Annotated in this window: 108 protein-coding genes, 1 tRNA gene and 1 pseudogene (1 of these 110 running past the window's edge); 49 read left to right on the top strand and 61 right to left on the bottom strand. The window is 61.4% G+C overall.

Annotation, left to right across the window (positions count from 1 at the left end):
* Together HZR20_RS00545 and HZR20_RS00540 are read right to left on the bottom strand one after the other, a co-directional pair.
* On the bottom strand, positions 1-200 hold the 5' portion of the coding sequence (locus HZR20_RS00545) for a ring-cleaving dioxygenase (RefSeq protein ID WP_181684647.1). The gene continues 736 nt to the left of window position 1, outside the view; the window shows 200 of its 936 coding nt (coding positions 1-200); the start codon lies at positions 198-200; its stop codon lies beyond the left edge, outside the window.
* An 88-nt stretch (positions 201-288) separates the two neighbouring features.
* The gene (locus HZR20_RS00540) at positions 289-1062 is read right to left on the bottom strand and encodes a fumarylacetoacetate hydrolase family protein (protein WP_181684646.1); all 774 of its coding nucleotides are present in this window, start codon (positions 1060-1062) and stop codon (positions 289-291) included.
* A gap of 119 nt (positions 1063-1181) precedes the next feature.
* Here HZR20_RS00540 and HZR20_RS00535 point away from each other — a divergent pair, with 119 nt between their 5' ends.
* From HZR20_RS00535 to surE, 3 genes are all read left to right on the top strand, one after another.
* On the top strand, positions 1182-1940 hold the full coding sequence (locus tag HZR20_RS00535; RefSeq protein WP_181684645.1) for a prephenate dehydrogenase/arogenate dehydrogenase family protein: 759 nt from the start codon (positions 1182-1184) through the stop codon (positions 1938-1940).
* Positions 1933-3345, top strand: a complete 1413-nt coding sequence (locus HZR20_RS00530) for a methyltransferase domain-containing protein (protein ID WP_181684644.1) — start codon at positions 1933-1935, stop codon at positions 3343-3345. The genes HZR20_RS00535 and HZR20_RS00530 overlap by 8 nt, the downstream gene beginning before the upstream one ends.
* Before the next feature lie 93 nt (positions 3346-3438).
* The gene (surE, locus tag HZR20_RS00525) at positions 3439-4257 is read left to right on the top strand and encodes a 5'/3'-nucleotidase SurE (protein ID WP_181684643.1); all 819 of its coding nucleotides are present in this window, start codon (positions 3439-3441) and stop codon (positions 4255-4257) included.
* A 17-nt stretch (positions 4258-4274) separates the two neighbouring features.
* On the opposite strand, the gene HZR20_RS00520 is transcribed toward surE, so the two are convergent.
* The 3 genes from HZR20_RS00520 to HZR20_RS00510 form a co-directional block, all read right to left on the bottom strand.
* Positions 4275-4448, bottom strand: coding sequence for a DUF5786 family protein (locus tag HZR20_RS00520; RefSeq protein WP_181684642.1), 174 nt, complete (start codon positions 4446-4448; stop codon positions 4275-4277).
* Positions 4449-4513: 65 nt separating this feature from the next.
* Positions 4514-5347, bottom strand: coding sequence for an HD domain-containing protein (locus HZR20_RS00515; protein WP_181684641.1), 834 nt, complete (start codon positions 5345-5347; stop codon positions 4514-4516).
* Between the two features lie 90 nt (positions 5348-5437).
* Complete coding sequence (locus tag HZR20_RS00510; RefSeq protein ID WP_181684640.1) at positions 5438-5914, bottom strand: redoxin domain-containing protein; 477 nt, start codon at positions 5912-5914, stop codon at positions 5438-5440.
* A 132-nt stretch (positions 5915-6046) separates the two neighbouring features.
* Here HZR20_RS00510 and HZR20_RS00505 point away from each other — a divergent pair, with 132 nt between their 5' ends.
* Together HZR20_RS00505 and HZR20_RS00500 are read left to right on the top strand one after the other, a co-directional pair.
* The gene (locus tag HZR20_RS00505) at positions 6047-6340 is read left to right on the top strand and encodes a Sec-independent protein translocase subunit TatA/TatB (protein ID WP_181684639.1); all 294 of its coding nucleotides are present in this window, start codon (positions 6047-6049) and stop codon (positions 6338-6340) included.
* A 61-nt stretch (positions 6341-6401) separates the two neighbouring features.
* A tRNA-Arg gene (locus HZR20_RS00500) sits at positions 6402-6474 on the top strand.
* 181 nt (positions 6475-6655) lie between these two features.
* On the opposite strand, the gene HZR20_RS00495 is transcribed toward HZR20_RS00500, so the two are convergent.
* Positions 6656-6967 carry a hypothetical protein gene (locus HZR20_RS00495; RefSeq protein WP_181684638.1) on the bottom strand — a complete coding sequence of 104 codons (312 nt, stop codon included), beginning with the start codon at positions 6965-6967 and terminating at the stop codon, positions 6656-6658.
* Positions 6968-7075: 108 nt separating this feature from the next.
* Positions 7076-7420 (bottom strand): hypothetical protein, encoded by a 345-nt coding sequence (locus HZR20_RS00490; RefSeq protein WP_181684637.1) that lies wholly within the window; start codon positions 7418-7420, stop codon positions 7076-7078.
* Between the two features lie 271 nt (positions 7421-7691).
* On the opposite strand from HZR20_RS00490, the gene HZR20_RS00485 reads away from it, so the two are divergent.
* On the top strand, positions 7692-9218 hold the full coding sequence (locus tag HZR20_RS00485) for a cryptochrome/photolyase family protein (protein WP_181684636.1): 1527 nt from the start codon (positions 7692-7694) through the stop codon (positions 9216-9218).
* A gap of 12 nt (positions 9219-9230) precedes the next feature.
* Here the strand turns inward: HZR20_RS00485 and HZR20_RS00480 are convergent, their stop codons facing one another.
* Both HZR20_RS00480 and HZR20_RS00475 read right to left on the bottom strand, forming a co-directional pair.
* Positions 9231-10274: a sulfite exporter TauE/SafE family protein gene (locus HZR20_RS00480; protein WP_181684635.1), complete on the bottom strand. Its 1044-nt coding sequence runs from the start codon at positions 10272-10274 to the stop codon at positions 9231-9233.
* A gap of 3 nt (positions 10275-10277) precedes the next feature.
* Positions 10278-10427, bottom strand: a complete 150-nt coding sequence (locus HZR20_RS00475) for a DUF7512 family protein (RefSeq protein ID WP_181684634.1) — start codon at positions 10425-10427, stop codon at positions 10278-10280.
* A 380-nt stretch (positions 10428-10807) separates the two neighbouring features.
* Here HZR20_RS00475 and HZR20_RS00470 point away from each other — a divergent pair, with 380 nt between their 5' ends.
* Both HZR20_RS00470 and HZR20_RS00465 read left to right on the top strand, forming a co-directional pair.
* Positions 10808-11647, top strand: a complete 840-nt coding sequence (locus HZR20_RS00470) for a universal stress protein (RefSeq protein ID WP_181684633.1) — start codon at positions 10808-10810, stop codon at positions 11645-11647.
* A 144-nt stretch (positions 11648-11791) separates the two neighbouring features.
* Positions 11792-13792, top strand: a complete 2001-nt coding sequence (locus HZR20_RS00465; RefSeq protein WP_181684632.1) for a PAS domain S-box protein — start codon at positions 11792-11794, stop codon at positions 13790-13792.
* A gap of 10 nt (positions 13793-13802) precedes the next feature.
* Here the strand turns inward: HZR20_RS00465 and HZR20_RS00460 are convergent, their stop codons facing one another.
* From HZR20_RS00460 to HZR20_RS00435, 6 genes are all read right to left on the bottom strand, one after another.
* Positions 13803-14975: an inorganic phosphate transporter gene (locus HZR20_RS00460; protein WP_181684631.1), complete on the bottom strand. Its 1173-nt coding sequence runs from the start codon at positions 14973-14975 to the stop codon at positions 13803-13805.
* Between the two features lie 27 nt (positions 14976-15002).
* Positions 15003-15449 carry a YeeE/YedE family protein gene (locus tag HZR20_RS00455; protein ID WP_181684630.1) on the bottom strand — a complete coding sequence of 149 codons (447 nt, stop codon included), beginning with the start codon at positions 15447-15449 and terminating at the stop codon, positions 15003-15005.
* Entirely contained in the window at positions 15449-15940 is a 492-nt protein-coding gene (locus HZR20_RS00450; protein WP_181684629.1) for a YeeE/YedE family protein, read from the bottom strand. Before HZR20_RS00450 ends, HZR20_RS00455 begins: the two co-directional genes overlap by 1 nt.
* 9 nt (positions 15941-15949) lie before the next feature.
* Positions 15950-17143 carry an MBL fold metallo-hydrolase gene (locus HZR20_RS00445; protein ID WP_181684628.1) on the bottom strand — a complete coding sequence of 398 codons (1194 nt, stop codon included), beginning with the start codon at positions 17141-17143 and terminating at the stop codon, positions 15950-15952.
* Between the two features lie 254 nt (positions 17144-17397).
* The gene (locus HZR20_RS00440) at positions 17398-19971 is read right to left on the bottom strand and encodes a heavy metal translocating P-type ATPase (RefSeq protein WP_181684627.1); all 2574 of its coding nucleotides are present in this window, start codon (positions 19969-19971) and stop codon (positions 17398-17400) included.
* Between the two features lie 137 nt (positions 19972-20108).
* Complete coding sequence (locus HZR20_RS00435) at positions 20109-20702, bottom strand: AsnC family transcriptional regulator (protein ID WP_181684626.1); 594 nt, start codon at positions 20700-20702, stop codon at positions 20109-20111.
* A gap of 112 nt (positions 20703-20814) precedes the next feature.
* Between HZR20_RS00435 and HZR20_RS00430 the strand changes: the two genes are divergently transcribed.
* On the top strand, positions 20815-22224 hold the full coding sequence (locus HZR20_RS00430; RefSeq protein WP_181684625.1) for a PQQ-dependent sugar dehydrogenase: 1410 nt from the start codon (positions 20815-20817) through the stop codon (positions 22222-22224).
* Between the two features lie 27 nt (positions 22225-22251).
* Here the strand turns inward: HZR20_RS00430 and HZR20_RS00425 are convergent, their stop codons facing one another.
* The 8 genes from HZR20_RS00425 to HZR20_RS00390 form a co-directional block, all read right to left on the bottom strand.
* Positions 22252-22923 carry a hypothetical protein gene (locus HZR20_RS00425; RefSeq protein WP_181684624.1) on the bottom strand — a complete coding sequence of 224 codons (672 nt, stop codon included), beginning with the start codon at positions 22921-22923 and terminating at the stop codon, positions 22252-22254.
* A 174-nt stretch (positions 22924-23097) separates the two neighbouring features.
* A complete protein-coding gene (locus HZR20_RS00420) occupies positions 23098-23691 on the bottom strand; it encodes a DJ-1/PfpI family protein (RefSeq protein ID WP_181684623.1) in 594 nt (197 codons plus the stop codon).
* Between the two features lie 99 nt (positions 23692-23790).
* Positions 23791-24576 (bottom strand): HAD-IIA family hydrolase, encoded by a 786-nt coding sequence (locus tag HZR20_RS00415; RefSeq protein ID WP_181684622.1) that lies wholly within the window; start codon positions 24574-24576, stop codon positions 23791-23793.
* Positions 24577-24624: 48 nt separating this feature from the next.
* Positions 24625-26013: an ATP-binding response regulator gene (locus HZR20_RS00410; RefSeq protein ID WP_181684621.1), complete on the bottom strand. Its 1389-nt coding sequence runs from the start codon at positions 26011-26013 to the stop codon at positions 24625-24627.
* 117 nt (positions 26014-26130) lie between these two features.
* On the bottom strand, positions 26131-27510 hold the full coding sequence (locus HZR20_RS00405) for a hypothetical protein (RefSeq protein WP_309484872.1): 1380 nt from the start codon (positions 27508-27510) through the stop codon (positions 26131-26133).
* Entirely contained in the window at positions 27507-28304 is a 798-nt protein-coding gene (locus HZR20_RS00400; protein ID WP_181684620.1) for an ABC transporter ATP-binding protein, read from the bottom strand. The genes HZR20_RS00405 and HZR20_RS00400 overlap by 4 nt, the downstream gene beginning before the upstream one ends.
* Before the next feature lie 157 nt (positions 28305-28461).
* Positions 28462-29961, bottom strand: coding sequence for a PH domain-containing protein (locus tag HZR20_RS00395; RefSeq protein ID WP_181684619.1), 1500 nt, complete (start codon positions 29959-29961; stop codon positions 28462-28464).
* A 2-nt stretch (positions 29962-29963) separates the two neighbouring features.
* A complete protein-coding gene (locus tag HZR20_RS00390) occupies positions 29964-30581 on the bottom strand; it encodes a PH domain-containing protein (protein ID WP_181684618.1) in 618 nt (205 codons plus the stop codon).
* Between the two features lie 124 nt (positions 30582-30705).
* On the opposite strand from HZR20_RS00390, the gene HZR20_RS00385 reads away from it, so the two are divergent.
* The gene (locus HZR20_RS00385; RefSeq protein WP_181684617.1) at positions 30706-31263 is read left to right on the top strand and encodes an NAD(P)/FAD-dependent oxidoreductase; all 558 of its coding nucleotides are present in this window, start codon (positions 30706-30708) and stop codon (positions 31261-31263) included.
* Between the two features lie 42 nt (positions 31264-31305).
* Here the strand turns inward: HZR20_RS00385 and HZR20_RS00380 are convergent, their stop codons facing one another.
* From HZR20_RS00380 to HZR20_RS00370, 4 genes are all read right to left on the bottom strand, one after another.
* Positions 31306-31464, bottom strand: a complete 159-nt coding sequence (locus HZR20_RS00380) for a hypothetical protein (protein ID WP_181684616.1) — start codon at positions 31462-31464, stop codon at positions 31306-31308.
* 96 nt (positions 31465-31560) lie between these two features.
* On the bottom strand, positions 31561-33309 hold the full coding sequence (locus tag HZR20_RS00375; protein WP_181684615.1) for a hypothetical protein: 1749 nt from the start codon (positions 33307-33309) through the stop codon (positions 31561-31563).
* An 80-nt stretch (positions 33310-33389) separates the two neighbouring features.
* Positions 33390-33521 (bottom strand): hypothetical protein, encoded by a 132-nt coding sequence (locus HZR20_RS14385; protein ID WP_258560306.1) that lies wholly within the window; start codon positions 33519-33521, stop codon positions 33390-33392.
* Positions 33522-33564: 43 nt separating this feature from the next.
* The gene (locus HZR20_RS00370; RefSeq protein WP_258560305.1) at positions 33565-34206 is read right to left on the bottom strand and encodes a DUF998 domain-containing protein; all 642 of its coding nucleotides are present in this window, start codon (positions 34204-34206) and stop codon (positions 33565-33567) included.
* A 190-nt stretch (positions 34207-34396) separates the two neighbouring features.
* Between HZR20_RS00370 and HZR20_RS00365 the strand changes: the two genes are divergently transcribed.
* The gene (locus tag HZR20_RS00365) at positions 34397-34660 is read left to right on the top strand and encodes a hypothetical protein (RefSeq protein ID WP_181684614.1); all 264 of its coding nucleotides are present in this window, start codon (positions 34397-34399) and stop codon (positions 34658-34660) included.
* Positions 34661-34691: 31 nt separating this feature from the next.
* Here the strand turns inward: HZR20_RS00365 and HZR20_RS00360 are convergent, their stop codons facing one another.
* Positions 34692-35417, bottom strand: coding sequence for a DUF5518 domain-containing protein (locus tag HZR20_RS00360; protein ID WP_181684613.1), 726 nt, complete (start codon positions 35415-35417; stop codon positions 34692-34694).
* 312 nt (positions 35418-35729) lie between these two features.
* On the opposite strand from HZR20_RS00360, the gene HZR20_RS00355 reads away from it, so the two are divergent.
* The gene (locus HZR20_RS00355; protein WP_181684612.1) at positions 35730-36002 is read left to right on the top strand and encodes a ribbon-helix-helix domain-containing protein; all 273 of its coding nucleotides are present in this window, start codon (positions 35730-35732) and stop codon (positions 36000-36002) included.
* Positions 35995-36279 carry a type II toxin-antitoxin system RelE family toxin gene (locus tag HZR20_RS00350; RefSeq protein WP_181684611.1) on the top strand — a complete coding sequence of 95 codons (285 nt, stop codon included), beginning with the start codon at positions 35995-35997 and terminating at the stop codon, positions 36277-36279. The genes HZR20_RS00355 and HZR20_RS00350 overlap by 8 nt, the downstream gene beginning before the upstream one ends.
* A gap of 143 nt (positions 36280-36422) precedes the next feature.
* On the opposite strand, the gene HZR20_RS00345 is transcribed toward HZR20_RS00350, so the two are convergent.
* Entirely contained in the window at positions 36423-37400 is a 978-nt protein-coding gene (locus HZR20_RS00345; protein WP_181684610.1) for an aldo/keto reductase, read from the bottom strand.
* A gap of 737 nt (positions 37401-38137) precedes the next feature.
* Complete coding sequence (locus HZR20_RS00340) at positions 38138-40573, bottom strand: beta-mannosidase (RefSeq protein ID WP_181684609.1); 2436 nt, start codon at positions 40571-40573, stop codon at positions 38138-38140.
* Positions 40574-42201: 1628 nt separating this feature from the next.
* Between HZR20_RS00340 and nagZ the strand changes: the two genes are divergently transcribed.
* The gene (gene nagZ / locus HZR20_RS00335; protein ID WP_181684608.1) at positions 42202-43773 is read left to right on the top strand and encodes a beta-N-acetylhexosaminidase; all 1572 of its coding nucleotides are present in this window, start codon (positions 42202-42204) and stop codon (positions 43771-43773) included.
* A 106-nt stretch (positions 43774-43879) separates the two neighbouring features.
* Here the strand turns inward: nagZ and HZR20_RS00330 are convergent, their stop codons facing one another.
* Positions 43880-45013, bottom strand: a complete 1134-nt coding sequence (locus HZR20_RS00330) for an ABC transporter ATP-binding protein (RefSeq protein ID WP_181684607.1) — start codon at positions 45011-45013, stop codon at positions 43880-43882.
* Positions 45014-45249: 236 nt separating this feature from the next.
* Here HZR20_RS00330 and HZR20_RS00325 point away from each other — a divergent pair, with 236 nt between their 5' ends.
* Together HZR20_RS00325 and HZR20_RS00320 are read left to right on the top strand one after the other, a co-directional pair.
* Positions 45250-46260 carry an SIS domain-containing protein gene (locus tag HZR20_RS00325; protein ID WP_181684606.1) on the top strand — a complete coding sequence of 337 codons (1011 nt, stop codon included), beginning with the start codon at positions 45250-45252 and terminating at the stop codon, positions 46258-46260.
* A 220-nt stretch (positions 46261-46480) separates the two neighbouring features.
* Positions 46481-47470: a BadF/BadG/BcrA/BcrD ATPase family protein gene (locus HZR20_RS00320; RefSeq protein WP_181684605.1), complete on the top strand. Its 990-nt coding sequence runs from the start codon at positions 46481-46483 to the stop codon at positions 47468-47470.
* A 211-nt stretch (positions 47471-47681) separates the two neighbouring features.
* Here HZR20_RS00320 and HZR20_RS00315 read toward each other — a convergent pair whose 3' ends face one another.
* From HZR20_RS00315 to HZR20_RS00305, 3 genes are all read right to left on the bottom strand, one after another.
* Complete coding sequence (locus HZR20_RS00315; RefSeq protein WP_181684604.1) at positions 47682-48590, bottom strand: carbohydrate ABC transporter permease; 909 nt, start codon at positions 48588-48590, stop codon at positions 47682-47684.
* Positions 48591-48592: 2 nt separating this feature from the next.
* Positions 48593-49474, bottom strand: coding sequence for a carbohydrate ABC transporter permease (locus HZR20_RS00310; RefSeq protein ID WP_220132598.1), 882 nt, complete (start codon positions 49472-49474; stop codon positions 48593-48595).
* Positions 49475-49749: 275 nt separating this feature from the next.
* Positions 49750-51069 (bottom strand): extracellular solute-binding protein, encoded by a 1320-nt coding sequence (locus tag HZR20_RS00305; RefSeq protein ID WP_258560304.1) that lies wholly within the window; start codon positions 51067-51069, stop codon positions 49750-49752.
* Positions 51070-53562: 2493 nt separating this feature from the next.
* Between HZR20_RS00305 and HZR20_RS00300 the strand changes: the two genes are divergently transcribed.
* Together HZR20_RS00300 and HZR20_RS00295 are read left to right on the top strand one after the other, a co-directional pair.
* Positions 53563-53757, top strand: a complete 195-nt coding sequence (locus HZR20_RS00300; RefSeq protein ID WP_181684602.1) for a hypothetical protein — start codon at positions 53563-53565, stop codon at positions 53755-53757.
* 417 nt (positions 53758-54174) lie between these two features.
* Positions 54175-55233 carry a TrmB family transcriptional regulator sugar-binding domain-containing protein gene (locus tag HZR20_RS00295; RefSeq protein ID WP_181684601.1) on the top strand — a complete coding sequence of 353 codons (1059 nt, stop codon included), beginning with the start codon at positions 54175-54177 and terminating at the stop codon, positions 55231-55233.
* Positions 55234-55977: 744 nt separating this feature from the next.
* Here the strand turns inward: HZR20_RS00295 and HZR20_RS00290 are convergent.
* Positions 55978-56934: an L-lactate dehydrogenase gene (locus tag HZR20_RS00290; protein WP_181684600.1), complete on the bottom strand. Its 957-nt coding sequence runs from the start codon at positions 56932-56934 to the stop codon at positions 55978-55980.
* Positions 56935-57268: 334 nt separating this feature from the next.
* Here HZR20_RS00290 and HZR20_RS00285 point away from each other — a divergent pair, with 334 nt between their 5' ends.
* Positions 57269-58159 (top strand): NAD(P)H-binding protein, encoded by an 891-nt coding sequence (locus tag HZR20_RS00285; RefSeq protein WP_181684599.1) that lies wholly within the window; start codon positions 57269-57271, stop codon positions 58157-58159.
* Positions 58156-58884: a DUF7530 family protein gene (locus HZR20_RS00280; RefSeq protein ID WP_181684598.1), complete on the top strand. Its 729-nt coding sequence runs from the start codon at positions 58156-58158 to the stop codon at positions 58882-58884. The genes HZR20_RS00285 and HZR20_RS00280 overlap by 4 nt, the downstream gene beginning before the upstream one ends.
* Positions 58885-59105: 221 nt before the next feature.
* Here the strand turns inward: HZR20_RS00280 and HZR20_RS00275 are convergent, their stop codons facing one another.
* Positions 59106-59459 (bottom strand): thioredoxin family protein, encoded by a 354-nt coding sequence (locus tag HZR20_RS00275; protein ID WP_181684597.1) that lies wholly within the window; start codon positions 59457-59459, stop codon positions 59106-59108.
* 128 nt (positions 59460-59587) lie between these two features.
* Here HZR20_RS00275 and mutS point away from each other — a divergent pair, with 128 nt between their 5' ends.
* From mutS to HZR20_RS00260, 3 genes are all read left to right on the top strand, one after another.
* Positions 59588-62200, top strand: coding sequence for a DNA mismatch repair protein MutS (mutS, locus tag HZR20_RS00270; protein WP_181684596.1), 2613 nt, complete (start codon positions 59588-59590; stop codon positions 62198-62200).
* Positions 62201-62224: 24 nt separating this feature from the next.
* Positions 62225-62998, top strand: coding sequence for a DICT sensory domain-containing protein (locus HZR20_RS00265; protein WP_181684595.1), 774 nt, complete (start codon positions 62225-62227; stop codon positions 62996-62998).
* A gap of 88 nt (positions 62999-63086) precedes the next feature.
* Positions 63087-63521 (top strand): DUF5788 family protein, encoded by a 435-nt coding sequence (locus tag HZR20_RS00260; protein ID WP_181684594.1) that lies wholly within the window; start codon positions 63087-63089, stop codon positions 63519-63521.
* A 23-nt stretch (positions 63522-63544) separates the two neighbouring features.
* Here the strand turns inward: HZR20_RS00260 and HZR20_RS00255 are convergent, their stop codons facing one another.
* Together HZR20_RS00255 and HZR20_RS00250 are read right to left on the bottom strand one after the other, a co-directional pair.
* Entirely contained in the window at positions 63545-65983 is a 2439-nt protein-coding gene (locus HZR20_RS00255) for an efflux RND transporter permease subunit (RefSeq protein ID WP_181684593.1), read from the bottom strand.
* 34 nt (positions 65984-66017) lie between these two features.
* Positions 66018-69197, bottom strand: coding sequence for a COG1361 S-layer family protein (locus HZR20_RS00250; protein WP_181684592.1), 3180 nt, complete (start codon positions 69195-69197; stop codon positions 66018-66020).
* 188 nt (positions 69198-69385) lie between these two features.
* On the opposite strand from HZR20_RS00250, the gene HZR20_RS00245 reads away from it, so the two are divergent.
* The gene (locus HZR20_RS00245) at positions 69386-70213 is read left to right on the top strand and encodes a TrmB family transcriptional regulator (protein WP_181684591.1); all 828 of its coding nucleotides are present in this window, start codon (positions 69386-69388) and stop codon (positions 70211-70213) included.
* A gap of 23 nt (positions 70214-70236) precedes the next feature.
* On the opposite strand, the gene HZR20_RS00240 is transcribed toward HZR20_RS00245, so the two are convergent.
* Together HZR20_RS00240 and HZR20_RS00235 are read right to left on the bottom strand one after the other, a co-directional pair.
* Complete coding sequence (locus HZR20_RS00240; protein WP_449272324.1) at positions 70237-70923, bottom strand: RAD55 family ATPase; 687 nt, start codon at positions 70921-70923, stop codon at positions 70237-70239.
* Positions 70907-71491, bottom strand: a complete 585-nt coding sequence (locus HZR20_RS00235; RefSeq protein WP_181684590.1) for a response regulator — start codon at positions 71489-71491, stop codon at positions 70907-70909. The genes HZR20_RS00240 and HZR20_RS00235 overlap by 17 nt, the downstream gene beginning before the upstream one ends.
* Before the next feature lie 172 nt (positions 71492-71663).
* Here HZR20_RS00235 and HZR20_RS00230 point away from each other — a divergent pair, with 172 nt between their 5' ends.
* Entirely contained in the window at positions 71664-72239 is a 576-nt protein-coding gene (locus tag HZR20_RS00230) for an MBL fold metallo-hydrolase (RefSeq protein WP_181684589.1), read from the top strand.
* A gap of 13 nt (positions 72240-72252) precedes the next feature.
* Here HZR20_RS00230 and HZR20_RS00225 read toward each other — a convergent pair whose 3' ends face one another.
* Positions 72253-73056: an ATPase gene (locus HZR20_RS00225; RefSeq protein ID WP_181684588.1), complete on the bottom strand. Its 804-nt coding sequence runs from the start codon at positions 73054-73056 to the stop codon at positions 72253-72255.
* Entirely contained in the window at positions 73053-73325 is a 273-nt protein-coding gene (locus HZR20_RS00220) for a DUF5827 family protein (RefSeq protein WP_181684587.1), read from the bottom strand. Before HZR20_RS00220 ends, HZR20_RS00225 begins: the two co-directional genes overlap by 4 nt.
* Positions 73326-73435: 110 nt before the next feature.
* Here HZR20_RS00220 and HZR20_RS00215 point away from each other — a divergent pair, with 110 nt between their 5' ends.
* Entirely contained in the window at positions 73436-75109 is a 1674-nt protein-coding gene (locus tag HZR20_RS00215; protein ID WP_181684586.1) for a sensor histidine kinase, read from the top strand.
* 39 nt (positions 75110-75148) lie between these two features.
* Here HZR20_RS00215 and sod read toward each other — a convergent pair whose 3' ends face one another.
* Together sod and HZR20_RS00205 are read right to left on the bottom strand one after the other, a co-directional pair.
* A complete protein-coding gene (sod, locus tag HZR20_RS00210; protein ID WP_181684585.1) occupies positions 75149-75760 on the bottom strand; it encodes a superoxide dismutase in 612 nt (203 codons plus the stop codon).
* 186 nt (positions 75761-75946) lie between these two features.
* Positions 75947-77356, bottom strand: a complete 1410-nt coding sequence (locus HZR20_RS00205; RefSeq protein ID WP_181684584.1) for a cryptochrome/photolyase family protein — start codon at positions 77354-77356, stop codon at positions 75947-75949.
* 117 nt (positions 77357-77473) lie between these two features.
* On the opposite strand from HZR20_RS00205, the gene HZR20_RS00200 reads away from it, so the two are divergent.
* The gene (locus HZR20_RS00200) at positions 77474-78250 is read left to right on the top strand and encodes an enoyl-CoA hydratase/isomerase family protein (RefSeq protein WP_181684583.1); all 777 of its coding nucleotides are present in this window, start codon (positions 77474-77476) and stop codon (positions 78248-78250) included.
* Positions 78251-78253: 3 nt separating this feature from the next.
* Here the strand turns inward: HZR20_RS00200 and HZR20_RS00195 are convergent, their stop codons facing one another.
* Positions 78254-78532, bottom strand: a complete 279-nt coding sequence (locus HZR20_RS00195; protein WP_181684582.1) for a UPF0058 family protein — start codon at positions 78530-78532, stop codon at positions 78254-78256.
* A gap of 64 nt (positions 78533-78596) precedes the next feature.
* The gene (locus HZR20_RS00190; RefSeq protein WP_181684581.1) at positions 78597-78812 is read right to left on the bottom strand and encodes a DUF7120 family protein; all 216 of its coding nucleotides are present in this window, start codon (positions 78810-78812) and stop codon (positions 78597-78599) included.
* 273 nt (positions 78813-79085) lie between these two features.
* On the opposite strand from HZR20_RS00190, the gene HZR20_RS00185 reads away from it, so the two are divergent.
* Together HZR20_RS00185 and menD are read left to right on the top strand one after the other, a co-directional pair.
* A complete protein-coding gene (locus HZR20_RS00185; protein ID WP_181684580.1) occupies positions 79086-80444 on the top strand; it encodes an isochorismate synthase in 1359 nt (452 codons plus the stop codon).
* Complete coding sequence (gene menD / locus HZR20_RS00180; protein ID WP_181684579.1) at positions 80441-82231, top strand: 2-succinyl-5-enolpyruvyl-6-hydroxy-3-cyclohexene-1-carboxylic-acid synthase; 1791 nt, start codon at positions 80441-80443, stop codon at positions 82229-82231. The genes HZR20_RS00185 and menD overlap by 4 nt, the downstream gene beginning before the upstream one ends.
* Here the strand turns inward: menD and HZR20_RS00175 are convergent.
* Positions 82199-83038, bottom strand: coding sequence for a DnaJ domain-containing protein (locus HZR20_RS00175; RefSeq protein WP_181684578.1), 840 nt, complete (start codon positions 83036-83038; stop codon positions 82199-82201). The two genes, menD and HZR20_RS00175, sit on opposite strands and share 33 nt — an antisense overlap.
* A 98-nt stretch (positions 83039-83136) precedes the next feature.
* The gene (locus HZR20_RS00170; protein ID WP_181684577.1) at positions 83137-83508 is read right to left on the bottom strand and encodes a helix-turn-helix domain-containing protein; all 372 of its coding nucleotides are present in this window, start codon (positions 83506-83508) and stop codon (positions 83137-83139) included.
* Between the two features lie 229 nt (positions 83509-83737).
* On the opposite strand from HZR20_RS00170, the gene trxA reads away from it, so the two are divergent.
* Positions 83738-84148, top strand: coding sequence for a thioredoxin (gene trxA, locus HZR20_RS00165; RefSeq protein ID WP_181684576.1), 411 nt, complete (start codon positions 83738-83740; stop codon positions 84146-84148).
* A 201-nt stretch (positions 84149-84349) separates the two neighbouring features.
* The gene (locus HZR20_RS00160) at positions 84350-84529 is read left to right on the top strand and encodes a DUF7836 family putative zinc-binding protein (RefSeq protein WP_181684575.1); all 180 of its coding nucleotides are present in this window, start codon (positions 84350-84352) and stop codon (positions 84527-84529) included.
* A 4-nt stretch (positions 84530-84533) separates the two neighbouring features.
* Here HZR20_RS00160 and HZR20_RS00155 read toward each other — a convergent pair whose 3' ends face one another.
* The gene (locus HZR20_RS00155) at positions 84534-84938 is read right to left on the bottom strand and encodes a translation initiation factor IF-2 subunit beta (RefSeq protein WP_181684574.1); all 405 of its coding nucleotides are present in this window, start codon (positions 84936-84938) and stop codon (positions 84534-84536) included.
* A gap of 217 nt (positions 84939-85155) precedes the next feature.
* On the opposite strand from HZR20_RS00155, the gene HZR20_RS00150 reads away from it, so the two are divergent.
* Positions 85156-85392: a UPF0058 family protein gene (locus HZR20_RS00150; RefSeq protein WP_181684573.1), complete on the top strand. Its 237-nt coding sequence runs from the start codon at positions 85156-85158 to the stop codon at positions 85390-85392.
* Positions 85393-85643: 251 nt separating this feature from the next.
* On the opposite strand, the gene HZR20_RS00145 is transcribed toward HZR20_RS00150, so the two are convergent.
* Positions 85644-86135 (bottom strand): DUF555 domain-containing protein, encoded by a 492-nt coding sequence (locus HZR20_RS00145; RefSeq protein ID WP_181684572.1) that lies wholly within the window; start codon positions 86133-86135, stop codon positions 85644-85646.
* Positions 86136-86223: 88 nt separating this feature from the next.
* On the opposite strand from HZR20_RS00145, the gene HZR20_RS00140 reads away from it, so the two are divergent.
* Positions 86224-87150: a DNA-3-methyladenine glycosylase family protein gene (locus HZR20_RS00140; protein WP_181684571.1), complete on the top strand. Its 927-nt coding sequence runs from the start codon at positions 86224-86226 to the stop codon at positions 87148-87150.
* Between the two features lie 61 nt (positions 87151-87211).
* Positions 87212-87490, top strand: coding sequence for an acylphosphatase (locus HZR20_RS00135; protein WP_181684570.1), 279 nt, complete (start codon positions 87212-87214; stop codon positions 87488-87490).
* A gap of 10 nt (positions 87491-87500) precedes the next feature.
* Here HZR20_RS00135 and HZR20_RS00130 read toward each other — a convergent pair whose 3' ends face one another.
* A complete protein-coding gene (locus HZR20_RS00130; protein ID WP_181685069.1) occupies positions 87501-87653 on the bottom strand; it encodes a hypothetical protein in 153 nt (50 codons plus the stop codon).
* Between the two features lie 107 nt (positions 87654-87760).
* Between HZR20_RS00130 and HZR20_RS00125 the strand changes: the two genes are divergently transcribed.
* Together HZR20_RS00125 and HZR20_RS00120 are read left to right on the top strand one after the other, a co-directional pair.
* Entirely contained in the window at positions 87761-89206 is a 1446-nt protein-coding gene (locus HZR20_RS00125; RefSeq protein WP_181684569.1) for an NAD(P)H-hydrate dehydratase, read from the top strand.
* A gap of 1070 nt (positions 89207-90276) precedes the next feature.
* Positions 90277-90723 (top strand): acyl-CoA thioesterase, encoded by a 447-nt coding sequence (locus tag HZR20_RS00120; protein ID WP_181684568.1) that lies wholly within the window; start codon positions 90277-90279, stop codon positions 90721-90723.
* A gap of 18 nt (positions 90724-90741) precedes the next feature.
* On the opposite strand, the gene hflX is transcribed toward HZR20_RS00120, so the two are convergent.
* The 3 genes from hflX to HZR20_RS00105 all read right to left on the bottom strand — a co-directional run bounded on the left by hflX (position 90742) and on the right by HZR20_RS00105 (position 95490).
* Positions 90742-92055, bottom strand: coding sequence for a GTPase HflX (gene hflX, locus HZR20_RS00115; protein WP_181684567.1), 1314 nt, complete (start codon positions 92053-92055; stop codon positions 90742-90744).
* A gap of 201 nt (positions 92056-92256) precedes the next feature.
* Entirely contained in the window at positions 92257-93333 is a 1077-nt protein-coding gene (locus HZR20_RS00110; RefSeq protein WP_181684566.1) for a phosphotransacetylase family protein, read from the bottom strand.
* A 63-nt stretch (positions 93334-93396) separates the two neighbouring features.
* On the bottom strand, positions 93397-95490 hold the full coding sequence (locus tag HZR20_RS00105; RefSeq protein WP_181684565.1) for an acetate--CoA ligase family protein: 2094 nt from the start codon (positions 95488-95490) through the stop codon (positions 93397-93399).
* Positions 95491-95743: 253 nt separating this feature from the next.
* Here HZR20_RS00105 and HZR20_RS00100 point away from each other — a divergent pair, with 253 nt between their 5' ends.
* The 3 genes and pseudogenes from HZR20_RS00100 (at position 95744) to HZR20_RS00090 (ending at position 98268) form a co-directional block, all read left to right on the top strand.
* The gene (locus tag HZR20_RS00100) at positions 95744-96277 is read left to right on the top strand and encodes a DUF7547 family protein (RefSeq protein ID WP_181684564.1); all 534 of its coding nucleotides are present in this window, start codon (positions 95744-95746) and stop codon (positions 96275-96277) included.
* Between the two features lie 71 nt (positions 96278-96348).
* Positions 96349-96967, top strand: a pseudogene (locus HZR20_RS14380) (orotate phosphoribosyltransferase-like protein).
* A gap of 119 nt (positions 96968-97086) precedes the next feature.
* Positions 97087-98268: a redox-regulated ATPase YchF gene (locus HZR20_RS00090; RefSeq protein WP_181684563.1), complete on the top strand. Its 1182-nt coding sequence runs from the start codon at positions 97087-97089 to the stop codon at positions 98266-98268.
* Between the two features lie 21 nt (positions 98269-98289).
* On the opposite strand, the gene HZR20_RS00085 is transcribed toward HZR20_RS00090, so the two are convergent.
* Positions 98290-99411 (bottom strand): pyridoxal phosphate-dependent aminotransferase, encoded by a 1122-nt coding sequence (locus tag HZR20_RS00085; RefSeq protein ID WP_181684562.1) that lies wholly within the window; start codon positions 99409-99411, stop codon positions 98290-98292.
* Between the two features lie 196 nt (positions 99412-99607).
* Here HZR20_RS00085 and HZR20_RS00080 point away from each other — a divergent pair, with 196 nt between their 5' ends.
* From HZR20_RS00080 to HZR20_RS00065, 4 genes are all read left to right on the top strand, one after another.
* Positions 99608-100096: an MATE family efflux transporter gene (locus HZR20_RS00080; protein ID WP_258560316.1), complete on the top strand. Its 489-nt coding sequence runs from the start codon at positions 99608-99610 to the stop codon at positions 100094-100096.
* 81 nt (positions 100097-100177) lie between these two features.
* Positions 100178-101302: a citrate/2-methylcitrate synthase gene (locus tag HZR20_RS00075; RefSeq protein WP_181684561.1), complete on the top strand. Its 1125-nt coding sequence runs from the start codon at positions 100178-100180 to the stop codon at positions 101300-101302.
* Positions 101303-101390: 88 nt separating this feature from the next.
* Positions 101391-101786, top strand: a complete 396-nt coding sequence (locus tag HZR20_RS00070; RefSeq protein WP_181684560.1) for a YlbF family regulator — start codon at positions 101391-101393, stop codon at positions 101784-101786.
* 179 nt (positions 101787-101965) lie between these two features.
* Positions 101966-103102 carry a hypothetical protein gene (locus HZR20_RS00065; protein ID WP_181684559.1) on the top strand — a complete coding sequence of 379 codons (1137 nt, stop codon included), beginning with the start codon at positions 101966-101968 and terminating at the stop codon, positions 103100-103102.
* A gap of 66 nt (positions 103103-103168) precedes the next feature.
* Here the strand turns inward: HZR20_RS00065 and HZR20_RS00060 are convergent, their stop codons facing one another.
* From HZR20_RS00060 to HZR20_RS00045, 4 genes are read right to left on the bottom strand one after another with little or no spacing between them, the layout of a single operon-like run.
* Positions 103169-103684, bottom strand: coding sequence for a hypothetical protein (locus tag HZR20_RS00060; RefSeq protein ID WP_181684558.1), 516 nt, complete (start codon positions 103682-103684; stop codon positions 103169-103171).
* A gap of 41 nt (positions 103685-103725) precedes the next feature.
* Positions 103726-105411, bottom strand: coding sequence for a b(o/a)3-type cytochrome-c oxidase subunit 1 (locus HZR20_RS00055; protein WP_181684557.1), 1686 nt, complete (start codon positions 105409-105411; stop codon positions 103726-103728).
* Positions 105412-105933, bottom strand: a complete 522-nt coding sequence (locus HZR20_RS00050; RefSeq protein ID WP_181684556.1) for a cytochrome c oxidase subunit II — start codon at positions 105931-105933, stop codon at positions 105412-105414.
* Between the two features lie 12 nt (positions 105934-105945).
* A complete protein-coding gene (locus HZR20_RS00045; RefSeq protein ID WP_309484870.1) occupies positions 105946-106797 on the bottom strand; it encodes a halocyanin domain-containing protein in 852 nt (283 codons plus the stop codon).
* A gap of 219 nt (positions 106798-107016) precedes the next feature.
* On the opposite strand from HZR20_RS00045, the gene HZR20_RS00040 reads away from it, so the two are divergent.
* The 3 genes from HZR20_RS00040 to HZR20_RS00030 all read left to right on the top strand — a co-directional run bounded on the left by HZR20_RS00040 (position 107017) and on the right by HZR20_RS00030 (position 110355).
* Entirely contained in the window at positions 107017-107199 is a 183-nt protein-coding gene (locus HZR20_RS00040) for a hypothetical protein (RefSeq protein WP_181684555.1), read from the top strand.
* Positions 107200-107263: 64 nt separating this feature from the next.
* Entirely contained in the window at positions 107264-108025 is a 762-nt protein-coding gene (locus HZR20_RS00035; protein WP_181684554.1) for a sulfite exporter TauE/SafE family protein, read from the top strand.
* 2 nt (positions 108026-108027) lie between these two features.
* Positions 108028-110355 (top strand): heavy metal translocating P-type ATPase, encoded by a 2328-nt coding sequence (locus tag HZR20_RS00030; RefSeq protein ID WP_181684553.1) that lies wholly within the window; start codon positions 108028-108030, stop codon positions 110353-110355.
* On the opposite strand, the gene HZR20_RS00025 is transcribed toward HZR20_RS00030, so the two are convergent.
* Positions 110356-110790 carry a universal stress protein gene (locus tag HZR20_RS00025; RefSeq protein WP_181684552.1) on the bottom strand — a complete coding sequence of 145 codons (435 nt, stop codon included), beginning with the start codon at positions 110788-110790 and terminating at the stop codon, positions 110356-110358.
* Between the two features lie 102 nt (positions 110791-110892).
* Between HZR20_RS00025 and HZR20_RS00020 the strand changes: the two genes are divergently transcribed.
* A complete protein-coding gene (locus HZR20_RS00020; protein WP_181684551.1) occupies positions 110893-112026 on the top strand; it encodes a TrmB family transcriptional regulator in 1134 nt (377 codons plus the stop codon).
* Between the two features lie 63 nt (positions 112027-112089).
* Here the strand turns inward: HZR20_RS00020 and HZR20_RS00015 are convergent, their stop codons facing one another.
* Positions 112090-112509, bottom strand: coding sequence for a universal stress protein (locus HZR20_RS00015; protein WP_181684550.1), 420 nt, complete (start codon positions 112507-112509; stop codon positions 112090-112092).
* A gap of 108 nt (positions 112510-112617) precedes the next feature.
* On the opposite strand from HZR20_RS00015, the gene HZR20_RS00010 reads away from it, so the two are divergent.
* Positions 112618-113769, top strand: a complete 1152-nt coding sequence (locus tag HZR20_RS00010; RefSeq protein ID WP_181684549.1) for an inorganic phosphate transporter — start codon at positions 112618-112620, stop codon at positions 113767-113769.
* Positions 113770-113873: 104 nt separating this feature from the next.
* Entirely contained in the window at positions 113874-114686 is an 813-nt protein-coding gene (locus tag HZR20_RS00005) for an inositol monophosphatase family protein (RefSeq protein ID WP_181684548.1), read from the top strand.
* Positions 114687-115343: the final 657 nt, after the last annotated feature.

The following is a 115343-nucleotide window of genomic DNA, read 5'->3' as shown; positions in this document are numbered from 1 at the left end:
CCAGGGTAGGGAAAGAACGTCATGCTGGTTCCTGGCGACCCCGAATGGTCGCCATAGAAGAGGTGATAGACGGAGGCGTCGTCCTGGTTGACGCTCCGCTTGACCAGCCGGAGGCCGAGCGTCTCAGTGTAAAACGCCAGGTTCTCGCCGGGGTCGCTCCCGATCGCCGTGACGTGGTGGATACCGGGGATGTCGCGCATGTCGACAGTTATGGCTGGAGAGCCCATAGCCATTCGGACTCCGACAATGCGGCCAGCAAGGAGCGACGGATCGGCCGAGTTCGTGGCTTCAGCTCGGGATGTGGACGTCGTGTTCGAGCGTCCCGATCCCCTCGATCTCGACTTCGACGCGATCCCCGTCGGCAAGCGGCCCGACGCCCTCGGGTGTTCCCGTCGCGATCACGTCACCCGGCTCTAAGGTCATGTACGTCGTGATCTCCTCGATCAACTCGGGGACGCCGAAAACCAGATCCGCGCGGTTGCCGGATTGTCGCGTCTCGCCGTTGACGCGGCACTCGATAGTCGCATCGGCTGGCACCTCCTCGGGCGTCGCGAGTACCGGTCCCATCGGCGCGGCGTTATCGAAGGCCTTCCCACGCACCCAGTTGGTCTCGACGCGCTGGTCGTCCCGGTTGGAGATGTCGTTGAAGCAGGTGTAGCCCGCGATCACGTCCTCGGCCTCGTCGGCGTCGACGTTGTGACAGGTCTCCCCGATGATCACCGCGAGTTCGGCCTCGTAATCGAGTCGCTCTTTGTCGGGCAGTAGCGAGACCGTCGATCCGTGACTCGCAACTGTGTTTGGGGGCTTGACGAAGAGTAACGGTCGGTCTGGCACGTCGGCGTCCTGTTCGTCGGCGTGGTCGGCGAAGTTGCGCCCAATCGCGATGATTTTCGTCGGTTCGGCCGGCGGGAGCACGTCGACAGTGTCGGCCGGATAGGTTTCGCCGGGTGCGTCGTCGCCGGGTTCGCCCAGTGCCGTCGTCACGTGCGGGTCACCATCCTCGTCGAGCCAGCGACCGCCGCGAATCGTTCCCGTCGGGTCCCGAAAGCGGACGCGTTTCATGACCGCTCGTATCCATCCGTGACTGTTAGCGCTTTCGACATCCCGCGAGACGCGGAGAAATCGATCCATAGAGTCCGCGAGACGAACGGCTTTTGATCCGTACCGCAGTATCTGAACCCATGGACGTACTCGTCGTCGGCGCCGGGGAGATGGGCCGGTGGTTCGCCCGGACGCTCGACGAACACCTTGAAGCCCCACCGACCGTCGCGTTTGCCGACGCCGATCCAGCGATCGCACGGGCCGCCGCCGAACGCGTCGGAAATCGTGCGGTCGCCCTCGAGACCGACGAGCGCTTCGACCTCGTCTGTCTCGCGGTCCCGATCCCGGCGACGGCCGAAGCGATCGAAACGCACGCGGAGAACGCCGAACAGGCGATCTGTGATCTGTCCGGGATTATGAACGAACCGGTGGCCGCGATGGCCGAATCCGCTCCCGCGTGTGAACGGGTGAGTTTCCACCCCCTCTTTGCCCCTGTAAATGCGCCAGGGAACGTCCCGCTGGTGGCCGACGAGCCCGGGCCAGTGACCGACCGGGTCCGCGCAGCCCTCGCGGCGGCCGGGAACGATCTCTTCGAGACGACTCCCGAAGAACACGACAGAGCGATGGAGACTGTCCAGGCTCGGACACACGCCGCGATCCTGGCGTTTGGGCTTGCCGCCCAGCCAGTCCCAGAGCGCTTCCAGACGCCGATCTCCGCGGGGCTGTTCGATCTGCTCGAACAGGTTACCGCCGGCGAGGCCCGCGTCTACGCCGACATCCAGTCGGCCTTCGAGGGGAGCGAGGCCGTCGCCGAGACGGCCAGGGAACTCGCCGACGCCGACGCTGAGGCCTTCGAGCAACTCTACCACCAGGCCCGACCCGAGGCGAGCGATGACTGACGAGCGCCGCGAGGCAATTGTCGACAACGCGAAGTATCTCCGGGAGGTCCGCCCGATCGACCCCGATGAGATCTGTGAGTACGTCCCGGACCAACCCCACCCGGCTGTCATCAAGCAGACACTCCGGGAGGCTGCCGTCGATCTGGGCCTTCGAGAGCGCGCGGACGGGACGTTTGTCCCCGCACCCGACGGCCCGCTTGATGCGGCTGTCGACCAGGTCGAGGCGTTCCCCGAACGATACGCGAGGGTCCTCGAGGACGAGTTGGTCGGCGAATTCGGCGCAGGCTGGCCGACGGGAGACCCCGGCGCCCGGCTTCGAGAGCGGATTCGTTCCGTCAAGGAGGCCTATCTCAACGACGATGCCGTCACCTACGATCGACTCACGGCCCTCGCGTATGCCATCTACCACCTCCCTGATTACTACGCCGTCGGACAGTACGCACTCGAACCGTTGCTTGCCGACGATCGCGTGCCGGCACAGCTTCGGGTTCTGGACGTTGGCGCGGGCGTCGGCGGTCCGGCGCTTGGACTCTGTGATCTCGTCGTCGAGGCCGGCGGGATCGTCGAGTACCACGCCGTCGAACCCGGCGACGGTGCAGCCGAGGTCCTCTCTGAGTTGCTCGACGCAACAGGTCCGAACGTCCATGTCTCTGTCCACCGCGATCGGGCCGAGACCTTCGAGCCTGCGGAAGAATTCGATCTGATCGTCTTCGGGAACGTACTGAACGAACTGACCGATCCTGGGGCGGTCCTGCGTCGGTACGAGTCTGCCCTCGCCCCCGATGGCTCGATCCTCGCGGTCGCGCCCGCCGACAAACAGACGGCCATGGGACTGCGGACCGCAGAGCGGGCAGTCGAGGACACGTACACGATTTTTGGGCCGACGGTACGACTCTGGCCCGACGAGCGGCCCGGGGGCGATTGCTGGTCGTTCACGCGCAAGCCTGACGTGGCTGTCCCGCCGTTCCAGCGCCGGTTGGACGACGCCGCGTCCGCCGAGACGGACGGCGAATTCGTCAACGTCGACGTCCAGTACGCCTATTCGATCCTCCGTCGAGACGATGCCCGGGCGATCGAGTATCGCCCGGATCAGTCTCGCGTTGCGAAGATGGGAGACGCCGAGGGATACGTCACCGACCGGATCAACCTCGTGGGGATCAAACTGAGTCCGGACCTCCGGGACGCGACCGATGCGAACCCGGTCTTCCTCGTCGGTGACGGCAGCGAGCGGATCGATCATTTCGCCGTCCTGACCAAAGAGTCGATCCTCAACCACGATCTGCGCGAGAGCGAGTACGGCCATCTCCTCGCCTTCGAGAACGTGCTGGCGCTGTGGAACGACGACGAGGCAGCGTACAATCTCGTCGTCGACGGCGAGACTGTCGTCGAGCGCGTGCCAGTCTGAGAAGGGATCTGTTTCGGGCAGGTGGGGAGACAGCCGTTTGCCCATCAGACAGCGGGGGGACAGCCTTTTGCCCACCAGACTCGGAACGCGCCCATGGACGCCGGTGAGCCGCGGATTCTCCTGACGAACGACGACGGGATCGATAGCGTTGGCTTGCGTGCGCTGTACGACGAACTCTCGACAGTCGCCGACGTAACGGTCGTCGCGCCAGCAGACGATCGAAGCGCTGTCGGGCGGTCGATCTCGGCGAACGTCGGTGTGCGCGAACACGAACTGGGCTACGTCATCGATGGGACGCCGGCCGACTGCGTCGTCGCGGGCATAGAAGCACTCGTCCCCCAGACCGACATGGTCGTCGCCGGGTGCAACGACGGTGCCAACCTCGGAGCGTACGTCCTCGGGCGCTCGGGCACCGTCAGTGCGGCCGTCGAGGCTACCTTCTTCGACGTGCCAGCCATCGCCGTCTCGATGTACGTTCCCGTCAGAGACGACGACAAGTGGGAGCCACTGACCGAGGAACCGGGCTCGTATGCCAACGCGACGGCAGTGGCGCGGTACCTCGTCGATGCGGCCCCCGATGCGGGGGTGTTCGAGCATGCCGATTACCTCAACGTGAACGCCCCATTGGCCGAAGCCGGCACGGCGAGTGCGCCGATGGAGATAACGTCGCCCTCACGCGTCTACGAGATGGGCGCCGTCAAGGACGGCGGCGAGATCGAACTCCACGACCGGATCTGGGAGTGGATGGCAGAGGGCACGATTCCCGACCCGGACGGGACTGATCGACGGGCCGTCGTCGAGGGACGGGTCAGCGTCTCGCCGTTGACGGCGCCACACACGACCGAGCATCACGCGGCGCTGGACGATCTGGCCGAAACGTACGAAACGCAAACCGGTGTGGAAACGCGATAGAGAGAAACGGTCCGTCGTCAGTCTTTCATGTCCTGGAGTTTGTCCAGGAGTTCGTCTTGGGATGCGTCGGACTCGAATTTGACTTCGCCCTTGTGGTTGGTTGCATCGACGTCGACGCTCTCGCTGTCGTCGATGTCTGATCCGCTGGCCTGGTTCTCCTGTTCGGATTCATCGTAGCTACCAAAGCCCATAACAAGTGTCTAGAGTATCCCGACCCTCTAAAACCGTCCGGTGTGGCATTCGGTGTGGTTCCCGCTCACAATTCGATCCGCTCGACGATCCGATCGGCGTCCTGTCGGGAGTTGACGGCGACGATCCGGAGGTGTTCCCCTAGCCCCGAATCCTGGAGTTTGGCCTTCAGAAGGTTGTCCACCTGGTAGACGCCCGCTGCGTTGGTCATCTCGATTTCGATTAGCACGGGCGTTCCGTCGCCTGACCGAAGGTTCACTGCCTCGATGGCTTGACTGGAAACCGTGTTGATCCCGCGCCCGCCTTGTTCGTAAGGGAATCGCGACCGGCCCCTCTCCATGTCGAGTGCATCGGCGACCCGTACGACGCCTGCCTCCAGGGTCAGCGGTACTTCTGCCGTGTCGTGGCACAGAATCGCGTGCAGAACCTCGCTTTTGATTTGAACCTGCTCGGCTATGTCGTAGAACGACAACTCCGGGAGGACGCGATCGAGCAAATCGGCCGCGAGCGGGATCGAATAATAGGGATGGTCGTGCCGGTGGACGACGTGGCCGATGTCGTGTAACGTCGCCGCGAGGGCGATAATGACGGGTTCGTCTCTCTCCTCGAGGCCCTGCTCGCGCGCCCCGTTGAACGTGACACCACCCTGTTTCAGCAGGTCGTACAGACACAACGCTCGGTTGCGAACGATCTCGATGTGCTTCTGGCCGTGATCGTTGTACTGTTTGCGCGCCACAGGGTTGACGTTCTGGGCGGAGAGATACGCCTGGATCTCGGCATCCTCGGTCACGTATGCCAGGACCTCGTTGAGTCGCTCGTCCGGGAACCCGTGTTCGGCCCCTGGATCGTAGATTCGTCCCCCGTTTTCGCTTGTCTCTGGTGTGTCGGTTGGCTCGCTCATACTCGATACAAAGGCTTTCGCGAGAAAAATACCGCGTGTGCGATCTCTCTTTGTCTGCCACTTCTCGCTCGCCGTTCCGCGATCGCGAATTCAGGCCGCCTCGGCCACTTCCTCGATGACTTCGTCGTAGTCCGGCTCGACCCCGGGGTCGTCGCTGACCCATGCGTAGGCAAGCTCTCCATCGCTGTCGACGACGAATACCGAGCGCTTGGCGACGTCATAGACGCCCAGTTCGTCGAAGTCCATCGCGAGGTCGTAGCCGTCGACGATTTCCTTCTCGGCGTCACTGATCAGGTCGAAGGGCAACTCGAGTTTGTCGCGGAACTCGTTGAGTGCGAACGGCGAGTCAACGCTGATTCCGTATAGCGTCCCTCCCGCGTGTTCGACCTCTTCATAGCGGTCGCGGAACTCGGTCATTTCGTGGCTGCAGACGCTCGTGAACGCGCCGGGGAAAAACGCCAGGACGATCGGGCCATCATCGAGGCTCTCGGAGAGCCTAAACGAGTCGATCTCGCCGTTTGCGAGCGGTGCCGTAAAATCGGGGGCTTCGGTGCCTTCAGAAACCATTGCAACCCATGGTACGCATGGTGGCCCAAAAGATGTGCCGTTCACGACAATTGCCGATCCTCGCCGAGGGTGGTGCTGTACACCCGGCTAGCAAAAAGCCTATAATACACAGTTGGCAACACTCTAGTAGCGATGATCGATGGATTGATCCTACAACTCGGTGGCATCCCGGGCGGACCCGAACTACTGCTGATTGTGCTGTTGGCAGTGTTACTGTTCGGTGCAAACAAGATTCCGAAACTCGCTCGCTCGACCGGGCAGGCGATGGGCGAATTCCAGAAAGGGCGCGAACAAGTCGAGCAGGAACTCGATGAGATGAAAGATGGGGCCGAACCGGCGTCGGAATCGGCGAAGTCTGCGAGTGCCGAACCGACGACTCAGTCTTCGTCTGAGACCCAGTCCGACACCGAAACCAACTCGAACTGAGTCTCCTCGGAGAGGGATCGAACGCAACCGTTTTTTCTCCCGCCACGCCAACCACTGGTCGGGACGCGTGGCCTAGCGGATAGGGCGAGGGGTTCCTAACCCCTCGATCGCGGGTTCGAATCCCGCCGCGTCCGTCGCGGTTCCTCGCGTCCGCTCGTCACACCCGCCGGACGCGGCGTAGATCGCGATCACTTCGTGATCGCTCACTCCCGCCGCGTCCGCTTCGCTCGGCGAACTCCCGCCGCGTCCGTCGCGACGGACGTAGTGGGGAGCGGAGGACTTGGGGACTTCAGGAGTACCCACATCCGGCCGAGGTCAGTATTCGGACAGATCAGCGAACGGGATGCCGATCCCGTACATCAGTGAGACTAACGCGACCCCGAACACCAGCAGGACGTGGCCGACGGTGTCACCGAAGGCGATGGCCACCCAACGCCCACCGTCATGCGGTGCTCCGCGGAGGATTCGGATATTGTCGATCGGGAGCGTGACCCCGACGCTGTACAGCAGACAGAGGGTGATCGTCACGACAAGATAATCGAGCACTAGGACTGAACTCTGGCCGATACCTGTTCCGACCACCCCGCCAACAAGGGTTGCCCGCTTGCTCGGCGGATACGGCGGCATTTCTCCGGGTTCCGGTGACCGAGTGGAACGGAGCAATCGGGCGAGATTTATCGCGTGCCGATCACCGTGTTTCGCCCATTTCTCGACGATCAGTCTCGTCGGTACCGATCATTGCGCCACTCGAACTCGAAGACTGAACTCGCCGTCCATCTCCGTGGTCTCCACGTAGCTGTTTCGGTCGCCGACTGCGGCCGGCAGTCGGACTGCGACGGAGTCCGTCCAGTTCCCGGTCGCGATAGTGAACGTATAGTTCCCGGGCTGTTCGATAGTCGTCACTTCCCACATCTGTTCGGACCGCACGGGGTGGGTCGTATCCAGTACCACTGAGCCATTTCGTTCGATTCGGTACGAGGTATTCCACGTCTCGTTCGTGGGATTGAACACCTGGACGTGCGCGTTTGCATCGCCGTCGAATCGCTGTTCTGTGGTGTGCTCCTCCGTCTGTGTCTGCACCACTCCGCCACAGCCGGCCACGAGGAGACACAGACCTACGAAGAGGGCTAGCAGCGTGGCTCGCCTCATAATGATAAGCGCTTGACTGGATTGGGATATGCTTTCGGGTATGTACCTTACGCAAGTTTACTGGCCGCCCGACTCCCCGTTCCGAGGGACAGCGACAAATCCTGGCAGGATATCGCGAAGGACATCGTCACAACCCATCGAAACGTACCTTTACACACCACCGGACCGAACGGCGGCGTATGCGTCTCGAGAGGGCAGTCCGGTGACCGTCTGGGTGCTCGGCGATCAGTTGACGCGTCGCCACGGACCGGTCGCCAATTGCCAGGACGACCCGATCCTCATGATCGAGGCCCGCGCGTTCGCCCGCCGTCTCCCCTACCATCCCCACAAGCTAGCGCTGGTGTTCAGCGCGATGCGGCACTTCCGGGATCGCTGTCGCGAAGCCGGCCGAAGAGTCCACTATTACCGGGCCAAGACCTTCCGGGAGGGGCTGGAAACTCACTTCGACTCCCACCCGGACGATGACTTGAAGCTCATGCGGCCGGCAGGGGGTGGAGCGGACCGCCTTCGGTCGCTCGCCACAGACTGCGGTGGGCAACTCACGATCGTCGGCAACGACCGCTTTTGCTGTTCGCGCGACCGCTTCGACGCCTGGGCCGACGGCCGCGACGGTTACCGTCACGAGGACTTCTATCGCTTCATGCGGCGGGAAACCGGCCACCTGATGGACGAAGGCGACCCGGTCGGCGGCGAGTGGAACTACGACGAGGACAACCGCGAGACGCCACCCGACGACTGGGTGCCACCCGAACCGCCGGAATTCGAACCCGACGAGACGACGCGCGAGGTGATCGACTGGGTCCGGGAAACGTTCGACGGTGGCTATGACGAGGCTCCCTACGGCGGATCGTGGGCCAATCCCGCTCAGTTTCAGTGGCCAGTTACCCGCGAACAAGCCCTGCGCGCTCTCGAAGACTTCTGTGCGAATCGGCTGGCAACGTTTGGCCCGTACCAGGATGCAATGCGGGAAGACTCGTGGGCGATGAGCCACTCGCTGCTATCGAGCAGCCTCAACCTGGGACTACTCCATCCCAGGGAAGTCATCGAGCGAGCGATCCAGACGTACGAAAACGGGAACGCACCGCTCAACAGCGTCGAGGGGTTCGTCCGGCAAGTGCTTGGCTGGCGGGAGTTTATGCGCCACGTCTATCGTCGCGAGCGCGACGAGTTCTCCCAGGCGAACCAACTTGATGCGACCGAACCACTTCCCGACTTCTTCTGGACGGGTGAGACGGACATGGTTTGCCTCAACGACGTCATCCAGGGCGTCCGCCGCCGGGGCTACGCCCACCATATCGAACGGCTGATGGTCCTTTCGAACTTCGCGACGACGTTTGGGATCGACCCCCAAGCGCTCAATCGGTGGTTTCACGCCACCTTCGTCGACGCCTATCACTGGGTCACGACGCCCAACGTCGTCGGGATGGGAACGTTCGCCAGCGACGCACTCTCGACGAAACCGTACGTGGCATCCAGCAACTACGTCGATCGCATGAGTGACTACTGTGGCAGTTGCCCCTATTATAAGACCAAGACGGTCGGGGAGAACGCCTGTCCGTTCAACGCGCTGTACTGGGACTTTCTGGGGCGCAACGAGGATCGACTGCGGTCGAACCACCGGATGGGACTGGTCTACAGTCACTGGGACGACAAAGACGAAGCCGAACGCGAGGGGATCCGCGAACGAGCGGGGAACATCCGGCGGGCGGCCCGTCAGGGCGACTTATAAGGGCTCTTTCCGTCAATCTGCCGGGGTGACGCCAGTGGACCGTGCGTCGTCCCGGATCGCTTGCACGGCACTGTAGATGACAGCGCCCCCGACGGCCAGCGCCGCGAGCATGATTAGCCCGAAACTGATCACCTGAAGTTCGTTGATCCCAGTTGCGTTGCCGAGTTGCCGGAGGGCGACTGCCACCGCACCGCCGAGCAACATCAGCCCGAAGTAGATCTTGATCTCGCTCTCGTCGACGAGGCTGGTCGCCGTCGAACCGATCCGCGCGCCGAGTGCGCTCCCGGCCAAAAGCGGCGCGACGATCGATAGGTCGACCCCGCCTTCCAGCCCGTAGAGGAACGAACCGAGGCCGCCCGAGAAGACGATCTCGAAGAGATCGGTCCCGACCGCGATCGGGACGGGAATGCCGATCAGGTAAAACATCGCGGGCATCCGAATGAATCCGCCGCCGACGCCCAGGAATCCCGACAGGAGCCCGGTCGCGAACGCGACGCCGAGAATCATCCACAGTGAGACCTTGATCCCGCCACTGATCGCCAGCATCGGCGGGACGTTGTAGGACTGGATTTGCTTCGCGATGTCCGGGATCGCGTCCGGGTCGATCTCGGCGTCGGGGTCGTGGTGATCGTTGTCGCCCTCGTCACCGTCATTGTCGTTTCTGATCGCATTGCGGGTGACGAACAGCCCGACGCCACCCAGAAGGACGACGTAGGTGACGCCGACCACCAGCCCAGCCAGTCCCTGGTCCTGGAGAAAGTACAGGCCGATCCGGCCGACTTCGATGCCGGCGGTGGTGCCGACGATCATCAGCCCGCCGAGTTTGTAGTCGACTTGACCGAGATCCCGGTGCTTGAGCGTCGCGATGATGGCCGTCCCGAAGACGAAGGCCATCCCGCTCCCGACGGCGGTAGTCGTCTCAAAGCCCATGATCATCAGCGCGGGCGTCACGAGGAACGACCCACCCATCCCGAAGAAGCCAAACAGGACGCCGACCATGAAGCCAAAGCCGACGAACAGGCCGATCATGCTCGCGGCGAATCCGAACAACTCCATGGATTAGAGCGTGCGAATGCGTTCGACGAGTGGTTCTCCGACGACATTCGACAGCGCTCCGTATCCCAGATAGAGGACGACCGCTTCGAGCAATACCACGCCCACGAGCGTGGCCGCCTGTATCATCTGGGCTCCCGATCCGAGTCCGATCATGTGTCTCTCCCTGCCGTCGATAGTAGTGTGTGGCTCATGGGTTCCTCTTCAATACCCCTTATTCCACGGGTGGGTAAAACGTTTTTGAACATATCGCACAATATTACAAACGCGTATCCGCCACGTAACCGACGCGAATATTCACAAAACCTATCCAAATATAGCCTTGCGCGCCCCATTCGCTATCGAACGCCGACGTCTGTTTTCGGACGAATAGCGCGTTTGGGGTGATTTTCTCCGCTTTTCGTTCCTCTGGGATTCGAGACAGTCTGTCGGTACTCGGTCGCTCTTCACAACGAATCCGTTTCGGGATTGTTCTCTCTCCAATATAGTATTGGCTAATCGAAGCAATATTATAATGTCGGCTGTTACGAATCAGTATGCGAGCCGTCTACGCGACAGACCTCTCGAAAGCGAGTGAGGCCACCATCGCCAACGAGACGTGCCTGGAGTGTCTCGATCGGATCGGTATCGAGGAGTTTCACCTCGTAACGGTCGTCCCGTCGAACGTCCACTCCGGGATGCCAGGGATGAACTTCGAGGAGCGTCGCCGGCAGGCCCTCGATCGCTATCGGGAGACCTTCGAAACCGCGGGATTCGGCGTCGAGATGCACGTCGTCCGCGGGACGCCCCATCGCCGGATCAACGGGATCGCGGAGTCAGTTGGTGCGAGTCTCTCGATCGTCGGCTCTCGGGGCTCGAGTCCGCTGGAGAACCGTTTCATCGGGTCGACGGCTCGGAATCTCGCGCGAACGTCGGTGACGCCGCTGCTCGTCAACCGGATCCAGCGGGCGACCGACGACCCGGACGTTCTCCAGGAGCACCTCTTTCAGCGGCTGCTCTATGCGACTGATTTCTCCGAGAACGCTCAGGAAGCCTTCGAGGCGTTTTCGTACCTCCGGCACGCGACCGAAGAGGCGACGCTGGTCCACGTCCGGACGCCGGCTGATCCCGATGTCGATGAGGAACCCCGCCAACGCCTCGACGAACTCGCGGATCAACTCGAGGAGTGGGACATCGAGACGCGTATCAACGTCCGGCAGGGCGATCCCGTCGAGGAAATCCTGGCAGCGGAAGACGATCACGATCCGAGCACGACGCTGGTCGGGTCGCGGGGCCACAGTCGTCTCCGGCGCCTACTCCTGGGCAGCGTCTCCGAGGATATCGTCGCTAGAGCCGACGGCAACGTGATGCTCGTTCCGCCAAAGCGGGTTGCTTGAATCGTTTCCCTGGCGTGGTCCGTTTCGGAACGGCAAATCGGGGATGGCGATCGACGACGAGTTTTGCCATCGGTCGATCCCGGCCACATGGCCTTTCGATGGGGCGGCCGAACTGTTTAACTGCGGTCGGTGGGAGAATCCACCATGGACGAGACGATCCGCGTCCTGTACGTCGGGGGCGAAGCGGACGCGGCCACGTCTGTGGTGACTTCCTTGGCGGGCGAAGACGACAGACTCGCTGTCGAGAGCGTCGTCGGAGCGAAATCGGGCCAGAAATCCCTGGCAGCCGGGGGATTCGAGTGTGTCGTTTCGGCGTTCGATCTGCCCGACACGACTGGGGTTTCCTTCCTCGAGACCGTCCGTGAGCGCTATCCGGAGCTTCCCTTCGTGCTGTTCACAGCCGTGGAATCGCCAGTCGTTGCCAGCGATGCAATCTCAGCGGGCGTGACTGAGTACGTGTTGCGCGAGGAACGGCCAGCACCATTTGGCAGGCTTGCAACGCATATCGTCGACGCTGTCACGGATGTTCGAGACCGCCGCGACAGCAGGTTTGACACGCAGACATCGCCAGGCCCCGAAACGATGGCTCAATCTTCGGCCCAACTGGCTACGCGTCTGCGGGAACTCGAGCGCGTCGAGGCTCGTTTCGAGGCACTGACCCAGCAAACGAAACTTGGCGTGCTGACGATCGACGAGGACAGTGTCATTCAGTACGCTAACAAGGGGATTGCGGATCTGTTTGGCTACGAACCCGCGGAACTGGTGGGTGAGTCACTGTTCAAAATCATGCCCGAACGGTTCCACGATGATCATATGGCGGCCGTCTCTCACTATCTCGATGCCGGGCAGCGACAATTCGACTGGGACTGGATCGAACTTCCGGGTCGGCATCGTGACGGGACTGAGATTCCGCTGGGGATTTCCTTCGGGGAGACCACGATCGACGGCGAGCATCGATTTACCGGGATCATTCGTGATATCTCTGAACGCAAACGACAGGAGCGAAAGCAACAGGACACACTCGATACCCTCCAGCGACTGTACGACGTCACGACCGATTCCGACCGATCGTTCGAGGAAAAAATCGAGCGACTGCTTGAGTTGGGCTGTGAGCGACTCGACGTTCCGTACGGGTTTCTCTCCCGGATCGAAACGGGAGCGGATGGCGACCCGGAGGCCGGAACTCAGCGAATCGTCCACGCCCATGGCGATCACGAACTGCTCCAACCGGGCGAGACGTGCCCGCTCTCTGAGGCCTACTGTCGCAAGACGATCCAGGCCGACGAGCTGTTGGTAATCGCCGACGCTGTCGCGGCCGGCTGGGAGGGTGATCCTGCATACGACGTATTCGATCTGGGGAGTTACGTCGGCGGGAAAGTCGTCGCTAACGGCGAACTGTACGGCACGCTCTGCTTTGCCTCGACCGATCCACGCGGCGAGTCCTTTTCTGACACCGAGAAGACCATCGTTCGATTGATGAGCGAGTGGGTGAGCTACGAACTCGAGCACGGGCTGGTCACGACCGAACTACAACGCCAGAACGAGCGGCTCGACGAGTTCGCGAGCGTCCTCGCTCACGACCTGCGGAATCCGTTGAATGTGGCGGTCGGTCGCCTGGATCACCTCCGATCAGCGCACGATAGCGAGCACCTCGAGACCGTCGCAGACGCCCTCGATCGGATGGATGCCATGATCGATGACGTGCTAACGCTCGCCCAGGGCGGTCGGACGGTCACCGATACGACGGCAGTGGCACTCTCGACGATTGCCGAGGAATCCTGGGAGACCGTCGAGACGGATCGCGCGTCGTTGCACGTCGATGGCGACGTGACGGTCCAGGCTGAGCAGAGTCGCCTCCAGCAGTTATTCGAGAACCTGTTCCGGAACGCGATCGAGCATGCCGGCACCGACGTTACGGTCACCGTCGGTGCCCTCGAGAACGGCTTTTTCGTTGCTGACGACGGGCCGGGAATTCCCACCGACGATCGGCAGACCGTCTTCGAGAGCGGCTACACGACCGCCGATGACGGGACGGGATTTGGCCTCGCGATCGTTCGGGAGATCGTCCAGGCCCACGACTGGACGATCACTGTCTCCGAGAGTGAAGCCGGCGGTGCCCGGTTCGAAATCATGACTGGTCGGTAACCCGCAGTCTTCATCCGCCTGGAAGCAGACTCCCAGCCCCGAACCCGAGTCCCAGCGACAGCGCGAGCGAGCCGATCCACGCGAGGACGGTCACCGCCAGCTTTCGCCGACTGACGTCGGCCCCGCCGACGGCCAGTCCGCTGCCGACGATGCCACTGACGATGATCTCGTTGAACGAGACCGGCACGCCGAGTAGGACCGCGATCTGGGCGATCAGGAACGCGGGGACGAGGGTGGCAATCGAGCGGCGTGGCCCCAGTGAGGCATATTCCTGTGAGAGAGCGGTGATCATCCGTGGGGCACCAGTCCAGGATCCGACGAGCATCCCGAGACCGCCGCCAAGTAGCAGTGCGAACGTCGGAACGACCGATTGTCCCGCAAAGAGCGGGAGCAGGGGACCGACTGCGAGTCCGACCTGACTCGCGCCGGCCGAGAAGGCTACGAGTGACCCGAGCGCAAGCAAGAAGCGTCGGAGTCCACCGGTCAAATCCCGGCCGACGTCCCAGCGGACGAGGAGTGAACTCACGACGCTCGCGAGGGCAGTCATCAGCAAAATGGAAGTCCCGTCACTCATCGGTAGCAACCGCCCGCCGGAACCGGCGATCGTCCCGCCCGTCGTCTCTAGGAACGCGAACTCGAGGTTGACGACCACAGCCCCGACGAGGGCGGCGAGGATGGGCACACTCACGTCTTCGGGCACGTCGGGGCGCGGCAGCGTGCGGGCGATGGCGAACGCGACGGCACCGCCGGCGATGGGCGTGAGTAGCCATACGGCACCGACCTCGCGGTACTTCGCCCAGGCCGGATCGCCACCCAGGGCCAGCCCGACGCCGATCACTGCCCCCGTGACAGTGAAGGCGGTCGCGATCGGATACCCCGTCTTGATTCCGATCGCCATCAGTCCTGCACCGATCAGGAGGACGGCGATGACGCCCGTTGGTGGGAGGCTGACGCCGTCGACGAGCCCGCTCCCGACGGCTTCCGAGACGTTGCCGCCCTGCGTTACCGCGCCGAGAAAGCCCAGCACGCCCACGACGAGGGCCGCCCGGAGCGTCGAGATCGCGTTGGCACCGACCGCGGGAGCGAACGGTGTCGCACCGCTGGAACCGGCGCCGATGACCCACGCCATGAACAGACTCGCCACGCTCGCGACACCGAACAGGCCTATCGTCGCTGGATCCATGAAATGAGAGCGAAACGGAGACGCCGGTCAGTTGGTCAGCTCGCGCCAGACGCCCTGGAGGTACGCGCCGATGAACATCCCGGCGATGGCGAGCAAGATCGGCCAGTTGCCGATCCCCAGGCTCGCATAGCCCGAACCAGGACAGACACCCGAGATGCCCCAGCCGACGCCGAAGATAGCGCCACCGATCAGGACGTTTCGATCGAAGGATTTCAGCCGGCGCTCGTACGTGTCGCCGGTCAGCGGCGCACGCTCACGAAGCTGTGGCAGTACCGCAAAAGCCAGTCCGGAGACGGCTGCTGCACCGAACATCACGAACAGCAGGCCCAGATCGACCAGTTGCAGGAAATCCAGTACGACTTCCGGGCGGGCCATCTGACTGGCGGCGAGGCCGAACCCGAAGAGTAGTCCGCCCACCAGGATCACCGGCATGAACAGCGGGTGACGGCCGCCGTCGGTGGTCAATCCGGCCATTACGGACTCACCCCCAGTGCCAGCACGACCTGTGCCGTCGCGATGGCAACCGACAGGAAGGCCACGACGCCGATGATGGAGGTCTTCGAGCGCGACCCGACGCCACAGACGCCGTGCCCGGAGGTACACCCTTTCCCGATGCGGGTCCCGACACCGACGAGAATGCCGCCGGCCAGCAATCGCCACCACTGGACGTCAGTGGTCCAGACCGCTCCTTGCCAGATCACGGCATAGACGGCTGCGCCGAGGACGATTCCGATAGTGAAGACGATTCGCCAGTCACGGGAGGCGCGATACTGCTGGAAGCGCGCCCGATCGGAGACGTAGGTGAGCGTCGACTCGAGGAATGAACTCGCGCCGGGGGCGATGGCCGTCGCGGCGTAGATGACCGCGGTACCGAGCCCGACGAACAGGCCACCGACGGCATAGCGGGTAATTCCCTCGGGAAACAGCGTCTCGAATACCGCGAGCACGAACGGGTCTGGAAACATGTCGATCGATCAGTCCCCGGCGAGTGATTCCTGGCTGGCCGCGCAGTTGTTCGGGCCCAGTTCGAGTGTGAACGCTTCCTCATCGTCGATCGGGTTCTGGCCGAGGTTGGTCGCGATAATGTCCTCGTAGTTGGCCGGCCGGGGTGGCATGTCCGCAAGGACCACCTGCACGAAGTCGGCCTCGTTCATCGAGAGGGCGTCCATCTCCTCCCCCAGTTCGCCCAGTGGTGCCGTATACGTGCCGTCGGCTGCGGGCTCGGCAGCCTCGCTGGTGTGCCCGCCAGCGATCAGCACCTCCGCAGGGAGGGACAGAATCCGCTCTTGCAGCGTCTCGTAGAGCTGTTTGGCTGCGTCTTCGGCCCCTTCGTCACCTGCTTCCAGGTCAGGGCGGGCGACACTCTCGACGAACAGGCCGTCGCCGGTCGCGAGCAGACTCTCGCCGACGAGGTAGGACGTCATCCCGGTCGTGTGTCCCGGCGTATGGATCGCTTCGATCTCGACGCTGCCGACGGTGAAGACATCGCCGTTTTCCCCGGCGGTCAGCTCCTCGGCGTCCTCGACGCCGCGGTCGATCGCTGGGGCAGGAAGGACGGCCTCGACGCCCGCCTCGGCGAGCGTACGGATCCCCGAGACGTGGTCGGCGTGGACGTGCGTGTCCAGTGCGTAGACGAGGTCGGCTCCGTGGGCCTCGGCATCGTCGAGATAGCGGTCGGTGAACGCTCGCAGTGGATCGATCACCGCCGCCTCGTTGCCGTCGACGACGAGATACCCCAGACAGCCACTGGAGGGGCGCTGGTACTGAAAGACGGTTCCTGGCCCGTCGTAGCCCTGTACTTCGACGGCCTCGTAGATCGACGCCCAGCCGTTCATCCCCTCGGTCACGTTTTCGGCGTCGTAGCCTTTCTCGCTCAACACGCCAGCGATATACTCGCTGGCTTCACCCTTCGCACAGACGACAGTGATCTGTTCGTCCTCGGGGAGCGAGGCGAAGATGTCGTCGCCGATGTCGTCGTCGAGAAACTCGTAGTACGGCACGTTGATCGTCTCGACGGACTCGCCGTCGATGTGCCACGCCTCGTATTCGCTGCCCATCCGGACGTCGAGAATGGTGACGGCATCCCCGGCGTCGATTCGGGCTTTCAGCGTCGCAGGCTCGATCGTCTCGGGTGTCACGTCCGGTTCTGGGAAGTCAACGTCGGCCATGGATGTCGAATTGGGATATCAGCCGCGCCCACAAAAGGGTTTTCAAAGTATTGCAAATCTTTTACAATATTGTCCGAAACCCTCTCGCTATTATAGCCGTCAATTCGTCGCTGTGGCGAGTATGTAGGATCAATCAATCTCCCTGTAATTTGGGGTCTTTACAAGTGAGCACAACAGAAGTCGTCTCGAAAACGATGGGGTAGAATTGTACGAATTTAAAATACTGGTCGTGAACAGTGCCGGCTGCCCGGGGTTCAGCGGCCGAACAGTCCCAGTAGCTTGTAGTCAGTTTTGGGGTCGTACCGCCGGAAGAGGAGGCTGTTGGTCAACACCGAGACGCTGGAGATCGCCATCGCAACGGCCGCAAGCACCGGCTGGAGCAGTCCGATCGACGCCAGTGGGATCATCGCCGTGTTGTATCCCAGTGCCCAGAAGAGGTTCTGCTTGATCTTCGAGAGTGTCCCTTCGGAAATCCGGACCGTTTTGAGGACGTCAAGCGGGTCAGAGCGCATCAGCGTCACGTCGGCAGCCTCGATGGCGACGTCGGTACCCGATCCGATGGCCGTGCCGACGAACGCCGCCGCCAGTGCCGGAGCGTCGTTGACGCCGTCGCCGACCATCATCGCGCGCCGGCCCTCGGCCTGGATATCCTCGATGGCATCGGCCTTCCCGTCGGGCAGGACCGCTGCTTTGACGTTCGCCGGATCGATCCCGACCTGATCGGCGACGGCGCGTGCGGTACGTTCGTTGTCGCCGGTGATCATCCAGACGTCAGTGCCACGATCCCGGAGCGCAGCGACTGCCTCGGCTGCCGAGTCTTTTACCGTGTCCGCGTCGGCGACGATGCCGACCAACCGCCCGTCGACAGCGACTAGCATGGCCGTCTTGCCGGCCGATTCGAGTCGCTCCATGGATTCGGCGGCCGGTTCGGGATCGATCCCGTTGTCGGCCATGAGCTTGCGGTTGCCGACCAGCACCTCGCCGTGGTCGGTTTCGGCCCGAACACCGTGGCCGGGTACGTTCTCGAAGTCGTCGGGCTCCGTGGGGTCGAGTCCCCGTTCGCGGGCACCGGCGACGATCGCTTTTGCGAGTGGGTGTTCACTCCCTCGCTCGGCGCTGGCGGCGGCTTCCAGGACGAACTCCTCGGTCACCTCGGACTCGGCTGCAAGTGCGCCGCCGTCCGCCGCGGCCCGGTCCGCCTCTGGGAGAGCGGTCACATCGGTGAGTTCCATCTCGCCTTCGGTCAGCGTCCCCGTCTTGTCGAAGACAACGGTGTCGACGTCCCGGACACGTTCGAGCACGTCCCCGCCCTTGAACAGGACGCCGTTTTGCGCGCCGATCGTCGTGCCGACCATTGTCGCTGCGGGCGTCGCCAACCCGAGCGCACAGGGACAGGCGATCAGCACAGCCGAGGCGAAGACGACGACGGCGAACTCACCGACGCCGACCGCACCCGGGCCACCGGCGGCCAGTCCCCACAGCGGCAGCGCGTCGACGAACCCGGCCAGTACGTCGGGGAACAGGAACCACAGCAGCCCCCACAGCACGGCGTTGGCGATGACGGCAGGGACGAAGACGGCACTGATCCGGTCGGCGACGTTCTGGATCTCGGGCTGGCGGGACTGGGCCTCCTTGACGCGCGTGACGATCTGCTGGATCGCCGTCTCCTCGCCGACCCTGGTCGCCTCGATTTCGAGGACGCCGTTCTCGTTGACTGTCGACCCGATCACCTCGGCGCCGTCGCTCTTCTCGACGGGGACGGACTCGCCGGTGACCATCGACTCGTCGACCGCACTCGAGCCCTCGACGACGACGCCGTCGGTCGGGATTTTCTCGCCGGGTCGGACCTTCAATCGGTCGCCGACCGCGACGTCTTCGAGCGCGATTTCTGCTTCCGTTCCGTCATCGCGGATCACAGTCGCGGTGTCAGCCTCCAGTTCGAGCAGCTCGCGTATCGCGTCGCTCGCCTGGCCCTTCGAACGGGCTTCGAGGTAGTTCCCGAGTGTGATGAACACGAGGATCAGCGCCGCGGTGTCGAAGTAGTAGCCGCTGCCAGGGAACCCGAGCAGGCGGGCGACACTGTAGACGTACGCGGTCGAAGAGCCCAGCGCAATCAGCACGTCCATGTTCGCGGTCCGGTTGTTGACCAGGGCGTTGTACGAGTTCTCGTAGAATTCCCGCCCCAGCAGTACCTGGACGGGCGTCGCCAGCGCGAACGCGATCCAGGGCGTCCCGACCGGGCCGACCGACTCCGGCAGGATTCCGAGCGCGAAGACGTGATCGACGAGCATGACGAGCAGCGGGACCGACAGTCCCGCACCCAGTAGCGTCAGCCGGCGGAGTCGCCGGATCTCCGCGGTCCTGGCGAGGTCCTGCCGCTCCTGGTCGGAGACACTTTCGTCGTCACTCTCCTCGATCGGCGTGTACCCGGCGGCCTCGATGGCGTCGTAGAGGTCGGCCAGTGAGGCATCGGCCGGGTTGTATTTGACCTGGGCTTCGTCGGTCGCGTAGTTGACGTCGGCCTCGATCACGCCGGGCGTGTCTTCGAGTGACGTCTCGTTGGCTTCGGCACAGTTCGCACACGACATGTCCGTGATGCCGATCGTGATCGTCTCTTCGGCCGCCCCGTAGCCGGCGTCGGTGATGGCGTCGTAAATGTCACCCAGCGACGTCTCCTCGGCGTCGTAGGTGACGGTCCCCTCCTCGGTGGCGAAGTTGGCGTCGACCGACGCGACGCCAGCGAGTTCACCGACCCGTTCCTCGACGGTGCCGGCACAATTGGCACAACTCAACCCCGTCAGTTCGAGTCTGGCCGTCCGTTCACTCATGTGGTCTTTACTATGGCCTCCATGTTCATGCGGATTGCCCCTTCGAAAATGCGAATCAACTCTCGGTTGGGATTGGAATGCGAAGATATCTGGTGCCGATATTTTGGACTATCGGCCCGCGCGAGACGGGTGGTCCGTCAGCCGGAAGCGCCTTCGGCCAGTTCTTCGTAGCGATTGACGAACGTGTCCTCACACGAGGGACAGCAGAAGTGATAGACGTCACCGCCGAGTGTCGCAGTCTCCCCTTCGCTGGTCACCGTGTTGCCACACTCGGCACAGGCTGGTGCCAGTTCCCCCGTGCCGAGCTGGGGCGTCCACTGACTGTCGGCGAGCATCTGGACGTCAATGGCCTCCAGGGCCGTTAGATCGAGTTGCTCGCCGAGGAATTCCCGGACGTTGCGACGATCGACGTGGGCGACAACCAGCACTGTCCCGTCGGCCGTCTGGAAGACGTGCTCGACAGCCGATGCTTCCGCCAGGCTCCCCGAGACCTCGGTCGCATCGGGTCTGGGCGTCAACTCGATCAGTACCGGTGTCCCTTCCCGGAGCATCGAGCGGTCGACGTCGAGGGTGAACCGGTCGATGAGGCCGATCTCCTGGAGGCGCTCAACCCGATCGGAGACGGCCGGTGCTGACAGGTCGACCGTCTCGGCAATGTCGCTGTAGGGCCGTCGTGCGTCTTCGAGCAACAGACGCAGGATCTCTCGATCAGTGTCGTCGAGTCCACGCATGGCTGTCTCTGGGCGGCCCGCGTCTATACGTGTTTGGCTGTGTTCCGGGTCGGTTGCGGTCGGTGTCGCTCCCGGCCGAACGCTTACCCTTGCTCGACCCGATCCGGATGGTATGAAGTCACGTCCCACTCGGCGAGCGATACTTGCGTCGGGGGCCGTCACATTCGCTTCCGGGCTGGCCGGTTGTATTGGGCAACCGGAAACGACCGGAGAGTCGCCGCGCTCCTCGCCATCCGAATCGACCCAATCGGACGTGGCCAGCCAGACGACAGCAACGACGCCGACGACGGAAACTGCCGCCGAGGGTCTGCCGTCGTCTGTTGGCGTCGAACTGGTGGGAGAGGGGTTCACGGCACCGATCGGTGTCGAGTTCCTGCCCGACGGGACGGCGCTGGTCGCAGATCAGGCGGGGACAGTCCAGGCACTCACGGACAGTGAGGCGGGACAGCAACCAGTGCTGGACGTCCGCAACAGGATGGTCTCGCTGTCGGGCTACGAGGAACGGGGGCTGCTCGGTATTGCCGTCCACCCGGAGTATCCCGACGATCCACGTCTGTTTGTGCGATACAGTGCGCCGCCACGCGAGGGAACGCCGGACAGCTACTCACATACGTTCGTGCTGGCGTCGTTCATATTGGATTCAGAGACGCTGGTGGCTGATCCTGACAGCGAACGGGCGATTCTGGAGATCCCCGAACCGCAGGGCAATCACAACGCTGGCGCGATCGCCTTCGGTCCTGACGGGCACCTCTACGTCGGTGTCGGCGACGGTGGCGGTGGTAATGACGTCGGCACCGGCCACGTCGCCGACTGGTACGACGAAAACACCGGCGGGAACGGGCAGGACGTGACCGAGAATCTCCTGGGGAGCATTCTCCGGATCGACGTGACTGACACCGGCGAGGAACCGTACGCTGTCCCCGAGGACAACCCGCTCGTCGGCCGCGGGGGCCTGGACGAGCACTTCGCCTGGGGCTTGCGGAACCCGTGGGGCATGTCGTTTCACGACGGCGACCTCTTCGCGGCCGATGTCGGCCAGAACCGCTTCGAAGAAATCAACCACGTCCGGAAGGGCGGCAACTACGGGTGGAACGTCCGGGAAGGCCGACACTGCTTCAGTACCGGGTCCCCAGGTTCGTCGCCCGACGCCTGCCCGACTGAAACACCGGATGGCGATCCACTGATCGATCCCGTGATCGAGTATCCTCATAGCGGCCAGCCGGTCAGCGGCGTCGCGGTCGTCGGCGGGTACGTCTACGCCGGGGAGGCGATCCCCGGCCTTCAGGATCGATACGTCTTCGCCGACTGGCAGGCCGATGGGAAACTCTTCGTCGGGACGCCGACCGACGGGAAGCCCTGGCGGACCGACGTACTCCCGGTGGAGGACGAGTTCGGATCGATGGTGCTCGGCTTCGGTCGCGATCCAGCCGGCGAGGTGTACGTCTGTACGACCGGGGAGGCACAGGTGACGGGGACGACGGGTGCGGTGTATCGGCTCACGTCAGCGTCGGGCAGTTCATGACCGAACACACGTACTGTGTTTTCCCCGTCAGACGACAAGCCTAAGCCGCCGCCAAATGACGGCCACGAGTATCGGAGCGGCCGTTCCCACGGCGAGAGCGGGTCCGAGCGTCAGCACCTCTCGGAACGTCGGAAACGCGCCGTGGCTGTTGAACGATCCGATCCGCAGGCCGACGAGAAGTGTCAGCAGGTAAGCCACGGCTGTCACCACGGAGAGACCAACGACCCCAACGGTCGTGTGGAGGAACATTCGGTTTCCGTCGACGAGACGATCGTACACGATCGGGACGACGATCACGAGCAAGACGAACAGTCCCAGAGCCATCGTGGGAGTGACCCTCGCATCAACAGCCCCTGCTAATGAGAGGACCCCGAGGGGGAACGCGAGCGCGTACGGTCGCTCAGCCGGCTTTGCATCCACAAGCCCGGCGATCACCACCGTTCCGATCGGTACCAAAACGAAGGCTACCGGTCCGACGACAGCTGCCAGTAGTCCCACCCCCACGGCGACGGCGAACACGCGACTGACCGCCGTTCGAACGGACGACGGTTTCGGAATATAACACGTATAAAGCGTTGGAGTGGTGATGGCGGTAGCCAGATAAATCACCGGCCGCGTGTGAGTGAACGGGTTTTCGGTCCAGGCTATTATCTCTAGTAGCCCGTATGAGGGATTGCCACTAAGGTACCGCAGCAGCATGTTGAGCACGATTCCTGTCGGGACAGCGATCGCGAACGCGAAAAGAAACTGCCGAGAAGTACCGGAATTGCGTCCCAGGCCTCGAACAGTCATTAGTCCGAACGTTCTGCCTGTCCGTTGTAGTCTTTCTGGAGCAGCGACGTACGACTGTCTCCACTGATCGGCCCGCGCTAGTTAATCGTCCGCCGTCGCGACGGCCCCGTGTTCGATGTCCGTCCCCAGTAAATCGAGGAATTCCGCCAACCACTCGGGGTGATCCGGCCAGGCCTGGCCCGTCACCAGGTTTCGGTCGCGGGTCACACCGTCGACCCACGAACAGCCGGCGGCCTCGACTTCCGCCTGCACCGCGGGATAGGCAGTCATCTCGTACCCCTCTAGGACGCCAGCCGCCGCCAGGATCTGCGGGCCGTGACAGATCGATGCGACGGGTTTGTCGGCCTCGAAGAAGTGCTGTACCGCCTCGATAACCTCGTCGTACCCCCGGAGATATTCAGGGGCCCGTCCGCCAGGGACGACCAAGCCGTCGTACTCGGCCGGCTCGACCTCGTTCATGGTCGCCGTGAGTTCGAAGTTGTGGCCCCGCTCTTCGAGATACGTCTGGTCGCCACGGAAGTCGTGGATCGCCGTCTTGATCGTCTCTCCCGCCTCCTTGTCCGGACAGACGGCGTCGACCTCGTGGCCGGCCATCTGTAAGGCCTGGAACGGTACCATGATCTCGTAGTCTTCGCCAAAATCCCCCACGATCATCAGCAGTCGTTTGCCATCCATGTGAATCACTGCGCGTGTTGCGCAGCTATCATAATGGTCGATAGTGAAATAAGTCTTTGCCGGCGTCATTCCGCCCCGACACCACAGAGTGTCGGTCCGCTAGAAGTCCGCGAGCACGGTTTCGATCTCTCCGAGCGAGTCGATCACGTAATCCGGCGAGATATCGCCGTCGGGGTCCGGGCCGTCGTCGATGCCAGTCCGGACGAGGACGGTCGTCATCCCCGCGCGTTCACCCAGCGCGATGTCTGTTTCGAGGCGATCGCCGATCATGAGGGTGGAGTCCGTCGGCGCGTCCAATCGTTGAGCTACCGCGTCGACCATCAATGCCGATGGCTTGCCGAAGATCCGGTCCGGTTCGCGCTCGACTGTCGCCGCGATCGCGCGGATGATCGACCCGGATCCGGGGAGTGGCTTGCCGTCAGTGCCAGGGTACGTTCGGTCGGGGTCGGTCCCGTAGAAGGGGACCGACCGTTCGAGGACGCGAAGGGCATCCACCATGTCATCGTACTCGAAGGCCGTCGTGTAGGAAGCCACGAGTACGTCGGCCTCAGCCGGGTCGTCACAGCAGGTGATCCCGGCTGCCAGAAACTGTTTACGGAGTCCGTCGCTCCCGATCAGAAAGACGTTGTCGTCGGGATGTTCGTCGGCGAGAAACTCGGCCGTGACGACGCCCGAGGAGAGGATGCGATCCGCACTGGTCGAAATGCCGACGGCTTTGAGCCGATCGACGTACGCCTCGGGGCTGTGGACGGGGCTGTTCGAGACAAAGAGGACGTCCCCGCCCGCTGATCGCAGGCGATCGATCCCGTCGCTTGCGCCGTCGATCGCCTCGCCGTCCCGGTAGACTGTGCCGTCGAGGTCGACTACTGCTCCGGCGACTGTCATCGTGAGTACTACGGCATTGGCAGCCAAAACCGCGACGGTTCGGCGACGTCACTCACCGCTCGTATCGACGATGTCGACGCCAGTCACCTCGAAGCGTGCGCCGCCGCCGTCCGCTGCCGTGACGCCGATCGACCAGTCGTGAGCCGCGACGATCTGGTCGACGATCGAGAGCCCCATTCCGGTCCCCTCCTGGCTGGTCGAGAACCCGAGGTCGAACACCTGGTCGCGATCGTCCGCCGGGATGCCCTCACCGTCGTCAGCCACGTAGAAGCCGTCTTCGAGCGCCCCGACCTCGACAGTGACTGCCGAGTCGCAGTGCTTGTGTGCGTTCTCGAAGAGATGTTCGAGTAGTTCCTGGAGGCGGCCGGGGTCCGCCGAAAGCGTCAGCCCGGTATCGACTGACACTGCGGCGCCGTTGACGGCGACGTTCTCCCAGGCTCGATCGACGACCGCCGAGAGTGACACCGGCTCCGGGTCGTGATCGGCTCGTCCCTGGCGAGCCAGCGTCAGCACGTCGTCGATGATGTGTTCCATCCTGGTGAGCGACCGATCCATCCGATCGGCCATCGCCGGGTCGACGTCATAGTCGCGCTCGATCAATTCCAGGGAACTCAGTGCGACAGTCAGTGGATTGCGCAGGTCGTGGCTGACGACGCTGGCGAACGTTTCGAGCCGTTCGCTCTGCTGGCGGACTCGTCGCTCGTGTTCGATGCGCTCGGTGACGTCCCGGGAGATCATCTGGAAGGAACGCCGGTCCTCGCGAACGTCGACCGGGACGAACAGGTTGTGATAGCGTCGCTCCTCGTAGACATCCTCACTGCTTTCGGTCGCATCGTTTTCGAGTGCGTCACGCCCCGTTTCGAGCCTCGACTGGCCCACGTCGCCAAGCACTGACTGGAGCGATCGACCCTCTAAACTTGCCGGCTCGGCGTCGACGATCGCCGAAAGCGCAGGGTTGACAGTCAGTAATTCTCCGTCGGCAGCGACCTGTGCGATGGCGTCAGGCGAGTTCTCGACGAGCAACTCGTGTTTCCGCTGGGCGCGCTGCTGGGAGACCACCTTCCGGATGCGATTTGCCAGTCGGCCGTACTGCTGGTCTTCGACGACTTCGAGTTTGAGCAGGTAGTCTGCGACCCCCTTCGCGATGGCCTCGCTGGCGATCGTCTCGTCACCGCGTCCGGTCAGCAGAATAAATGGGAGGTCGCCGAACTGCTCACGGACGGATGAAAGAAAGTCCAGGCCGTCACGATCCGGCATCTCGTAATCGCTGACGACACAGTCGATCGGTTCGTCTTCGAGTAACTCCAAGGCGTCGTCGACGTTCGTCTCTGCGACCGCGTCGATGTCGTGATCTGTCCGCATCGTCTCGGCGGTCATTTCGGCGAAGAATTCGCTATCGTCGACGACGAGAATTCTGATCGGTATCGTTTCGGGCATCGTTGTCAGGTCCTCTCCGGTCTAGCCCCGGCCTCCCGGCGCCCACCGAGTCATCGGAGTATTTCGGTTCCCAATAGAAAGTAGTTCTCTTTCCTGTAGGGTCACTTGCGGGTCGATCTATCCTCGCGTTCGGGTTAGCCAGCGCGGCCCGGCCCGATCCGCAATCACGACGCCGACGACGCCCGCCAGTGCGGCGATGCCGATCGCCAGTGGTGGTGCAATCCCCGGATACCGACCGGCCACAAGTGACAGAACCACGAGCGGGACCGCAACCGCCGCCGTCGCCGCGCCAAAGAGGGCAAATCGGGCCACATCGAACAGCAGGGCAGTCGGCGACAACCCCGCGAGCAGTGCCGAGACGCCAAAGACGTACACCGCGACTGCTGGCAAGATGAGGACGCCGATCAACAGGTCTTGGGCCGGGAACCACAGGGCAGCTGCCCCGAGAACGATCAGTCCACTCGGAACCGCCAGAGCGAGAAACGCCAGTAACTTGCCACGCAACAGTCGCGTGGGGGCGAGTGGGTAGCGATGGTACTCGCCAGGCATGTCGAACTGCGTCACCCAGGCGTAGGTCGTGAACGTTCCGAGTCCGAGCAGCGTGCCAAAGGCGATGCCGTGGGCGATTTCGAGCCCCGCGGCGTCGGCGACGACGACCAGCAACCAGCCCGTCACTGCCCCGAAGACAGAAAGCGAGAACAGGACTTTCCAGACGGACCCGCCCGAGCGAGCGACTTCTCTGAGTGTCCGGCCCGCGACGCCGTGGCCGACCGGCAGGGCTGGGACCCAGGTGGCGGGTCGCCGTCCGGTCTCAATCGGTTCGAACAGCGCGAACGCGACGACGCCACTCACGACGAGCGGGGCCGCCACACGTATGCCGCTCAGGAGCGACGGCGCTCCGTAGAAGGCGGCCGGCGTATATGCCAGGAAATCGAAGTCAGTGCCGAAGACCCCGACGGCGAACAGACCAATCACGGCCAGCAACGCGAGGCGACTCCGTGTGCCGACAGCGACCATAGCTAGACTCACCGTGACGCCCAGCGTGAATGCTCCAGCCAGGGTCACCCACAGCAGGAGGACATCACTCAGAGCTGTGCCGACGACAATCGCTCGAACGGCGTCGGCGATCGCCAGCGGCCCCAGGATAAGCCCCGTGTAGTACAGCAAGTCCTTCAGGACGAACGTCGCCAGTAGTCGTCGCCAGGAAATCGGGAGTGTCCGGTAACTACTGACCAGCAACGTCATCTCGCCGAGCACCGCCCGCATCGCGTCCCGACCGACTAACCCGATGGTTCCGACTTGCAACCCCAGAAACGCCACGAGGACGTGCAGGCCACCGACGACTGTCCCCCGACCCACGCCGAGATCGGAGAGCAAGGGGAGCCCGACGGCAGCGAGGCCGAACACCGCGAGCGGGAACGCGCCGAACCGGCGACCGCCAAACAGCTGGGTGTGCAATCGCCACTCCTCGCGGATCATCTCGGAGAGGAGACTCACGAGTCTGTGGCCTCCGCTTGGCTACCGTCTTCGGGGCGTCCGTCGGTTCCGACGGCCGATCCAGTCGACCCACGTACCGTCGCGACCTCGCCGCTGTCGACCGTTTCGACGAAGTAGTCCAGGAGGGCGTCGTTACTGAGATCCGTCGCGTCCCGTGTCGATCGAAGCTGCCCGCCGTCGAGAATCCCGACTCGGTCACAGAGGTCGGCCGCGACGTCAACGAAGTGCGTCGAGAGAAAGACCGTGTTGCCGGCCGCCCGATACGCGCGCAGTTCTTCTTTGACTCGCTCCTGGAGGATCGGATCCAGGTTGACCAGCGGCTCGTCGATGAACACCAACTCGGGGTCGTGGACGAACGCCTGGGCGAGCATCACGCGCTGGCGTTGGCCCTCCGAGAGGTCAGCTGCGACAGTATCCAGCGCCGCTGTGAACTCCAGTCGCTCGGCCCACTCCCCGATCCGGTCGTCGATATCGTCTAAGTCACGAACGTCACCGACGAACCGGAGGTATTCCCGTGGCGTCAGGAAACTCGGCGGGTCCTCCCGCTCGGGGAGGATGCCGACGGCCCCACGCACTTCCAGCGGATTCGTCACGGGATCGATCCCCAGGACGCGCGCGCTGCCGGCATCTGGTTCTCGCTGGCCCGTCAACAGGCCAATCGTCGTGGTTTTGCCCGACCCGTTCGGGCCGAGCAGCCCGAACAGCGAGCCACGCTCGACGGACAGCGAGAGATCAGACAGTGCCGTCAAGTCGCCGTAGCGCTTGGTGAGGCCATCGGTTTCGATCGCCGGCACGATCAGTACACCTCCGGAAACTCGCTCCGACGAAACTGCTGACCACGCGATCTCGTCCGTCGACACTCCATCGGACAGTGCATACCTCCGGTGGGCGTGGCGATGCCCTTAGGTGTTTGGTCGACACGCTCGTCCACACTCAGCGAGAGCGATCCAGTCAGGCTGGCTGGGAATCGGGGTGTCCGTCTCCAGGCCGGCGACGGGACGTGAGGGCGGCTTGCAGTCGGTCAGCAACGTCCTCCCGGAGCGCCTCGGCAGTCTCGTCGTCGATGTCCGCGGCGACGGCGTCGTCACCGCTCAGGCTACTCGACCCCGCGGTGTCGATGACGACCGACGCCAGTCGGCGACGCCGCTGGAAGATCGTCCGGGAACTGACGACCGTCTGGACGCGATAGGCGGGGACGATCGTGATCCGCTGGCTCCAGAAGCCGTTGCGTGTGATGACGTACTCCTCGCCGAGGTAGTACCCGCGGTGGCGCCACTTGAGATGGGCGGCCACCGGGACCATCCCGACCAGCAGTGCCGTCAGGTACCACGGCCACGACACATCCGGGTGCAGCGTCGTCGCGTACGCCCCCGCGATCAGCACGCCGACGACGATCAGGTACCGGGCTGCGTATCGCTGGCGTGCCCGTTTGGGCGGCCGTTCGAACGTGAACGTCTCGATCGGTTCGATCGATCGGGCGAGTTCGAGCACCCGGTCGCGGTCGGCGATCGGGATCGCTGCCTGTGACCGTGCGCCGCTTCCCTGTCCCGGCGAGTAACCGGCGGTCTCGATGGTCAGGCTGGCGTACCCGAGCCAGCGTGCGAGGACGTTTTCTCGGATCGACAGCGTCTGGACTTTCTCGATGGGAATCGACCCGCTGAACCGCTGGAGGAGGCCGCGTTCGTAGCGGTACTCCTCGCCTCGGCGATGTAACTGGAAGTCGTAGTAGCGCAACACCGAGATGATCCCACTCAGCACAGCCGTTGCGACGATTGCACCGATCCCGACGAGCGGGCCGATGAGGAACAGCTGGTCCGTGTCGGGGACGACCTCCGTGATCATCGACGGCCCGAAAACCGACAGTGCCCCGAGCAACAGCGGGACGAGTCGCAGATCCATCGAGACGATTCCGAGAATCCCGAGTTCCCGGGGGGTGATCGCGAACAGCGTCTCCCCGGTCGCACCCGCTGGTGGCTGCTGTTCGCTCTCGGTGTCCTCGCTGTCGTCGCGCTTGCGTCGTGCCACTTCCTCCTGGAGCCGGCTCGCTTCCTTCCGGTTGACGTACTGCAACTGGGCTTCTGTCTGGCCGCCACCGGCCGTTTCCAGTCGGACTTCGGCGATCCCGAGGACGCGCTGGATTACGTTCTGGCGGAGGTCGACGTTCTGGATGCGGTGGTAGGGGATCTCCCGGTCGCGTCGTGAGAGTACCCCGGAGTGAATGTCGAAGGTGTCTTCGGTGAGATCATAGCGGAAGCGCCGGTGGTAGGCCACTTCCCAGCCGGCGACCAGCGCGACACCGACGGCCGCGATCCCGACGAAGATAAGCGCCCCCTGGAGGAAGCTGCCACCGGAGCCGCCGGACCCGGCCACCCCGGCGAGGACGATCGCGCCGCCGATCCGGACGCTGTTCTCGGCGATTCGGTAGGGGATCGAGAGCGGATCGAGTCGCATGGTCAGACGGCGTCCTCGTCTGCGGTGTCCTTTGCGAGTACTTTGAGCCGATCCTGCAGTTCCTCGGCCTCGGCCGGCGTCAACCCGGGAATCGTCACGTCGGCACCGCGCGAGCCAGCGGTGTAGACGACCAGCGAGGACAGTGAGAGGGCGCGTTCGATCGGGCCACGGCTCGTATCGATATGTTGAACCCGGACGAAGGGGATGGCGCTCGTGACGTGCGTGATCACGCCGCGCTGGAGATATAGTGCGTCCTCCCGGACCTGGTACTCCCAGGACCGATACAACAAGACGACGTGGAGCCCGCCAAGCAGTGCGACGACGAGGAAGGCACCGACTCCCGGTAGCGGCCCCCACTCGAGGGCGAAGACGCTGAGGGCCCCGATCACGACGCCAGCGACGGCGGCGGCGAAGAGGGCACTCAGCAGCCACTTCCAGCGCACCCGTGCTTCGATTGTCCGGACATCGGTCCGGAGCGCTGCCCGATCGACGGGTGGGTCATTGTCTCGCTCGTCGGTGCCATCTGGTTGCGACCGTTCTTGGTTTTCGGCGTCGCTCCTCCCAGACTGGGCCTCTGCCCCCCCATCGGCCGGTCCAGTTGGTGGATCAGCGTCGGTCATTAGTCATCTCTCCGTTCGGCCATCGCTTAACGGTGGTGGGACTGGGCTGTTGTCACGGCTCCCTACACAGGCGTCGCTGGCTGGCGTACCAATGCTTTTCCCGGATCCACTCGTACGTGTAGACATGGCAGACGTTATTGTCGTCGGCGGCGGTCCAGCCGGCCTGAGTGCTGCACTGTTTACCGCGAAGAACGATCTGGAGACGCTCGTCTTCGACACAGACGAGACCTGGATGCACAAGGCCCACCTGTTCAACTATCTGGGTATCGAATCGATGGATGGCAGTGAATTCATGGACGTCTCCCGTGAGCAAGTCGAGGCCTTCGGTGTCGAACGCAACCAGGGCGAGGCGGTGACGGCCGTCGTGGAGACGGACGACGGATTCACTGTCGAAACCGACGAGGGCGAGTACGAGGCTGATTACGTCGTGCTGGCGACCGGTGCGGATCGTTCGCTGGCCGAGGATCTCGGCTGTGAGGCCACCGACGAGGAGATCGTCGACGTCGGCGTCGAGATGGAGACCAGCGTCGCCGACGCCTACGCGACGGGTGCGATGGTTCGCGCCGAGGAGTGGCAGGCCGTCATCGCGGCCGGTGACGGTGCCGCCGCCGCACTGAATATCCTCTCAAAGGAGAAGGGCGAGCACTTCCACGACTTCGATACGCCGGCCGACGCGGAGTGAGAGCCTCCCGGTCAGTGGTCATTGCTGTCGCCGAATGAGGGCCTACCGCCGAACCTCCGGCGGCTCGGCATCGTCAGAGAGGAAAATGCTGTCGGCCTCCGGATCGAAGTACACCTCCAGCGCCCGGAGCGCGCCGGCGTAGGCTGACACCATGATGAACGCGAATACCAACACAGCGGGGATGATGAACTGCAGGACCATGGTAGCTGATGGACGCGCAATGGCGAGTGTCTTTCGCTCGAATTCGGTGGTTGCAACACACCGATAGAAGACCCGTTCTGTCCCCGTCTTTCGCCGTCAGCCGGACGCCGAGGCGTCCGTCTCGTTGTCGGCCTGCGGATCGTCGGGATCGACGATCTGGGTACTCTGGCCCGCCTGGACGGGGATCCGTTCGACGACTTCCCCGTTCTCGTCGGTGATGAGCACGTAATAGAGGACGTTCTCTTCGTCGGGCGCAGGTTCGACATCGGTGCCGTTCTCGCCGGTATCGATCTCGCTCTCGTCGATGTCGCCCCGGATGAATTCCCGAATCGCCGTATCGTCGCTGAGTTCGATCGCGGTACCGGAGTCGGCGTTGACGAAGACGTTCCGTGTCACGTCGGTGGAGTCGACCGGTGCGACCTTGATGTGCCACCAGAGATCGCCGTCGACGGTCACCGGAACCGGTTCGGTAACGACGAAGTTCTCACCCCAGCCAGTCTGGGAGTCTTCAGACTTGGCGATCCCCATCGCCCGTTCGGGGCCGGTCAGTGTCTCGTCACCAGTGCCGAAGTAGGTGTACTCGCCGGTGTCGGCGTTGGCAAACCAGACCTCGTCGAGTCCACGCGTGTCCTCGCCGTATGGCTCCATTGCCGTCACGTAGGACAGCTGCTCGCCTTCGAGGTCGATGACGAACGGCTGGTCGTTGTTCGCCCCCTCGGGCAGGTGTGCGACCTCGACCTGTCCCTCGTGCGTCCCGATTACCGGCATCTGGTTGATGATTCCCTCACGGTAGCCCAGCGAGGACATCTCCGCCCGGGTCAACGTCATCGGATAGAGACGCTGGCCGTCGAGAATCTCGCTTGCCTGTGCCTCTTCGGGCGTGAGATGCTCGATGGTGCCGTCGGGATGGACCAGGGCCCCGCCGTTCCATTTCGGCGTTGTGTGCGGGAACGGGAGCAGGTGCCACTCGTGGCCGGTCTTTGGATAGTAGAGGTACGGCGTGCCGTCGTGGCTGAACTCGACAGCCTCGTCGTTGTACTGCGAGAGGTACCCGCCGAGTTTGGCGTTCCACTGCGCCGAGCGGTGGAGCCACATACCCTCGCCGTGCGTGAAGTCTTCCTCGTAGACGGTGATCTGCTGGGCGTCCATCGACGTCATGTTGGCGACGAGGACGCCACGCTGGTTCTCAAAGAGCATGTTCCGGGCCCCGTCGGGCTCGATGGGATACGACCAGGCCAGCGAGCCGTCTTCCTGTCTGGCGATGTCGCTGGCTCCAAGACGGTGCGTTCGGTAGGACACCGACCCGCGAGTCGTCACGTCAGAGACTTCCCGCGGCACGACGCGCGGGTTGTTCGCGTTGGCCTGTGGGAACTCCTCGACCTCGGTCGCGTCGGCCATCGTCTGTTGGGCCATCGTCCGCTGTTCGAGTGCCCCGGCCGGCACACTCACGAGGATCGAGAGCACGAACAGGACGCCGATGACGGTCCCGAACACCGTCAGCTTCCGCATGGCGCTTCCGCCGCCCGAAAGCGACCCGTTGAATTGGATCTCGTCGTTGTCGAAACTGATCTGCGGGCCGTCCGACCCGCTGGTCTCTCTTCGGAACCGAGACGGTGGCGTGAACCACAACACGAGCGCTGTGACTGTGCCGCCGCCGATCAGGACCATGCCAGAGGGCGAGAACAGCGCGGCGTAAACGACGCCGTGAACGAGCGGCCGCACGAGGTAGAGTATCCCGAGCACGATCGCCAGGATCGCCGCCCGCGTGCCGAGGAAGTACGGCAGGCCGGATCCGGGCGAGGGAACGTCCACCTCCGAACCGTCGTCGCTATCGACTTGTGCCATGGACGTCCGATCGCACGCCAGTGGTTAAATTCCGTGGGTTTCGCTGGGGACTAGGCTCCCGAGATGGCCAGCCGACCCGTTCATCCCGTTCGATATTCGATTTCGGCGATCGTCCCCCGCCAGTACGGGACGACGCCGTCGTCCGTCTCCCAGCCGACGTCGGCGGAGGCCGCCAGCCCCCACGATGAATGCGCTAACGGCGGCCAGGCCACCAAGAAGTTTCGACCATGGTGCAAACATCAAGCGTCCGGTCGATCAGTCTATCGTCGGCGTCCCATCGGTCCCCAAGAGGTATCCGCCGAAGGCCACGACCCAGAGCATCACCGGGTAGACGATCATTCGTTCCGCGCCGCCGTGGCCAATCGGGCCGAAGACGGCGGGATTGCCGGCGTCGCCGATCACCATAACGACGATGAACGCCAGGCCGAGCACGCCGGCGACGATGGCGACGATGCGCATCGGCCCGGTCAGGACTTGCGCCGTCCCAATCGCTTCGAGGTTGAAGCCGAGGAACGCCAGTAGGGCGAACAGCGAGTGTGGGTCTGTGTCGAGCGGGAACAGGCCCGTACCGATCGCGCCGATCGTCGCCACTGCATAGAGTCCGAGCAGCCAGCGACGACCGTGGGCACGATAGAGGAGCCAGCCGCCGAGGAGGTTCAACACGCCGACGGCGAGCAGTCCGACGTTGAACAGCAGTGCCGTCTCGGCGATAACGCCCAGATCGCTGATAGCCCCGCCGCCGAAGTCGTAGCTTGGCGCCATCGCGGCAGCGAGCATTAGGACGGTCATGAATCCGCCAGCGAGGAGCAGGAAGCACGTTCCGGCGAGCGTGGTCCGCGGGAGACGGCTGTCGAGCGTGGGCGTCGGCATTTCGGTCGGCGTATCGGTGGTGTTCATTGTCGTTCCTCTATATGAATGCTTGAGTAACACGATAAAGACATACTATCAGTGCCGCCCGGTGAGAAACCTTGAACCACACCTGTTCGGTTCTTTTCGACCGGAATTCGGCTAGGATATGTTGTCAGAATGTTAGTGGACCGATCGAACCGCGCCGAAGACTTACGGCAGTCGGTTAAGAGGTCCATCTATGGCAGATGCTCCACCGTTCGTAAACCCGGAGACGAGCGAATTAGACCTCTACCAGATCTGGGACGAAGCCCTTCCCGTCCTGGGACTCGTCGTCCTGTTCGGCTCGCTCGCGTTGCTTCCGTACCTCGTCGCCGTGGTGGTCTTCGAGGGAACGTTCGTGAGCCTGCTCCTCATATTGTTCACACAACTCCTCTTCGCGGTCGGCGCGGCGATCGTCCTCATGTACGTCATTACCCGGGCCATCCAACTCGCCGACGCGTGATCGAGCCGAGTGTGGGGGGACTTTCCTCCTTTTAGTCGGTATCGGCGAGACGGCCGCCAGCGAAGCCCCCGAGCGCACCGAGACCGGCACCGTAGGCCGCGACGAACAGCAGCGTGAGGAACATCGCGGTGACGACGACGATCCCCAGCCCAGCCTCGCCGACCGTGGCAAAGCCATTGTACAGCCCGACGGTGACGAACACGAGGAGCACCAGGGCCGGCACCATGGACAGGAAGCCGGCGAGTCCGCCGACGCTAACTGAGCGACCACTCGCCGGGTGTTCGAGATAGCCCGCGAGACCGCCACCGACGACCGGTGAGAACGGGATGAACGACAACACTGCTGTCCCAACCCCACCGAGGACGGCGGTAGCTCGATACGACGCCACCAGTTCGTCGCTGACACCCTGACGCGTCCGGTGGCGGACAAAGACGTACCCGATCGCGAACAGGACCAGTCCGATCCCGGTCACGAGGAGGCCGAGTCCCGTCCAGTTGACGATCTCGACGGTTAGATCGAGCATCTCCGCCTCCGTGAGATCGCGTTGGAGCATGACGACCGATATTTCCCCGGACTCGACACCCTCCGCGAGGAGTCCCCGATCGACGACGAACGTCACCGCAGTGCCGCCCACTGTCAGCGCCATCCCACCCAGCGCGATGATCACTCCGGCGAGCCAGTCGACGTACTCCGGCAGCGGCCGAGCGAACGCGTCCGGACCATCCTCATCCGTTTCTGGCGCATCTGTCGTTGCCATAATCCAGCCCTACTCCCGGTTCGATCTTAATAGTGTCTCTACGGCGATCACTTCACGAAATTAAGAGCTAGCAAACACAGTGGGCCGGTGTGATCGGACTCTGGAGAATCCTACAGGATAATATACTGTTCTGGCTGCTCTGACAGATACGGGGGCACGTGTAGTACGTGCTAAAGCCACGCAGAAAATCTGCCTTCGGTCAGTACGGCGGTGACCGAAACCACGATAAATGGGTAGCGGCCACTGGTGACCGTTGCGAGAGCGACATTGCTGACCACAACCCTCTTGTCTCGCTTTGCGTAATACGTTAGTATGTCGAATTCAGATACATCATCCGGGAAGCCGGTGAAGACAAACATCAACATCCGTGTGGCGGAAACGTTTCTCGAGGACATCGATGCGACATGGCAGGAAGAGGGATACAACAGCCGGAGCGAGTTCATTCGGGATGCCCTCCGTGACGCAGTGCGTCATCCGGACTTGACGCGGGAAAGCTGGAAGGAAATCGCTGCTGTCGAGCACGCCCGTCGGACGGGAGACAGCGAGACCTTCTCCCGTGAGGACATCGTCGGCGACGATGAGTGACGATGAGTGGCGCTGGCAGTTCCGCACGCCAGCAAAGCGAACCTATGACGACCTCGACGAGCACGCACAAGACCGCATCACTGACAAACTCGACGAGATTGTCACCGATCAGTGGCGTGATCCTGACGACTACCTCGAACCACTCACTGGCGTACCCCACTCGAAACTCAGAGTCGGCCAGTTTCGGCTCGGTGCCGAGTGTGATCACGACGAGTGTGTCCTGGACATCTACACTATCGAACACCGAAGTGGTGCGTACAAGGCTGACGACGATTGATACCGACGACGCACAATCGAACTGAACTATTCAATTTCCTATATTACCACTCTCGCTTTGAAGGCTCTTCCTCGGAAACCGCACGAAGAGGCCGACCCAGAACTGGGTTGTAAGCAACCAGTGCGCAACACCACCACCCGCAGTCACTCGTGGCCTGACACCGGAACAGGTTCGTACGGTTCCTCGAGATACTCCTGATCGGATGCCGAGAGGTCGATCTCTAAGGCTTCGACGGCATCTTCCAGGTGCTCGACGCTGGTGGTCCCAACGATTGGCGCGTCCACCGCGTCCTGCTCGAGCAGCCACGCCAGCGCGATCTGGGCCATCGTCACGCCGTGCTCGGCCGCCAGCTCCTGCACTCGCTCGTTGATCTCACGACCGCCGCCCTCGAAATACGGATGCTCGCGGGCGTAGTCGTCGGTCTCGCCACGCGTCGTGGCGTCGAACTCCTCGTGCGGTCGGGTCAGGTACCCGCGAGCCAGCGGACTCCAGGGGATAACGCCAACGCCCTCGCGTTCACACAGCGGGAGCATCTCGCGCTCCTCCTCGCGATACAGCAGGTTGTAGTGGTTTTGCATCGTCTGGAATCGTTCGAGGTCCTCCCGATCGCTCGTATGTAGGGCTTTGGCGAACTGGTGGGCCCACATCGAGGAGGTGCCGACGTACCTGGTCTGGCCCCGACGGACGGCGTCGTCGAGTGCCGACAGCGTTTCGCCGATCGGCGTGTCGTAATCCCAGCGATGGGTCTGATAGAGGTCGACGGTGTCCATCCCGAGGCGATCCAGTGAGTTCGACAGTTCCTGGTCGATGGCCTTCCGGGAGAGTCCACCGGAGTTGGGATTGTCGTCGTCCATCTGGAAGAAGCCCTTCGTGGCGACGACTTGGTCGTCGCGATCGTAGTCAGCGAGGACGTTCCCCAGCACGCGCTCGGAGTCGCCCAGCGAGTACATGTTGGCCGTATCGAAGCAGTTGATCCCGAGATCGATCGCCCGCTCGATGATTTCTCGGGACTCCGGTTCGTCGAGGACCCACTCGCGCCAGTCGCTACTCCCGAAACTCATACAGCCGAGACAGATCCGGCTGACTTCCATGCCAGTCGAACCGAGGGTCGTGTACTCCATGCGACCACTGTGGACTGTCGAGTGTAAAATGTACTTCGCAAGGGGACTGCACCCGTTGGAAATCCCCTATTTCCTCCTGGCTGCATCCACGATCAAACCGGTGAGTGACTCACTCGTGGTACGTCGGCCGTGACGGATTGCCATCCGATTACAGCTTGTTCATGCTACCCATGAATTGTGGATGCCGAGAAATTATACTATACCTGGTTGTTTGTGATTTAGGAAAGCCATCTGATGGTATATACTGGAGTATCTATGTTGACACTTTTCCCAAATGCTGGTGGAATGCCCACCATCTGAACGATACCATAGTGGGAGAATGGCCGTAGAACAGTTCACGTAATTTTGAAAAGCCGCTTTTGAGGGTTTCTGCGGTCGGAATTGTATACAAATATGTGATCCTCCAATTTATCGGGAGGACACGCCTTTGAAAAATTCAACTGAATTTGAGAATAGTTCGTTTGCCTCATACGGGATATCACCTCAATTTTCAAATCATTAGAGTATAGTGGTATTACGGGTTTATTATTGGATAGACACTGAGAGATCGATACCGGTCACGTCTCAATATGATCGCATTGGAGATTACCGCCACTCCTAACCCTAACTCAGTGTCTTGTAGACATTCGTCACAATGTCGTCTGCGCCTCGGCTTGGGGGCCTGCGACGGGTCCGTGACAATCGAGGGTCGTGGTCGATTTGATCGTCGACGGCGATAGAACACTGAGTCAGGCCAGTCAGTAGGTTTCCTTGAGGTGCGTTACCTCGATGGCAGACGCGAGATCTGCGCCGCGTTCTTCCCCACTGAAGGTAACTGACCTGGCTTCGCCGGGGGTAAGATGGACGTAATTGTCCGAGAAGTGGCCGTCCAGTGACGATGCCGACAGCGCCACGAACAGCGCCGCTCGGTCACTCTCGATGGTGACCGTGTCCCCCTCGACCGTGACACCGACGTCCGTCTCAGGGAGATCTAAGTGCTTGAACGGCGCGAAGAACGCGGAATTCTGGCTTGCGTGGCCGTCGGCCGATAGCGTCGCACGGAGCATGTAGGACTCCGTGGGGGCATCCGCGAACTCCGGCGTCACAGTGGCGACCTGCTCGCTTTCGAGGGCGTCGAGAGTCACGTCGACGGTCCGGCTCGCCAGCACGTCCCCGTCGAACGCGATCGCTTCGAGTTCGACCGTGCCCTCGATGGCGTCGGTCACGTCGCTGGTGATCCACACCTCGAGTTCGTCGTCGTCCGGGTCGTCGTGGAAGGACACCAGCACGTCCTCGAAGAACCGCTTTGCCATGTACTGCAGGGCTTTCCAGTCGCCACCGTATTCGATCGACGACCACGACGCCACCGGCCAGAGATCGTTGAGCTGCCAGAAGATCGCGCCCATCGAGTAGGGTTTCAGCCGCCGCCAGTGCTCGACCGCGGTCTTGATCGCCAGCCCTTGCTGGACCTGACTCAAGTACACGAAGTCCTCGAAGTCGAACGGGATCCGGAAGTGATCGGCCATCCGGGCGAGGATGAGGCCGTTGCCCTCTGGATGGCGCTGGTGGTGTTCCATCAGCGGGTCGGTCGGGTTGAGTGACGCCTCGGGGAGCACCGTCTGTAGCAATTCCTGGGACGGGAACGACTGGTAGCCGAACTCCGAAACGAACCGCGGCTCGGCTGTCAGGTAGTCCGAGAACGGCTTGCCGCCGTGCCAGACATCCCAGTAGTGGACGTCGCCTTTGGCGGGGTTCTGAGGATCGTTCGCCTCGATGCCACTGGACGGCGAGGACGGCCAGTAGAGTCGCGTGGGATCCTCCTCGGCAACGACCTCGGCGAGTACCGATTCGAAGAGGCGGTCGTACTCCTCGAAGAGAACCTCGTTTGCTGTCCTGTCGCCGTACCAGCCGTTTTCCAGTCCCCATTCGTTCTCGTTGTTGCCACACCACAGCGCGATCGAGGGGTGGCTGGCCAGCCGACGGACCTGATCGCGAACCTCCGCGGTGGCGGTTTCGATGAAGGCGTCGTCGGCCGGATACAACGAACAGGCGAACATGAAGTCCTGCCAGACGAGTAGGCCGAGTTCGTCACACCGCTCGTAGAAGTAGTCGGTCTCGTAGTAGCCCCCGCCCCAGATCCGGACCATGTTCATGTTCGCCTCGGCGGCACTTTCGAGTAGCTGATCGTAGCGATCCGTGGTGACGCCGCCGTACATCGCGTCCATCGGGATCCAGTTCGCACCTTTGGCAAAGACAGAGACGCCGTTGACCTCGAAGCAGAAGCTCTCAGCGTCCTCGCCGTCGGCCTCGCGAACGACCGCAATCTCGCGGAAGCCGATTCGGGTTGTCTCTGCTGCGTCCTCACCAATCTCGACCGTGAGATCGTATAGCGGCTGCTCACCGTAGCCCCGTGGCCACCAGAGATCGGGATCCTCGACGGTCAGGCCGACGGCGAGTTCCGACTCGCCGGCCGCTATTTCCCGTTGTTCGGTCGTCTCACTCCCGGCGATCGATACCGTCACATCGTACTCACCGTCCGTCGGGGACTCGACGCCGACGACTGCAGTGAGTTCCACGTCGTCGCCGTCGTGATCCTGCTGTGGTTTGAGGGACGTAATCCGCGGTTCGGAGTGGCCGATCAGCTCGATATCCCGATAGATACCGACCGTCGGCAGACATGGCCCCCAGTCCCAGCCGTACTGACACTGGGCTTTCCGGATGAAGTTTCGTGCCGGTTGTTCGACGGGATACTGCGTGACAGGGACGTCGTGTGGGTAGGCGTCGCGCTGGTCGATACCGTACGCGACGGGGGAATTGAATACCACGCTGATCTCGTTGATCCCGGCTTCGAGGGCCTCAGTGACGTCGAACTCGTAGATCCGGTGCATGTTCGACGTCTCGCCGACGGCCGTTCCGTTGATCCGGAGCGTCGCCACCGTGTCGAGGCCCTCACAGCGAAGCGTCACTCGGTCCTGATCCAGCAGTACGTCGTCGACCTCGAACTCGCGGTGGTATTCCCAGTCGGTCTTGCCGACCCACTGGAGGTCGAGCTCGTTATCTTCGTCGTAGGGATCCGGAATCTCGTCCGCGGCGAACAAATCCGTATAGACGCCGCCGGGTACTGCGCCGGCGAGCCAGTCACCGTCAGGATGTTCTCGGAACTGCCAGGAACCGTTTAAGCTGTGGGCCTCCATGAGCAATGATCACAGCAGACTCCAATAGTTGTTGTGATTGTTCGTCCCACTCTTATCTGGGTGGGTGCGCTGCTCACGTGCTTCGACCTAGATTCTCCGGACGCAGAGCGATATATAGCCAAATACTCGACAGTCACAGTCGCCCTCTACGTTTGACATTCTCGGCATCGAACGGACCACTTGCCAGTATACACTGGCTCAACGAGGCCGATTCTCAGCCCGAATCTGGACAGAACGTGACTCGGGGGGATCGACGAGACGGTCCCCAAACTTGCGGGCGACTGGTACTGCTCATCCGCATTTGTCGTTCTCGTTGTGAGTGTTGGGACGATACACCGATTGAACTGGCCACGTGTCCATTCATCGGTACCGAATCCTTCGACGAGTTACGTGCAAAACACGGCGTTTTCCACGAGATATTTTGCATCGATGACTCATCCTTGTTGAACGACACTCCTAACCGGCACGCCTTCCACCGTCGATACGACTAGCGCCCTGACTGTCACGACCGCGTTCAAGACGCTTGATCGATATTTGTCCGGAGTAAGCGTTTACTTCGCCGTCAGTGGTTTCGACGATGAACGGCTCTTTGGCGGCGGTGCATCGATCGCGCCCAGTCAGTAGCGTATTCGACGTATTCGGGACGTAGATTCGGTCTGATAGGAGTTACAGCCATCCCGGGGCCGTTGGGCTGGAACCACGACCCTGTCAAGACCGCGGATGGTACACTTCCCATTGCATTTAGGGTGTCTCATCCCCAGTTGTCTGTCGCCGTGATTGGCTGGGGGCGTGTCTTGGGCCCCATTCGCTTTTGCCCCGTTCTGCCAATTATCTCACCCCTCTCTACATGCCCCTCTCGGCGGGTCAGTCGTGCTGCCAGAGTACCCGCCCCAGATGATTGGGCCGGTTTTTGCATGTAGCACTGTCAGCCAGTTCTCCCCCTTCAGATTGCCAGGCAGCTATTTATAATATAATTGGTAGGTATATAGTACTATTGGAAATAGTATGGTAACTCAGACGGATGCTGTCTACCGTCTAATACAGAGTGTATAAATTTACAAACCGGCTCAAAATAGTGCTTTTATAATCCGTTTACGCAGATATATTGCTCTACACAGCTCTTTATTTGGTAGTCGAGCTTTCTTCTCTAGTATTTTGTCGGGATCTGGTTCCGACGTATTCGCGCCCTGTTGAATTGGCACCGAATAGCGAACTATCGCGTGTATGGTGTTGTGTCTGGGTTCTATTTGGTCTCGGGGTGGGCCTGTGTAGCTGATGGTCGGTTCTACTATCGTTCGTCGGCGACGACTCACCAGTTCGGAGACCACATATGATAGGATTTCATTTATAGATTCTAATTTGATACTATGTCCGTTAGGCGACTGCGAACCTCCGGCGGCCTGTCTCGTCATTGTCTCCTTTTCGGCATGTGGAGACCGCGAGACTCGCCGACAGTGCTGCTGACGATGCTCTCGTCGCTTGTTGTACGGCCCTCCGTCGGGCGAGGGCGACTGTGGCTCAGACGATTGGGTAGTCGGCGAGTTGTGTAACTGTCTTGCCATTGATGCGGGTCTTCGGTCCCCGTCGAGGCCGTAGTTTTATCTGAGTGGCAAACAATCGCGAGTTGTATGTCCGCCCAAACCATCGGAGAACTATCTCTTCGGGAGAAGGTAGGTCAACTGTTCATGGTCGGCTTCGACAGCACCGAGCCCACCGATGATGTCTGCACCCTGATCGAGGAGTATAACCTCGGTGGTGTCATCTACTTTTCTCGAAACATCGAGACGCCGTCGCAGGTAGCGTCACTCTCCGGGACACTCCAGGATGTGGCCCAGTCGACCGGGGCGGGGTCGCCACTGCTGATCGCGACTGACCAGGAGGGTGGGGTCGTTTCCCGACTCGACTGGGGCTCTCAACTTCCGAGTCAAATGCTGTTTGGCGCCTGTGGTGAGCCAGAACTGGCACGTAACGCGGGCCGAGCAGTCGGCCGCGAACTCCGCTCACTCGGCATTACCATGAATCTCGCTCCTGTCCTCGACGTCAACAACAACCCCGACAACCCGGTCATCGGTGTCAGGTCGTTCGGCGAGTCACCCGAACTGGTCGGGGACCTCGGCGTTGCGATGGCGACTGGGATGCAGTCGGCCAACGTCCTGGCCTGCGGGAAACACTTTCCCGGACACGGCGATACAGCGACCGATTCCCACGTCGGACTCCCGGTGGTCAACCACGATGTCGAACGCCTCGACCGCGTGGAATTCCCGCCGTTCAAACGAGCGATCGCGGCCGGGATCGACGCCATCATGACGACCCACGTTTCGTTTCCGTCGATCACCGATGACGAGGACCGCCCGGCGACTATTTCCTCAGCCGTCCAGACCGGGATCCTCAGGGAGCAATTCGACTTCGATGGGCTCGTCGTGACGGACTGTCTCGAAATGCACGCGATTGCTGATGGTGTTGGAACCGCTGAAGGCGCGGTACAGGCCATCGACGCTGGCTGTGACGTCGCTATTGTCTCACACACACCCGAGCGACAGCGTAGCGCCATCGAGGCTGTCGTCGAGGCCGTCGACTCCGGCCGACTGTCCGAAGCCCGAATCGACGAATCGGTGCGGCGAATCCAGCGGATAAAACGGGAACGGAATGTCGCAACGCCGCCAGCGGAACCGTGGGACGAATCGGCGACAGAGTCAACATCAGTTGCCCAATCGGTCGCCGAGTGTGGCCTTACCCTCGTTCAGGACGAGCGTGGCGTAATCCCGTTTGACGTCGATCGACCCTTGCACGCAATCGGTTTCACTGGCGAACGTGGGTCCAACGCGGAAGACGATCGGTATGAGCCAGCTATCGTTTTCGACGCCCTCGAGGAACGTGGCGTCGACGTTCTCCGAGAAACGGTGTCCGATCCCGAATCGTTCGAACGCTCTATCGCCGAGACGGACCAGGTCCTCGTTGTGACGTACGACGCGCGGTCGAACCCCGGACAGGCGGCGGCACTTCGGCGGATCTGTGATCGGTCCGCCGATGTCGCCGTGCTGGCAGTCCGAACCCCGTACGATCTCACGGTGTGTCCGGATGACGCGACGTTCCTGACGTCCTACGGCTACTCGCCAGGGGCTGTCGACGCTGCCGTACGAGCTCTCGTCGGAGATACGACCCCGAATGGTACTCTCCCAGTCACGATGCCAGACGCCTGATCCGGGATGGCGGTGCAGATTCGAGCAAACAGCTATCGGACAGTATTGGCCGCCTACTGGGTAATTCTGGCACTATCGAACTGGTTGGAGTGGCGCTACGATTTTCTCACGCGGGTATCGCAGCGTCTTCTTCTTCTTTTTCGACACTGGCCTTGCTGTTGCGCAGTGCCTCGCCAGTCTGGACGTCGAAGAAGTTCAATCGATCTTCCGGGAACTGCAAGGAGAGTTCGTCACCACGTCCGAACTGTCGGCTCCCATCGATAGTAGCGGTGTACTGCTTCTGGGCCAGGTTGACTGTGACGTGAGAGAGGTCGCCAAGCGGTTCGACCACGTCGACTGTGGCCGGGACGCCATCGCCCTTGCCACGTTTGACCGTAATGTCTTCAGGCCGAACGCCAAGGATGAGTCGATCTTTGGAAGCGACTTCTGCAGCCGTCTCGGAGCTGAGTTCGTACTCGAAGGCATCGTGAACCAGCGTCTCGTCGTCGACGGACACCTCTATAAAGTTCATCGAAGGCTCACCGATGAAACCCGCGACGAACCGATTGGCCGGCCGGTGATAGCACTCCAGCGGGGTGCCGATCTGCTGTAGTTCGCCGTCTTTGAGGATGGCGATCCGATCGCCCATCGTCATCGCCTCGATCTGGTTGTGCGTTACGTAGATGGTCGTGACCCCGAGATCCTCCTGGAGGGACTTCAGCTCGGTTCGCATCTGGGAGCGAAGCTTTGCGTCGAGGTTCGAGAGCGGCTCGTCCATCAGGAATGCCGCTGGATCCCGGACGATCGCCCGTCCCAACGCTACTCGCTGCTGTTGCCCACCGGACAGTTCCGCGGGTTCGTCGTCTAACAGGTCGGTGATACCCATCATTTGGGCGGCATCGTTGACGCGCTGGTCAATTTCCTCCGTGTCGAGATCTGTACTCATTTTCAACCCGAAGGACATGTTTTCCCCGGCTGTCATGTGGGGGTACAGCGCGTAGTTCTGGAAAACCATCGCGATGTCACGATCACGTGGCTCCTGATCGACGACTGATTCGCCCTCTATGCGGACGTCACCACTCGTTGGAACCTCCAGTCCGGCGACCATGCGAAGTGTTGTCGATTTCCCGCAGCCTGAGGGCCCTACGAGAACTAGAAATTCTTGATCGCGCAATGTGATGGACAGCTCGTCCACGGCGGTGATATCTCCACTGTCGTCGGAGAACACTTTGGTGAGTGAATCTATCTCTAACTCGGCCATGTCTATGGCTGTCTATGACCGTCATAATACAAAGAATTTATGGCTCGATTGTGTCCCGTTCCGGCCCAGTCAGTCATCCGACCACTTGCATCGGTGGTGGAATGTTCTATATTTGACCTGTATTCCCTGGAGTCGCCTGGTATTGTCTCCACGAAGCTGTCCCCAGAAGGGACTCACCCGGCTCGTCCGTCGGTACCCCCTAAACTTATAAGCTAGAAGATACCACTCCAAACATGATGGTTGGAGAGTACGCGCATCGAGAGCTTAGAGATGGTTGTGACGTGATCGAAACGGTAGCATCGAACACAGACGCGATCGAACGGGTCGCAGATCCACTCCTCGCTGCCGACAGAGTGACCTTTTTGGGGTGTGGGTCGTCGTACTGGTCCGGCGTCGTTGGCCGAGCACTTCTCCGGGACGCGGATGTCACCGCACACGTGGAGTACGCTCCGGAATTCCTGTACGGGTCACCGCCGATAGCCGAGACTGACGTCGCCGTGGGGCTTTCACAGTCCGGTGAAACGACCGAGACGATCCGGGCCCTCGAGACTGCTGCTGACAACGGCGCCACGACGGTCGCAATGACGAACACCGCTGGGTCGACGTTGGCCGAGATAGCCGAACACACGGTTGTGACGCCGGCCGGCGAAGAGCGGGCCGTCATGGCGACCAAATCGGTCGACGCGATCGTCACAACGTTGTACCTGTTGGCCGACCGCATCGGTGGGCCTGCATGGCGAACGGCCCTGACCGCCGCTACCGATAGTGTCGGGGCCGTCATCGAGTCGGACGTCTCCGAGGTCGTCCCCACCTTGACTGACGCCGAGCGCGCCTATACGCTCGGGACTGGAGCCGCCTATGGCTTGGCTGGTGAAGCAGCGACAAAGCTTGGCGAAGCGATGCTACTGCATACGACGCCATTGCCGACTCTCGAAATCAATCACGGTCCGATCGCGAACGTTGCTGACGACGTGGTGATCTGGTATGCCCTCGACAACGCTGGGACAGCTGTGCCGGATCACGTTCTCGACGCGTTGGAGGATGCCGGTGCCCGAACTGTCGTTGTCCATCCCCACGGGACGACCTACGATGCGACGGCGACGATCGAATTACCCGAATCGGCGGCGACGATTCTCCCCGCGCTGAAACTCACTCAACGGCTGGCGTACGCCGGTGCGATGGAACTGGGCTACGATCCGGACAACCCGCCACAACTGTCGAAACACGTCGAAATCGAAGGGATCTGAACAGGATGGTCAAACTGGTTCGACCGCGCGTGCGTCCGAGGCGCGGTCACGGGCGAATGCTTCCCGCGAGAAACAACGTCGACTGCAACTATCCATCGGCGTTCGGTGCTGACCAACGGCATCGTGCCCGCCGAGTTGTCTGGCCCACTGCTTGGATCAGGGCATACGAACTGATCGCTACCCGAAAAATACAAACCAAAATTCGACGAATACCGTATCGATGATCATTGTAAGCGTTGACGCCGGTGGCTCGACCACTGACTGCATCGCCGTCGATTCGACACTCGACTTACTCGGCGTTGCGCAGGGCGGTCCCGGCAATTATCTTGCTGTCGGAGCAGAGACTGCCAGAGATAACGTCGCGGCGACGATTGAACGTGCGCTCCCGGCGACCGACCGTATTGCGGAACCTGTCGTGGGCGGGTTCGGGTTCGCAGGGATGCAACTCTCTGAGCAGGAGGCCGTCGTCCGCAGCTTCCTCGACGACATTGCCGTTCTTGAGGCGTTCGAGATTGTCTCTGACGTCGCGTTGTCCCATTACGCGCTGACGGCCGGTGGCCCAGGTATTGCTGTCGTGGCTGGAACTGGTGCGACTGCCTACGGGCGCGACGACAGTGGGGCTGACGTCCGAACGAGCGGGTGGGGCTGGCTCCTGGGTGACGAAGGAAGTGGCTTTTATCTCGCACGACGCGGATTGCAAACGGCCGCTCGTGGCTTCGACGGGCGTGGCCCTGAAACGGAACTGACCGACCGCGCAACCCAGCACTTTGACGTCGACTCGTTTCTCGAAATCATCAAACCGGTCTACGAGCATGCCGAGCCGCCGGGTAACATTGCGTCGTTCGCCGAGGAGGTCACCGCAGCGGCCCAGGCGGGCGATGATGTCGCACTCGATCTGCTCAATGAAGCTGGTGAGGAACTCGCGCTTGCCGCGAAAGCGGTCGACGACGAACTCGACTTGACCGAACCGGTTCCGGTCGGCGGCGTCGGTGGTCTGTTGCAATCGACGTTGGTTCGCGAGCAGTTCGTCACGGCTGTCAACGAACAGTTCCGGACGCCCGACGTCCTTGGGCCGATCCGACACCCGGTCGTCGGCGGCGTGGCTCTTGCCGCCGACAACCACAACTTCTCGATCGATGTCGACCAACTGCAGGCACTCGACGCTCGGATCGAGCGCGCAGGCATCGACGCGGCCGAGCCACAATTGTAACTGTCACGAGACTACTTCCTCGCGCCCGATTGGATCTGTGCGGTCCGGTTCCAATACAGTGACCGAACCGGACTGCGGACCTGAAAATTGGACTCGACGCCTTCGCGCCTGATTGGATCTGTGCGGTTCGGTTGTACTGTAGAATGAACCGAATTGTGGCTTCGGAAAACTGGTGGCGATATGCCGAGACCCGACAGCCGTCGGGACCGTACTATTGTTTGACGCTCCCGGCGGTGAGTCCGGAGACGATCTGCCGGTTGAACGCAACGAAGATAATCAGGATGGGAACCGAGGCCGTCGTCGACGCGGCCATGAGCGGGCCCAGTTGCGTCGAGTTTGCGTTCATGAATTCGTAGACCCCGATCGCAAAGGGCGTGACCTGTTTCGGGGCCATCACTGAGGCGAACAGGACCTCGTTGAACGCAAGCAGGAAGACGAACATGCCTGTCGCAGCGAAGCCTGGCAGTGTCAGCGGGAAGACGATTCGGTAGAGGGCTTCGAGTCGGCTACAGCCGTCGATCCGGGCGGCTTCTTCGAGTGCTGACGGAATTGTATCGATATACCCGCGGAGCATCCAGATGGCGAAGGGGACGGTAAAGGTGGTGTAGAGGAAGATCATGCCCCAGTACGTGTCTTTCATCGGGATGCCACTTTGGCCGAGGATAGTGAACAACAGGAACATCGGAATCAGGATGAGGATGCCCGGGACCATCTGGGTCGCTAGTGCCCCGACTTCGAATTTCTCCTTGCCCGGGAAGTCGTACCGGGAGAACGCGTAGGCCGCCAGGCCGGCGATGATGAGACTGAGCACGGTCGTCACGCTGGCGATGACCAGGCTGTTGAAGTAGTAGTTAGCCAGCGGAATCACCTCGAACATCTCCAGGTAATGTTTGATCGTCCACTCTTGGGGGATCGGGTGAAAGCCTGGTAGCGCGATTTCTGAACGTGGCTTTAACGATGTCTGGAGCATCATCCAGAACGGAAACAGCGCGAAGATCAACAGCAACACGACTGTCGCGCGAACTAACAGGCTGAATAGCATCTCTCTGGCCGACGATTTCAGGTGAATCTCGTCGGCGAGCAATCCACTGTCCTGATCGGTACTGAGTCGTTCAATCATTGTTAGATGGCACCGCCTTGGTATTCGCCCTCCACAGTCCGTTTGTAGTACACGTACGCGAAGATCATCGCGATGATGAACAGCAGGAAGCTAATCGCCGCCCCAGCACCGTACTGGGACTGGCTGAAGCCGGCGTTGTACGCCAGTAGAATGAGCACGTTCGCGGACTCACTGGGTTGTGACCCGAGGAGGATGTACGGGATTGTGAAGTTGACAAGCGTCCAGAGGATCATGAGCAGCAGGATCACTGTCGAGACCGGCATCAACTGCGGGAGCGTCACGTGCCGGAACTTACCCCACCGACTGGCTCCATCGATGTCAGCCGCCTCGTAGAGCTGTTGGGGGATCGACTGCAGGCCGGCGTATAACATGATTGCCGCCCACGGGAACTGCCGCCAGATGTTTACGAGGATGATCGACCAGAGCGACTTCGGCCCAAGCAGCCACTGCGGAAGTGACTGGATGGAATCGTAAAACGGCGTCATCAGCAACAGCCCGTTGATCGAGCCGTCGAAGGCCATCATCATCCGCCAGGTCAACAGCATCGGCACAATGGGGATGATCCACGGGACCAGAATGAACGTTCTGGCCGCTAGCTTCCCCCTGAAATCGTGATTGAGTACGAGCGCCGCAATCATCCCGAGCGTGAACACGCCGACTACACACCCGACTGTGTAAAGAAGCGTTGCTTTCACCGAGCCGAAGATCTGTGACCCGATGAACGTATTCGGCTCGAAGATATCGATGTAGTGTGTGAGCGCGACGAACGTCTCCGGCCTGAACCAGTCCATGATGTCCAGGGACGGAAACTTGTAGAAACTCATCACGAACCCCATGACGATCGGGAAGCCGTGGACGATCGCCATGAGCGTAAACGCTGGCATGATGAGCTTCAATCCGAATTTTTGATTTTTCGTCAACGAGGGCAATCTTCCCTCGGACGAATGGCCATCGGTACGTTCCTCTACGGTCTGGGACATAGCTCGAAGTGTCCACCTCCACACTAATATTTGTTTGTGTTTTTGCTCTCTCGGACAGTAAAAGCACCGCGATCGTGTTGCACAGTCGACTCTCGGGACGCAATCGACCGCCAAGACGGGATGCCGCACCGAAGCGGCGGTCCGTACTGGTGGACGAATCTCTTTTGCGATGTGCGCGATCAGAGCGCGTCGTTAGCCTGCGTAACCGCTGCGTTGAGGCGCTGTTTCGTGTCTCCGTCTGACCAGTTGCCAGTCGCTTCCTTCGTCAGGATGTCGACGATAGCGCCCTTCAGCGAGTTGGCGACGCCACCCCAGCCGACGACCTGTGGTGCGGTTTTGGCGTTGGTTTCCTCCAGCAGCGAGTTGAACTCCTGGAACAACGAGTTGTTCTGGATCGCGGGTGCCTGGAAGCTCTCCTTGACTGTTGGGAGGAAGCCCCGGCGCTTGGCGAGATCTGCATTCACATCTGCTCGCGTGAGGTATTCGACGAACTTCACGGCAGCTCTCTGCTTATTCGTCCACGGGTGAATGCCTATCATATTCACGCCGAAGAACGTCGAGGGGTCACCGTTCGGTCCTGCCGGTGGGGTCCCTGCAGTCAGGACGTCTTGAGCGTTGTCGATGTTCCCCTTCATCGTGATGCCAGCCCAGGTACTGGCGATCTGTTCCGAGATGAAGGCGTTGTTCCGGGCGGTGCCGTTCCACTCGATGGATGCCTGTGGCGAAATGTTGTTCGCGCCGGCCAGGTCTTTATAGAAGTTCATCGCTTCGACGGCTCTATCGCCGTTGAAGACGGCTTCGTTGTTCTCGTTGAGCATCTGTCCCCCATTCTGCCAGAGGAACATCATGTAGTACTGGGTGACGGCCCAGTTGTTCGCGCCGGGGACGCCAAAGAGGGACTTTCGGCGGAACCCACTGCTTGCTTGTCCTTTGGACCACTCGTTGAACGTTTTTGCATCTTGCACCATCTCGTCCCAGGTGCTTGGCGAGCCGTCGATACCGGCATTTTCCATCATGCCGTCGTAGTACAGATGCGCACGCGGACCCCAGAACCACGGGAATCCAGCGGTAACTCCGTCAAACTTACCGACTTCCATCGGCGAGTCGTAAATCTTGTTTTCGGGAATATCGACGCCGGCTTCCGACATATCCATCCACCCGTTCGAATTGACCTGCTTGGGCATCCACGTCGAGGCGATCTCCTCGATGTCGGGGCCAGATCCACTCGTAATGCTGTTGTTTTGGACTTTCTTTGCGTTGCCCCAGCCCATCGTCTCGTACTCGACTTCGATGCCGAGCTCGTCCCGCATCTTGGGGTTGTGATCGTCGATAAACTTTTCCTTGGCAGTGTTGGCGAACATGCGCAACGAGAGGGTCGTGACATTCTGGGACATCGTCCCGGTCGTCGTCCCTTCATCAGTCTCCGTCGACGCCGAATCGTTTCCTCCGCCCTCCGTCGTCGTGTCGCCGCCGCCACATCCAGCGAGCGCTGTCACCATCGCGGCTCCCGCTCCCTTGATGAACTTACGTCTCTGTCCACTCCTCACAGGTTTGTCTGACATGGACAATAGGAATGAATGGCACCAACGTATATATTAGTACCGGTATCCTAACTTATACCATATGTATCTTTTGATAGCAGACCATTTTGCTGCCGCATCTGCTGTTGCTGCGTCGTCTATCTCGACAGAGGGATTGTGCCTAGTTTGAGCGAAGACAGACAACCGGAGCTCCGTCTCGTTCGTTACACACCAAGGCCTCTCACATCGTTTGATAGTCTCAGTTTGCGGATTCTCGTTAGTCCGTGATGTAGCTGTTAGACGTCCATACCCTGCCAGGATACATCTGTCGGCCGATCCCAGTGGCTGTTCCTGCTGACCAACAAAATCACCAACGCGTGGTTGCGCGTGCTCTCCAGGCCTGGTTGTATATAATGGTCTTTGGTACTTATTCGGATCTGTAAAATTCAATTACATCGTACTAGTCGTGCGATAACGACTCTCACAACCCTGATCTCAAACTGGGGCCAGGATATTTTTTGAGTTATTTTGCTTTAGATATAATTTCCCAAATAAACTGGCAGTAACAAATGTAAAATTGCTCGTATGCCTGTGAAATCATATGTAACAGATTCTTGCGGGAGTGCTCAGAGTGGCACTCTTCGCATCGTCGAGGTGGGTGCGGTAACCAGACAGATCGTGCCGCCAAATCAGTGCTTGCGTGATTTGGGTCCGTTACGGCCCGAACTGGTTCTGGCCGCTATTACGGATCACAGACCGAGGGATCTTCAGGCCACCTCTGAAACTGTGTTTTCGCTCGGTCGCTGCGTTGGTTTTGTCTTTGCCACTCCAGGAGCCATTCCCGCTCCGGGTCGGGACGGAACTGCAAGTCACTGTTCGATGTCGGCTGTTCGCTCGTCACTCGATGAATTGTCCGGGGCTGTGGAACGGATAGCGATCAAAATAACAGTCGTACTTTCGTTATATGGTATCCAGAGTCTTCGGGATGCTTCCTCCAATCACTACGGGTCAACGAGTGGCCCATCAGTGAAAAGAGCGGACACGGGCCAGTCGGTACGTCGCGGGGGGTGGCCATCGGGAACGAGGGAAACGTGCGTAGGTGGTGTACTCGTCGACCAGTGTACCGGTTCAACCATTCCGTGCCCCCGCAAGACTAGGCGGTGGGCCTCCCGGGTCTATGTTGGTAATAACGACCGACGCTGTGCTGCAGTCATGTGTTCGGTAACGCCGCTCCTCCTGTGCAATGGACGGCCAAGGCGTCTCAGTCCTCTGTGTCCTATTTGAACGAAAGCAATTGCCCGAGCGGTATCCTATTTGCTGACGCGCGACATCAGCGCAGTCTGATGCGACGTTGTCGGAAACTAGCCAGTACTCGAATGTGCCCACCAACGGTACTGTCTCTGCGAAGTCGACGCATTGGCGACGCGATTGTGGATTGTGTCACAAGCTATTGTGTTCGCTTTTACTAGTATTTATCAGATAACGTCATTAGTAAGATTACTCATTTGTTTGTGGGAGACGATACGATCCTCAGATGTGAAGAGCTGCGTCGATTACTGGTTCGCTAATCGGACCCGGGCAGACGCGATTCAGTTCTTCTCCGAGAAGATCGGCAATGACGGCGTTGGACAGTATCGTTCTACCACATGCGACTCTCGGTATGTCTGTGCTTCTGTTGATCTGGCTTGTGAAATATTGTATTTTCCAGTCAAATATCCCACTTCTTGGAATAATATCGTCTTTTTCATCTTTCTTGGCCTTCGTCGGTAGACGTCTGTTCCATTGGCTCGGTTCGCACCACGAGAAGAGGTCTATCTTGGAACCACTGTTGTCGTTGAGAAATTCGGGCGAATGGTTCCAGTTATGCGGATGCCTCAATCTTGACTCCCACTTTTGATCGTAGCACACTGTCGTAAATAGTACTATACTATTTCTGTCAGTTTCTGCATAGTGACTGTTGTATTACTAATTTGGAGCCGACAGTCATATTCAGCTGCGGTACAACGCGCCCTCACACCCATCCCAGTATGTTCCCGGTCCGAACCACCATTTCTTTGCGGAAGGATGCTTTAGTTGGCACTGACCACTATCGCCGTAGGTAGTAGTATTTCGAGTATCAATATTGTAGTGCGTGCAACTCCCCAATTGTGGTCACACGGATCTGGTCTTGGTTTTGACAGTCAGATCGGTGAGGGCCCCAAACAGCTTTGCCCTCGCTGCGATAGCGTTTCGACACTTACGAGGCGATAGTAGCCCGCCATTTCTCCGGCTTTGGCGTCCGCATTTTCGATATATTGCCTCCATTGAGGGACCGATTATTGGCCATTAGATCCGAAACAAACGTGGCACGTCAGGGTGTCACACGTCGTGGGGACTTGGCTCGTACGGGTCGAACAAATTGGGCAGCGAGTTCGTGAAACGGTCACCCAGACTCTCTTGGAATTCCACGTTGTCCGGGCGACAGCGATCGGTTTGGAATCTGAGAATACGATCGACCATCTCAACGAACGCGAGCGCAAAGTGAGGGAATTGGTGTTCGCGCTGGCTAGGTGTCTCCTCGACGATCTCCACGAAGCGGTCTCAGTCATGCTGTTTGACTCCTTCGATGCCCTCGATTCGACCCGTATTGGATCACTGATCGACAATTTCAGCGAGTACGCAATGTAGCTGATCGTGGCGCTGCTACCGGAGGGCCCAAGCAGTCAACGACGCCTGTATCGGCTCTATTTGCGTCCCAATAGCGCAATCAGTCACGACACCAATACCGATTCTAGCAACTGACCCTCGAACACCGTTGCGCGATTGATCGAGGAGGACGACCTAGTCGGACGGGTGAGGAACTCGAGTCGCAATGGACAGTCACAGGCGGTCGGTGATTTTGACGTGAACACGACGGTTCAGGTTCACTGGCAGGCCTGTGGAGGGAACCACGAGGTAACACAATTCTGTGAGGGCGAGGGCTCTTGTGCGATCTCGACAGCGAATGATGCCTGTCAGTGGGTGCTGTGCTGGGAGAATTGTCGTCTGCCCTTGCGTCATGGCTTACCATATCATTTATCGGATCGGCCGCACTCCGTGTGTATGATGGCCGAGCAACTCTCGGAGTTGATCCGTTCGTTTGGATTCACTGCGAAGGAGACAGAGGCGTTCATAACGATACTCCACGACGGCCCGATGACTGTCCAGGAGGTCGTCGACGTGTCCAATATCTCTCGTCGACACGCGTACAACGCGATCGACAAACTGGAAGCGTTCAATTTCGTCGTAGTGAACGATTATATCACCCCGACAACAGTCGAGCCTGCGCCCCCCGACGAAGTCCGCGAACAGCTGCAAACGATGGTCACCCAGCTGCACGAGCGACTAGAAGAGCGGTACCACCGGGACCACTATAGTACGGAGACCGTAAAGATATTGAAATCCAGGTCGACAGTCATCGCAACGATGCAGGAGATGATATCGTCGGCCCAACGCCGCGTCGGGGTTTCGATGCCGGCGCAATTGCTTTCGACAGTCCAAGACAAACTCGTTGATGCTATCGACAGTGACGTCGCGACGATGCTTTTACTCACAGACTACGACGAAGACACCGATTTGGGACCCGGCCCGCCGATGGAAGAAACAGCTGACGTAATCCGGTACAGCGACGATCCAGGGCTCATTCTCCTTGCTGTGGACCGCGACTTTGGGTTGGTCGCACCGACGAAGATTACGTCTGATTCTTCGAGTCATCGAAATGCGTTGTACTCGTCTCAACCCCACCTCGTGAGCGTCGTCTTCACGACGCTCATGGAATATCAGTGGCAAATCGGCGAGGAATATTATGTAACAGCGCCACAGAGCCTTCCGACTACCTATTCGAACATCCGGAAGGCCGTCATCGATGCAACCCTCCAGCTGAAAGACGGTATCGACATCGCCGCAGAGATAGATGCCCGGCCGGTCGACGAACCGGAAGCGTCGGTCGCGATTAGCGGTGAGGTCGTGGAGGTCGGCCAACGGTTGATCGAACCGATCACGACGAACATCCCTCACCAGTCGTGTCTGTATATCGATACCGGCGACGAAACCATCACTGTTGGTGGGACCAATGCCTACCTCGAGGATTACCGGGCCCGTTCGATTCGGATTACGCGTCTCTAGAGTGGTGTGGCGGGCGCGCACTCTGCAATCTGATTTTACGGACGAGTTTGGACACAGCAATTTACTGGTTGCGGAGCAACGTTTTGCGGTCGTAGATCGGCACCGCTGTGCATCGAGTGAGCAGTGGTTGCTCTATAGAATAATCATATTCGAGTGAATACAAACGCCACTTCTGGCCAGCGGAGAATATAGTTACATATTTTTATAATACGTCTGTATAGTGATTTGTTTTATAATTATATTCCTGGTTCCTCTGTGTTCGACTACGAATTGCTAATCTGCTGGTTGGCGTATCTTTGGAGTGTGATTTTGTGTGGCGATCTAGTCGCCATCTGGGGTACACACATTATGCTGGTCTATTCACGTTCATTTCCGATATTCCACATAGTATAGCGTAACCCAGTACCCCTCGTGTGACGCTTTCGGACGAGCCAGGCGTTCGTTACTGGACGCTAGCGGATAGTTCAGTTTCATCATTCGGCTTGGCCCAGTCTTCTCACTGCTTCCTTCGAACCGCGGCTCTGGCTGAGTTCTTCAACCGCTGGCTTGAGCGACGATTCTCCATGTATACACTGCCTACCTTATTTCTACTATTGACCTGTCTGGTGACGTAGATGTCGCATACCAGCAACATGCGAGTTATTGTCACCAGTCATATGGCTTCGAGTAGACGAAACGGCAACGATCTGTTCGGTCGTGTCCACCCACGCTGTCCGCTCGGATTCGCCAGCTCGAACAGTCGTTCTAGATGTCCAGTTTGTCCAGTTCCGACCGCAGGACTTTGGCCGATTCGACGAATTGTTCGCGCTCGCTGTCGCTGAGATCGAGATCAACTATGCGACGGACGCCGCCGCGATTGAGCACGGTCGGCGTACTCAGATAGACGTCTTCGACACCGTGTTGCCCGTCCATCAGCGTCGAGACTGTGAGGATCGAGTTCTCGTTTCGAACGACACTTTCGATGATGTCGGTCGCAGCCAGCGCAATTGCGTAGTACGTCGCACCCTTCCGGTCGATGATCTCGTAGGCCGCCCCGCGGACCTCTTCGGCGATCAACTCGCGGTTCTGGAGGTCACAGTCTTCCTCACAGACCGGGCAGTAGTCGTCGAATGGGACGCCGGCCATGTGGGTCGCACTCCAGACGAGCACCTCGCTGTCGCCGTGTTCGCCGATAACGTAGGCGTGGATGTTCCGTGCGTCGACGTTACAGTTCTTGCTGAGGACGTTCCGGAACCGAGAGGTGTCGAGGACAGTCCCGGTCCCGATGACGCGCTGCCAGGGCAGATCCGAGACCTTCCAGGTGACATACGAGAGGATGTCGACGGGGTTCGTCACCACGAGAAGTATCGCGTTGTCGTTCAACCCCTCCGTGATTCGGGGGACCATGTCCTCGAAAATATCGACGTTTCGTTCGAGCAATTCCAGGCGCGTCTCGCCCGGCTTCTGGCTCGCCCCGGCAGTGATGACGACAATGTCGGCGTCCCAGGCGTCCTCGTAGTCGCCGGCGTAGATGTCTACTGGTTTGACGAATGCTGCGCCGTGGCGCAGATCCATTGCTTCACCTTCGGCCTTTTCGTGATCAATGTCTATCAGGGCGATCTCCGAGACCGATCCACTTTGCATCAGCGCGTATGCAGTTGTCGCGCCGACATCTCCGGCTCCGATAATCGCTACTTTCCCTTTGACTGGTCGCTCTGGCATGGTTCTGTGCCTTCGGCTAACTAACAGACAGGGATAAAGATTCGGAGGTCGATCGACGTGATATCGATCGGACGGACGCGGTGAAGTACCCACTGTCCCACTGGTCGTGTGGTTTGTTGTCGTGACCTGGACTGTCGACGAGTGTGATGGCTGTGGGGCCACATTCGATACCGAGAATGAGATTCACAACGAGGACGGGACGACCCGACCAACTTGGAAGAGTCTGCAATGTCAGACTACTGTGCCGTCGGTCCTTGCCGAGCGGATCAACCACCAACACCAACTCCCGAGAGTGACGCCCGGTGTTTTTGCCAACGCGGCCCGGAGTACCAGTATGAAGGTTCTCGTCACTGGGGCGACTGGATTCGTTGGCAGTTCGCTCGTCCCTGCCTTACAAGCGGCAGGCCACGACGTCGTCGCGATGACGCGTGACGCGAGTTCGTACGATTCGCCGAGTGGGGTCACCGTCACCGAAGGTGACTTGCTCGACCCGGCGACGCTTGACTTCTCCGATGGGTTCGATGCAGCCTATTACCTCGTCCATTCGCTGGGAACTGGCGAGACGTTTGCCGAACGGGACCGAACGGCCGCCGAGAACTTCCGGGCTGCCGCTGAAAGCGCCGGCATCGAGCGCGTGATCTATCTCGGCGGACTGGGCGAAGCCGGCGACGACCTCTCGGAGCATCTTCGATCGCGCCAGGAAGTCGAATCGATCCTGACCGAGGGGGCCTACGACGTGACGACGCTCCGGGCAGCGATCATCGTCGGTAACGGCAGTGCCAGTTTCCGGATGGTTCGCCAGCTCGTCGAGCGCCTGCCGGTGATGATCGCGCCACGGTGGCTCTACACCGAGTGCCAGCCGATCGCCATCTCAGACGTGATCACGTATCTGGTCGGCGTGCTCGATCATCCGGAAACGGCAGGGAAAACCTACGAGATCGGCGGCCCCGAGATCCTGACTTATCGTGACATGCTCGAACGCACGGCGGCCATTCTCGGCAAGCGGCGGTACATCATCCCGGTGCCAGTCCTGACGCCGCGACTCTCCTCGTACTGGGTGGAGTTTGTCACTGACGTCCCGAAGGCGATCTCAAGACCCTTGATCCTCGGACTGAAGAACCCGGTCGTCGTCACGGACGACAGCGTCGCGGACGTGATATCCGTCGAGAAAACAGCCTTCGATGACGCCGTGGCGCGTGCGTTCGGGGGCGACGCCGGGGCATGACTGGTTCCGCTTCGGGCCAGGGGCCGCCCGACCGACCCCCCGAGCGCTGGGTGTACGAGAGTATCGCCGGGTCGATCCCCGGTGTCGAACTGACGCGGACGGTCGCGTTGCTCGTTCAGTTGCTCGTCTTCGAGGCTGGCGTGCTCGTTCTCGCGATCGGCTACAGCCGCTGGGATGGGTTGCTTGCCGGAACCACAGCCGTCGTGATCGCCGCTGCCGGCAGCGTCTTTCTGTTGACGATCGGTCGGCGAATTCGCCGCCTCGATGTCCCGAAACGGTACACCCAGGTGTTGTTCGGCTCCGGTATCGAAATCGTCCTGGGCCTGGGATCGTTCATCGCACTACTCACGTACCTGTTCGTGATCGATCCACGCTCGGGCGGGACGACGCTGCTCGCCGACTTGCTCGGTGACCCGCTACCCGCTCCAGCCGTGTTCTTCACGCTGCTCGTCTTGTGGGACGTCTGTTACCGGATTGGAACTGGGTGGTGGGCGAGTCTCGTCGGTCTCTGGCGAAGCGTGGCACTGGGCGACACTGTCGATTCTGCTACCGCCGAGGAACTCGTCCGTATCGACGCGATCACTATCGCCTTCGCCTGGACCCAACTCGCGTTGGTTCCGTTCGTCACTGATCACATCTTCCTTGCCGCGGCCTTAGTCGGCCACGTCGTCGCCGTGACGCTCGTCTCTGGCGTCTCGATTCTCGTGATTCGAAATACAGATTGAGGCTTCCGTCGGTCCGAATCGTGCAAGGAACTCGCGGTGAACGAGTCGTTCGCGATCCGACGTCCTATTTATCAGTTCCGTCCCGATGGGACGACCGTTGCGGAGGCGTTCGCGACGGCACGTCGCCAGGCCGTCAATGACCTGCCGATCGAGGAACTGACACAGGCTGCCGCTGACGGCCATCTCCTCGTTGACGGAGATAGGGACTGCTCGCCCTGCGGTCAGACTGTGTCGTCGAGTAGTTCGAGTACGTCCTCGGCAGGTTGGAACCCGTCAGCGACGCGTTTGACAGGTTCGCCGTTCCGGAAGACGACCAGCAGCGGGACGCTACGCACGTCGAAGCGATCGACCAGCGGCGGATCGTCCCGCGGGTTGACCGTCGCGATCACGGCATCGCTTTCCTGGGAGACGATCCCCAACACAGGTTCCATCGACGCACAGACGCCACACCCGTCCGTGTAGAACTCGACGAGGACGGTCCCGTAGGTCTCGACGAGCGCGTCGAGATCGGCTTCGTCTTCGAGTGCGACCGGGCGTTTGGGTGGGTCCGTCGCGTCGTAGCGTGTGGCTGCCATTACTTTCACTCGGTGCCCAAGATTTAAATACCAGTCGATATTGTCTGGACTCCACAACGCTGTGGAGGCACGACGACAACGACCGGCGACCAACGGGTATTTGTCCGCTGGGGCGTACTCACTCGGGCATGGACGCGGCGCTGGGGCCGCCGGCCAAGATGGCCGAGCGGCGCGAGGAACTCACGCCGATGTTGAGCCAGTACGTCGAGGTGACCGAGCGCTACGACGACGCGCTGGTCCTGTTTCAGTCGGGAGACTTCTACAAGGCGTTCTGTGACGCTGCCGATGTTCTCGCGCGGGTCTGTGAGGTAACGCTTACCGAACGTGAAGACTCGACCGGCACGTACGCCATGACCGGCGTTCCGATCGACAACGCCGAGTCCTACGTCGAGAAACTGCTGGATGCAGGCTATCGTGTGGCTATCGCCGAGCAAGTCGAGGACCCAGACGCGGTCAGTGGCGTCGTGGATCGGGCCGTCACGCGGATCATCACGCCGGGGACGCTCACCGAAGACGAACTGCTGGGTGGGGCCGAGAACAACTACGTCGCCGCGCTCGTGGCGGCCGAGGGTCGCTTTGGCGTGGCCGTCCTCGACGTTTCGACCGGCGATTTCTACGCGACCAGTACCGACGACCGTGACACAATCCGGGATGAACTCACCCGATTTAGCCCGGCTGAGGGAATCGTCGGCCCGGACGCGCCGGACCTCTTTGGCGGCGAATGTACCGTCAGCCCCGTCGTCGAGGACTACTTCGCCGAGTCCCACGCCCACGAGCGTGTCACCGAGTACTTCGGTCCGCCGGATCGGCTGCTGGCGACTGACGCCGAAGTCAAGGCCTGTGGCGCACTGCTTGCCTATGCAGAGTACGCCCGCGGCGGCCAGGACGGCCGCCTGGACTATCTCAACCACCTCACGCGATACGATCCGCGGGAGTACATGGTTCTGGACGCGGTCGCCCTGGAAAGTCTGGAGATATTCGAACGCCGGACAGTCACGGGTGGCACTGATCTGACGCTCGTCGACGTGATGGACGAGACGGCGTGTGCACTGGGCCGTCGCCGGTTGACCGAGTGGCTTCGCCGGCCGTTGCTCGATCGCGATCGGATCGAGGCCCGCCACGCGGCTGTCGGGGAACTCGTTTCGGCCCTGCAAACCCGCGAACGACTGCAGGCACTGCTCGCTGACGTCTATGACATTGAGCGACTCATCTCCCGTGTTTCTCGTTCCCGGGCCGACGCTCGCGATCTGCGCTCGCTGAAGGACACGCTCGACGTCATCCCCGAACTCCGTGCGGCACTGGCCGATGCTGGGGCTCCCTTGCTCGCGGACCTTCAGGACCGACTCGACGAGTTAGACGACGTTCGTGGGTTGATCGACGACGCGATCGCCCCAGACCCACCGACCGAGATCACCGAGGGCGGGATCATCAGCGAGGGATACCACGAGCGACTCGACGAGCTGCGCGCGACCGAGCGGGAGGGCAAAGACTGGATCGACGACTTGGAGGCACGCGAGCGCGAGCGGACCGGCATCGACTCGCTGAAAGTTGGCCACAACGCCGTTCATGGCTACTACATCGAAGTGACCGATGCGAACCTCGATCGTGTGCCCAAGGACTATCAACGACGCCAGACACTGAAACGCGCCGAGCGCTACTATACGCCCGAACTCAAGGAACGCGAAGACGAGATTTTGCGGGCAGAGAGCCAGGCTGAGGACCTCGAATACGAGCTGTTCGTCGAGGTCCGCGAGCAGGTCGCCGCCCAGTCCGAGCGCGTCCAGGCGGTGGCCGACGCCGTAGCGACGCTTGACGTGCTCGTCTCGTTCGCGACCGTCGCGGCCGAACGCGATTACTGTCGGCCCACATTCGACAGCGACGGCATCCACGTCGAGGGGGGTCGCCACCCGGTTGTCGAGCGCGCCGAGGACCAGTTCGTGCCAAACGACGTCGACCTCGATGATGATGCGTTTCTCGCGGTGATTACCGGGCCGAACATGAGTGGGAAGTCGACGTACATGCGCCAGGTGGGCTTGATCGCCATCCTCGCCCAAGCGGGGAGTTTCGTCCCGGCCGCCTCCGCAACGCTTCGGATCGTCGACCGCGTGTTCACCCGCGTGGGGGCAAGTGACGACATCGCCGGCGGCCGGTCGACGTTCATGGTCGAGATGAGCGAACTCGCGACGATCCTCGACCAGGCTAGCACGGACTCGCTGGTGTTGCTTGACGAGGTCGGGCGGGGTACCAGCACGACCGATGGCCTGGCGATCGCTCGCGCGGTGACCGAGTACATCCACGACGACGTCGGGGCCACGACTCTCTTTGCCACGCATCACCACGAGCTGACTGACGTCGCTGCGAGCCTCTCACGGGCGACGAATATGCACTTCCGGACCGATCGCGAGAGCGGCGACGTGGCCTTCCCATACGAGATCGCACCCGGCCCCGCAACGGCATCTTACGGCGTCGAGGTCGCTGCTGTCGCCGGCGTGCCCGATCCAGTCGTCGATCGGTCCCGAGGGTTGCTGGATGCACAGGCGCGTCTCGACAATGCAGTGGCCCAAGAGACGAGCGACAGCAACGGCTCGGAATCTACACCACAGGGGACGAACGCGACTTCGGACGAGCTGCAGGCCGAGTTACAATCGCTCAACGTCGCCGAATTGACGCCCCTTGAAGCACTCAATACCTTGGCAAAATTGCAGCGATTGGCTGGTGACGATGCGGACGGGGCTTTATAGTATATCCGTCCATATCCTTGGTTGATGGATCTCCATGGCTGCATCGAGGCGATCAACAACCACGAAAAGGAGCTGGTGCTGTTCAATGTAGCTGAGGGCGATCGCCTCGGAGACCACCTGGCCGACTTCTTCGATACCCAGAACGTCCGGATTTCGTCGGTTCAGACGGCATCCGGACGCCCGGCCGATGTTGCGGTCCTCAGTGCTGTTGACGGTGTGCTGGCTGTTCTTGACGGCTCACTCCTCCGTGAACTGGTTACCGAGACGAACGTGGGTGTCAACGGCGTCGGCTTCGCGGATACGGAATATGAGGCCGTCCTCAAGCATCTCAAAGAGACCACGTTCACGTCCACCGACCGGGCCCAGTTGCACTACGCGTCTCGAGAGATCGAGGATCGGGCCCGTCGTATCGGCTCTGGCACGTTGTACGCCGGCTTCCAGCGCTTTTCGCTCATGGCTGAGCAATCGTCCGTCTACGCCGATATTGCCCGCCACGGGGTGACCGTCCATGCTTTTGGCGTGCCAGATGATGCGGCCCCTGACCTCGGTGCTGCCCAGGTTCATGCGGTCGAGACCGACGAGATTGCCACCACGTGGTTCGTCGTCTTCGACGGTGGCGACGAGGACGCCCAGGAGACCGCTTTGCTGGCCGAACAGCGCGGGCCAGATCAGTTCTACGGTGCCTGGACGTACGACGCGATGCTCGTCGATCGTGTCCGGACGTATCTCGAAACCGAGTACGTGTGTGGTAGCGACATCTCCACGTCAGGCGCGCAGTCGAACGAGCCTGGAACGTGACGAACTCGGGGCGATTGGACGCTTCGTTCTCGTGCACCGGCGGTCACGAACCGAAAGACTCCCGATGGTTCGCCTGTGAGCCCTCAACATGGGCGAAACGGGAGACGAGGACGTTCTAACTGACCGACGACGCGAGGAGTTACTCGAACGCATCAAGCGAAAGACGGCGACCGTCGGCCAACAGCTCCCGACGGCAGTCCAGATCCAGGGGACAGAGATGAACTTGAAGGAATTTGTCTGGGAGACCAAACGCCAGGGAACTGTTCCCCCGGAGTTACGCGACCGCGTCCGTGAAGTCCGCCGCAAGCTAACCGCCGAGCGATCAACACGAACGGAGCGGCTCGAATCGGCTGACTTGACTACCTCCGAAGCCGAGGCACTGGCTGATTCGATCGTCGGGATCGATCGAGCACTCGCGGCCCTACAAAACCTCCACGAGCCGGATCTCGCCGAAAATGCCCGACAACAAGATGTCGAGAGCAATCGGCGGTGGGTGTCGTTTCTCGACAATATTCTGGACTGATCGGATCGCTATCTCGTCACTCCCTAGCCGAATACGTGCGCCCAGCCACGGAGTGTCAGCGGCAGCACCGTCACTGCCGTCAGATACGAGAAGAACGTACTGATACCGGTCAACAGACCGAACTGACCTAAGATCGGGTTGACGGCGACAGTCATACAGATGACGCTCCCCGAGGTCGTCAGCATGCTCGCGGTAATTCCACCTCCTGTTCCGCTGAGTGTCACAAGCAGCGACTCGTGGACGTCTCCGTTGTCGTCATATTCGTCGATGAATCGGTGGCTGACGTGGACAGCGTAGGCGACTCCGAGACCGATCGTGATCGCGAGGATCGTCGCTGTCAGTGCGTTGAACGCGATACCGAGCACGGGCATCGAGCCCACGAGTAGGACGATCGCGACGGCGACCGGAGCCATCGTCGCCAACCCGAGTGACCATTGCCCCTCAAGCAGGCCGAAGATCACGACGAGGAACGCGGCCGTCAGCGAGAACGCGACGGCGAAACTGACGATCGCAGAGCTCAGTAGCGCTTCGGTCAGCGCCCGGAAGACGATAATATCGCCCGTCACAACGGCGTCGAACCGGGTATCGGCTGCGAGCGTCCGTGCGTCTTCGGTGACTTCCTTCTGGCTGGCGCTGGCCTCGACCTGGTAGACGACCTTCGTCGCCCGTCGATCCTCGGTCAGATACTGGCGGGCCTGGTCCCCGTACTCAGAGGCGAGCAGCGCCTGATATATCGCATCGAGGTTCCGATCGGGGACGCCGTTATCCGAGAGGTCGTTCCGGTCGAGCAGGTCCGCAAACTCGGCATCCTGTTGGGCAGCCGTCTGCATCACGTCGATGATACTCTGTGAGACCGCCCGATCGTCTTTACGGACGAACGAGTCCGGCGGGTCCGATCCGACACGGGAGACGGCTTCGAGGGCGTGATCACGCCGAAGTGGTCCCTCGACGTACAACGTCACCTGTTCGGTATTGGTCGTCTCGAACGTGTCGGTGATGTAATTTGCCGTGGCCGTGATTTCGAACTCGGATGGGGCAACCTGGTCGGGAATCGCATCGAGTTGTGGGGGGTGATCGGCGTACGGCAAGAAGTCTTCAGTCTCGAACTTCGATTGGACGTTCGTCGCGGAATGGGCGGCGGCACCGGTTACCAGGAGGATGACCGCGAGTAGTAGCAACGGGTGTCGCTTCGCGACGATCGCACTCGATCGGAGGACGTCGCCGAGCCGTGACTGTTCGCCCCCGAGTGGCGTGATCGAAAACTCTCTGACACCCATCGACTGCCGCCAGCGATCGACGGCGAGTTTCAGCGCGGGCAGGAAGACGCCAAAGACCGCGAGCGTGAACACCATCCCGACCGCGACGACGAGCCCGAATTCCCGGACGGGTCCGAGGGCACTCGTGACGTTCGCCGAGAAGCCGATGACGTTCGTGACCGAGACGATGAAGAAGGCGACGAGCAACTGGCGGTTGGCGATCGACATACTCTCGTCGATCGGCTTGCCAGCGACCCGCTCCTCCCGATATCGGTTGACTGCGTGGATCCCGAAGTCGATCCCGACGCCCAGCAACAGGACCGGGACGGCGACCATCATCAGATTGAATTTGATCCCGGCATACCCCATGAAGCCGAACGTCCAGACGATGGCGAAAATCAGGCTCACGAGCGCAAGTACGAGATCGATCGGGTCCCGGTAGGCGACGATCAGGAACACGAGAATCAGGACGGTCACCAGCGGGACGATCAACGACAGTGACTCGAAGATTGCCCGATCGAAGCCAGCATCTTGGATCGCCGTCCCGAACACGCGAACGTCGCCGTGGCCTGTCTCGGCGACCTGCTTGATCCGCTCTTGGACAGTCTCTAGGGTCGAATCGTCGCTCTCCGGGACCGTGTGTGAGACGAGTACGATCGTAGCTGAGGCTTGCGGTTCGGCCAGGTTTTGATCTTCACTCAATAGCTGGGCGACCTGGGGCCGTCGATCGAGCAGCGTGTGGCTGGCCTCTCGAATTTCTGTGGGCGTCGCCGTTTCGATCACCTGCCGCTGTGCTGTTGTCGTCGTCGCGAACGGGTCCAGTATTCTGGCGACCCCGGAGGCGAGTCCAGTCACGTCGCCCACCCGGAGGGACGGATTTGATTCGAGGTCTTCCTGAAGTTTGAGTATCCGGAGCAAGGCCCGTTTCGAGAAGACATTTTCGTCGCTGACGACGACTTGCGTCGAGTCCTCGCCCGCGTCGAACGTCGCGCCGAACTGCTCGTCGATGAACTGTTGGGTGTGGTGCTCTGGCACACTCTCGAAGAACCGCTGGGTGCCGGCGTCGATACTCACGCCCGTCATGCCGCCGGCGAAGGCACCTGTCAACACCAAGAACACGATGATGATGCGGCCAGAATGATCGACGATCTCTCTGTCGACCGCTCGGACGATGTCCTCGTGATCGATGGAACGGATACGGGTCATAAGTGGAGGCCTGGCAGCGTCTCTTACTGATCTATTACTCTTGCTGGTCGGCGATCCCGGCGCGGTCCGTCCGCCACTCGGCAATCCGGTTTCGAATGCGGTCGACCGCCCCGAACCGCCAGCCGACGACGGCGACCGCGATCACCAGTCCGAGGCCGACGAGTAGCACGGGCAGGCCCATCCCAGACTCGGGCTGCTCGACGACGACGGGCACCCGGTACGTATCTGAGAGCGTACTCTCGCCACGTGCGTTGTCGTAGCGAAAGTCCATCGACGCCGAGTAGGTTTTCACACTGGCCCCACTGCCGACCGAGAGGTCGAGCGTGATCGTCGTCGATTCGCCCGGCGCGAGCTCCGGAATGAACGCCGAATCGTCCTCGCTATCGAGCGGAGCGTCGGTGAACAGCTTCGCCTGCACGTTCCTGAGTGTCTCGTTGCGGCGATTACTCACGGTCACTTCGAGAGCTTCGGTGGCACCCGGCTCGAACGTCGCGTTGGTTTCGAGTCCGAATGCGTCCCGTTCCGGGCTCAAATCGACGTTGAGGTCCCGGGAGTCTGTGGTCTGGATGTCGTTCTGGGGATCCCGATAGCGGGCCGATACTTCGAACAACCGCGGCCCGTGTTCGGCTTCGTCAGTGATACCAACCCGGTGTCGGAACCGCTCGGATTCTCCTGGTTCGAGCTCTCCAACGGCGTAGCGAGCGTTGTAGAAGGTGACGGTCTCTCGCTGTGTCTCGGCGGTAACGACCACGCCCTCGACTGACCGGTTCCCGACGTTTGTGATCTCACCCACCAGATTTCCTTCTTCTCCCACGTGGAGGTCACTGTCCACAGCCCCGAAATCGAACAGTTGCTCGGCCAGCGGCCTGATCCCGATCATCTTCGTTCGATCGGGCATATCGTCGCCGTTTTTGTTCTCGTAACTGACCGAAAGCTCGGCGGCGTAGCGCCGGGGGAGCGTGTTCTCGTCGAAGCCGACCCTGAAGGAGACGGTTCTTGTCTCGCCAACCGACCAGTTGCCGATGTGGCTCTGGGCCGTCGGCGTTCCGGTTCGGGGTGGCTCGACGACGACCCCCTGGGCCTCGATCGGCTCGGGGGTGCCCCCTGCGCCAAAGTAAACCGCGTCCGTATTGGAGCCGATCGTCAGCGTTGTCTCGCTCGCATTGATCGGCCCCTCGTTTCGCACTGTCAGCGTGACCTGGCCCGTGCTCCCGATCGGGACCTCGTGATCGATCGATTGCACGGTGAACTGCGGCTCGGATCGGGGCCGAAACTCGATTTGTTCGGTGTGCTGGTTGTTATTGTCGGCCGCATCGCTGTATTCGATCTCCAGATCGAGCGGGTAGGATCGATTCACCGCGTTCGAGCTGGTGCCGATCTGGAAGGTGATCGAACGGGTCTGGCCGGCCGACCACTCACTCAGCGTTGCAGTGCCGGACCGTGAGGTCTCAGAGCCGATGTACACTTCGGAGTCCGGCGTCGACGCCGTTACCGAGATATCCGAGAAATTCCGTTCTGCGGTGTTGTTGGCCAGGATTGTGACCTGGCCGACGCCGTCGATGGGGACGTTGTGTTCGACGGAGTGAATCGAGAGGTGGTCTTTCGCTTGCGGTCGGATATCGACCTGCTTGCGTCGGGAGTTTTGATTGTCCCTTTCGTCGGTGTACTCGAAGGACAACTCGATCGGGTAGGTCCGATTGAGGGCATCCTCGGTCGTCCCGACCCGGAAGCGTAGCTGCCGTTGGTCGTTATTGCTCCACTGCTCGATGATCGTCGTCGACGAGCGAGAGGATTCAGCGCCGAAATAGACGGCCGAATCCGACGTCGAGGCCGTCACGGCGACGTCGCTTATCTGTTTGTTTGCGACCTGGGTCACGTTGACAGCCAGTACTCCTTCGCCGTCATGGGGCACGTTGTGATCGACGGCTTCGATCTGGAACTGATCGCGGACGCCGGGCTTGATATCAACGGTCTCGGTCCGGGCGTTGTCGTTGTCAGCGTCGTCGGTATACTCGAACTGCACGTCGATCGGATAGGATCGATTCACCGCATTTTCGGTCGTCCCAACGCGAAACGTAAACGCACGCTGCTGCTCGGCTTCCCACTCGCTGACGACAGCCGTCGCCGATCGCGAGGATTCGGAGCCGAAATACAGTTCGGACTCCCCTGTCGAGGCCGTGACTGAGACATCAGAGATGTCTTTGTTAGCGGTGTGATCGATCGTGAACGTCACTGTCCCCTCACCGTTTAACGGGACGTCGTGGCTCGTTTCCGTGACTGTAAAGCGGGTCCGGTTGGTCGGTGTAATTCCGAGTTGCTCGGAGGTCGATGTCTGTGTGTCGTCACTGTTCGTGTAACTGAGTGTCAGATCGATCGGATATTCTCGCCTGACTGCACTCTCGACGGTCCCGGCACGGAACTCCAAGTGTTTGGTTTCGCCGGCATTCCAGTCGCCGACGTTTGCCTCGGACGTCGCTGTCCCCGAGCCGAAGTAGACGTTCGAATCGCTCGACGTCACCGAGACTGCCGCCTCGGTGACGTCTTCATCGCCCGTGTTCGAGATCTCCAGAGAGACCGTCCCCTCGCCCCCTAACGGCACGTCGTGGTCGACGCTATCGACTTCGAAGCGTGCTTCCGGTTCGATCACGACCGTGATCGTGTCTGTTTCGGTCCGCGTCACGACCGTCTCGTTGTACGCGTACTCGCCGTCCGCGACCTGCTCGTAGGTGACTTGTTTGGCGTGGCGATATTCGGTCGTCACCTCCATCTCGTAGGTTCCGGCGGAAGCGTCCTCGTCGACGACGACGTTGAACGAGTGTGGGCCACTTGACTCCCCATCCTGGATGGTTCCGATCGATTGGGTGCCTGTCTCGACCGAAAGCGGTGCCCCCTTCGTGTCGGAGATGTCCAGACTCACTGACCGCGCTTCACCCGCGCGTGAGCGCGCTTCTGATGGATGCGTTACGTTGTTGTCGTCGTAGGCCGCGTCGTTCGTGATTGTGATGCCGACTGCGCCGTTCTGCCCGGGATTGAGGCGCGCGTCGGGTGCTGACGTGTTCAAGTGTGGCGTCCCTTCGATCGTCGACGAATTGGCCGCACTGGCGACGCCGATCCCGACTGGTGCGACGCAAACGAGGCTGCTGATTAGGACCAACGTGGCGAGACTGATCGCCCCTAGTTTCCGCCTCGATCCGGCCCGTTCAGAACCCTTCATATTCCTGTGTAGGCCGCTGTATTCGGATAACGGTTGGCAAACCCAAAACAACTATATATCTGTTTCTTTATATTAATCGGATCGGAGATTCGAGAAAAAACACAACGTGGCGCGGAGAAATATCCATCTTCCAATGAGATAAACAAACTCGCCGAAGTGTATTTCCGATATCACGCCTAACTACGAATATGACCGACTTACGCGATCTCGGTCTGTCGAGTTACGAAGACCGCGCATATCGGAGTATGACTGGGCTCGGCCCGGTTTCGGCGATGGAACTGGCCGAGGCCAGCGGCGTCCCCGAGGGGCGGGTTTACGATGTCCTCGATAGCCTGGAAACGCGTGGTCTCGTTCGTGCACAGACTCACAGCCGACCAAACCAGTATCTCGCTGTCGAACCAGCAGTCGCCATCGACCGACTGGTCGAGACCCGCAGTCGGGAACTGCGTGCGGAGATCGACCGATACGAAGTCCTTGGCGACCAACTCGTCGATGAACTCTCGGCTGAAACGACCGTCGAAGAACGGTTCCTGACGACGGCGATCGGGACGGCAGACGCAACCGAGTTACTTCTCGAACGGATCGAGATGGCCGACGAGGAAGTGGTGATGGTCGCGGATGTGTTCACTTCGGAGTTCGATGTGGTGGAAATGGGGCCAAATGTCCTCGATCACGTCGCTGCTGCTATCGAGCGTGGGGTGGACGTCTCGATGCTGGTCCCCCGTAATCTCGTCGCTGAGGTCCCCGGTGGCCTCCTCGAACGAATCGAACACGCACCGTTCGACGACGATGCCTTTCGCGTTCGTTTCACTGACCGGCTCCACGGCGGGTTCTTTCTCATCGATCACGTCGAGCTGTGCTTCGAGGTGACAAATCCGATGGAACCGGACACTGTCGTTGGACTTCTCAACGTCAAGGATCCCTCGTTTGCCCTGGAGCTAGAATCACAGTTTCGGAAACATTGGGAGCAGGCTGAACGTTACGATCCAGGTGACAGGCGATCGGCGGGTCAGTGACGCGCTCGAGGCTCAGGGTGCCGTTACAGGGCGGTCCAGTCGCTGGGCTCGGCTGTCAGTCCCCGAACCTGTGCCTCACGGGTGCCGTCGCGCTCACGGATCTCGATCATGCCATCGAAGGCCTGTTTGATGACTTGGAGAGTCTGCTCGTCGTGGGCGCTGGCATCGATTGTGAACAGACCGAGGTACTCGGCAGCGTCCAGACGCGAAGAGAGGACGTGACAGAACTTGAAGACTGTCTTCCGGTCCGTGTAGGTAAGCATCGTCGACAGCGAGGACAGGGCGAGCCGTCCACTGTCGATCCCCTGGTCGTGGAGTGCCTCTAAGGCCTCGGTGAAGCCGATACCGATCCCGGTCAGGTCGCCCGGTGAGGCGACGTGGTGGACGAAGATGCCGTCCTGGGGACGCGACTCGGCGGTGCTTTGATCGCCAGCACAGTCGACGATCCCCAGGCTGTACTCCTCGACGCTGACACGCTCGTCGAAGGTTTCGATAACAGTCTCGGCCCGGTCTCCCGTCGAGACAATCACTGCGCCCTGCCCGGCAGCGACGCCGTCCGCGAGAATCTCGTAGGCGAACGCCTCTTTGCCGGTCATTGCCGGCCCCGACACGAGGATGCTGGTCCCTGGACGGACGGCTTCGAGGGCGTCCACGTCGAGTACTGATGAGAGGTCGTACATGGTCTCTGTGCTGTCAGTGTTCGTCGCCATTGCTCAACTCCCGCAATGTTGCGATGAAGTCTTCGTCGTTCTCGACGCCGCCAAGCGTCTGTGAGAGGTCGCTTTGCAGGTCTTCGACGCGTTCGGTGAGCGACGCATATTGCTCGCTCTCGGCGAGTTCGGCGCTGCTTTTCGTGGCCTCCAGCGTCGCCTGTTTCTCGACGAGAGAGTAGTATTCTTGGAGGAGATCGTCGTATTCGGAGCGTTCGAGGAGGTTCGAGACTGTCTCGTGGAGTTCGTCGCTCCGGATCGGCTTCGTCAGGTACGAGTCGAACCCCATCTCCAGAATATCGAAGTCGGGTTCGACCGCCGTGACCATCGCAACCCGACAGTCACTGTTGCTGTCTCTGATGCGCTTTAAGACCTCGTCACCGGAGAGACCGGGCATCATCCGGTCGAGCAAGACGACGTCGACATCGTCGTCTAAGAGTTCCAGCGCCTCGGTCCCGTCGCCGGCCATGCGAACCTCGTATTGGTCCTGTAACCAGAGATTGTACGTTTCGGCCACGTCCGGTTCATCTTCGACGATGAGGACGACTGGCGGTTCGGAATCAGACATCGGCCATCTACCGTGAGATAATTACCTCCTGCTACATATCACTGTGGGTCTGGCCGACGCAGACGCCCTCGGGGAGACGTCCCCAGGCAGGGGCCACGTCGTCGTTCAGGCCGGCACCCAAAACGGCGAAAAGACCCGACACTACAAATAGGCTGACGCGTACGTCACAGATATGATCGACAATCTCGCAACTGGCGTCGGGGGATTCACGAGTAACACGTTCCTGGTCCAGGGCGACCGCACGGTACTCATCGACACCGGCAACGGGTTCGACCTCGTCGACGCTGTCAGCTCACATACCGACGAACTGGACACTGTCGTGTTGACCCACACCCATCCCGATCACATCGGGAATCTCGCGTCGATCACCGACGCCTTCGACGTCGACGTCTGGGGATTCGATTCATCTGTGTCGGGCGTCGATCGGGAACTGGCCGACGAAGCGACGATCACAATCGGCGATCACGAGTATACCGTGCTCCACACACCGGGCCACAAGGACGATCACGTCTGCTTGTACGGGGCCGACCCCGGCATTCTGTTCGCTGGCGACCTCGTCTTCGAGAACGGTGGCTTCGGCCGGACGGACCTCGAAGAGGGTGACAGGAACCTGCTGATCGAGAGTATCAACCGGGTGCTGGATGCCGTCTCCGAGGATCTCGGACAGCTCCACGTCGGGCATGGCCCGAGCGTAACGACCGATCCCTACGAGACTATTACACTCGCCTACCGGGCCGCCCGGATGTGATCGGGTCGTCCTCTCACTCCAGCGCCGCGGCCACCAACGCGTCGTAGGCCGGCTCGTAGGCGTCTGCGACGGCGACTGGATCAGCGCGCTGGTCGCCGGTCAGCGCCGGCAGCGTCACCCTCTCAATCGGGTCGACCAGATCGACGACCGACGGGACGCGTTCTTCGAGACGACCGTGCTCGGCTGATCCCGAGGCGACTGTACAGGCCTTTGCGTATCGCCGGCCCGGGTAGATTCGTGCTCGCCGTGGTTCGACGACGGCGACGGCGTCGGGCTCGAACTCCGTGAGTGGCCGCGCGATGTCCCCGTAGGATTCGACGACTGCGCGGTCGGAAGCCGCGATCGTTTCGGTTATGTTGGCCAGCGCTTTTCGGTGTAGCCGCTCGGTCGACGCGTCGAGTTCGGCCACTGATTCGACGACGGTGGCATCTTCGATCGGGAGGTGTTCGCGGGCGGATACAGGTACGTCGACGGTTCCGTTGCGGAGGAACTGCCCGCCGACTCGATCGAGCAAGAATTCACGATCCGGCCGTCCGAGCAACCCGGATCCGCCGCCCGGGGAGGGTCGCCACAGCCGGTGAATCGGGTTGATCGATTCGGGACGACGATCATCAGGACTCGCTGCGGCAAGCCGTTTGGCGTCTTTTCCATAGAGACGGCTCGCTTCGATCGCCCGCCGATAGTCGTCCTGATCGAACCAGTAATCGTTGCCGGCCCGCGGCTTGAAGCCGGTCGCACCCGTTCGTTCGAGCAGGCCAACCGAGAACGTCGTCTTGCCGGCGTCGACGCGGTCGCCACCAGCCACCAGGAGCTTCATTCCTCGGTGGCCAGCCCGTAGTGACCCGGTTCAGCATCGTTTTCCGGTTCTGCGAAGACGAACTCGTCAGCGTATTTCAGCATCCAGGGGATCGCCCAGTCGAGCAGGACGTTTTCGGTCTCGACGTCGAGTTCGGCGTCCGTCTCGACGCCCTGGAGGAGTCGAGCCACCTCGTAGATGGTGTACATTCGGTCTGCATCCAGTACCTCGTCCGGTTCGCGAAACGCCAGCGGCCGCAGATCGTCGAAGTCCGCTTTCGGTCGTGGCATGGCCGTCAGTACCCGCTCTCTCCGGGTAAGTCCCTCGAAACTGGTCGAGTCGGGCGACTGTAGCCCTGCCGAAGCCAAGATTGAACACGGTTGGTCGGAAGTATTGGACAATGGCGGCCACGGTACTGCTCTATCAGCTTGGCTTGCTCGCCTCTGTCGCGATCACGCTCGTGGCCCTTCGGATCGCCTGGCAACACCGGGACAACCGAGGCGGGCTTGCGCTGGTGGTCTTGCTCGGCTCGGCGGCCACCTGGTCGGCCTCTGTTTTCGTGAGCAGTCTCTGGCCGGGTGCACACCTCGCTATCCTCGTCGGCAACGTCGGGTACATCAGCGTGACGTTGGTCGTGCCGTCACTGTTCGCGTTCGTGCTTGCCTACACGGGTCGAACCAAATATCCCACTCGCCGGACGATCGCCGCCCTGGCTGTCGAGCCGATTGCACTCACGGCACTGATCTGGACGAACGATGCCCATCGGCTGATCTGGACGGCCGTTGGTACTGATGGCGAAGCACTCGATGGGATCTCGCGCACGATGGGACCTGTCTTTCCGATCCACACGCTGTACTCGTACGTACTGTTGGTGATAGCAATTGCCCTGTTGGTCGTTTTTGCCGTGCGTTCGCGCTACCGGTATCGACGCCAGGTGGCGGCGGTCGTCGTCGCGGCGCTGGTGCCGTGGATGGCCAACGCCGCGTATCACGTCGTCGATCTTCCCGCTGATCCGACCGCCATCGCGTTCACCGTGACGGCGATCGCGTTCACGTGGGCCGTTGTCCGCGAGGACTTTCTCAGCGTGACTCCGGTAACGACGCAGATCGTACTCGATACGATCGAGACGGCGGTGTTCGTCGTCGACACGACAGATCGACTCGTCGAGTACAACGCCCGGGCCAGCGAGTTGCTCGGTTTCGCCGGCGAGGACCGTGTCGGGACGGATGTTCGGTCAGTCATCGACGATCCGGCGATTCTGGACACGTACGACGAGATGGTGGGGCACCGATCGCCAGCCCAGCGCGAATTCGAGGCGGCCGATCGGTACCTCCGACTGCAGTCGTCGCCGTTGATCGAACGCAACGACGACCTCGTGGGCCACGTCTTTCTGGTCGTGGATCTGACCGAACAACGCGAGCGGGAACAAGAGTTACAACGCCGCAACGAACAGCTCGATCGGTTTGCCAGCGTCGTCAGTCACGATCTGCGCAGTCCGCTGCAAGTCGCCTCAGCGAGCGTCGAACTTGCCCGCGAGACAGACGGTGGCGACCACTTGGATCGAGCCGAGCGGGCCCACGAACGCATGGAGACACTCGTCGAAAACCTGCTAACACTGGCCCGCGGGAACGACGCGATCCAGCGAGATCCGGTCGACGTGACTTCAACCGCCGAGACGGCCTGGTCGTTCGTCGAAACTGCCGAGGCAACCCTTGCGACTGACTGCTCGCTGACGATCCAGGCAGACCCCGATCGTCTCCAGCAATTGTTCGAGAATCTGTTTCGGAACGCGGTGGAACACGGTTCGAGTGGCGAGTCACCTGGCAACTCGTCCTTGCAGGTTCGCGTCGAAGCACTGTCGGATCCAAGTGGATTCGCCGTGACAGACGACGGACCGGGATTCGATCCGGACGCCGTCGAAGATATCTTCGAGATGGGGTACTCGACTGAGAGTTCCGGCATCGGCTACGGACTCTCGATAGTGTCGCACATCGTCGAGCAACATGGGTGGTCGATCACGGCAACGAACGCCCCGGATGGGGGTGCACGGATCGAGATCCGCACCGACTTGTGACCGTCACGATCGGGCGTCAGGCAAAAGCTCAGCGCGCTTCTACTCGAAGTGCTCGAGGGACTTCTGGTACTCTTCGTCGACTTTCTCCCAGTTGACGACCTCGAAGAAGGCATCGATAAAGCTCCCGCGATCCGGCCCGTAGTCGTAGTAGTAGGAGTGCTCCCAGACGTCGAGGGCCATGATCGGGTGTGAGCCCCACAGCGCACCGTTGTCGTGCTTGTCGACCGCAACGTTGCGCAGTTGCTTCGCAACGGGGTCGTATACCAGCAGCGCCCAGCCACCGGCAGCGCCTGCAGCAGCCTCGAATTCGGCCCTCCAGGCGTCATATGAGCCAAAGTCTTCTTCGATACGCGCCCGGAGGTCGCCATCTGGCTCGCCGCCGCCGTTCGGGGACATGTTCTCCCAGAACAGCGTGTGCAGGTAGTGGCCCGAGCCGTTGTGGGTGACGTTGCTCAAGGCTCCACCGGTCGAGCTGTGATCGCCCGCGGCGCGGTTCTCTTCGAGTGTCGCCTCGGCACTGTCGAGGCCGTTGACGTAGCCCTGATGGTGAGTGTCGTGGTGCCACTCTAGGACCTGCTCGGAGATGTGCGGTTCGAGGGCATCATAGTCGTACGGCAGGGCCGGCAATTCGGGGTTTGAACGTTCGGACATGTGAAATTCCTCCACTACGATAGACGATCGCATACGTGTTAAATGTTTAGAACGTGGATGGTATTATTTCACATAGGCGGCACGACCGAGACCGAGAGATTCAGTGGCCGATGTGGCATGTCGTCGACCGAGTGAGACGAAACTGACAGTTCATGAGACTATTGGTTCCGCCACGCCGCGATGGGTTTATTCGTCGCCCCGGGCTCGCTCGAACATCGCGAGTGCCTGTTCGCGGCGCTCGCTGTGATCGACGATTGGAGCCGGGTACTCGGGCGCGTGCATCTCCCGGGCCCCTTGATCGAGTTCGTGCCAGGAGTGGATCACGTCGGCTGGGACGCCCGCTAGCTCGGGGACAAACTCCCGGATGTACTCGCCGTCAGGGTCGTAGCGCTCGCCCTGGGTCATCGGGTTGAAGATCCGGAAGTACGGCTGGGCGTCGGTCCCCGTCGAGGCCGCCCATTGCCAGCCCCCGGTGTCGTTGGCCGTGTCGTGATCGACCAGCTTCTCACGGAACCAGTCGTACCCCGCACGCCAGTCGATCAGGAGGTCTTTCGTCAGGAACGCGGCGACGATCATCCGCACGCGATTGTGCATGTACGCCTCCGCTTGCAGCTGTCGCATCCCTGCGTCGACGATTGGGTACCCCGTCTCGCCCGCTTTCCAGGCAGCCAGTGCCTCGGCGTCCTTGCGCCACTCGATCTCGTTCTCGTAGGATTTGTAGTTCCCTTCGACGACGTGGGGGTTGAACCACAGTACCTGCGCGTAGAACTCCCGCCAAGCGAGCTGGGACTGGTATTCGTCGACGGATTCGCGCTCGGCATCCGTCGAGGCCGCTTTGCGTGCCTGTTCGGTCGCTTCGTAGACCGTCCGGATGCCGATCGTGCCCCACTTCAGCTGTGGGGAGAGCCGTGACGTACATCGGTCGGCAGGGTAGTCCCGACGCTCCTCGTACCGGTAGATGTCCGCCTCACAGAAGTTTCGGAGTCGGTCATGCGCGGCCGCGGTGCTCGCCGGCGGGATCGTCGCTGTCGGCTCCTCGACGTCGAGATCGGCCAGTGTCGGGATCGACGTGTCGGTCTCGACGGTGACGAGATCCTCACCTGTGGGCGGGTCGACCGGATCGTCTTTCGGGCGGTCGTGCCACTTGCGCCCGAAGTACGTAAACACCGAGTAGGGGTCGCCGTCGTTGGTGCGGATCGACCCCGGTTCGTGGAGGACGGCCCCGTGGTGGGCGCGTCGTTTGATCCCGCTCTCTTCCAGTGCTTGCCTGACGGCAGTGTCGCGCTCACGAGCCAGTCCGGAGTAATCTCGATTCCAGGAAACCATCGAAGCGTCTCGATTTGCGGCGATTTCGGGGAGTTTCTCGACGGGGTTCCCTTGGACCACGAGCAGGTCGCTGTCAAGCGAGCGGTAGGCCGACCGGAGCGAATCGAGCGCGTCGAGCATGAACGCCACGCGGGGTGGTCCGGCGTGATCGAGGACGGCCGGATCGAGCACGAACACCGGTAGCACTGGCCCAGTTGCATCGGCTCCGTTCGAAGCCAGGGCGGGGTTGTCCTCGATCCGGAGGTCGCGTCGATGCCAGTGGATGCGCATAGGGCCACTCTGGCGTGGGAGCTACGTCAATGCACGGGCCGCGTCGCGGTGACGGCACAATGGTGTCACTACAGCCCGTCTCAATCCTTTTGGGCTCGACGCACACATGTGATTACAATGGCTACACCGGTACGTTACGAGGTCGAGGACGCGATTGCGACGGTGACGATCGACGCCCCGGAGACCCGAAATAGCCTAGGGCCCGCGGTTGTCGCCGGACTCGAAGACGTCTTAGATACCGTCTCCGGGGCGCGCTGTCTCGTCGTCCAGGGTACCGGTGAAACGTTCTGTGCCGGCGGTGACGTCGATGGCGTTGTCAGGGAAGCGACGGGCAACCTCTCGGCGGATGCACTTCTCGACCGGTTGGCGGCGATCGACGAGCTGATCCAGCGACTGGCTGCATTCCCCGCGCCGACGATCGCAGCGGTCGACGGCCCAGCGTTCGGAACGGGCGGATCGCTCGCGCTGGCCTGTGATCTGGTCGTCGCCAGCACGGCCGGCCAGATCGGCTTCGGGTTCCGGCGACTCGGGCTCGCTCCGGCGGGCGGTGCGACATATTTCCTCCCCGAGGTGGTCGGTGAGTCAACGGCGAAGGAACTGTTGTTCACCGGAGCGTTACTCGATGCCGAGGAAGCCGACCGGTACGGTCTGTTCGACCGCGTGTTCGCCGGCGATGAATTCCAGCGTGGACTCGGCCAGTTCGTGAGTCGGGTCGTCGACGGGCCGGCAGCGATCCAGGCCGAGACAAAGCGCCTGATCGATACCGATTTCGAACGCTTGACAGCAGCAATGGTCGACGAACGAGCGGCTCAACGACGCCTCCTTGGGACGAGAGCCCACCATGAGTGCGTTCAGGCATTCATCGCAGGCGAGCAACGCCACACCAGTGAGTGACCGCTATAGTTTCGATTCGGCGTCTTCGGCGAGTTCCTTCATGCGCTTGCTCACGCGACCGGCGTCGGAGAACTCGTCTTCACTCATGGCGTTTGCCAGTGCGTTACCCAGAACGAACACCGCGTGTTTGTGCTCGCTTTTGGACATGTGGACGTCCGCTGGCGTCACGTCGAGTTGTTCGTAGGGCTCAAAGAGGCTGTCGTCGACCGACTCTTGGTCGCGGAAGTAATCCTTGATCGTCAGCATCTGCTCGTGTAATTCGAGCAATTCGTCTTTGTGCATCCTTGTGTGGGATTACGGAGAAACCGGCTTAAGGATTGCCCGAGAAGGCCTACCAGGCGATCGATCAGAAGACGTACTCGTCTTCGTGACCCATCATGCCGTCGTCCTCCAAGCCTGGCTCCTCCTCGTCGTCGATCGGCCCACTTGTCTTGTAGGCCTTCAGGCCGGTCGAAAGGAGGTCCTCGATCGCGTCTTCGCGGTTGAGAAACTCTCCTTCTTCGACCATCTGAGCGATCTGCATCTCGAGATGTTCCGGTACTGTGATCTCTACTTTCGCCATCGAGTCGTTGGGGGTTGCACGGAGGGGCATTTAAGCCTGACGGGCAGGATACCAATCGTGATACGATTCGTTCGCCGACGGAGAAATTTCTTTCCGGAAACTAGTTGGGATCGTTCACGTTCGCCCATCTCACGGCAGATTTTGCGATGTTCGCTTTTCGTCTTGCGATTGTCGATTTTGTCCCTTCTGATCCACTGTGTGCGGTGATTTCGAACCCGCCTTCGAGAGAGGCTACCGTCAGCCCTTAATGGATTGTGCCCCAAGGCGTGCTGAATGGAGTCAGCGCGTGCCAACGCGATCGAATACCCTGGTGGAGACGGCTCGCTGGTCGTCGCCGGTCGGCCGGTCGAGGCGTCGTCGCTGTCGCTGCTGGCCGACGGGCGTGACGGCGATCGGCCGTGGGTCGTCTGGCACGGCCCGGGCGAGCGAGTCGTTGGTCTTGGCAGTGCGACGACGATCACGGCAACCGGGCCGGACCGTTTCGAGACGGTTCGGCGCCGAGCACGCGAGTTGTTCGCCAATCGAACTGTCTCGGATACACTTCCGGCGTTCGCCACACCCCGGTTGTTCGGTGGCTTCGCGTTCCACGAGGGCGGGGAATCCACCCACGGCGAGCCAGACTGGGACGGCCATTCCGACGCCAGATTCGTTCTCCCAACGGTCGCGGTGATCGAACGCGACGACGAGCAGTGGCTCACCGCCGCCGCCGTCGGTCCTGAGGCGGACGCCGAGGTTGAGCGGACGATCGACCGTTGGATGGCGACACTTGAGACCGCCGAACCGCCGACAGCGACCGGGCCACCGGGTATCTTGAACCGAACACAACTCCCAGATCGGGCCGCCTGGACACAACAGGTCCAATCGGCGGTCAAGCGCGTCGAGCGTGGCGATCTCAGGAAGGTCGTTCTCGCTGGCGCACAGTCGGTCCAACTGACCGACACCCTCTCCGTGCCGGCTGCGATCGATCGGCTCGGATCGACGTATCCGGACTGTTATCGCTTTGCCCTTCGCCCCGACGATCCCGATGGCGGCACGTTCTTCGGTGCGACACCGGAACGGCTGGTCGCTCGTCGTGGACGGACTGTCGAGACGGCGGCATTGGCGGGATCGACCGGCCGCGGCGAGACCCAGGCTGAAGACGAGTGGCTGGCCGAGCAACTCATCGACAGTGAGAAAGACGGCCACGAGCACGCACTGGTCGTCGAAGCGATCCGCGACCAACTCGACGGCGTTGCCAAGACTGTACAAACGGGCGAGCGGTCGATCCGCCAGCTTGCAACCGTCCAACATCTCCGGACGCCGATTCAGGCCACGCTCGCCGAGGACGTTCACGTCCTCTCGCTGGTCGCCGAACTCCACCCGACGCCGGCCGTCGGGGGCTTGCCTCCGAACGCGGCGCTCTCGGCGATCCGGGACACCGAGGCCTTCGACCGTGGCTGGTATGCGGCTCCAATCGGGTGGTTTGACGCCGAGGGCGACGGGACCTTCGCAGTGGGCATTCGATCTGCTCTGGCGCGGGACCGGCAGGCGACGCTGTTTGCGGGCGCGGGGATCGTCGCCGACAGCGATCCTGACGAGGAGTGGGACGAGATTCAACTGAAGTACCAGCCGATCATCGACGCCTTACGATGACTGCGCCCAATCGAACTGTGCTCTGGGCGGAGACGCTCGTCGGGGAACTGGCAGCCGCCGGCGTAACGCGGGCCGTCCTGGCCCCTGGGAGCCGATCGACGCCGCTGACCGTCGCATTTGCCGCTCACGACGACATCGAGGCGATATCGTTGCTCGATGAACGATCGGCCGGCTTCTATGCGCTGGGCCAGGCGGCGCTGACGGGCGAGCCGACCGCGATCGTCACTACCTCCGGGACGGCCACGGCGAACCTCCACCCGGCCGTCATCGAGGCTGATGCTGCCCGCGTCCCACTCGTAGTTCTCACGGCGGATCGACCGCCGGAACTGCACGACAGTGGCGCAAATCAGACGATCGACCAGAAACAGTTGTACGGCTCGGCCGTGCGGCAGTATCGGACATTGCCCGAACCGGCCCCTCGCCCGCGCAAACTCCGATCGCTTCGCGTGACGGCGGCCCGGGCGGTCGCCACTGCGACGGGGACGCCACCCGGCCCAGTTCACCTGAACGTCCCGTTTCGCAAACCCCTGGAACCGACCCCGGTCGAGGGTGACGTGCCGGCGGATCTGGCTGATCGCGCACCGTTGGCTGTCGAGGGTCGCGACGGTCCGTTCGTGGACGTCAGCAATGGCCGGCCGGGACTTCCTGACCAGGACCTTTCTGGCGTCGTTGACGCCATTGAAGCGGCCGACCGCGGCTTGCTCGTCGCTGGCCCCACAAATCGTCCCGCGCCGACGAGAGCGGCATTGGCTGCCCTGGCTGACGCCACGGGCTTTCCGGTCCTGGCAGATCCCCTCTCGGGGCATCGGTTCGGCCACGACCCGGACGGGCCGGTCGTCTGTGGCGGGTACGATTCGTATCTCGACGCCGTCGATTCCTGGGGCTGGCCCGACCCGGAGGTGGTCGTCCGGTTCGGTCGCTCGCCAACCTCGAAGGTATGCCGGCACTACCTGCGAGACGCCAACGCCCGCCAGTTCGTCGTCGACCCGGCCGGCCGGTGGCCCGAAGCCGAATTCATGGCCACCGATCTGCTTGTCGCTGAGCCGACGGCACTCGCCCGAACACTGGCCGAGCAACTCTCGACACCCGGGAGCGAAGCGTGGCGATCACGGTTCGCCGACACCGAGCGCGCCTACTGGTCAGTAATCGAGCAGCGACGTGCGGAGCCTGCGTTCGAAGGCGGCATCCTCTCCCAGATCGCGGCCGATGCCCCGGCCGAGGCAACGCTGGTCGTCTCGAATAGTATGCCGGTCCGCGATCTCGATCGCTTCGGTGAGCCTCGGGACGCGCCGATTCGGGTCATTGGCAATCGTGGGGCCAGTGGCATCGACGGCGTGACGAGCACGGCATTGGGGGCCGGGAGCGTCACCGAGGGCCCGCTGGTTCTGGCGATCGGCGATCTGGCGTTCTATCACGACCTCACCGGCCTGCTGGCGCTGGACCGCGGCGACGTCGAGGCGACGATCGTCCTGGTAAACAACGACGGCGGCGGCATTTTCCACATGCTCCCGATCGAATCGTTCGACCCGCCGTTCACCGAGTTCTTCGAGACGCCCCACGGCTTAGATTTCTCGCCAGTCGCCGACCTCTTTGGCGCGACGTTCGTCCGTGCGGAGACCCCGAGCGCCTTTGGCGAACTCTATCGGGAATCACTGGCCTCGGCGGGCACCCAGATTATCGAGGTACAGACGGACGCGACGGAGAGCCACCGGACGCGGGAGACACTGGCAGAGGACGTGGCGTCAGTACTCGAATCAGGGTCTCACGAGGGCGAAGACGGCCAGTGAGAGGACGAGCGGTACCCACGTCACCGTCATCGCGAGGACGCCAGCGATGGAGAACGGATCGAGATGCCCGAGGGCGAGTGCCCCGACTGTCACTAGACTCCAGAACCCGAACGCGAGCGTCCCTACCTCAGGGATCGAGACGAGATAGATTGTGATGAGGAGCGTACAGGCACTGACGACGAGATTGACGACCAGCGGGAACGACGGAAAGACACTCGAAACGACGAGCATTGGATAGCAGATGAACGCTGCTAGCAGGAGCACGGCCGACTGGCTGCCCGGGAAGAGCCGACTCCAGTTGAGTTCGTTCGATGCGGTCGGCTGGCGGACGGCGTATCCGGACCCGTTCGTCCAGCTGGAACGTTCCGTGTTTGTCTCGGCGACGTGTTCTCCGACAGTCCGGCCCCTCGGTGTTGTCCGGCCACCTGCCGCTTGGTCGGCATGCTTTTGCCACCAGTCGTCGGCAGCCGTCTGCGTGTCGTTCGTCCACTCGCTGTTATCACTGGCTGTCGAAACGGTTTCTTCGGGGCTGTCGGACGGTTCAGCAGCGGTACTGTCGGCGTCTATGGGCTCGTGCACTGTCTGACCGACGTAGGTTTCGTGACCTAGCCGATCGTATTTGGACCGTTCGGCTTCGTCCGTGAGGACGTCTCTTGCTTCGATAACGCGCTGGACGGTTTCGTGGGCGTCTTCGTCGTCAGTGACGTCCGGATGGGTCTCCTTGACGCGTTCTCGATACGCTGATTCAATTTCTTCGACGGTTGCAGATTCGGGGATGCCTAACACATCGTAAAACGTACGAACCATGTGCGGGGGGACCTTGGTGGACCCAGACAGTCACTGACCAAACATATACCGGTCTGTCTCTGGCATCCAGCCCCGAACTGGGCAGAACCGCCCCAGCGTCAGTCGTACTTGTCGCGGAACTCGCCGATCAATTGGCCCATTTTAGCGTACCAATCGTTGAGCGTGCGTTGCATCTCGTCGGCAATCTCGTCTGGATCGGTCGGATGATAGACGTGATAGTACCCCCCCTGTTCGTAGTTGACTTGCTCTTTCTGGATGAACCCGGATTGCAATAGCCGTTGGACTGCCCGGTAGGCCGTCGAGCGCTCGCGATCGACCGCAGCTGCGATCTCGTCGATCGTCTTTGGCTCTTGGGCCTCGGTCAAGGTGACGAACACCTCCCTGTCGAGGTCCTTGAGTCCGTGTACACACTCCAGCAGTCCTTCACACTGCATGTCCTGATTGAGATATTCGACCATCGACGCTGACATAACTGTCTCATCATTAGGCAGTTCCGTTCAAAAGTGTTGTGAGAGTTGTGCATCACTCTCCTCGTGGTTGGCTCTTTCGGCGTGAGCGACACTCTGCAGTTGCTGACGTGGCTGTCATCGACGCGCGAATTCTGCCGGTTTTGACGACAGACCTGACGACACCCCTTGAAGCAGTATTGTTTCGTACGTTCAAAATACTTAACTTCATACGGGTTGTATCGGTAGCCGAATGAGCGACGCAGAAGACATCGAACAGATCAAAGCGCAGAAAACAGAAGAGCTGAAAACGGACGAATCAACCGAAAAAGAACCCGCAGTACCCGATGAACCGATTCACGTTGGGAGTGTCGGGGAGTTCGAGTCCTCAGTCGAGGCGTACGATACTGTCCTCGTCGACTTTTATGCGGACTGGTGTGGTCCGTGCAAGATGATCGAACCCGTTATCGAGGAACTGGCTGCGAATACCGACGCGGCGGTCCTGAAAGTCGATGTCGACGCCCACCAAGAGCTCGCGAGCCAGCACCAGGTGCGTGGCGTTCCGACAGTCGCCCTCTTTGCGGGCGGCGAGGTTGCCGAGCAGGTCGTCGGTGTTCGTGACAAGAGTCACTACGCCTCGTTGATCGAGCGCCACGGGACTTGATTGTCGCCGCTGGTCACTGTTGAAATCATTCCCGACGCTTTGCTGGATATCGCAGCTGTCTTGGGCGGAACAAGTCACTCTCTCCGGCCAGGATCCGGTCACGGCATGTCCTGCAGGTCGCGATACAGGGAGGCAGGCTACCGAACGGCATCGGAATGGTGACAAGGCTTATCATGGCTCGCCTGTCATGATAGCGCATAGATGGAGGAAGCGTACGTCCGTCTGTTATGTCCCGACTGTCGCAAAGACTGGGAGTCGACGCCCCGTGACCTTCCCGCGCCTGACGAAACATTCAACTGTCCGTCGTGTGACGAACAGCGACGGCTCTCTGAGTTCATGCGCACCGAGCACGATCTCGAAACGGTACGCGAGTTACAGTAGAGGGTCACCCGCTGGTCGCCGATCGCGCGCCGCAGGCTTCACAGCGGAGCAATATGGCCCCCTGCTCGTTGACCAATCGTGTGTCCGGGAGGCCACACTCAGAGCAAAAGACGAATTCATCGGTGTAGTCGTCGATGGCGGTTGAAATCCGCCGCTCGCGAAACTCGCCCGTGAGGCGTACTCGCCCGCTCTCGTCGATGTGACCACTGGTCCCCAGCTCGTTTTGCAAGAATTTCAGCACGTGATCGTCGTCCCGGGAGAGCCGCCGCGTCGTCGCCTGGAAGTTCTCGTAGACTGTGACGTTGCCCTCTTGGCGCACGTCTGGATCGGGGACATCGAACCGCTCGGAACTGGCGTCGATCTCGGGCGTCTCTTCGATGGCCCGATTGAGCATGTCGTCGTAGTCCATACTCCCTGGTTATTAACCGGCGAGTAAAAACTTTTCAACCCACGTCGGGCGTGGCTGTACCGGGTGTCCAATCGTTTCAGTTAACTGAATGGATTGTGCCGATACTCAGAGATAAATATGGGAAATCAACCGTTAGGGACGCCGTGCTTTCCGGAGACGTTTGGTAACAGTACTCAGAGTAGTACTATAACCCTCGAATCATTACAGGCAAGTGACCATGAAAAAGCAGGAGCTCATTCATCTCCATGGGCTGCTCGCCCAGGTGCGTGACCACTACGAAGAGAACAAAGGCGAGACGGTCACACACGAACGATATACTGACCTCGGCGTCAAGCCGACATCGATTCACAAGTCCAAAACAGACCACAAGGCGGCTGTGTTTGCGCTTGCTGACGGCATCACTGACGAACTCGAGTCCGAAGACGCCGAACGCGTCTCCGCTGCTGCGGACTGAACCCGACTTTTCGGCTGCGGTAGACCAGCCACTCGGTGGTGAGGCTGTGGCCTGGTCGGATCCGCATTTCGCCGTCGCTGGCCACTGGTCGTCGCAGTCTGCAGCTTCACAGCAACGGTAGCAGACCCGTGACCGGTGACGTATACGTACCAATCAGCCCACATTATCGCTCGAAGAAAACGTATTGAGGTCAGCCACCACACCCGACCCTCGACTCGGTGCCCGCCTCACCGGGTCAATAGCGTTGGGGGCTATTCGTCGATGAGTTCCTCGAATTCCGGGAGCACGTCGTCCTCATGTGAGGTGTCGGCTTCGTCGTCGGTCGTCGTCTCCGCGGGTGTCTCCGCATCGATATCGTCGGTAGCGTCGTCTTCGGCATCACTTTCTGCTTCGTCTTCATCCTCGTCCTCTATTTCCTCGATCTCGAGGACATCCAGTGGGATGTTCTCTAAGCGCTGACCGATCTCTTTGCGGGCGATGCGGGCGGCGTGTTCGTCGCGTTCGACGCTGAAGACCGTCATCTCAAGTTCAAGGGCGACCAGACTCTCGTCGGCAGCCAGAAACGCCGGATCGAGGTCGTCGCCACAATGCGGGCACTGGCGTTTGCCCATGCTGATCTCGACGTAATTGAGGTCGGGATTCAGCATCTCACCCGTCTTCGAGATCGCGATGCGGACCGCCTCGTCCGGTGTTTCGACGTCGTAGACGGGCACAGCCGCTTCGACGACAACTCGACAGTTCATACGAATTTGTTCTATCGCCTCCGATAAGAAGGTTAGCCCCTCGCGAGACACGAAACCGACAAAGGGGCCCGCTTCCGAGAGTGACCGAATGCACGAGGGAACGCTGGCACTGGGTGATATCGGCCCGTTCGACCTGCAAGCGACCGTCGAGAGCGGTCAGTCGTATCTCTGGGATCGGGATGACGGCCGGATGTACGAGGGCGAGGGCACGTCCGCCGGCGAGGCCTGGTACGTCACCGTCGTCCGGCCTGAAACAGAATGGGCACTTGAGGACACCCACTCCGGTCCCGAAGTCGTTCGCGTCCGCCAGACTTCGGATTCGCTCCAGTGGGAAGCGACGTTCGACGCAGACAGGACGCTTCGACACCGCTTACGACTAGCCGACGATCTCCCGGCGATCCGGGCGGCGACGGCGGACGAACCGCTCCTTGGGGCTGCCTTCGATCGCTACTGGGGGATGCGCCTGGTCCGCGATCCCCCCTTCGAGACGCTGATCTCGTTCATCTGTTCGGCCCAGATGCGCGTGGGCCGGATCTTCGAAATGCAGCGTGCTCTTGCCGACGCTTTCGGCGAGTCAGTCACGTTCGACGGCGACAGGTATTACGCTTATCCGGGACCGGACGCCCTGGCAGACGCGACCGAGGCACAACTGCGTGATCTCGGCCTCGGCTATCGCGCCCCGTACGTCAAGCGAAGCGCGGAGATGGTCGCCGGCGGCGAGGCCCATCCGGCTGAGGCGACCGACCTCGCCTACGAAGACGCTCGCGACTCACTCACACAGTTCGTCGGTGTCGGGGAGAAAGTCGCGGACTGTGTGGCGTTGTTCTCTCTGGGTTTCCTCGAAGCGGTGCCACTGGACACCTGGATTCAGTCGACCATCGAGGAGTATTTCCCGGACTGTGACCGGGGATCCTATGCCGAGACATCCCGGGCGATCCGGCAGCGCCTCGGGGACGAGTACGCTGGGTACGCCCAGACGTACCTGTTTCATCATCTCCGGAACGGCGGCACATAGCGCCACCGATAGTAGCTTCTGGACGGGAGCGCTTTTCCGGTCGACAGTTCAACACTCGCCTATGAGCGAACGCAGACGGGCGCACGTCTTCGTCTCTGGACGCGTTCAGGGCGTGTTCTTCCGGGCGACGACCGAACAGACCGCCCGGGAACAGGGCGTCGACGGGTGGGTAAAAAACCTCACTGACGGTCGGGTCGAGGCAGTCTTCGAGGGGCCCGAGGCGGCCGTCGACGCGATGATCGAGTTCTGTCACGAGGGGAGTCCACAGGCACGAGTCGAGAACGTCGATGTCGAATACGAATCGCCGTCGGGACTGGACAGCTTCGAGATCAGACGCTGAGACCCGCCAGTCAGATCTCGGAAATCGAATCGTACTCTGCCCAGCAATCACACTCCAGATCGTCCATCGACGTCACTTCGTCCGGAAGATCAGATAGGGGCATCCACCCGTTATCCTGTTTCTCGCAGTCGTCATCGTGGATAGAGAAGTCGTCGTTTGCCATCAGCGGCATGGGGGTGGACATTGGGAATCGACGCTGAAAAACGGACGGTCCTGGTTTCAATATGTGAAAGCTGAACAGTTAACCCCGCCGCGAATCAACGACTGGCCATGAGTTTCGGGACCGTCATCACGGGCGCGGAAATGGGCGTTATCGACGCAAATGCCACAGCCCTGGGGGTGTCGCGAAAGCAACTGATGGAGTCGAGCGGTAACGCCGTCGCGGCGGCCGTGACGGACGTCGCCGAACCGGGCGATCACGTCGAGATCGTCGCCGGACGGGGAAACAATGGCGGGGACGTGTTCGTCGCTGCCAGGTTTCTCAAGCAGTTCAGCCCACGGGTCACACTCCTCGGACAGCCGGACTCGATCACGACCGACATCTCTCGGGAGAACTGGAACGCTCTCCAAAGAGCAGAGATCGAAACGCGTACCGTGACCGACTCGATGACGTTCGATCTCGACGATCCGGACGTGATTGTCGATGCAATGCTTGGCACCGGGATCTCCGGGGCCTTGCGCGAACCTGTCGCGACCGCAGCCACGGCCATCAACGAGGCGGACGCGACGGTCCTCAGCGTCGACGTTCCCTCCGGGCTGGACGCTGCCTCGGGGACGTTCGCCGACAAGGCTGTCGACGCGGACCGCGTGGTCACGTTCCACAAGCCCAAACCCGGTCTGGCAGACCTCGATGCGCCCGTCGAGGTCGCGGACATCGGCATCCCCGATGGGGCAGAGCGATTCGTCGAACGCGGCGATTTGCAGCGACTGTCCCGGCCCAAAGACAGCCACAAAGGCGAGTTCGGTGAGGTGTTGATCGTCGGTGGCGGCCCCTTCACTGGCGCGCCGGCGCTGGCTGCCCAGTCCGCCCTGCGAGCGGGTGCCGACCTCGTCCGAGTGGCCTGTCCAAACGCGATCGCGCCCCAGATCCAGGGGTACAGCGAGAACCTGATCGTCCGATCGTTCGACGGCGAGCGGTTCACGCCCGAGAACGTCGAGACCGTGCTCGACCTGGCGGCCGAACACGACAGTGTCGTTTTCGGCCCGGGCCTGGGCCGTGCCGAAGAGACGCTTGCGGCCGCCCGCACTCTCCTGGCCGACGTCGAGGGGACGGTGGTCGTCGACGCTGACCCCCTTGCAGTCGTGCCCGATGTCGAGACGGCGGCGACCCTGATTTGTACGCCCCATCGTGGGGAGTTCGAACGCATGGGCGGGCGATCGACCGACGGCCTGGACGCACGCGCGACAGCCGTCGACGAACTGGCCACCGAACTCGACGTGACGCTGCTCGTGAAGGGGCCCGAGGACGTGATCTCGGACGGCAAACGGACGCGGATCAGCCGGACCGGGAACCCGGGCATGACCGTCGGCGGCACGGGTGACGTGCTTGCGGGCGTTACCGGGGCGCTCGCCGCCACGCTCGATCCGCATCCGGCGGCGTCGCTCGGCGCGTACGTCACGGGTCGGGCCGGTGACCAGGCCGCCGAGGAGCGCGGCTACGGCCTCGTCGCGACGGATGTCCTCGAAGCAGTGCCGATGGCGATCTGGGGCGAGTAAGCGGACGACATCCCATTAGGCTGCTTATGACTGATAGCTTGGTGGTGATTACTGCTGAGAGTGATTGGGCGCTCGGTTGGTCTGAATCCGACGGGAGGAATCTATACATCCTCAGCTGACGTTGGTTTGCGACAGGCACGGCGCATGTTCAGAGCTTTTAGAAGTTTGGCCGAACGTCAACGCGTACCTATCTCGCCTCGACGGATTTATCGACCAATGGTTACCCTGTTAAACGTGGAGTGTGTTAGACAAAGCAGATGGTATCCGATCCACCCGATGATGATCGGACGGTTTTCTGCCAAACATGTGGGGAATGGGGACATCCGCGTGGGTCGTGCGCTCGCGATCCTCAGCATGAGACAGCTCCGTTATCCGTGATGAAACTACGTCGGGACGGGCCCATGGATGGGAGTACCCTCGGGAGAACGAGCTATGAGTCAAAATAAAAACATGGGATCGGAAAATTCGAACTATTAGCACACCCAAAGGGAACCAAAAGTACCTTTGGAAATACTAAATCAATATACTATCTCACTCACGAACATACGCCCCGAGAGGTTTTAGAAGCGTGGATAGAGCTGAATAGAGAGACGTTGGGAGGCCGGGAGCTAACGACCGAAAATATCACTCGAGCCCTGTCCAAAGATTCGTTCAAGAAAGCGTGGGAACGTCTACGGGAAGAGAAAGAGTTTGAGGTACTCGACGCCCCTGACCACTCAGACCGAGGCGGTGCACATAATTATGAGAGCAAGGAGTGTCCCTACTGCGGGAAAACCATCAAAAGTCTCCCCGGCCACCTCCCTTGCTCTGATCAATAAGGACTCATGTGATTTTGTCGCTCGATCATTGGTTGCGGTATCTCGTTGAACCTTCTGTATCTCGTATGTTGACCCCGGTCAGCGATTGCTTTGTGCATAACTCGAGGAGTGAGAGCGATATTTCCAGTGTTACGGCACTCCAGAAATGCGGGATATCCGTATGTGTCGATAGCGTAGGTCTGACGCTACTTCGATTCAGGTTCCGTTCTGGTGACCGGTAGACTCTCCTGATGTCCCGCCGATACACCTCCCATGCCGACGATCAGCGAGACCTACCTCGAAAACCGCTGGCGGGTCCAGCCCAATCACGCCAACAACTACGGCACGGTCCACGGGGGCCACGTCATGAAGTGGATGGACGAACTCGGCGCGATGTCGGCGATGCGGGCATCGGGCGAGCCCTGTGTCACCGCCTCGATCGACCAGATGAACTTCCATCGCCCCGTGCCGACCGGCGACGCGGTCGTCATCGAATCCTACGCCTACGAGACCGGCCGGACGAGCGTGAAGGTCGCGCTGGAAGCCGCCCGCGAGAACCCGCGTACCGGCGACCGGGAGACGACGACTGGCTCCCGGTTCGTCTTCGTCGCAATCGACGAAGACGGCTCGCCGATCAGTGTTCCGGACCTGACAGTCCAGAGCGAGCGCTGTGAGCGGCTTCGTGAGCGGGCGCTTGAGCGTGAGCGAACCGATGACTGACGATAGTGCGGCAGCCGATCAGGGCGAGGCTTCGCCGAGATTACCTGCCTTCGACCGTGACCGCTCGATGATCGCCGGTCGCCCCTCGAACTCGACGACGATCTGCTCGCCGTACTCGACGCTTTCGACGTGGGCGTGATCGTGGATCCAGGAGACGACGCTCATCGCGTCGTCTGACATCGGTAAGACGAGTCGCTCGCGTTCGAGCGCCGGGAGTTCTGCGTCGATCCGGTCCCGGAGCCGATCGATATGCTCGCCCGTCTGGGCGCTGACGGCGACCGGGTTCGGGGCCAGTGCGGAGAGTTGCTCGCGTTTATGCTGTAATTCGTCCGCCTCCACCGTATCGATCTTGTTGAGGACCGTGAGGATCGGCGCTTCGTTGCGCTCATACAGCGTATCGTGTGACGTGACGAGTTTCTCGCGGATGTCTTCGATCGGTTCGCTGACGTCGACGACCAGCAAGACGAGATCCGCCCGGTAGACCGAATCGAGCGTCGACTTGAACGATTCGACCAGCCAGTGGGGCAATTCCGAGATGAACCCCACTGTATCAGTCACGAGCACGTCGCGTCGTTCGATATCTGCTCGCCGCGTCGTCGTTCCCAGCGTCGTAAACAGCCGGTCTTCGGATTCTGCGGTCTCGTCCAGGTCTGGATGGACATCGACGTTTTCCTCGATGTCGAGGTCTGTGGCCAACCGGCGCAACAGCGTCGACTTCCCGGCGTTGGTGTAGCCCGCCAGCGCGACGAGATCGAACCCGGATTCCCGACGCTGTTCCCGGCGATGCTGGTCGGTTTGTTCGATCCGTTCGAGTTCGTCCCGGATCCGGGAAATCTGGGCTTTGATGTCCTCTTCGCGACTCTCGTCGTACTCGCCCAGGCCCATGAACCCCGGCCGCTCGTCGCGTTTGGCCAGGCTGGCTTTGGCTTCCGCGCGCGGAAGTTCGTAGCGCAACTCAGCGAGTTCGACCTGGAGTTGGGCCTTGCGTGTCTGGGCACGCTGGCCGAAGATTTCCAGAATGAGTCGGAACCGATCGAGCAGACGGACGCTCTCGGGGAGCTCGGTCCCGAGATTGAACGTCTGATACGGCCCGAGTTGGTTGTCGAAAATCACGAGGTTCGCGTCGGTCTCTCGGACGCGCTCGGCGACCTCGACGGCCTTGCCTTTGCCGACGTGGTAGGCCGGATCCTCGGTTCTGGTCTGCGTAACGACTCTGACGACTTGATAGCCAGCAGCAGCTGTTAACCGTTTGATTTCGTCGGTATTGGCGCTCCCGTCTTCGACACGCTTGACGATGATCGCTGCGTCGGCATCTTCGGTTGTCCCAGTCACTCAGTGAGGGCTATGCCGTGGGTGTTATTCAAGCCTCGGTCGATGCGGGGAACGGGCCGATATCAAAGGGGTACGAAGGGGGCAGTGCCCCCTGCGTGTGACAATACGGAGCCGGTTGGCTCCAACCGATCCTACGTTCCAGAACCGCATAAGTCCTGAGACCGTTATCAGGCGCTGAAAGAACAACTCGACCCGTAGTCGTCAGTCCTCGGCTCCCGGGTCCTCGATGAGCGAGCTGACGTCGGCGTGGTCGTCGAGTAGTTCCTGCATTCGCTCGACAGTTGCAGGACTGCGCGTCGGCCCGGTCTTGAGGAAGTCTTCGGTGCGATCGATAACCATCCGGGTGTCCGATTGCAAGAGGAGAATCGGGACACCCTCCTCTTCGGCCCGCCCGATGATGGCATTGGACGGTCGGAACCCGCCACCGAGGACGATACACTTGATGCCGGAGGCTTCTAGGGCTGCCGTGATGATTTCCGGCCGGTCGCCGCTGGTGATCATCACCGCGTTTTGCATTCGGCGGAACTGCGTCAGCGCGGACTCACCGGACATCGCACCCACAGTGAATCGTTCGACGAACAGGTCCGTGCCAGCGTTTTCAGTCAGTACTTCTGCACCGAGCCGTTCAGCCAGGTCGTCGACCGTCAGACCGGCCAGCTCCTGTACTCGTGGGACGACGCCCAGCACCGGGATATCCCGATTCTCGAGGAACGGCACGACATCGGTCGTCAACTGGTCGAACACCGAGTCGGGGACGGCGTTGAATAGGACGCCAGCCAGGGAGTCACCGAGCGTCTCGGCGGCGGCCAGAATGTCGTCGATGTCCTCCGGTTCGTCGTACCGTGAGAGCAGGACAACGTTGGCATCGAGCATCTCGGCGATATCGTTGTCCGTCAGATCGACGATGCCGCCAGTGACGAGCCGGTCGGTTCCTTCGATAACCATCATGTCCTGCTCGCTTGCCATTTTCTCGTAGTTCTCTAAGACGCGCTCGCGGAGTTCCGCAGGTTTTTCCCGGCCCTGGATGGCCTCCTGGACGAAGGTGGGCGTGTAGACGATCGGTTCGAGCTCGTGCATCTCGGAGTCAAGACCCAGCAGCTGTCGTGCGAGCATTGGGTCTTCGTCTCTGGTCTTGCCGGTTGCACTCTGGAGTCGGGTACCTTTCGGCTTCATGTAGCCGACGCTATGGCCAGCTGCGTCGGCGAGCTTTGCAATCGCCAGAGAAACCGCGGTTTTCCCGGTCGCTTCTTCGGTTGAGGTAACCAGTATCGGGTCCATGTGAACCCTTATGGCGCGGACTGATTTAAAGGTCCTCCCGATCGCCGTCCGGTCCGGGGATGATTACAGTTCTTCCTGGTCGACTGTTAGGCGGATGTCGACCGCCGAGACGCCATCGGGTGTCGCGACTAGCGGGTTGATATCCAGTTCGAGGATCGCGGGGAAGTCGGTGACGAGCTGTGAGATGCGCTGGATCGTCTCGATGACAGCGCCTTCGTCCACCGGTTCCCGGCCACGCGCGCCACGAAGCAGCGGCGCAGAGTCGATTTCGTCGATCATCTCTTCGGCCTCGGGTTCACTGACGGGCGCGACCCGGAACGTGGCGTCTTCGAGCACTTCAACGAAGATGCCGCCCAGGCCGAACATCACCAGGGGCCCGAACTGCGGATCGCGGTTGATCCCAACGATGGTTTCGGTGCCTTCGTCGAGGTCGGCCATCTCCTGGAGCTGGACGCCCAGGATCGTCGCGTCGGGCTGGTAGTTTCGTGCGCGGGCAATGAGATCGTCGTAGGTGTCGGCGACCTCGTCGTCGGGAACGCCGACTTCGACGCCGCCGATGTCGGATTTGTGGAGGATGTCCGGACTGACGATTTTCATCACGACATCGCCGTCGATCTCGCCGGCCGCTTGGACAGCCTCGGTCTTGTTCGTTGCAATGGCACTGTCCGGCATCGGGATGCCATACGCGTCAAGTAGTTCCATCGCCTCGACGCCGAGTTTGTTGGTATCTCGCTCTTTGGTCCGTTCGAGGATCTCACGGGCGCGCTCTCGGTCGACGTCGAAGTCAGTCGGGGCTGCGTACTCGTGGCTCTGGATTTCGGCGTACTCCCAGAGAGCGTCGAGGCTGTTGACACCGCGTGCGGGATCGAAGTACGACGGGATTCCGGCCTCGCCGAGCATTTCGGCGGGAACTTCGGCAGTTTCGCCACCCATCAGGCTGGCTGCCATTGGGATGCCGTAGGCCTCGTGTTTCTCGATCATCACGTCCGCAAGCGCCTCGAAGTCGATCGACTGGGGTGAGGAAACGACGATGACCGAACCCACGTTCGGATCGTCGAGGACGATATCGAGTGCCGCTTCGTAGGTCTCTGCCGAGGCGTCTCCGAGCACGTCGACTGGGTTGAAGATGTTGGCCTCCCCGGGCACCGCTTCCTCGAGACTTTCCAGGGTCTCGTCGGTGAACGACGCCATTTCGAGACTCGAATCGCCGATCGCGTCGGTTGCCATCACGCCGGGGCCACCGGCGTTGGTGACGATCGCGATGTCGTTGTTCTCGGGCAGTGGCTGATCGCCGAGAATCGTCGCGAAGTCGAACAGTTCTTGCACGCTGGTGGCCCGGATGACGCCGGCCTGTTCGAGGCCTGCCTCGTAGGCGCGCTCGCTGCCGGCGATCGCCCCGGTGTGGGAGGCCGCAGCGGAGGCACCGGCTTCCGTGCGGCCGGATTTGACTGCGACGATCGGCGTATCCTTCGTGACTTCCCTTGCGGTGTCGACAAACTCGCGACCGTTCTCAATATCTTCGAGATACCCGAGGATGACGTCGGTATCGGGATCGTCGCCCCAGTAGTCGATGAACGACCCTTCGTCGAGGACGGCTTTGTTGCCAAGCGAGACGATGTCGTTGAACCCGACATTGTGATCGCCGGCCCAGTCGAGGACGGCCGAGATGAAGGCCCCGGACTGGCTCATAAAGGAGATGTTGCCTTCCATGGCCGACTTCTCGGTGAACGTGGCGTTCATGCCGACTGATGTCGAGATGACGCCCAGGCAGTTCGGCCCGACGAGGTTGATATCGTACTCGTTGGCGATCTCTTGCATCTCCTGTTCGCGCTTGACGCCCTCACTGCCGGACTCGCCAAACCCGGCTGTAATGACGGCGACGTCCCGGATGCCGGCTTCTCCAGCATCCTGTAGTACGCCGTTGACGATCTGTGGCGGGACGACCACAACGGCGAGATCGATGCCTTCGACGTCGGTGAGGCTGTCATAGCACTCCAGTCCGAATACGTCCTCGGAACTGGGATTGATCGGCACGACGTCTCCGCCGTAGCCGTCCAGAAGGTTCTCCATGATAGCACGCCCGACGGAGCCGTCGCTCTCGGTGGCTCCGACCACTGCAACTCGCTCGGGCGCGAATAAGGTATCTAACTGGCCCATCGTATCCCTTGAAAGTCGGGTATCACGGGGGAAATATTTACCTGTATCGTCGCCGTCTGGTACAGATTGACGTGCATATTCTTCGACCGGAGGGGCGTGAACACGCCGGATTTCGAAAGCGGGGTGTGATACCGATTATCGATTGTATTACTGATACTTCCGCCCAGGATCGAGTCGTGACCCGGCGAAACGACCAGTCCCGACGCTCGCCTCGTCACTCGGGTCTTTAAGGCTTGCTTTCGAAATGTGCCCTATGAGTAACCAATCGGTAGGTCCCTCACCCCGGGAACTGGTGGGCGAGCTCGTCAGGACGCTCCAGGAGTTACAGCGGACGGTCAAGGCTGGGCCACAACACCGCCGTGGCCTCGACCGCCTTCGACAATTCACGACCGAGGTGACGATCCCGGCGACGATTCTCATCCTCCAGACGAACATCAAGATGCTCCAGTTGCTACAGCGCGCGCTCAAACTGGCCGACGACACCGACCGGCCGGCCGAGGAGTCGACGGCCCCTGCGGTTGGTCAGTCCGTCGTCGATCGAATCGACGAGGCCCTCTCCGAGGTACAGTCAAGAATCGATACCGAATCGGGCGACGAACGGACACGCGAGCTGCTTTCGGACGCTCAACGCCTCAACCGACGGCTCGAACAGCAACTCCCAGAAGATGCCGAAGACGACGCAGTTGCCGTCGATGTCGACGCGGAGCTGGCTTCCCTCAAATCGCAGTACGACGATGCCACTACAGACGGAACAGACGCTGGCGAGAGGGGCAGCGACGGCGAGTAGCGCCGGGTCTCGGTGTCTGGGATAGGTGAGAACTCAATCGTTCTACGCTCCTGGTTCGATAATTCCTGTCGATGAAGTCACTGGACGATCGTATCGACAGTGCCGAGGAGTTCACTGGGCTTGGCCTGTCGAAAGGCGAAATCGCGGACGAATTGAACGTCTCCCGGGAGACCGTAAGCTGGCTACTCGAGCAGACCGACGGTGGTAACGCCCCGACACTACAGTCGAGACACCTCACGATATCCACGTCGACTGGAGTGTGGTGGGCCGGGACAGTCAACGGCTGTCCTCCGCCGGTCGCCCGATGGCGGACCCCCCTCGAAGGAAGGCGAAGACGTCGACTTGACGATCGGGATCGGCACATCTGGCGGGCCGCTGGCAACGACTGTCGCGCGCGATCTCGACATGGATCTGAGCGTCTATACGCCGAGTAAGCACCGCTGGGACGACGAACAGGCGAATTCTGGGCCGTTCTCGCGGAACTTCGCGTCGATCCGCGGTCGGGACTGTTACATTGTCGATGACAACATCGACACGGGCAAGACGATGGCCGAGACGATCAAGATCGTCCGCGAGCGCGGAGGGAATCACGTCGCTGGGGCCGTCCTCACGGACAAACACGGCGACGACACGGTCGAGGGTGTGCCGATCTATTCGTTGATCCAGATCGTCCAGATGACCGAGGCCTGAACGGTCAGCATCGATACATCATACACATACCTGCCGTGGTCGGGGATCCGATGTTTTGGGTGAAACAGTAGTCAGAGCTAACCGAAAGTGGGAAACTGTTCGCTTCGGTAGGGCGGGACATGCTCTCACTCGCGCTTGCCGGCAAGCCAAACGCCGGCAAGTCTACATTCTATCGCGCGGCGACGATGGCCGATGTCGACGTCGCTAACTACCCGTTCACGACGATCGACGCCAATCGAGGGGTGAGCCACGTCCGCACCGACTGCCCGTGTCTCGACCGCGACCAACGGTGTGACAGCGATCACTGTCACGACGGCAAGCGCTACGTTCCCGTCGAGTTGCTCGACGTTGCGGGACTAGTCCCGGGTGCACACGAGGGGCGCGGGCTGGGTAACCAGTTCCTCGACGAATTGACCGACGCTGACGCCATATTGCACGTCGTCGACGCGGCCGGTGAAACCGACGAAGAAGGCGAACCGGTCGGCGTCGGCGAACACGATCCCGTCGAGGATCTGGACTTCATCGAGCAGGAGATGGACCTCTGGCTGGCAAGCGTCGTCGACCGCAATTGGGAAACCGTCGAGCGACAGTCTCGCTCGCCGGACTTCGATCTCGACGAGGCACTCACGGAATTTCTCACGGGCGTGGGCGCGACAGAACTCGATGTCGCCCGGACGCTACGAGCCGTGGACTATCCCGAGGATCCCCTGGCTTGGACCGACGAGCACCGCGAAGCCCTGGCTCGGGAGATCCGCGAGCGGACCAAACCTATCGTCGTCGTCGCCAACAAGGCCGACGCCGCCAGCACCGAGAACGTCCAGCGCTTAAAAGAGCGCAACGAGGCGACGATTCCGACGACCGCCGACGGCGAACTCGCGCTCCGTCGGGCGGCCGAGTCCGGGGTCCTCGCGTACGATCCCGGGGATGCGGACTTCGAACTCGTCAGTGATGTCAGCGGGAATCAGCGAGACGGACTCGAACGGATCCGCGAGGTCATGGCCGCTCACGGCGGAACGGGTGTCCAGACCGCGCTTGACGAGGCGGCATACGACATACTCGATCACATCACTGTTTATCCCGTCCAGAACGAGACCCACTGGACAGACGGCCAGGGGAACATGTTGCCCGACGCCTTCCTCCTGCCGCGTGGTTCGACGCCGCTGGATCTGGCATATGCTGTCCACTCCGATATCGGTGATGGCTACCTCCACGCCGTCGACGCCCGTGAGAATAGGCGGATCGCCGAGGATACGGAACTGTCCGAAGGTGACGTCATCAAGATCGTCTCGACAGCGAAGTGAGGGACTCGATAACGGTGTTAGCTATTGAACTGCTTCAGTTGCTTCACGCATAACCTCGATCGCTTCCTTTAGCTGTTCGAGATCGGTCGCATAGGAGAGCCGCGCGTAGCCGGTGCCGCCGTCGCCGAAGGCGTCGCCGGGAACGACCACGACGCCGCGATCGATCACTGCATCGACCCAGCCCGCTGGCACCTTCGGCATCGCGTAGAACGCACCGCGGGGCTTGGGGGTTTCCAGCCCCATATCTTCGAAGCCGTCGAGCAACACGTCCCGGCGCTGCTGGAAGGCCTCGACCATCTCCGACACGCGATCTTGTGGCCCCGAGAGTGCGGCTTCGGCGGCGAACTGGGCGGGCGCGCTTGCACAGGCCTGACTGTACTGATGGACACGAAGCATGCGCTCGATACGGCCCTCGCTGCCAGTGACCCAGCCGAGCCGCCAGCCAGTCATCGAGTAAGTCTTCGAGCAGGCGTTGACCACGACGACGTTGTCGCTCTCTGTGAACTCCGCCGGCGAGCGGTGCTCACCCTCGAAGACGATGTGTTCGTAGACCTCGTCGGAGATGCAAAGCACGTCGTGCTCGTCGGCGATGCGGGCGAACTTGCGCATGTCCTCGGGCGATTGGACCGCACCGGTCGGGTTGGCGGGACTGTTGACGACGAAGGCTGCAGTCTCGTCGGTAATGGCGTCCTCGACGGCGGCGGGATCGAGCGTCAGGTCGTCCCGGAGGCCGATCGGCTTCGGCGTGCCGCCCGCGAGATGGGTTAGTGCATCGTAGGAAACAAAGCCCGGATCGGGGAAGATGACTTCTTCATTTGCATCGACGTGGGCTTCCAGCGCGAGGTGCAGCGCCTCGCTGCCGCCCGACGTGGCGATGATGTGCTCGGGGTCGACATCGAGATCGTTGTCCCTGGCGTGTTTTGCAGCGATGGCCTCCCGAAGCTCGCGGGTGCCCTTGTTCGAGGTGTAGGCGTCGGCCTTGCCGGCGCGGATTGCCTCGACGGCTGCCTCGCGAGCGTGTTCTGGGGCGGGAAAGTCCGGCTGGCCCAGACCGAGGTTGATCGCGTCCTCGCCGGCGGCTTCGAAGACCTCGCGGATGCCCGAGATCGAAACCTGCTCGACGCGCTGTGAGAAGTGGGTCATATACCCTCCGGGGAACGCGGGGGCGTTAATCCTTGCTACTGGGCGCGGTCGGACTCGGAATTCGGCCCGGAACCGGGACGCTACCGTTCGCGAGTGACGAAAGACATATACTCCGCGTTGGCATCCGTAGAGACAGTTCGCATGCCCGCCGCCCTGTAACTGGGCCTGCAATGCAGGCCCACGGCCGGTTCTCCCCCTGGAAGCTATTGCTTCCTGGCATCGTGATCGAGCTCGCCGGACGGTCTACGTCGCCATCGCGATTCTGGCGGCTGCTTTCCTGGCCGCGGGGGCGTTCACGTTCGTGTATGCACGCCCGATCGTGAGCCTGTTCATCACTGGGCCGGACGCCGCCCCGATCGTCGAGCACGGTGCGACGTTCCTCCGGGTTGTTGCACCGACCTGGGTCATCATGGCGTCCTATCACATGATGAACGGGGCATTCTACGGCTCGGGGTCGACTCGCCTGGCGATGGGCATCGGCGTGACGACGCTGTGGGGCGCTTGGGCGGTCTTCGCTGCGCTGTTCGTCCTCGTGTTCTCCCTCGGGGCGATCGGCGCGTGGTACGCGATCGCGCTCTCGAACGTCACGGCCGCACTCGTCGGGGCGATCGTGTTCGTCCGTGGCGATTGGCTGGCTGACGTCATCAGCGATGGAAGCGACGACACGGACGGGACTGAGAAGTAGGGGCAACGACCGACTCGACACGCGACGCGGGCGACGCCGAGTCGCCCACAGTTTTACCCCCCGAGTCAGTAGAGGGAGGCGATGACTGACGACGAGGTTCACGAGGGGTTGGCGGACGTGACCGTCGCGGAGACGCGCCTGAGCGACATCGACGGCGAGGCCGGCCAGCTGTGGATCGCGGGCTATCCCGTCGCCGAGCTGGCGGCCAACGCGAGCTACCCCGAGACGGTCTTCCTCCTGTTGTACGATCGCCTGCCCGACGCCGACGAACTGGCATCCTTCGAGGATCGACTCTGCTCGTACCGGACCCTCCCCGAACCCTGCCACGATGCCGTCGTGGCGGCTGCCCAGCGTGGCGCCGGACCGATGGCTGCGCTCCGGATGGGTGCAGCGACCGCCACGGCCGTCGAGCCCAACGATCCCGAGGCCGATGCGCTCCGGCTTATCGCCCGGCTGCCGACGATCACGGCGACCTACTGGCGCGTCATATCCGGGGAAGCACCGATCGAACCGCGATTAGATCTCTCCCACGCGGCCAACTACCTCTATATGCTGACGGGCGAGGAGCCGACTGCGGCCCAAGTCGCGGGGCTGGAAACGTATCTTACCGCGGTCGTCGACCACGGGCTCAACGCCTCGACGTTTACTGCCCGGACGATCGTCTCGACGGAATCGGAACTCGTCTCGGCGATCACGGGCGCGATCGGTGCGCTCCGTGGCGATCTCCACGGCGGCGCACCCGATCTGGTCTTGGGAATGCTCAAAGATCTCGAAGGTACTGACAACGTGCGGGCCGAACTCGAGACGCGCCTGGAACGCGGCGACCGCCTGATGGGGTTTGGCCACCGGGTGTACGACGCCCGCGATCCACGGGCTGCGGTGTTAGAAGACGCCACAGCGGCGTTCTACGAGGGCGAGGACGATTTCTTTGCGACGGCCAAGGCGATCGAAGACGTGGCGAGGGACGTGTTGGCCCAACACCGGCCCGACCTGGATCTCGACACGAACGTCGAGTTCTACACGGCTGTCCTGCTCCATGGCGTCGGCATCCCGCCCGAGTTGTTCACGCCAACCTTTGCGATTTCGCGGGTCGCCGGCTGGACGGCCCACTGTCTCGAACAGCGCGAGAACAACCGACTGATTCGCCCGCGGAGCAAGTTTGTCGGGGGCCGCGGGCGTGAGTGGGCCCCAGTCGACGAGCGGTGAGCCAGACGAGCCAGAACAGATTCGCGGAACAACCGGCCGAACCTGCTCCCTTCCGACTGGTTTTACTCGTCGTGACCCACGTAGCGGTATGAGCGTCGATACTGACACCAGTGAGACGGAAATCGAGGCGGTCGACCGACTCGCCAGCAAGTTGGGGGAGGCGATCGCTGATCTGCCGGAACACGAGGACTTTCGTGAAGCGAAGGCCGCCGTCGAGGCTGACGAGGAGGTTCAAGAACACATCGCGACCTTCGAGCGCAAACGCGAGGCATTCCAGCGCGCGAAGCAACGTGGCGAGGCCAGCGAACTCGATCGCCGTGAACTCGAAGACGCCCACCAGGACCTCCAGTCCTTGCCGGTGATGGAAGAGTACCTGCAGGCCCAAAGTGCTCTGGAGCGACGCCTCGGGCGCGTTGATGCGGAAATTTCGGCCGAACTGGCGGTCGATTTCGGCGAGAAGGCCGGCGGCTGCTGTCAGCACTAGACCGACGCTGTCCCCGCTAGTTCCCTCCCTACCGTTGTCTGTTTCGACGTGCTCTTCGAAAGATGGCCAGCCCCAGGCGACTCGATGTCGTCGACATCGGTGATCGAATCGACCTGTGACGAGCTCAGGGAGCGCCAGCGGAAGTAACTTTAATACCGTTGGTTCACCGACGTATGTTCATGAGCAACACGCAGACGTACGAGCCGGTAACTCTCTCCGCGGACGGTATCACTGTCGTCAAGCGGTTCGAGGCCGACGAGTTCCCGGTTCCTGCGATCGCGTTCAACATCACGTCCCAGCGGACTGAACCGGTGACGGTCACGCTAACCGACGACGTGCCGGGCGATGTTACCGTCGAGGATCTCGGCTTTCACCCGGAGTACGGCAGCGAACATTGGACAATCGACGAGGACACAATCACCTTCGAACGGGAGATCGATGCGGATTCGGAGTACACGACCGTCTACGGGATCCGCGCGACGGGGACAGATGACGTCGAGAAATTCCTGACTGAACCGACGATCGAGTCCGTCGACCCGCCAATGGAAGCCGAGGAAGATCTGGTTGAGGACGCCGGCAGCGACGTGGTTCGGGACGTCATCGCGGGTGACAGCGACAGCGTGCCAGGGCTGGAAGACACCGACGACGAGGAGATCGAAACCCTGGATCTGGCCGATCCCAACGAAGAGCAAGCAGGCAGTGAAAGTGCTGAAAGCGGTGACGGAGCGACGATCGACGGTGTCAAACCTGGCTCGGTCGCCAAGACGCTCGCCGCCGAGATCCGGCAGGACGCCGTCGACGACGCCACCCTGGCGGTACTCGAAGAGGAACTTGATCTGGGCGGGCCCGGCGGTTCCGGCGGAGGCGGAGGCGGTGACGGGGACGGTGCTGTCGACGCCCGGATCCAGCACCTCCAGAACGAAGTCAGTGACCTCACCGCGTATACGTCCGCCCTTGAGGAGTTCCTCGACGAGAACGGACAGGGTGACGAATTAATCGAGGAGTTCCGCGATCGTCTCGAATCGTTCGAGGGTGATCTTTCGAGCGTCCAGCGTGAACTCGAAGCGATCGAAGGCGAGGTCGGGTCAGTCCAGGACACTGTCTCGACCCACAGCGAGACTGTCGACGACGTCGAGGCGACTGTCGAGGACCTCGATTCGACGGTGACGGACCTCGAATCCCAGATCGAGGACGTCTCTGAGCAGGTCGGCGACACGAGCGAGATCGACGACCGACTGGAAGATATCGAGGACACGATCGAAGACCTCGAAGCGTGGCGCGAACAGCTCTCGTCGGTTATCGGCGGCGCGGAGTGACCATAGGGAACGACGTTCGAATCGACCCAAAATTCCTGCCGGTATCCCGGAAACGTCCTGTACGCGTTATCGCTGGACGGGGAAGCCACCGATCCGGACAGTCCTCTCCGTGGTAATCGGATCGCTCCCGTAGCGCGTTCTGGTCACCGTCAGTGACTGGGGCGTCTCACCTGTCGGGAGCGACCACTGAACGAACAGTGTCGTCGAGGCACTCGGCCCGATTTCGCCGCTTTCGGCGACAGTCGATCCAACTGTCCCGTCGCCGGTCCTGAGTGGCCCGACGTTGACGGCGACCGGTCCTGGCCCACTGTTCTGGACATCGATCTCCAGGGTGAACAGCCAGGCGTCGTCGGTCGCCTGGATCGAGCCGTTTTCGATCGTCGCCGTCACGTTTTCCCCGTGGACGTTCGTCAGGAGATCGTCGCCAACCGAGAACGTCTCGGGGGCCGGCGTCGGCGTCCCGGCCGTGTCCTCACTGCCGAGGTGCTGATTGAACAGGCTGAGAAAGGTTGCCCCTTCGATCAAAAGCGGAATCCCGATCGCGACGACGAGCAACACCTTCACGAGCGTCGCACGTTCCATCGGTCTGGTATTCAATTGCCGGCCACTTGGATGTGGCCCCGTCAGACGGGGAACCCGGGACTGCCTGGGTTCAGGACGCCGTCGCCGATCATGCTCGCAATCGGTGGCCCGTAGGCGATCAGGATGAGGACGATCGCGATGGCCGTCCACAGTCGCAGGTTATCAAGCACCCGGGGCGAGTGTTCGGGGCCCGAAAGCGCCGCCGGCAGATGGCTATTGACCGATAGTGTCCCCCGGCCACGCTCGGCGAGCCAGGTTCCCGTCATCACGACGAGGAACAGCCCGAGTCCGAGGAACAACAGCGTCCCACCAAGGGCGATCTGGATTTGCATCTCACCCATCCCACCAAGTACCTCGGGGAAGGTCGCATCGACGACGTTGTACTCCGGTTCGGCCGTCCGTCGCGGCACACCGGCCAGGCCAGCCCGGTGCATCGCATTTGACATCAACGTCATCCCGACGAACCAGACGTACGGCTGGACGATCGCCAGATTGCGGTGCTGGAGGCGCTTGCCGGTTATCTGTGGGACCAACCAGTAGGAGACGGCCATGAACGTCAGGGCAGCGGCGGTCCCGACGGTCAGGTGGAAGTGACCCGGTACCCACAGCGTGTTGTGGATGAGATAGTTGATGTTCATCCCGGCGTTGATCATTCCGGAGAACCCACCTGCGGCGAACATGATGCCCGCGAGGGCGCTCCCGGCGAAGGCGGGATTGTCCCAGGGCAGGTTCCACAGCCAGGAGAGATAGCCCGTCCCGCCCCGTTGGCGCGCGCCGTGTTCCATGCTCGCGACGACGGTGAAGGCGGTTAGCAGACTCGGCAACAGCAGGAACATCGTGTTCGTCATCGCGATAAACTTGAAGCCCTCAGGGATGCCGGGATCCAGATACTGGTGGTGGAACCCGACGGGCGTCGAGAGGATGACGAACAGGACGAAGACGATCCGGGCCAGGGCGTCGCTGACGAGGCGACCGCCGGCCAACTTGGGCAGGATCGTATACCAGATGAAGTACGCTGGCATGAGCCAGAAGTAGACGACTGGGTGGCCGAAGTACCAGAACAGCGTCCGCGTCAGGAGCGGGTCGACCTCGCTGATCAGCCCCAGCGACCACGGGATCAGGAAGACGACGACCTCGATGGCGACGCCGACCGTCGAGACGTACCACATGATCATCGTCGTCAGGACCATGAACGTCTGGAGCGGAATGCGTTCGTCGGGGTTGTCTTTACGCCAGGCCCAGAAGGTTCGGAACCAGTCGAACCCGGCGATCCAGGAGCCGACGATCAATAGCGCCGCACCGATGTAGAACACCGGGCTGGCCTGCAGCGGTGGGTAGAATGTGAAGAGGACGTCCGCACTGAGAGGCAACTCGGGGAAGAACCCGCCGATGATCGCGATTGCCGCCAGCCCACTCCCGACGAGCATCGTCAGGAACCACGCCCACGTCAATCGCGGGTTCGGCAGTGACCGCTCTAGACTGTTGGTGACACCCCAGGTGAACAGCCCGGCGATGAAGAACGTCGTAAACACCAGAGCCAGCAAGACGCCGTGGCCGGTGAGGACGGTATAGTAATCCGTCGAGTTGATGAGCCCACGGAAGACGCCAGTCCGATGGAGGGCCTGGATCAGTCCGAAGAGGCCGCCGATGGCCAGCGCGATGAACGCCACACCGAAGTTTGCGCGCACAACCTTCGCCGCGTCGGGGTACTCGTCGACAAATGCCATTCAGACACCCTCCGTGCTGTTATATTCCGACTGCGGGACGACTTCGAGTCGCCCTTCCATCGTGTGGTGACCGCCGCCGCAGTACTCGTTACAGACGATGCCGTACGAACCGGGTTCCTCGAAGTTGACGGTCAACTCTGCGACCTGTCCGGGAATGACCATTGTATTGACGTTTGTGCCGGCGATGTTGAACCCGTGGGTGACGTCCGACGCGGTCACGTAGAAGGTGACTGTCGAACCCGCGGGCACCTCGATTGGCTGACTCGTGCCGGGGATGAACTGGAACTGCTGGGCTTTCACGTAGACCTCGTACTCGTTCGGTCCCGTCTTGGTGACTCCTGGGTCGTCGAATCCAGTCCCAGATGACCCGGACTGGACCTCCTCGGCGTCGATGGTCCCGCCGGAGTTGTCTATCATCTTCACGCCGGGTCCCAGCGAACCGTAAGCAACGGTCGAAATGAACCCGATGATCAACAGCAGTGCAATCGCGATCCAGAGTTTTTCGAAGCGATGGATGTCCATACCTGTACCCTCCTACCCGATTACCGTCGGGCCACGTCCCAGGAACTCCACGAAGTACATGAACACCCACAGCGTGACCACCAGCAACAGATAGCCGATGACCAGCGAGAGCGTTCCCCAGGGGTCGTACTCGTCGTGTTCGATCTCCTGTGCCGGCGCTTCGACGGGGGCCTCCTCGGCCACGGGCGGCCCCTCGCGCTCCTCGACGCGCTTGAGTTGGTTTCGGGTTTCGTCCGATGGGCCGACCGCTCTGTCACGGCCACGGAACCGCAAGAACGCCGCAAAGATGAGCGGTGAGGCGACAGCCAGACCGAAGCTCCCCGCCAGCAGCCAGCCTTCCTGGGAGAGCTGGAAGCTACCGCCGCCGCCGTCCTCGCCGCCTGCGCCGGCACCCATATCACCAATCACGATCGCCCCTTTCATGCCGACCGCGAGGTGGGGATCGCAAAAGTACTTCGAGATGCCCGTCTCCTCGAAGGTCTGTTCGAACGTCTCGCCGGCTTCGTTGACCGCCGTCCCCGACGAATAGCCGTCGTTTTCGGCGACGACGTTGTGAGCGCCGCCACGGCCAGTCCACTCCCAGACGACTGTCGTCCCGGGATCGACTCTGACTGCCGCGGGACCGAACCCCCAGTCGCTCCCGTTGGCCTGGACGCCAACCTCGACGGTCACTTCGTCCTGACCGCGCCGGTCGACGATGCCGTCGTAGTTCGAGACGTCCGAAAACCAGCCATCGAAATCCACGCCCGACTGTGCCGTGGCGGTGCCAGTCGCCGCCAGGCCGGCGGCGGCCGTGCCGGCGGCCGCTCCACCGCGGAGCAACTCTCGCCGGGTCAGTCCGTCGATCCCCGACCGTCCGCTCACGGCCGATCACCGCCCGTTCGAACGGTCCTGCTCGGCTCTGTCACGGCGGCGGATCGCGTGGCCCACGTCGATCCAGACGCGACCAGGAAGCGTCCTCGCCGTGAGTGGCGCTGTACCATGCCCACAAGCTTTCCCCTCAGGCGTAAAAAACCAGCCATCTCTTGTAATCCCATGCAATGAGGGGTTGGGTTTTAAGCATTTGAACCCGAAGCGCCGCCTATGGAACTCAACGTTCGGGCATATCCGCTGCTCGCGTTGCTCGCACTCATTCCCGTTGTCGCGTTCGTTACCGGGCGCTCGACCATCGCCGTGTTATCGCTCGTCAACGTCCTGCTGATCGCTGGGTCGCTGTCTCTCATGTTTGGCATCCGTGAATCCAGACGAGGAGAACTAACGGCGTGATGGGGATTGCTTGCTCCGGCATCGCCGCCGTTGTTACCAGCTCACCCGTTGGGATAGCGATACGATGAGTACGGCACTCACTGATCCCAGTCTGGCCGTCTTGTTCGCCATCGGGCTGTTTGGCGGTGCTCACTGCCTCGGGATGTGTGGGCCGCTGGTGACGTTGTACGGCGATCGGATGGCTGGGCGGGACGCTCGCGGCCCCAGCTTTCATGCACTCCGCCAGCACGGGCTGTTCAACCTCGGGCGGACGATCAGTTACACCTTGATCGGCGGACTGCTGGGCGCGCTGGGTGCCCTCGCGACCGATGCCGTCGGCGGACTCCCGGTGGCGACGACGCTCAGGGGGGCAACTGGCGTCCTCGTCGGGGCTGTGATCGTCCTCCTCGGGCTGGGCTACGTCGTGACCGGCACGAGTCCAACCGGCGGGTCGCTGCCGTTCGTCGGCGGTATCTTCCAGCGCGTGACGGGCGCGTTGACGGCACGGGTCGACCGATACGTCGACGGCCCGGGCATCCTCGCCCTGGGTGCCGTCCACGGCCTCTTGCCCTGCCCGCTGTTGTATCCGGCCTACCTCTATGCGCTTTCGTCCGGCTCGGCACTGACTGGCGCACTCGCCCTTGGCGCACTCGGGCTCGGGACGATCCCGGCGCTGTTCGCCTACGGGACGGCCTTCCAGTCGCTCTCGGTCGCCGCTCGACAGCGGATTCACCGCGCGCTGGGCGTGGCGTTCGTCGTTCTCGGGACGATTCCACTCGCGAAGGGACTATCACTGTTCGGCGTCGCTATTCCGCATCTTCCGCTGCCGATGCCACCTGCCTTCTGAATATGTCCGACTCCTGTACGCTCTGTGACCTGCCAACGCCCGATCCACCCGTGACCGACGACGAAGTCCCGGGCACGTTTTGCTGTCAGGGCTGTCTCGAAGTCGCTCGCCAGGTCGAGGACGTCGAAGCCACCGACGCGACGGCCGCCCGCGAGGCCGTCCAGACCGGCGATATCGACGGGGCCGACGGCGAGACGGCCTATCTCTCCGTCGAGGGGATGCACTGTGGGACCTGCGAGGCGTTCGTCGAGTCCCAGGCGGTCGGAGACGGCGGTGTCCAGGCGGCCCAGGCCAGCTATCCCGCGAGCACGGTCAAAGTCGTCTACGATCCCGACCAGACCGAACCAGACGCCGTCGCCGAAACCATCTCCGGTCTCGGATACGACGCGAGCGAACGCGCGCAGGGCGACCGCGAGACTGCGTCGATCCAACAGGGTCGACTCCTGGTCGGCGGCTTCTTCGGCATGATGACGATGGTCTGGTACGTCCTCTTTCTGTACCCGACGTATCTGGGGTTCGAGGGTGCAGCACTGCTGAACGTCGACGGGCCGGCCGGGGCCTACCTGCTGGCGAACGTCTGGGTCATGGCCACGATCGTCCTCGGCTACACGGGCTTTCCGATCCTCCGCGGGGCGTACGTCAGCCTCCGGGCCGGGTATCCGAACATGGACCTGTTGGTGGCATTGGCCGCCTCGACGGCGTATCTCTACAGCGCAATCGCGTTCCTGGCCGGCCACACCGAGGTGTACTTCGACATCACCGTCGTCGTCGTGGTCGTCGTCTCGCTTGGCAACTACTACGAACAGCGGATCAAGCGCCGCGCCGCTGCCGGACTAAGCGAACTCACGGCCAGGCAGGTCGATCGGGCTCGCCGCCGCGGCCCCGATGGCACCGAGGAAGTCAGCGTCGACGACCTGCAGCCTGACGACGAAGTGATCGTCGAGAGCGGCGAGCGCATCCCGGTCGATGGCACCGTCCGCGAAGGCAATGGGGCCGTCGACGAGTCGCTGGTGACCGGCGAATCCCTGCCCGAGCGCAAGGTACCCGGCGATTCGGTCATCGGCGGCTCGATGGTGACCAGCGGCGGCCTGATCGTCTCGGTCGCCGCCGACGCCACGAGCACGCTGGATCGCCTCGTCGATCACCTCTGGGCCATCCAGAGTTCCCGACCTGGCGTCCAGCGACTGGCCGATCGGATCGCCGCCGTGTTCGTCCCGGGCGTCGTGGCGCTCTCGATCGCGGCCTTCGTGGTTCATCTCGCCCTCGGCGCGGTACCGACGGCCGCGCTCCTGACCGGACTCGCGGTGTTGATCGTCTCCTGCCCCTGTGCGTTGGGGCTGGCCACACCGCTTGCGGTCGCTTCGGGAATCCGCGCCGCGCTCGATCGTGGGATTGTCGTCACAGACGGCGCGGCCTTTGAACGCGCCGAAGCGGCTGATGTGGTTGTTTTCGACAAAACCGGAACGCTGACGACAGCTGATCTCACGCTGCTGGAAGCGCCGGGCGGCGAGGCCTTACAGCGGGCTGGGGCGCTCGAACAGTTCGCCGACCACCCGATCGCCGGTGCGATCGTCGAGGCCGCGGACGATTCCCTGCCCGAAGTCGGCGATGTCGAGACCCATCCAGGGCGCGGCGTCTCGGGGACAGTCGATGTCGAGGACGTTCTGGTCGGGTCAGTCGCGCTCTTCGAGGCTCAGGGCTGGTCGGTTCCAGCGGAATTACGCACTCGGGTTAAGGCGGCCCACGAACGCGGGACGATTCCGGCACTGATCGGCTGGGAGGGCGAGGCTCGCACACTCGCTGTGGCGGGCGATCAGCCTCGGCCGGAGTGGGAACAAACGGTCGAAGCACTCGCGGCCGAGCACGAAATCGTCGTCCTCACGGGCGACAGCGACCGGGCGGCCGCCCGGTTTCGCGACCATTCCGCGGTCGATTCCGTGTTCGCGGGCGTCCCCCCGGAAGGGAAGGCCGCAACTGTCCGACGACTGGGGGCCGATCGGACGGTGGCCATGGTGGGCGACGGGAGTAACGACGCGCCCGCACTGGCCGAGGCAGATCTGGGCATCGCCGTGGCGACGGGGACCAAACTCGCCGCCGACGCCGCCGACGCGGTCGTGATGAGCGACGACCTCTCTCGGGTGCCAGACGTCTTCACGCTACTGACCGCTGCGCGCCGCCGTATCAGGCAGAATCTCGGGTGGGCGTTTCTCTACAACGCCGTCGCCCTCCCGGTCGCCGTCGCTGGCCTCTTGAATCCCCTCGTGGCTGCGGTGGCGATGGCGACCAGCAGCCTCCTGGTCGTCGCTAACTCCGCCCGGTCGCTGTCCTGACTACCGGACGACCGTTACCGGGACCGTCGAGCGCCGCAAGACACGCTCGGTGACGCTACCGAGAATGAACCGCGAGAGCCCTCCTCGACCGTGGGTTCCCATCACGACGTGATCTATCTCGTGATCGTCACCGTATTCGACGATGCTGTTGGCCGGGCGGCCGACGACGAGCTCGCTTTCGGTGACAGTCAGGCCAGCTCGCTGGGCGGTTTCCCGTGCGTCGTCGATGATATCACGTCCACGGCCGGTCGCTTCCTGTGACCAATTGTCCAAAGGCCCCGGTACGGCTGTCCAGTCGAACTCGTAGCTGGTTTCGACGTGGTCAATCACGTGCAGGAGGTGGACCGCCGCGTCAGGGTGTTCCCGAGTGACGTACTCCAGGGCACGTTCGGACATTGGGGAGCCGTCGAACGGGACGAGGACGGTCTCGACCATACTAGATGTGGCACGGACTCACACATGAACGTTCGGGCGTCTGGGCTGATACTGACGACCGACCAGAATAATCATTACTCGTCCAACCGGCGACTATCCCACATGAAACCCGACGAGTTACAGGCAGCCTTGGAGAACGCTGGGCTCACGTCCTATCAGTCCGAGGCATATCTCACTGTCTTGGATCTCGGCATCACTCCGGCTGTCAAAGTCGCCCAGAACTCCTCGATCCCAACCTCACAGATCTACAAGATTCTTCGGGACCTCGAACGCCAGGGATACGTCGAGACGATCGATCGCGACCAGTTACACGTCCGACCAACAGAACCCGAGGTCGTTCTCGATCAGCTTCGCTCGCAGGGCCGACGACTCCAGGATGCGGCGGACGATATCGAGGACCGCTGGGAACGGCCCCATCTCACCGAGCACGGGATGAGTGTCGTCAAACATCAAGAGACGATCATCGAACGGGCGAGAGAAACCTTTGCCGACAGCGAGAGCCTGATCGAAGCCGTGCTGACCGGCCAACAGTTCGAGTCGCTGTTGCCGGCCCTCCGGGAAGCCAAATCTTCGGGTGTCGTCGTCCGCGTCAGCGTCTACGCTGATCCCGAAAGTAAGGCATCCGTCGAAGAGCTCCCCTACGAGGACGCGGTGACGGAACTACGCTGGTCGTACATTCCGGGGCCATCCTTGGCTGTTGTCGACCGCCGCCACTGCTATTTCACACCGAACACCCGCGCACCGGAGCAGTACGGCGTCATGATCGACGACGACATTCTCTCCTTTATTTTCCACTGGTACTTCTACACGTGCAACTGGTCGCTGAACGAACGGGCGTACGTCGACACGGACGACGGCTGGTCGTTCGTCACCTTAGAGGAGTTTATTCAGGATTTCAGTCTGCTGTTCGACGAATCAGTCGACGTCTCGATCGTGGCCACTGGATACGACAACCAGACCCACCAGGTCGAAACAGTCTCTGGCCAGGTCATCGCTACCTCCTATCAGGACGATTTCCGGATCGAGGATCCGCCTTCGATCGATCAACTCGCTTCGGGGCTGACCGTGACTATCGACGACGATGGGTCGCCGTACACGATCGGGAGTTGGGGCTCAATCTTCGAAGATATGGAGGCCTATCGGATTCATATCGACGAGATTTCGCTCGTTCCGCCATCACAGGACCGATCGGCCGCGGTCGTGGATCTCACACCTGACGAGCAGCCCCTGGAGTAACTGCCGGTCGAAATTCTGGGGTTTTCGGTGTCGAAACTGCGTTTGCATGGCGGATTCGTCAGTTCACCGGACGATCGTCACCGGCACAGGCGAGCGGCGGAACACCTTCTCGGCGACGTTCCCGATGAGCAAGCGGTCGACGAGTGACTCTCCGTGGGTTCCGATGACAACCTGATCGAAGTCCGCAGCGCGGTTGACGATCGCTTTCGCCGGACTCCCCATCCCTACGTCCGTCTCTATTTCGCGACCGTGATCGGCAGCGATTTCCCTTGCCCGATCCAGAACGGTCTCGGCGTGGGTCTCCTTGGCCGACTCGAGGTCGTCTTCCATCGCGAGACCCATCGCCTCGCCCATCCATGGCGAGGGTTCGCCGACGACGTGCAGGACCGTGATATCGGCGTCCGGAACGGTATCGAGGGCGTACTGAAGTGCCGTTGCGGCCATCTCGGAGTCGTCCATCGCAACGAGAATACGATCGGCCATGAGTTTCATTACGCAACCACCTAAGATAAAGTCTAACACGATCGACTGGACGGCTACAGTCAACACTCATATCACTACATATACGTTGCTGCTGGGCAACGATTGTCTATGGTCAGTCTCTTGCTGGCGCTTGGGGTTCTCGTTGCGACGTTTGTCGGGTTCAATATCGGTGGTTCTTCGACGGGTGTCGCCTGGGGACCGGCCGTCGGTGCGGAAGTCGTCAATAAGACGGTTGCGGCCGGGTTGATGACGGTGTTCGTCTTCGTGGGCGGATGGACGCTGGGTCGGAACGTCATCGATACGCTCGGTGGCGACCTCGTGCCGGAGTTCTCGTTGACGGCCGCGACCGTCATTCTGGCGTTCATCGGGCTGGGAATGCTGGTCGCTAACATCTACGGTGTCCCCGTTTCCACGTCGATGACTGCTGTTGGTGCAATCTCAGGGTACGGCTTCGCGACGAACACGCTCGATCGGGCTGCCCTTGGCGGGATTGTCGTCTGGTGGCTCATCGCACCGATCGTCGGGTTCTGGGTGGGTAGTCTCATCGGCCGGTACATCTATCCCTATCTCGAACACCGGATTTCCATTCCCGAGTCCGAGGGGCCGCTGCTCACCTACCGATGGGCAGCCATCGTCCCTGTCCCACAACTCGGTCCTGGAACTACGATTCGCGAACTGTACAGTGCTATTCTCGTGTTGCTCATCGCCTGTTACATGTCTTTCAGTGCCGGCGCAAGCAACGTGGCAAACGCTGTCGCGCCACTGGTCGGTGGGGGGAGTCTCGACATTGAACCGGCGGTCCTCCTCGGGACGGTAGCGATCGGTATCGGGGCGTTTACGATCGCCCGGCGAACAATGGAGTCAGTCGGCAACGACATTACTGACCTGCCGATGCTGGCCGCGATGGTCGTCATGGTTGTTGCCTCAACGATTACGACTTTCCTGTCCTGGATCGGGATCCCGATGAGCCTGGCCATGGCGACGATCATGACGATTATCGGTCTCGGATGGGGCCGGGCGACGCGGACGGCGACTGTCCCGGAGCTCGTTACTGGGGAGGCAGAGACCAACATCTCGGTCGATACGCTCGCGGCTGAGACGGATGACGGTCCATCACCGATCGGCGAGGAGGACCCTGGCGAAATAACAACGGCCACACAACTGTTCAACCCGGGGACTGTCGTCCGGTTTGTGTCGTTCTGGATTCTCGGTCCCAGCATGGCAACACTGCTCTCGTTTTCGTTTTTCACCGTTTTCTGAGCGATCTATCTGGATCGGATGAACGCAATTTGACTGCTGCCGATCGATCGAGTCCCATCACTGAAGCCACTGGAAGCAATACAGTAGGTTCCTGAGGCATTGACGTGGGACGAACTGATACGCTGACGGCCGCAGAATCGCTCGCAATTGCCCGCGACGCCGCCGAGTCAGGCGCGGAGATCGCCTGCCGGTACTTTCGGGAGGGCATCGACAATGACTTCAAACGCGATCGGATGGATCCGGTCTCAAAAGCCGATCAGGAGGCCCAAGAGCGGATCATCGAACTCCTGACCGAGCGCGATCCCGATGCGGTGATCGTCGGTGAGGAGAACGATGCCGAAAAGACCGTTCCCGAGTCCGGTCCCGCCTGGATCATCGATCCGATCGACGGCACCAATAATTTCGTCCGGGACAATCGTCTCTGGGGGGTCAGCCTCGCACGGACGGTTGAGGGCGACCCGATCGCCGCCGCGACGGCACTCCCGGCGATCGGTGATACCTACGCCGCAGGCGCCGATCGCGTCGAACGCAACGGCGTAGAGTCTTCGGTCAGCGACCGCACGGACCCCTCGTCGTTGATCGTCGCGCCGATCTTCGGGCTGAAAGACCGCGACCGGGACGATTACGACGAGGTGACGAGCTACATCCACCACGAGCTGGGCGACCTGCGGCGGCTGGGCAGCGGGCAAACCTCCATGGCGATGGTCGCCTGCGGCGAGATCGACGCCGCAATCTCGACTGTCCATATGACCGCCTGGGACACCGTTGCCGGCGCGCACATGGTTCGAGCCGGTGGCGGTCGCGTGACCGATCTCGACGGCAATCGCTGGCGACACGACAGCGAGTCGCTGATCGCCACCAACGGCGCGGTGCACGAGGCGATCCTCGATGGGTTGACCGACCGGCTAGATCGTTGATTTAGACGGATTCGTGTCGTGAGCGGTATCCGCCGGCTCCGACTCGGTGTCATCTGGGAATACTCGACACAGCTCTTGGCGAACGTAGTGAAACAGTCGGTGTCTGATGAGTGGAGTGGTGCAAGATAGAAGGCACAAAGTCCGCAGGTATCGATATCGGGCTGATAGAGCAATCGGCCGTGATTGAGACTGTATACTTCATTGATAAGACAGAATTTTTGATGTCTTATATTGGCAGTACACTTAAGTTATAGACCGAGTTAGAAATGAGATGAATATTGATAGATATAGACTTATCATATCTTGATCCGAGTAAATTCGAATCCTTAGCAAGTGATCTCCTGATGGAAAAGAGAGAGGGAGTCAGGACAGTCGATGGATCTGGTGGGGATGATGGTATTGATTGTTTCAAAGGACAGACCCAAGGCGAATTAACAATATACCAACATAAATTCTTTACTGGCCGTCTCAATCATTCTCGAAAGTCACAGATTCAAAGCTCATATGAAACAGCAAAGGAGAAGCACCCAGGGTTGGAGAGATGGTGCCTTCTAATTGCTTTAGACTTTACTCCTAAAGGGCCTTGTTTAGACGCTCGAAACCACGCAGTTCAGCGCCTCCTGAATTCGTATAGATTTCCTAGTAGCTCACGCTAAA

The organism is Halorhabdus salina, assembly GCF_013839425.1.
In the GTDB taxonomy this organism is placed as follows: Archaea; Halobacteriota; Halobacteria; order Halobacteriales; family Haloarculaceae; genus Halorhabdus; species Halorhabdus salina.
This window is presented reverse-complemented; position numbering and strand designations above follow the sequence as displayed.

Coding starts and splice junctions, on each gene's coding strand:
- HZR20_RS00540 (WP_181684646.1), bottom strand. CDS start 1,062: ATGAAACGCGTCCGCTTTCGGGACCCGACGGGAACGATTCGCGGCGGT.
- HZR20_RS00535 (WP_181684645.1), top strand. CDS start 1,182: ATGGACGTACTCGTCGTCGGCGCCGGGGAGATGGGCCGGTGGTTCGCC.
- HZR20_RS00530 (WP_181684644.1), top strand. CDS start 1,933: ATGACTGACGAGCGCCGCGAGGCAATTGTCGACAACGCGAAGTATCTC.
- surE (WP_181684643.1), top strand. CDS start 3,439: ATGGACGCCGGTGAGCCGCGGATTCTCCTGACGAACGACGACGGGATC.
- HZR20_RS00520 (WP_181684642.1), bottom strand. CDS start 4,448: ATGGGCTTTGGTAGCTACGATGAATCCGAACAGGAGAACCAGGCCAGC.
- HZR20_RS00515 (WP_181684641.1), bottom strand. CDS start 5,347: ATGAGCGAGCCAACCGACACACCAGAGACAAGCGAAAACGGGGGACGA.
- HZR20_RS00510 (WP_181684640.1), bottom strand. CDS start 5,914: ATGGTTTCTGAAGGCACCGAAGCCCCCGATTTTACGGCACCGCTCGCA.
- HZR20_RS00505 (WP_181684639.1), top strand. CDS start 6,047: ATGATCGATGGATTGATCCTACAACTCGGTGGCATCCCGGGCGGACCC.
- HZR20_RS00495 (WP_181684638.1), bottom strand. CDS start 6,967: ATGCCGCCGTATCCGCCGAGCAAGCGGGCAACCCTTGTTGGCGGGGTG.
- HZR20_RS00480 (WP_181684635.1), bottom strand. CDS start 10,274: ATGGAGTTGTTCGGATTCGCCGCGAGCATGATCGGCCTGTTCGTCGGC.
- HZR20_RS00475 (WP_181684634.1), bottom strand. CDS start 10,427: ATGATCGGACTCGGATCGGGAGCCCAGATGATACAGGCGGCCACGCTC.
- HZR20_RS00470 (WP_181684633.1), top strand. CDS start 10,808: ATGCGAGCCGTCTACGCGACAGACCTCTCGAAAGCGAGTGAGGCCACC.
- HZR20_RS00465 (WP_181684632.1), top strand. CDS start 11,792: ATGGACGAGACGATCCGCGTCCTGTACGTCGGGGGCGAAGCGGACGCG.
- HZR20_RS00460 (WP_181684631.1), bottom strand. CDS start 14,975: ATGGATCCAGCGACGATAGGCCTGTTCGGTGTCGCGAGCGTGGCGAGT.
- HZR20_RS00455 (WP_181684630.1), bottom strand. CDS start 15,449: ATGGCCGGATTGACCACCGACGGCGGCCGTCACCCGCTGTTCATGCCG.
- HZR20_RS00450 (WP_181684629.1), bottom strand. CDS start 15,940: ATGTTTCCAGACCCGTTCGTGCTCGCGGTATTCGAGACGCTGTTTCCC.
- HZR20_RS00445 (WP_181684628.1), bottom strand. CDS start 17,143: ATGGCCGACGTTGACTTCCCAGAACCGGACGTGACACCCGAGACGATC.
- HZR20_RS00440 (WP_181684627.1), bottom strand. CDS start 19,971: ATGAGTGAACGGACGGCCAGACTCGAACTGACGGGGTTGAGTTGTGCC.
- HZR20_RS00435 (WP_181684626.1), bottom strand. CDS start 20,702: ATGCGTGGACTCGACGACACTGATCGAGAGATCCTGCGTCTGTTGCTC.
- HZR20_RS00430 (WP_181684625.1), top strand. CDS start 20,815: ATGAAGTCACGTCCCACTCGGCGAGCGATACTTGCGTCGGGGGCCGTC.
- HZR20_RS00425 (WP_181684624.1), bottom strand. CDS start 22,923: ATGCTGCTGCGGTACCTTAGTGGCAATCCCTCATACGGGCTACTAGAG.
- HZR20_RS00420 (WP_181684623.1), bottom strand. CDS start 23,691: ATGGATGGCAAACGACTGCTGATGATCGTGGGGGATTTTGGCGAAGAC.
- HZR20_RS00415 (WP_181684622.1), bottom strand. CDS start 24,576: ATGACAGTCGCCGGAGCAGTAGTCGACCTCGACGGCACAGTCTACCGG.
- HZR20_RS00410 (WP_181684621.1), bottom strand. CDS start 26,013: ATGCCCGAAACGATACCGATCAGAATTCTCGTCGTCGACGATAGCGAA.
- HZR20_RS00395 (WP_181684619.1), bottom strand. CDS start 29,961: ATGCGACTCGATCCGCTCTCGATCCCCTACCGAATCGCCGAGAACAGC.
- HZR20_RS00390 (WP_181684618.1), bottom strand. CDS start 30,581: ATGACCGACGCTGATCCACCAACTGGACCGGCCGATGGGGGGGCAGAG.
- HZR20_RS00385 (WP_181684617.1), top strand. CDS start 30,706: ATGGCAGACGTTATTGTCGTCGGCGGCGGTCCAGCCGGCCTGAGTGCT.
- HZR20_RS00380 (WP_181684616.1), bottom strand. CDS start 31,464: ATGGTCCTGCAGTTCATCATCCCCGCTGTGTTGGTATTCGCGTTCATC.
- HZR20_RS00375 (WP_181684615.1), bottom strand. CDS start 33,309: ATGGCACAAGTCGATAGCGACGACGGTTCGGAGGTGGACGTTCCCTCG.
- HZR20_RS00370 (WP_258560305.1), bottom strand. CDS start 34,206: ATGAACACCACCGATACGCCGACCGAAATGCCGACGCCCACGCTCGAC.
- HZR20_RS00365 (WP_181684614.1), top strand. CDS start 34,397: ATGGCAGATGCTCCACCGTTCGTAAACCCGGAGACGAGCGAATTAGAC.
- HZR20_RS00360 (WP_181684613.1), bottom strand. CDS start 35,417: ATGGCAACGACAGATGCGCCAGAAACGGATGAGGATGGTCCGGACGCG.
- HZR20_RS00355 (WP_181684612.1), top strand. CDS start 35,730: ATGTCGAATTCAGATACATCATCCGGGAAGCCGGTGAAGACAAACATC.
- HZR20_RS00350 (WP_181684611.1), top strand. CDS start 35,995: ATGAGTGACGATGAGTGGCGCTGGCAGTTCCGCACGCCAGCAAAGCGA.
- HZR20_RS00345 (WP_181684610.1), bottom strand. CDS start 37,400: ATGGAGTACACGACCCTCGGTTCGACTGGCATGGAAGTCAGCCGGATC.
- HZR20_RS00340 (WP_181684609.1), bottom strand. CDS start 40,573: ATGGAGGCCCACAGCTTAAACGGTTCCTGGCAGTTCCGAGAACATCCT.
- nagZ (WP_181684608.1), top strand. CDS start 42,202: ATGTCCGCCCAAACCATCGGAGAACTATCTCTTCGGGAGAAGGTAGGT.
- HZR20_RS00330 (WP_181684607.1), bottom strand. CDS start 45,013: ATGGCCGAGTTAGAGATAGATTCACTCACCAAAGTGTTCTCCGACGAC.
- HZR20_RS00325 (WP_181684606.1), top strand. CDS start 45,250: ATGGTTGGAGAGTACGCGCATCGAGAGCTTAGAGATGGTTGTGACGTG.
- HZR20_RS00320 (WP_181684605.1), top strand. CDS start 46,481: ATGATCATTGTAAGCGTTGACGCCGGTGGCTCGACCACTGACTGCATC.
- HZR20_RS00315 (WP_181684604.1), bottom strand. CDS start 48,590: ATGATTGAACGACTCAGTACCGATCAGGACAGTGGATTGCTCGCCGAC.
- HZR20_RS00310 (WP_220132598.1), bottom strand. CDS start 49,474: ATGCCAGCGTTTACGCTCATGGCGATCGTCCACGGCTTCCCGATCGTC.
- HZR20_RS00305 (WP_258560304.1), bottom strand. CDS start 51,069: ATGGTGACAGCGCTCGCTGGATGTGGCGGCGGCGACACGACGACGGAG.
- HZR20_RS00295 (WP_181684601.1), top strand. CDS start 54,175: ATGGCCGAGCAACTCTCGGAGTTGATCCGTTCGTTTGGATTCACTGCG.
- HZR20_RS00290 (WP_181684600.1), bottom strand. CDS start 56,934: ATGCCAGAGCGACCAGTCAAAGGGAAAGTAGCGATTATCGGAGCCGGA.
- HZR20_RS00285 (WP_181684599.1), top strand. CDS start 57,269: ATGAAGGTTCTCGTCACTGGGGCGACTGGATTCGTTGGCAGTTCGCTC.
- HZR20_RS00280 (WP_181684598.1), top strand. CDS start 58,156: ATGACTGGTTCCGCTTCGGGCCAGGGGCCGCCCGACCGACCCCCCGAG.
- HZR20_RS00275 (WP_181684597.1), bottom strand. CDS start 59,459: ATGGCAGCCACACGCTACGACGCGACGGACCCACCCAAACGCCCGGTC.
- mutS (WP_181684596.1), top strand. CDS start 59,588: ATGGACGCGGCGCTGGGGCCGCCGGCCAAGATGGCCGAGCGGCGCGAG.
- HZR20_RS00265 (WP_181684595.1), top strand. CDS start 62,225: ATGGATCTCCATGGCTGCATCGAGGCGATCAACAACCACGAAAAGGAG.
- HZR20_RS00260 (WP_181684594.1), top strand. CDS start 63,087: ATGGGCGAAACGGGAGACGAGGACGTTCTAACTGACCGACGACGCGAG.
- HZR20_RS00255 (WP_181684593.1), bottom strand. CDS start 65,983: ATGACCCGTATCCGTTCCATCGATCACGAGGACATCGTCCGAGCGGTC.
- HZR20_RS00250 (WP_181684592.1), bottom strand. CDS start 69,197: ATGAAGGGTTCTGAACGGGCCGGATCGAGGCGGAAACTAGGGGCGATC.
- HZR20_RS00245 (WP_181684591.1), top strand. CDS start 69,386: ATGACCGACTTACGCGATCTCGGTCTGTCGAGTTACGAAGACCGCGCA.
- HZR20_RS00240 (WP_449272324.1), bottom strand. CDS start 70,923: ATGGCGACGAACACTGACAGCACAGAGACCATGTACGACCTCTCATCA.
- HZR20_RS00235 (WP_181684590.1), bottom strand. CDS start 71,491: ATGTCTGATTCCGAACCGCCAGTCGTCCTCATCGTCGAAGATGAACCG.
- HZR20_RS00230 (WP_181684589.1), top strand. CDS start 71,664: ATGATCGACAATCTCGCAACTGGCGTCGGGGGATTCACGAGTAACACG.
- HZR20_RS00225 (WP_181684588.1), bottom strand. CDS start 73,056: ATGAAGCTCCTGGTGGCTGGTGGCGACCGCGTCGACGCCGGCAAGACG.
- HZR20_RS00220 (WP_181684587.1), bottom strand. CDS start 73,325: ATGCCACGACCGAAAGCGGACTTCGACGATCTGCGGCCGCTGGCGTTT.
- HZR20_RS00215 (WP_181684586.1), top strand. CDS start 73,436: ATGGCGGCCACGGTACTGCTCTATCAGCTTGGCTTGCTCGCCTCTGTC.
- sod (WP_181684585.1), bottom strand. CDS start 75,760: ATGTCCGAACGTTCAAACCCCGAATTGCCGGCCCTGCCGTACGACTAT.
- HZR20_RS00205 (WP_181684584.1), bottom strand. CDS start 77,356: ATGCGCATCCACTGGCATCGACGCGACCTCCGGATCGAGGACAACCCC.
- HZR20_RS00200 (WP_181684583.1), top strand. CDS start 77,474: ATGGCTACACCGGTACGTTACGAGGTCGAGGACGCGATTGCGACGGTG.
- HZR20_RS00195 (WP_181684582.1), bottom strand. CDS start 78,532: ATGCACAAAGACGAATTGCTCGAATTACACGAGCAGATGCTGACGATC.
- HZR20_RS00190 (WP_181684581.1), bottom strand. CDS start 78,812: ATGGCGAAAGTAGAGATCACAGTACCGGAACATCTCGAGATGCAGATC.
- HZR20_RS00185 (WP_181684580.1), top strand. CDS start 79,086: ATGGAGTCAGCGCGTGCCAACGCGATCGAATACCCTGGTGGAGACGGC.
- menD (WP_181684579.1), top strand. CDS start 80,441: ATGACTGCGCCCAATCGAACTGTGCTCTGGGCGGAGACGCTCGTCGGG.
- HZR20_RS00175 (WP_181684578.1), bottom strand. CDS start 83,038: ATGGTTCGTACGTTTTACGATGTGTTAGGCATCCCCGAATCTGCAACC.
- HZR20_RS00170 (WP_181684577.1), bottom strand. CDS start 83,508: ATGTCAGCGTCGATGGTCGAATATCTCAATCAGGACATGCAGTGTGAA.
- trxA (WP_181684576.1), top strand. CDS start 83,738: ATGAGCGACGCAGAAGACATCGAACAGATCAAAGCGCAGAAAACAGAA.
- HZR20_RS00160 (WP_181684575.1), top strand. CDS start 84,350: ATGGAGGAAGCGTACGTCCGTCTGTTATGTCCCGACTGTCGCAAAGAC.
- HZR20_RS00155 (WP_181684574.1), bottom strand. CDS start 84,938: ATGGACTACGACGACATGCTCAATCGGGCCATCGAAGAGACGCCCGAG.
- HZR20_RS00150 (WP_181684573.1), top strand. CDS start 85,156: ATGAAAAAGCAGGAGCTCATTCATCTCCATGGGCTGCTCGCCCAGGTG.
- HZR20_RS00145 (WP_181684572.1), bottom strand. CDS start 86,135: ATGAACTGTCGAGTTGTCGTCGAAGCGGCTGTGCCCGTCTACGACGTC.
- HZR20_RS00140 (WP_181684571.1), top strand. CDS start 86,224: ATGCACGAGGGAACGCTGGCACTGGGTGATATCGGCCCGTTCGACCTG.
- HZR20_RS00135 (WP_181684570.1), top strand. CDS start 87,212: ATGAGCGAACGCAGACGGGCGCACGTCTTCGTCTCTGGACGCGTTCAG.
- HZR20_RS00130 (WP_181685069.1), bottom strand. CDS start 87,653: ATGGCAAACGACGACTTCTCTATCCACGATGACGACTGCGAGAAACAG.
- HZR20_RS00125 (WP_181684569.1), top strand. CDS start 87,761: ATGAGTTTCGGGACCGTCATCACGGGCGCGGAAATGGGCGTTATCGAC.
- HZR20_RS00120 (WP_181684568.1), top strand. CDS start 90,277: ATGCCGACGATCAGCGAGACCTACCTCGAAAACCGCTGGCGGGTCCAG.
- HZR20_RS00110 (WP_181684566.1), bottom strand. CDS start 93,333: ATGGACCCGATACTGGTTACCTCAACCGAAGAAGCGACCGGGAAAACC.
- HZR20_RS00105 (WP_181684565.1), bottom strand. CDS start 95,490: ATGGGCCAGTTAGATACCTTATTCGCGCCCGAGCGAGTTGCAGTGGTC.
- HZR20_RS00100 (WP_181684564.1), top strand. CDS start 95,744: ATGAGTAACCAATCGGTAGGTCCCTCACCCCGGGAACTGGTGGGCGAG.
- HZR20_RS00090 (WP_181684563.1), top strand. CDS start 97,087: ATGCTCTCACTCGCGCTTGCCGGCAAGCCAAACGCCGGCAAGTCTACA.
- HZR20_RS00085 (WP_181684562.1), bottom strand. CDS start 99,411: ATGACCCACTTCTCACAGCGCGTCGAGCAGGTTTCGATCTCGGGCATC.
- HZR20_RS00075 (WP_181684561.1), top strand. CDS start 100,178: ATGACTGACGACGAGGTTCACGAGGGGTTGGCGGACGTGACCGTCGCG.
- HZR20_RS00070 (WP_181684560.1), top strand. CDS start 101,391: ATGAGCGTCGATACTGACACCAGTGAGACGGAAATCGAGGCGGTCGAC.
- HZR20_RS00065 (WP_181684559.1), top strand. CDS start 101,966: ATGAGCAACACGCAGACGTACGAGCCGGTAACTCTCTCCGCGGACGGT.
- HZR20_RS00060 (WP_181684558.1), bottom strand. CDS start 103,684: ATGGAACGTGCGACGCTCGTGAAGGTGTTGCTCGTCGTCGCGATCGGG.
- HZR20_RS00055 (WP_181684557.1), bottom strand. CDS start 105,411: ATGGCATTTGTCGACGAGTACCCCGACGCGGCGAAGGTTGTGCGCGCA.
- HZR20_RS00050 (WP_181684556.1), bottom strand. CDS start 105,933: ATGGACATCCATCGCTTCGAAAAACTCTGGATCGCGATTGCACTGCTG.
- HZR20_RS00040 (WP_181684555.1), top strand. CDS start 107,017: ATGGAACTCAACGTTCGGGCATATCCGCTGCTCGCGTTGCTCGCACTC.
- HZR20_RS00035 (WP_181684554.1), top strand. CDS start 107,264: ATGAGTACGGCACTCACTGATCCCAGTCTGGCCGTCTTGTTCGCCATC.
- HZR20_RS00030 (WP_181684553.1), top strand. CDS start 108,028: ATGTCCGACTCCTGTACGCTCTGTGACCTGCCAACGCCCGATCCACCC.
- HZR20_RS00025 (WP_181684552.1), bottom strand. CDS start 110,790: ATGGTCGAGACCGTCCTCGTCCCGTTCGACGGCTCCCCAATGTCCGAA.
- HZR20_RS00020 (WP_181684551.1), top strand. CDS start 110,893: ATGAAACCCGACGAGTTACAGGCAGCCTTGGAGAACGCTGGGCTCACG.
- HZR20_RS00015 (WP_181684550.1), bottom strand. CDS start 112,509: ATGGCCGATCGTATTCTCGTTGCGATGGACGACTCCGAGATGGCCGCA.
- HZR20_RS00010 (WP_181684549.1), top strand. CDS start 112,618: ATGGTCAGTCTCTTGCTGGCGCTTGGGGTTCTCGTTGCGACGTTTGTC.